The organism is Lysobacter sp. yr284, from assembly GCF_900107375.1.
In the GTDB taxonomy this organism is placed as follows: domain Bacteria; phylum Pseudomonadota; class Gammaproteobacteria; order Xanthomonadales; family Xanthomonadaceae; genus Lysobacter.
The window spans coordinates 40,262-154,650 of record NZ_FNPT01000009.1; the positions used below are offsets into that span (position 1 = coordinate 40,262).

At 69.9% G+C, this 114,389-nt stretch carries 95 protein-coding genes, 2 tRNA genes, 1 other RNA gene and 2 pseudogenes (1 of these 100 cut by a window edge); 64 read left to right on the forward strand and 36 right to left on the reverse strand.

Annotation, left to right across the window (positions count from 1 at the left end; all coding sequences use genetic code 11):
- Positions 1 to 482: 482 nt before the first annotated feature.
- From BLV01_RS14750 to BLV01_RS14760, 3 genes are all read left to right on the forward strand, one after another.
- Positions 483 to 2,111 (forward strand): transglycosylase SLT domain-containing protein, encoded by a 1,629-nt coding sequence (locus BLV01_RS14750; RefSeq protein WP_091801063.1) that lies wholly within the window; start codon positions 483 to 485, stop codon positions 2,109 to 2,111.
- 133 nt (positions 2,112 to 2,244) lie between these two features.
- Entirely contained in the window at positions 2,245 to 2,937 is a 693-nt protein-coding gene (locus BLV01_RS14755; RefSeq protein WP_091801066.1) for a lysoplasmalogenase, read from the forward strand.
- Between the two features lie 384 nt (positions 2,938 to 3,321).
- Positions 3,322 to 3,984: a hypothetical protein gene (locus tag BLV01_RS14760; protein WP_091801069.1), complete on the forward strand. Its 663-nt coding sequence runs from the start codon at positions 3,322 to 3,324 to the stop codon at positions 3,982 to 3,984.
- Between the two features lie 111 nt (positions 3,985 to 4,095).
- Here the strand turns inward: BLV01_RS14760 and BLV01_RS14765 are convergent, their stop codons facing one another.
- The 3 genes from BLV01_RS14765 to BLV01_RS14775 form a co-directional block, all read right to left on the reverse strand.
- Complete coding sequence (locus BLV01_RS14765; protein WP_091801071.1) at positions 4,096 to 5,121, reverse strand: hypothetical protein; 1,026 nt, start codon at positions 5,119 to 5,121, stop codon at positions 4,096 to 4,098.
- Positions 5,122 to 5,245: 124 nt separating this feature from the next.
- Complete coding sequence (gene asd, locus BLV01_RS14770; protein ID WP_091801074.1) at positions 5,246 to 6,094, reverse strand: archaetidylserine decarboxylase; 849 nt, start codon at positions 6,092 to 6,094, stop codon at positions 5,246 to 5,248.
- A complete protein-coding gene (locus tag BLV01_RS14775; RefSeq protein ID WP_091801077.1) occupies positions 6,091 to 6,735 on the reverse strand; it encodes an SCO family protein in 645 nt (214 codons plus the stop codon). Before BLV01_RS14775 ends, asd begins: the two co-directional genes overlap by 4 nt.
- Before the next feature lie 160 nt (positions 6,736 to 6,895).
- Here BLV01_RS14775 and prmB point away from each other — a divergent pair, with 160 nt between their 5' ends.
- The 11 genes from prmB (at position 6,896) to glmM (ending at position 20,978) form a co-directional block, all read left to right on the forward strand.
- Positions 6,896 to 7,825 (forward strand): 50S ribosomal protein L3 N(5)-glutamine methyltransferase, encoded by a 930-nt coding sequence (gene prmB / locus BLV01_RS14780; RefSeq protein WP_091801080.1) that lies wholly within the window; start codon positions 6,896 to 6,898, stop codon positions 7,823 to 7,825.
- Positions 7,826 to 8,473: 648 nt separating this feature from the next.
- Positions 8,474 to 9,586, forward strand: coding sequence for a chorismate synthase (gene aroC, locus BLV01_RS14785; protein WP_091801083.1), 1,113 nt, complete (start codon positions 8,474 to 8,476; stop codon positions 9,584 to 9,586).
- Positions 9,579 to 10,583, forward strand: coding sequence for a 2-hydroxyacid dehydrogenase (locus BLV01_RS14790; RefSeq protein ID WP_091801086.1), 1,005 nt, complete (start codon positions 9,579 to 9,581; stop codon positions 10,581 to 10,583). The genes aroC and BLV01_RS14790 overlap by 8 nt, the downstream gene beginning before the upstream one ends.
- Before the next feature lie 191 nt (positions 10,584 to 10,774).
- Positions 10,775 to 11,797, forward strand: a complete 1,023-nt coding sequence (locus tag BLV01_RS14795; protein WP_091801089.1) for an aspartate-semialdehyde dehydrogenase — start codon at positions 10,775 to 10,777, stop codon at positions 11,795 to 11,797.
- 333 nt (positions 11,798 to 12,130) lie between these two features.
- Positions 12,131 to 14,350: a FimV/HubP family polar landmark protein gene (locus BLV01_RS14800; RefSeq protein WP_139178706.1), complete on the forward strand. Its 2,220-nt coding sequence runs from the start codon at positions 12,131 to 12,133 to the stop codon at positions 14,348 to 14,350.
- A gap of 20 nt (positions 14,351 to 14,370) precedes the next feature.
- The gene (gene truA / locus BLV01_RS14805; protein WP_091801095.1) at positions 14,371 to 15,213 is read left to right on the forward strand and encodes a tRNA pseudouridine(38-40) synthase TruA; all 843 of its coding nucleotides are present in this window, start codon (positions 14,371 to 14,373) and stop codon (positions 15,211 to 15,213) included.
- Entirely contained in the window at positions 15,210 to 15,872 is a 663-nt protein-coding gene (locus BLV01_RS14810) for a phosphoribosylanthranilate isomerase (protein WP_254782653.1), read from the forward strand. Before truA ends, BLV01_RS14810 begins: the two co-directional genes overlap by 4 nt.
- A 260-nt stretch (positions 15,873 to 16,132) precedes the next feature.
- Positions 16,133 to 17,359, forward strand: a complete 1,227-nt coding sequence (trpB, locus tag BLV01_RS14815; RefSeq protein WP_091801099.1) for a tryptophan synthase subunit beta — start codon at positions 16,133 to 16,135, stop codon at positions 17,357 to 17,359.
- Between the two features lie 153 nt (positions 17,360 to 17,512).
- Positions 17,513 to 18,316, forward strand: coding sequence for a tryptophan synthase subunit alpha (gene trpA, locus BLV01_RS14820; protein WP_091801101.1), 804 nt, complete (start codon positions 17,513 to 17,515; stop codon positions 18,314 to 18,316).
- A gap of 136 nt (positions 18,317 to 18,452) precedes the next feature.
- On the forward strand, positions 18,453 to 19,340 hold the full coding sequence (gene accD / locus BLV01_RS14825; RefSeq protein WP_091801103.1) for an acetyl-CoA carboxylase, carboxyltransferase subunit beta: 888 nt from the start codon (positions 18,453 to 18,455) through the stop codon (positions 19,338 to 19,340).
- Between the two features lie 297 nt (positions 19,341 to 19,637).
- Positions 19,638 to 20,978 carry a phosphoglucosamine mutase gene (gene glmM / locus BLV01_RS14830; protein WP_091801105.1) on the forward strand — a complete coding sequence of 447 codons (1,341 nt, stop codon included), beginning with the start codon at positions 19,638 to 19,640 and terminating at the stop codon, positions 20,976 to 20,978.
- A 353-nt stretch (positions 20,979 to 21,331) separates the two neighbouring features.
- Here glmM and BLV01_RS14835 read toward each other — a convergent pair whose 3' ends face one another.
- Positions 21,332 to 23,191, reverse strand: a complete 1,860-nt coding sequence (locus tag BLV01_RS14835; RefSeq protein WP_091801107.1) for a DUF3413 domain-containing protein — start codon at positions 23,189 to 23,191, stop codon at positions 21,332 to 21,334.
- A 287-nt stretch (positions 23,192 to 23,478) separates the two neighbouring features.
- Between BLV01_RS14835 and BLV01_RS14840 the strand changes: the two genes are divergently transcribed.
- Positions 23,479 to 24,414 carry an isopenicillin N synthase family dioxygenase gene (locus BLV01_RS14840; protein ID WP_091801110.1) on the forward strand — a complete coding sequence of 312 codons (936 nt, stop codon included), beginning with the start codon at positions 23,479 to 23,481 and terminating at the stop codon, positions 24,412 to 24,414.
- Between the two features lie 118 nt (positions 24,415 to 24,532).
- Here BLV01_RS14840 and BLV01_RS14845 read toward each other — a convergent pair whose 3' ends face one another.
- A complete protein-coding gene (locus BLV01_RS14845) occupies positions 24,533 to 25,693 on the reverse strand; it encodes a trypsin-like serine peptidase (RefSeq protein ID WP_091801112.1) in 1,161 nt (386 codons plus the stop codon).
- Positions 25,694 to 26,249: 556 nt separating this feature from the next.
- Positions 26,250 to 26,771 carry a DNA-deoxyinosine glycosylase gene (locus BLV01_RS14850; protein WP_091801114.1) on the reverse strand — a complete coding sequence of 174 codons (522 nt, stop codon included), beginning with the start codon at positions 26,769 to 26,771 and terminating at the stop codon, positions 26,250 to 26,252.
- Between the two features lie 135 nt (positions 26,772 to 26,906).
- Here BLV01_RS14850 and tpiA point away from each other — a divergent pair, with 135 nt between their 5' ends.
- From tpiA to pnp, 25 genes are all read left to right on the forward strand, one after another.
- The gene (tpiA, locus tag BLV01_RS14855; RefSeq protein ID WP_091801116.1) at positions 26,907 to 27,659 is read left to right on the forward strand and encodes a triose-phosphate isomerase; all 753 of its coding nucleotides are present in this window, start codon (positions 26,907 to 26,909) and stop codon (positions 27,657 to 27,659) included.
- A 72-nt stretch (positions 27,660 to 27,731) separates the two neighbouring features.
- Entirely contained in the window at positions 27,732 to 28,256 is a 525-nt protein-coding gene (gene secG / locus BLV01_RS14860; protein WP_091801118.1) for a preprotein translocase subunit SecG, read from the forward strand.
- Between the two features lie 120 nt (positions 28,257 to 28,376).
- Positions 28,377 to 28,461 (forward strand) — tRNA-Leu (locus tag BLV01_RS14865).
- 218 nt (positions 28,462 to 28,679) lie between these two features.
- Complete coding sequence (locus tag BLV01_RS14870) at positions 28,680 to 29,036, forward strand: NADH-quinone oxidoreductase subunit A (protein ID WP_057947326.1); 357 nt, start codon at positions 28,680 to 28,682, stop codon at positions 29,034 to 29,036.
- A complete protein-coding gene (locus BLV01_RS14875; protein WP_057947327.1) occupies positions 29,027 to 29,602 on the forward strand; it encodes a NuoB/complex I 20 kDa subunit family protein in 576 nt (191 codons plus the stop codon). Before BLV01_RS14870 ends, BLV01_RS14875 begins: the two co-directional genes overlap by 10 nt.
- Complete coding sequence (locus BLV01_RS14880; protein ID WP_091801121.1) at positions 29,599 to 30,318, forward strand: NADH-quinone oxidoreductase subunit C; 720 nt, start codon at positions 29,599 to 29,601, stop codon at positions 30,316 to 30,318. Before BLV01_RS14875 ends, BLV01_RS14880 begins: the two co-directional genes overlap by 4 nt.
- A gap of 22 nt (positions 30,319 to 30,340) precedes the next feature.
- Positions 30,341 to 31,630, forward strand: coding sequence for an NADH-quinone oxidoreductase subunit D (locus BLV01_RS14885; RefSeq protein WP_074867817.1), 1,290 nt, complete (start codon positions 30,341 to 30,343; stop codon positions 31,628 to 31,630).
- A 67-nt stretch (positions 31,631 to 31,697) separates the two neighbouring features.
- Positions 31,698 to 32,225, forward strand: coding sequence for an NADH-quinone oxidoreductase subunit NuoE (gene nuoE, locus BLV01_RS14890; protein ID WP_091801123.1), 528 nt, complete (start codon positions 31,698 to 31,700; stop codon positions 32,223 to 32,225).
- Between the two features lie 11 nt (positions 32,226 to 32,236).
- A complete protein-coding gene (gene nuoF / locus BLV01_RS14895; RefSeq protein ID WP_091801125.1) occupies positions 32,237 to 33,607 on the forward strand; it encodes an NADH-quinone oxidoreductase subunit NuoF in 1,371 nt (456 codons plus the stop codon).
- Positions 33,604 to 35,850, forward strand: a complete 2,247-nt coding sequence (gene nuoG / locus BLV01_RS14900; protein WP_091801127.1) for an NADH-quinone oxidoreductase subunit NuoG — start codon at positions 33,604 to 33,606, stop codon at positions 35,848 to 35,850. The genes nuoF and nuoG overlap by 4 nt, the downstream gene beginning before the upstream one ends.
- 21 nt (positions 35,851 to 35,871) lie before the next feature.
- Positions 35,872 to 36,930, forward strand: coding sequence for an NADH-quinone oxidoreductase subunit NuoH (gene nuoH, locus BLV01_RS14905; protein WP_057950073.1), 1,059 nt, complete (start codon positions 35,872 to 35,874; stop codon positions 36,928 to 36,930).
- Between the two features lie 13 nt (positions 36,931 to 36,943).
- Positions 36,944 to 37,432 (forward strand): NADH-quinone oxidoreductase subunit NuoI, encoded by a 489-nt coding sequence (gene nuoI, locus BLV01_RS14910; protein WP_057947332.1) that lies wholly within the window; start codon positions 36,944 to 36,946, stop codon positions 37,430 to 37,432.
- A gap of 9 nt (positions 37,433 to 37,441) precedes the next feature.
- Entirely contained in the window at positions 37,442 to 38,083 is a 642-nt protein-coding gene (locus BLV01_RS14915) for an NADH-quinone oxidoreductase subunit J (RefSeq protein WP_091801129.1), read from the forward strand.
- Positions 38,080 to 38,406 carry an NADH-quinone oxidoreductase subunit NuoK gene (gene nuoK / locus BLV01_RS14920; RefSeq protein WP_091801131.1) on the forward strand — a complete coding sequence of 109 codons (327 nt, stop codon included), beginning with the start codon at positions 38,080 to 38,082 and terminating at the stop codon, positions 38,404 to 38,406. Before BLV01_RS14915 ends, nuoK begins: the two co-directional genes overlap by 4 nt.
- A gap of 6 nt (positions 38,407 to 38,412) precedes the next feature.
- On the forward strand, positions 38,413 to 40,548 hold the full coding sequence (nuoL, locus tag BLV01_RS14925) for an NADH-quinone oxidoreductase subunit L (RefSeq protein WP_091801133.1): 2,136 nt from the start codon (positions 38,413 to 38,415) through the stop codon (positions 40,546 to 40,548).
- A gap of 18 nt (positions 40,549 to 40,566) precedes the next feature.
- Positions 40,567 to 42,084, forward strand: a complete 1,518-nt coding sequence (locus BLV01_RS14930; RefSeq protein WP_091801135.1) for an NADH-quinone oxidoreductase subunit M — start codon at positions 40,567 to 40,569, stop codon at positions 42,082 to 42,084.
- A 150-nt stretch (positions 42,085 to 42,234) separates the two neighbouring features.
- Positions 42,235 to 43,680, forward strand: a complete 1,446-nt coding sequence (gene nuoN / locus BLV01_RS14935) for an NADH-quinone oxidoreductase subunit NuoN (protein ID WP_091801139.1) — start codon at positions 42,235 to 42,237, stop codon at positions 43,678 to 43,680.
- A 455-nt stretch (positions 43,681 to 44,135) separates the two neighbouring features.
- Positions 44,136 to 44,212: transfer RNA gene (locus BLV01_RS14940), tRNA-Met, on the forward strand.
- A gap of 276 nt (positions 44,213 to 44,488) precedes the next feature.
- Positions 44,489 to 45,076 (forward strand): ribosome maturation factor RimP, encoded by a 588-nt coding sequence (gene rimP, locus BLV01_RS14945; protein ID WP_091801325.1) that lies wholly within the window; start codon positions 44,489 to 44,491, stop codon positions 45,074 to 45,076.
- A 63-nt stretch (positions 45,077 to 45,139) separates the two neighbouring features.
- Positions 45,140 to 46,627: a transcription termination factor NusA gene (gene nusA, locus BLV01_RS14950; RefSeq protein ID WP_091801142.1), complete on the forward strand. Its 1,488-nt coding sequence runs from the start codon at positions 45,140 to 45,142 to the stop codon at positions 46,625 to 46,627.
- Positions 46,628 to 46,839: 212 nt separating this feature from the next.
- Positions 46,840 to 49,521, forward strand: a complete 2,682-nt coding sequence (infB, locus tag BLV01_RS14955) for a translation initiation factor IF-2 (RefSeq protein WP_091801145.1) — start codon at positions 46,840 to 46,842, stop codon at positions 49,519 to 49,521.
- 175 nt (positions 49,522 to 49,696) lie between these two features.
- Positions 49,697 to 50,107 carry a 30S ribosome-binding factor RbfA gene (gene rbfA, locus BLV01_RS14960; protein WP_091801148.1) on the forward strand — a complete coding sequence of 137 codons (411 nt, stop codon included), beginning with the start codon at positions 49,697 to 49,699 and terminating at the stop codon, positions 50,105 to 50,107.
- Between the two features lie 248 nt (positions 50,108 to 50,355).
- A complete protein-coding gene (gene truB, locus BLV01_RS14965) occupies positions 50,356 to 51,294 on the forward strand; it encodes a tRNA pseudouridine(55) synthase TruB (protein WP_091801328.1) in 939 nt (312 codons plus the stop codon).
- 286 nt (positions 51,295 to 51,580) lie between these two features.
- Positions 51,581 to 51,841, forward strand: a complete 261-nt coding sequence (rpsO, locus tag BLV01_RS14970) for a 30S ribosomal protein S15 (RefSeq protein WP_091801151.1) — start codon at positions 51,581 to 51,583, stop codon at positions 51,839 to 51,841.
- Between the two features lie 259 nt (positions 51,842 to 52,100).
- Positions 52,101 to 54,209 (forward strand): polyribonucleotide nucleotidyltransferase, encoded by a 2,109-nt coding sequence (pnp, locus tag BLV01_RS14975; protein ID WP_091801154.1) that lies wholly within the window; start codon positions 52,101 to 52,103, stop codon positions 54,207 to 54,209.
- A 192-nt stretch (positions 54,210 to 54,401) separates the two neighbouring features.
- Here the strand turns inward: pnp and BLV01_RS25510 are convergent, their stop codons facing one another.
- Positions 54,402 to 55,103, reverse strand: a complete 702-nt coding sequence (locus tag BLV01_RS25510) for a hypothetical protein (RefSeq protein WP_139178708.1) — start codon at positions 55,101 to 55,103, stop codon at positions 54,402 to 54,404.
- Positions 55,104 to 55,290: 187 nt separating this feature from the next.
- Between BLV01_RS25510 and BLV01_RS14980 the strand changes: the two genes are divergently transcribed.
- Entirely contained in the window at positions 55,291 to 60,093 is a 4,803-nt protein-coding gene (locus tag BLV01_RS14980; protein WP_139178710.1) for a beta strand repeat-containing protein, read from the forward strand.
- A gap of 234 nt (positions 60,094 to 60,327) precedes the next feature.
- Here BLV01_RS14980 and BLV01_RS14985 read toward each other — a convergent pair whose 3' ends face one another.
- The gene (locus tag BLV01_RS14985; protein WP_091801160.1) at positions 60,328 to 61,683 is read right to left on the reverse strand and encodes an MATE family efflux transporter; all 1,356 of its coding nucleotides are present in this window, start codon (positions 61,681 to 61,683) and stop codon (positions 60,328 to 60,330) included.
- A gap of 715 nt (positions 61,684 to 62,398) precedes the next feature.
- Positions 62,399 to 63,031, reverse strand: a complete 633-nt coding sequence (locus BLV01_RS14990; protein WP_091801163.1) for a DUF2239 family protein — start codon at positions 63,029 to 63,031, stop codon at positions 62,399 to 62,401.
- 426 nt (positions 63,032 to 63,457) lie between these two features.
- On the opposite strand from BLV01_RS14990, the gene BLV01_RS14995 reads away from it, so the two are divergent.
- Positions 63,458 to 64,105, forward strand: a complete 648-nt coding sequence (locus BLV01_RS14995) for a DUF5671 domain-containing protein (RefSeq protein WP_091801166.1) — start codon at positions 63,458 to 63,460, stop codon at positions 64,103 to 64,105.
- On the forward strand, positions 64,102 to 64,542 hold the full coding sequence (locus tag BLV01_RS15000) for a hypothetical protein (RefSeq protein ID WP_091801168.1): 441 nt from the start codon (positions 64,102 to 64,104) through the stop codon (positions 64,540 to 64,542). Before BLV01_RS14995 ends, BLV01_RS15000 begins: the two co-directional genes overlap by 4 nt.
- 108 nt (positions 64,543 to 64,650) lie before the next feature.
- Here the strand turns inward: BLV01_RS15000 and BLV01_RS15005 are convergent, their stop codons facing one another.
- The 3 genes from BLV01_RS15005 to BLV01_RS15015 all read right to left on the reverse strand — a co-directional run bounded on the left by BLV01_RS15005 (position 64,651) and on the right by BLV01_RS15015 (position 68,228).
- Positions 64,651 to 65,793 carry a hypothetical protein gene (locus BLV01_RS15005; RefSeq protein ID WP_091801171.1) on the reverse strand — a complete coding sequence of 381 codons (1,143 nt, stop codon included), beginning with the start codon at positions 65,791 to 65,793 and terminating at the stop codon, positions 64,651 to 64,653.
- 270 nt (positions 65,794 to 66,063) lie between these two features.
- Positions 66,064 to 66,963 carry an SDR family oxidoreductase gene (locus tag BLV01_RS15010; RefSeq protein WP_091801174.1) on the reverse strand — a complete coding sequence of 300 codons (900 nt, stop codon included), beginning with the start codon at positions 66,961 to 66,963 and terminating at the stop codon, positions 66,064 to 66,066.
- Between the two features lie 512 nt (positions 66,964 to 67,475).
- A complete protein-coding gene (locus BLV01_RS15015; protein WP_091801177.1) occupies positions 67,476 to 68,228 on the reverse strand; it encodes an SDR family oxidoreductase in 753 nt (250 codons plus the stop codon).
- Positions 68,229 to 68,478: 250 nt separating this feature from the next.
- Here BLV01_RS15015 and BLV01_RS15020 point away from each other — a divergent pair, with 250 nt between their 5' ends.
- On the forward strand, positions 68,479 to 69,387 hold the full coding sequence (locus BLV01_RS15020; RefSeq protein ID WP_091801180.1) for a LysR family transcriptional regulator: 909 nt from the start codon (positions 68,479 to 68,481) through the stop codon (positions 69,385 to 69,387).
- A gap of 24 nt (positions 69,388 to 69,411) precedes the next feature.
- Here the strand turns inward: BLV01_RS15020 and BLV01_RS15025 are convergent, their stop codons facing one another.
- Complete coding sequence (locus tag BLV01_RS15025; RefSeq protein WP_091801183.1) at positions 69,412 to 70,353, reverse strand: LysR family transcriptional regulator; 942 nt, start codon at positions 70,351 to 70,353, stop codon at positions 69,412 to 69,414.
- Between the two features lie 152 nt (positions 70,354 to 70,505).
- Between BLV01_RS15025 and BLV01_RS15030 the strand changes: the two genes are divergently transcribed.
- On the forward strand, positions 70,506 to 71,537 hold the full coding sequence (locus BLV01_RS15030) for an alcohol dehydrogenase catalytic domain-containing protein (RefSeq protein ID WP_217633520.1): 1,032 nt from the start codon (positions 70,506 to 70,508) through the stop codon (positions 71,535 to 71,537).
- Between the two features lie 72 nt (positions 71,538 to 71,609).
- On the opposite strand, the gene BLV01_RS15035 is transcribed toward BLV01_RS15030, so the two are convergent.
- The gene (locus BLV01_RS15035; protein WP_091801187.1) at positions 71,610 to 73,052 is read right to left on the reverse strand and encodes a DUF1501 domain-containing protein; all 1,443 of its coding nucleotides are present in this window, start codon (positions 73,050 to 73,052) and stop codon (positions 71,610 to 71,612) included.
- A gap of 12 nt (positions 73,053 to 73,064) precedes the next feature.
- The gene (locus BLV01_RS15040; protein WP_175485968.1) at positions 73,065 to 74,834 is read right to left on the reverse strand and encodes a DUF1800 domain-containing protein; all 1,770 of its coding nucleotides are present in this window, start codon (positions 74,832 to 74,834) and stop codon (positions 73,065 to 73,067) included.
- A gap of 505 nt (positions 74,835 to 75,339) precedes the next feature.
- Here BLV01_RS15040 and BLV01_RS15045 point away from each other — a divergent pair.
- Complete coding sequence (locus BLV01_RS15045; RefSeq protein WP_091801193.1) at positions 75,340 to 78,114, forward strand: TonB-dependent receptor plug domain-containing protein; 2,775 nt, start codon at positions 75,340 to 75,342, stop codon at positions 78,112 to 78,114.
- A gap of 137 nt (positions 78,115 to 78,251) precedes the next feature.
- On the opposite strand, the gene BLV01_RS15050 is transcribed toward BLV01_RS15045, so the two are convergent.
- A complete protein-coding gene (locus tag BLV01_RS15050; protein WP_091801196.1) occupies positions 78,252 to 78,680 on the reverse strand; it encodes a hypothetical protein in 429 nt (142 codons plus the stop codon).
- 356 nt (positions 78,681 to 79,036) lie between these two features.
- Here BLV01_RS15050 and BLV01_RS15055 point away from each other — a divergent pair, with 356 nt between their 5' ends.
- On the forward strand, positions 79,037 to 80,245 hold the full coding sequence (locus BLV01_RS15055; RefSeq protein ID WP_175485969.1) for an ATP-binding protein: 1,209 nt from the start codon (positions 79,037 to 79,039) through the stop codon (positions 80,243 to 80,245).
- 14 nt (positions 80,246 to 80,259) lie between these two features.
- Positions 80,260 to 80,784 (forward strand): response regulator transcription factor, encoded by a 525-nt coding sequence (locus BLV01_RS15060; RefSeq protein ID WP_091801334.1) that lies wholly within the window; start codon positions 80,260 to 80,262, stop codon positions 80,782 to 80,784.
- Here BLV01_RS15060 and BLV01_RS15065 read toward each other — a convergent pair.
- The 6 genes and pseudogenes from BLV01_RS15065 to lexA form a co-directional block, all read right to left on the reverse strand.
- Positions 80,765 to 81,904, reverse strand: a complete 1,140-nt coding sequence (locus BLV01_RS15065; RefSeq protein ID WP_091801337.1) for a glycoside hydrolase family 99 protein — start codon at positions 81,902 to 81,904, stop codon at positions 80,765 to 80,767. The two genes, BLV01_RS15060 and BLV01_RS15065, sit on opposite strands and share 20 nt — an antisense overlap.
- A 132-nt stretch (positions 81,905 to 82,036) precedes the next feature.
- Complete coding sequence (locus BLV01_RS15070; RefSeq protein WP_091801201.1) at positions 82,037 to 82,300, reverse strand: hypothetical protein; 264 nt, start codon at positions 82,298 to 82,300, stop codon at positions 82,037 to 82,039.
- 203 nt (positions 82,301 to 82,503) lie between these two features.
- On the reverse strand, positions 82,504 to 85,653 hold the full coding sequence (locus BLV01_RS15075) for an error-prone DNA polymerase (protein WP_305791404.1): 3,150 nt from the start codon (positions 85,651 to 85,653) through the stop codon (positions 82,504 to 82,506).
- Positions 85,650 to 87,107 carry a Y-family DNA polymerase gene (locus tag BLV01_RS15080; protein WP_091801203.1) on the reverse strand — a complete coding sequence of 486 codons (1,458 nt, stop codon included), beginning with the start codon at positions 87,105 to 87,107 and terminating at the stop codon, positions 85,650 to 85,652. The genes BLV01_RS15075 and BLV01_RS15080 overlap by 4 nt, the downstream gene beginning before the upstream one ends.
- A gap of 265 nt (positions 87,108 to 87,372) precedes the next feature.
- Positions 87,373 to 87,984, reverse strand: a pseudogene (gene imuA / locus BLV01_RS15085) (translesion DNA synthesis-associated protein ImuA); the annotation flags it as partial.
- 8 nt (positions 87,985 to 87,992) lie between these two features.
- Positions 87,993 to 88,658 carry a transcriptional repressor LexA gene (lexA, locus tag BLV01_RS15090; RefSeq protein WP_091801206.1) on the reverse strand — a complete coding sequence of 222 codons (666 nt, stop codon included), beginning with the start codon at positions 88,656 to 88,658 and terminating at the stop codon, positions 87,993 to 87,995.
- 337 nt (positions 88,659 to 88,995) lie between these two features.
- Between lexA and BLV01_RS15095 the strand changes: the two genes are divergently transcribed.
- Genes BLV01_RS15095 through BLV01_RS15110 form a run of 4 tightly spaced genes read left to right on the forward strand, consistent with a single transcriptional unit; the run spans position 88,996 to position 92,429 of the window.
- Positions 88,996 to 89,655 carry a GbsR/MarR family transcriptional regulator gene (locus tag BLV01_RS15095; RefSeq protein WP_091801209.1) on the forward strand — a complete coding sequence of 220 codons (660 nt, stop codon included), beginning with the start codon at positions 88,996 to 88,998 and terminating at the stop codon, positions 89,653 to 89,655.
- A gap of 60 nt (positions 89,656 to 89,715) precedes the next feature.
- Positions 89,716 to 90,162 carry a thiol-disulfide oxidoreductase DCC family protein gene (locus tag BLV01_RS15100; protein WP_091801212.1) on the forward strand — a complete coding sequence of 149 codons (447 nt, stop codon included), beginning with the start codon at positions 89,716 to 89,718 and terminating at the stop codon, positions 90,160 to 90,162.
- A 10-nt stretch (positions 90,163 to 90,172) separates the two neighbouring features.
- Positions 90,173 to 91,693, forward strand: a complete 1,521-nt coding sequence (locus BLV01_RS15105) for a TIGR01777 family oxidoreductase (protein WP_091801215.1) — start codon at positions 90,173 to 90,175, stop codon at positions 91,691 to 91,693.
- Positions 91,671 to 92,429: a DUF4166 domain-containing protein gene (locus BLV01_RS15110; RefSeq protein ID WP_091801218.1), complete on the forward strand. Its 759-nt coding sequence runs from the start codon at positions 91,671 to 91,673 to the stop codon at positions 92,427 to 92,429. The genes BLV01_RS15105 and BLV01_RS15110 overlap by 23 nt, the downstream gene beginning before the upstream one ends.
- Positions 92,430 to 92,697: 268 nt before the next feature.
- On the opposite strand, the gene BLV01_RS15115 is transcribed toward BLV01_RS15110, so the two are convergent.
- Together BLV01_RS15115 and BLV01_RS26635 are read right to left on the reverse strand one after the other, a co-directional pair.
- On the reverse strand, positions 92,698 to 93,177 hold the full coding sequence (locus tag BLV01_RS15115; RefSeq protein ID WP_091801221.1) for an RES family NAD+ phosphorylase: 480 nt from the start codon (positions 93,175 to 93,177) through the stop codon (positions 92,698 to 92,700).
- Between the two features lie 34 nt (positions 93,178 to 93,211).
- Positions 93,212 to 93,853, reverse strand: a complete 642-nt coding sequence (locus tag BLV01_RS26635) for an antitoxin Xre/MbcA/ParS toxin-binding domain-containing protein (protein ID WP_217633521.1) — start codon at positions 93,851 to 93,853, stop codon at positions 93,212 to 93,214.
- A gap of 317 nt (positions 93,854 to 94,170) precedes the next feature.
- Here BLV01_RS26635 and BLV01_RS15125 point away from each other — a divergent pair, with 317 nt between their 5' ends.
- The 3 genes from BLV01_RS15125 to BLV01_RS15135 all read left to right on the forward strand — a co-directional run bounded on the left by BLV01_RS15125 (position 94,171) and on the right by BLV01_RS15135 (position 96,646).
- On the forward strand, positions 94,171 to 94,629 hold the full coding sequence (locus BLV01_RS15125; RefSeq protein ID WP_091801224.1) for a hypothetical protein: 459 nt from the start codon (positions 94,171 to 94,173) through the stop codon (positions 94,627 to 94,629).
- Positions 94,630 to 95,123: 494 nt separating this feature from the next.
- Positions 95,124 to 96,146 carry a hypothetical protein gene (locus tag BLV01_RS15130; RefSeq protein WP_091801227.1) on the forward strand — a complete coding sequence of 341 codons (1,023 nt, stop codon included), beginning with the start codon at positions 95,124 to 95,126 and terminating at the stop codon, positions 96,144 to 96,146.
- Between the two features lie 284 nt (positions 96,147 to 96,430).
- Positions 96,431 to 96,646, forward strand: a complete 216-nt coding sequence (locus tag BLV01_RS15135; protein ID WP_091801230.1) for a hypothetical protein — start codon at positions 96,431 to 96,433, stop codon at positions 96,644 to 96,646.
- Between the two features lie 123 nt (positions 96,647 to 96,769).
- Here BLV01_RS15135 and BLV01_RS15140 read toward each other — a convergent pair whose 3' ends face one another.
- Positions 96,770 to 97,045, reverse strand: a complete 276-nt coding sequence (locus tag BLV01_RS15140) for a hypothetical protein (protein WP_091801233.1) — start codon at positions 97,043 to 97,045, stop codon at positions 96,770 to 96,772.
- 635 nt (positions 97,046 to 97,680) lie between these two features.
- On the opposite strand from BLV01_RS15140, the gene BLV01_RS15145 reads away from it, so the two are divergent.
- Together BLV01_RS15145 and BLV01_RS25515 are read left to right on the forward strand one after the other, a co-directional pair.
- Positions 97,681 to 98,409: a hypothetical protein gene (locus BLV01_RS15145; RefSeq protein WP_139178714.1), complete on the forward strand. Its 729-nt coding sequence runs from the start codon at positions 97,681 to 97,683 to the stop codon at positions 98,407 to 98,409.
- An 839-nt stretch (positions 98,410 to 99,248) separates the two neighbouring features.
- On the forward strand, positions 99,249 to 99,836 hold the full coding sequence (locus BLV01_RS25515) for a hypothetical protein (RefSeq protein ID WP_139178716.1): 588 nt from the start codon (positions 99,249 to 99,251) through the stop codon (positions 99,834 to 99,836).
- A 1,576-nt stretch (positions 99,837 to 101,412) separates the two neighbouring features.
- On the opposite strand, the gene BLV01_RS15150 is transcribed toward BLV01_RS25515, so the two are convergent.
- The 8 genes from BLV01_RS15150 to BLV01_RS15175 all read right to left on the reverse strand — a co-directional run bounded on the left by BLV01_RS15150 (position 101,413) and on the right by BLV01_RS15175 (position 105,624).
- On the reverse strand, positions 101,413 to 101,811 hold the full coding sequence (locus tag BLV01_RS15150) for a nuclear transport factor 2 family protein (RefSeq protein ID WP_091801239.1): 399 nt from the start codon (positions 101,809 to 101,811) through the stop codon (positions 101,413 to 101,415).
- A 136-nt stretch (positions 101,812 to 101,947) separates the two neighbouring features.
- Entirely contained in the window at positions 101,948 to 102,304 is a 357-nt protein-coding gene (locus tag BLV01_RS15155; RefSeq protein WP_091801241.1) for a winged helix-turn-helix transcriptional regulator, read from the reverse strand.
- Positions 102,305 to 102,447: 143 nt separating this feature from the next.
- Entirely contained in the window at positions 102,448 to 102,813 is a 366-nt protein-coding gene (locus tag BLV01_RS15160; RefSeq protein ID WP_139178718.1) for a hypothetical protein, read from the reverse strand.
- Positions 102,814 to 103,322: 509 nt separating this feature from the next.
- Positions 103,323 to 103,721 carry a tyrosine-type recombinase/integrase gene (locus tag BLV01_RS27175; protein WP_343124243.1) on the reverse strand — a complete coding sequence of 133 codons (399 nt, stop codon included), beginning with the start codon at positions 103,719 to 103,721 and terminating at the stop codon, positions 103,323 to 103,325.
- Between the two features lie 48 nt (positions 103,722 to 103,769).
- Complete coding sequence (locus tag BLV01_RS27180; RefSeq protein ID WP_343124244.1) at positions 103,770 to 104,144, reverse strand: tyrosine-type recombinase/integrase; 375 nt, start codon at positions 104,142 to 104,144, stop codon at positions 103,770 to 103,772.
- A 51-nt stretch (positions 104,145 to 104,195) separates the two neighbouring features.
- Positions 104,196 to 104,516 (reverse strand): Arm DNA-binding domain-containing protein, encoded by a 321-nt coding sequence (locus BLV01_RS27185; protein WP_343124245.1) that lies wholly within the window; start codon positions 104,514 to 104,516, stop codon positions 104,196 to 104,198.
- Positions 104,517 to 104,684: 168 nt separating this feature from the next.
- Positions 104,685 to 105,038, reverse strand: a transfer-messenger RNA (tmRNA) gene (gene ssrA, locus BLV01_RS15170).
- A gap of 214 nt (positions 105,039 to 105,252) precedes the next feature.
- The gene (locus tag BLV01_RS15175; RefSeq protein ID WP_031373591.1) at positions 105,253 to 105,624 is read right to left on the reverse strand and encodes a helix-turn-helix domain-containing protein; all 372 of its coding nucleotides are present in this window, start codon (positions 105,622 to 105,624) and stop codon (positions 105,253 to 105,255) included.
- A gap of 190 nt (positions 105,625 to 105,814) precedes the next feature.
- On the opposite strand from BLV01_RS15175, the gene BLV01_RS25520 reads away from it, so the two are divergent.
- From BLV01_RS25520 to BLV01_RS15185, 3 genes are all read left to right on the forward strand, one after another.
- Positions 105,815 to 106,225 (forward strand): hypothetical protein, encoded by a 411-nt coding sequence (locus BLV01_RS25520; RefSeq protein ID WP_139178720.1) that lies wholly within the window; start codon positions 105,815 to 105,817, stop codon positions 106,223 to 106,225.
- Positions 106,222 to 106,584, forward strand: coding sequence for a hypothetical protein (locus BLV01_RS15180; protein ID WP_091801248.1), 363 nt, complete (start codon positions 106,222 to 106,224; stop codon positions 106,582 to 106,584). Before BLV01_RS25520 ends, BLV01_RS15180 begins: the two co-directional genes overlap by 4 nt.
- A 288-nt stretch (positions 106,585 to 106,872) precedes the next feature.
- Positions 106,873 to 109,113 carry a CHASE domain-containing protein gene (locus BLV01_RS15185; protein WP_175485971.1) on the forward strand — a complete coding sequence of 747 codons (2,241 nt, stop codon included), beginning with the start codon at positions 106,873 to 106,875 and terminating at the stop codon, positions 109,111 to 109,113.
- Between the two features lie 227 nt (positions 109,114 to 109,340).
- On the opposite strand, the gene smpB is transcribed toward BLV01_RS15185, so the two are convergent.
- On the reverse strand, positions 109,341 to 109,850 hold the full coding sequence (smpB, locus tag BLV01_RS15190; protein WP_091801256.1) for an SsrA-binding protein SmpB: 510 nt from the start codon (positions 109,848 to 109,850) through the stop codon (positions 109,341 to 109,343).
- Between the two features lie 193 nt (positions 109,851 to 110,043).
- Here smpB and BLV01_RS15195 point away from each other — a divergent pair.
- Positions 110,044 to 110,466, forward strand: a pseudogene (locus tag BLV01_RS15195) (type II toxin-antitoxin system RatA family toxin); the annotation flags it as partial.
- A gap of 62 nt (positions 110,467 to 110,528) precedes the next feature.
- Positions 110,529 to 110,798, forward strand: coding sequence for an RnfH family protein (locus BLV01_RS15200; protein WP_091801262.1), 270 nt, complete (start codon positions 110,529 to 110,531; stop codon positions 110,796 to 110,798).
- Between the two features lie 133 nt (positions 110,799 to 110,931).
- Here the strand turns inward: BLV01_RS15200 and bamE are convergent, their stop codons facing one another.
- Positions 110,932 to 111,327 carry an outer membrane protein assembly factor BamE gene (gene bamE / locus BLV01_RS15205; RefSeq protein ID WP_091801265.1) on the reverse strand — a complete coding sequence of 132 codons (396 nt, stop codon included), beginning with the start codon at positions 111,325 to 111,327 and terminating at the stop codon, positions 110,932 to 110,934.
- 211 nt (positions 111,328 to 111,538) lie between these two features.
- Here bamE and fur point away from each other — a divergent pair, with 211 nt between their 5' ends.
- Positions 111,539 to 111,940, forward strand: a complete 402-nt coding sequence (gene fur, locus BLV01_RS15210) for a ferric iron uptake transcriptional regulator (RefSeq protein WP_091801269.1) — start codon at positions 111,539 to 111,541, stop codon at positions 111,938 to 111,940.
- A gap of 243 nt (positions 111,941 to 112,183) precedes the next feature.
- On the opposite strand, the gene recN is transcribed toward fur, so the two are convergent.
- Entirely contained in the window at positions 112,184 to 113,866 is a 1,683-nt protein-coding gene (gene recN, locus BLV01_RS15215) for a DNA repair protein RecN (protein ID WP_091801272.1), read from the reverse strand.
- 352 nt (positions 113,867 to 114,218) lie between these two features.
- On the opposite strand from recN, the gene hrcA reads away from it, so the two are divergent.
- A protein-coding gene (hrcA, locus tag BLV01_RS15220) for a heat-inducible transcriptional repressor HrcA (protein WP_091801275.1) crosses the window boundary here: on the forward strand, positions 114,219 to 114,389 show its start. It continues 897 nt past the right edge of the window; 171 of the gene's 1,068 nt are visible here — the first part of the coding sequence; it begins with the start codon at positions 114,219 to 114,221; its stop codon lies beyond the right edge, outside the window.

Here is a 114,389-nt window from a genome sequence, read left to right on the forward strand (position 1 = left end):
GGCGCGGGGCTGCGCCATAAGGGACATCCTGTCCCATGGCGCACGCGCGCATCCATGCGCGCGCCCTCCGGGGCCGCGGAACGTGGGCCTCGGGCGCGGTTGCGTCCAAGCGTTAAGGACAACAGCAGTATCAACAGCAACAGCAACAGCAACAGCAGCGACGAAGTGGATTCGGATTTGGCCGCAATGACGAGGCCAGGGCCAGGGCGCCGGAGCCGGGGCCGGCGCCGGAGCGAGGTGCCGCGGCTGTCGTTTCGGCGAAGCAGGGCCGGATGAGACGCCGCCGTGGCGGCGCATGTGCCCGGTCCGGGTGAACTTCGGTCCGCCGGCCCAGTCCAATCCGCTCCATGCCACGGCCCGTCGCGCAAGCGCCGCCCGCCGCCGGCCCGGTCGGGAAAACCCGCGTGTGGTCACGGTCCTTGCCGGGCCCGGACCCGCGCCGTTACCCTGACCCCCCGCAAAAAGGACCTGCTGCACGCCTCATGCCCGCATATTCACGTCTCGCCCGCGCCGTGCGCGCCCCGGCCGGCCTCCGTGCGGCGGTCGCGCCGCTGGCCGCTGCGCTCGCGCTGTGCAGTCTTTCGCCGCAGGCCGCCGCGCTGTCCAAGCGCGACCAGGCCGCGGTCGACGCGCTGACCCAGCGCATGCAGTCGGCCGAAACCCGCTACCAGTCGGCCCTGGTCAAGATCCGCAACGCCGACCCGACCGGCCGCCAGGACAGCGACGCCGCGCTGGAGGACATGGAGGACGTGATCGCCGCCTGCCTCAAGCAGAAGGGCTGCGCGCCGACCACCATGCTGGCCGGCTACAAGCGCCTGCTCAAGGCCAACGCCGACTCGGTCGCCAACACCGACGAGGACGCCGAGGACGCCGGCCAGCTCGACAGCGACGGCCTCGCCGCCGACGTGCCCGAGGCCGCGCGCGCCGCCGCGCTGCTCAGCGACGACGGCCAGCGCTTCGTCAAGATGGTGCAGTACAACCCGGCGGTGCAGGCCGGCATCCGCCGCTGGCTGACCGACCTGCGCGGCCCGCTGATGCAGAGCTACGACAACTACCAGTACATGCGCGGGATGATGTGGCCGGAGTTCCAGCGCGCCGGCCTGCCCGAGGCGCTGCTGTTCGGCATCATCGCCAAGGAATCCAACGGCCGCGTGCACTCGACCTCGCGCGTCGGCGCGGCCGGCCCGCTGCAGTTCATGTTCGCCACCGGCAAGCGCTTCGGCCTGGGCGACGACGGTTCCGGCTTCGACACCCGCTACGACCCCAAGCAATCCGCGCAGGCCGCGGCCGAGTACTTGAACGAGCGCCTGGGCCAGCTCAACAACTCCATCGAGATGTCGCTGGCCGCCTACAACGGCGGCGAAGGCCGCGCGCTGCGCATCAACAACGCCTCCGGCGGACGCAACTTCTGGGACGAGTCGGTCTACAACCAGTTCCCGGCCGAGACCCGCGACTACGTGCCGATGGTGGTCGCCGCCGCGTGGCTGTTCCTGCACCCGCGCGAGTACGGCCTGAACTTCGCCAAGGTCGACGGCAAGCTGGCCCAGCTGCGCCTGAGCAAGCCCAGCTCGATCTACGAGCTGACCATCTGCATGGGCGGCGCCGGCAGCCGCGACGGCTACATGCGCGCGCTGCGCAACCTCAATCCGCGCTACCAGGCCGACAGCTACCTCTCCGCCGGGACCACGCTCAACGCCACCACCCGCATGGTTAGCCTGTACAACCGCTGGTGCACCCAGGGCAAGCGCGCCGAACTCGCCCGCACCCTGGTCGCCAGCGATGCCTCCAGCGCGATCGTGCGCACCGGCCCGCTGACCGTGCTGCCGGTGCAGGGCGCCGGCGAGGACGGCACCGCGGCGTACGCCGGCACCAGCGCTGCGGGCGTGCCGACCACGGTCGCCACCGGCCGCCCGGCGCCGGCGCCCAAGGCCGAGCCGAAGAAGAAGGCGACGCCGAAGGACTACAAGATCCAGCGCGGCGACACCCTGACCGACGTGGCCAAGAAGTTCTCCTGCGACACCCGCGCGCTGGCCAAGGCCAACGGGCTCAAGGCGCCGCGCTATGCGGTCAAGCCGGGCCAGCGGATCAAGCTGAGCGGTTGCGGCGACTGAGCCTGGCGGTGCGGCGGCGCGCCCGCCGCTCCGCCGGCGTCGCCGCGATCGCGGCGACCTGCGTGCGCGGGCTGCGGTCCGCGCACGGCCTCGATACCGCCCGCCGCGGGCGCCACAGGACAGGGATGCACGCATGAGCCAGCCCACCGCCCGCGATCCGCGGCCATCGCCTGCCCCGCGCGGCTGGGGCGCGGCCGTGGCGCTGTCGGCCGCGCTGGCCATCGCCGGCGCCTACGCCGGCGGCGCGGCGATCTGGCTGCACTACCTGTTCAAGCCGGCGACTACTTTGCTGGTCGCGGCGATGGTGTGGCGCCTGGGCGCCGCCGCCGACCCGCGCTATCGCCGCGCGATCTCCGCCGGCCTGCTGCTGTCCACCGCCGGCGACGCGTTCCTGATGCTGCCCGGCGACTGGTTCGTGTTCGGCCTGGCCTCGTTCCTGTGCGCGCACGTGGCTTACCTGGCCGGCCTGTGCAGGCGCGTGCGGCCGTTCGCGGCGGCGTGGCCGTTCCTGGCCTACGCCGTCCTGGCCGGCGCGGTGCTGGCGGTGCTGTGGCCGCACCTGCCGGGCGAGCTGCGCGTTCCCGTGGTCGTCTATGTCACGGTGCTGGCGGCGATGGCGGCGCAGGCCGCGGCGGTGTGGCGACGGCGCGCGGATGCGGCCGGCGTCGCGGCGGCGATCGGCGGCGCCTGCTTCGTGTTCTCGGACGCGACCCTGGCTATCGACCGCTTCGCCGCGCCGTTCGCCGCGGCGCAGGCGTTGGTGTTGATCAGCTATTGGGCCGCGCAGTGGTGGATCGGGCGTTCGGCGACGCTGGCGCGGGCCTGAGCGCGCGCTCGTCGCGCCGGTGCCGGCAAGCCGCGCGGCTGGCGATTAACGATTAGCGACGAAACCGGCCTGTCGTTATTCCCGCGAAGGCGGCAATCCGGGGCCGCATCGCGACATGACGCTGGAGTCTGTGGATTCCCGCGTTCGCGGGAACGACGGCTGGACGGAGGCGCCTGCGCTTCGCGCGACCGACCGGCTTGAGGCGCACGAACGGCTGGCATACTTGCCGGCCGTTTCCCGCACGGGATGTGCGCACCGACAAGGATCGTCGCAGGCCGCCAAGCGCGCGCCCTCGCATTCCTCGTTCCTTTGCCTCGCCCCGCACGCCGGGTTCGCGCCGCGGCCGCGCGCCGCGTGTTTCCCTCGCCCGCCAGGACCTCACGGATGACCGACCAACCCGCCTACCAAGTGCTCGCCGCCGCCGCCGTCGAAACCGAATTCAAGGTCTCCGGCTGCATCGAATACCCGTACCTCGAATTCGCCGCCGAGCAGGAACAGCGCGTCTACCGCGGCGGCCTCAAGCTCGCCGGCGACTGGCGCAGCGCGCCGGACGTGGACTGGAATCCCTACAACGTGATCGTCGACGGCGACCTGGAGATCGACGGACAACTGCTGTGGAACGACTTCGGCGGCGGCTGCTACCTGCTGGTCACCGGCGATCTCAAGGCGCGCAACGTGGTGCTGCAGGGTTGCCCGAACGTGACCGTGCTGGGCGAGCTGGTCGTGGAAGGCGCGGTCGCCGGCCGCTACGGCGACGACGGCGGCGTGCTCAACGTCGGCGGCCGCACCCGCGCGGCGCTGGTGCTGGCGACCAGCTACTTCCGCATGTCGTTCGGGCCGGCCGTCGATGCGACCCTGATCGCCGCGCCGCTGGACGTCGACATGGACGTGGACTTCGAACCCGAGGATCTGCCGCGCCTGGTGCGGCCGGAGTTCATCGACGAAGACGGCGAAGCCGACGAGGGCGCGATGTTCAAGGCGATGGCGCAGGGGCGGCCGGTGTTGCGCGAGGACCTGCCGGCGGGCGCGCGCGCCGCGGCGGCCTGAGCGCGCGCGGCCCGAGCCAAGCCCAGGCGATGGGCGCGGCCGGCGCCGCCTTGCGCGGCGGGGCCGGCCCGGCTTGGGCCGTTTTCTTCTCTGGGGCTGCGAGGGCCGCCGTCAGGCGGCGGGTTTGGCCGGGGCCGCGTCGGTTTTCTCCGCCGGAGCGGCCGGCGCCGGCGACGACAGCGCCTCGCGCGCCTTGCGCCACCAGCCGCCGGCTGCCTCGCCGGCCTGGCCGACGCCCTTTTGCAGCGATTCGCCCATCGGCTTGAGCGCCTGTTCGTCGGCGAAGCGGGTGGCCGCGCGCATCGCCTCGGGGCCGTGCGCCTTGACCGCATCCCAGGCCAGGGTGGTGACCAGCCGCGGCATGAACGCGAAAGAATCCACGTCGCCGCCCTTGGCCTCGACCTGGGCGATCAGCCCGGCCAGTTCCTTGCGCACCCCGCCGGGCACGCTCGGGTCCTCGCTCAGACGCTTGAGCGCGATCAGCGCGTCGTGGGTGCGGCCTTCCTGCACCGCCACGCCGACCCCGGCGATCTGGCCCAGCCACGGCGCGCGCAGCATCTGGCCGAGCGCGTCGGCGTGGATCTGGGCGCGGTCCCAGCGCTTCTCGCTGACCGCCAGATAGCCCAGGCCCAGGTGCAGGGCCATCATCTGCCCGGCCGGCCCCTTGCTGAAATCGCCGTCGGTGCGGTTCTGCGCGGCCCAGACTTTCTCGCTTTCGGCCTGGGCCAGCTGCGGCCATTCCAGCCGCTGGAACGCGACCGAGCGCAGCGAGGCCGCGGCGAGGTCGTCGAAGGCGGCGCAGTCCTGCGCCTCGACGATGTCGGTTTCGGCCACCGCGATGGTGGTCTTGTCGGCGCCGAGCGCGGCGTACGCCAGCAGCAGGTGGGCGATGCACAGGTCGGCGGGGCCGAACTGCGGCAGTTCCGACGGCGCCACGCCGGCCTTGTCGCTGAACTGCGCGCCGAAACGGTAGGCCTGCAGCGCGGCCGGCAGGCCGTTCTCGGAGACCCGGCGGTAATTGGTGTAGGCCAGGCCGTCGCGCAGGCCGGCGAGTTGCTCGGCCTCGGTCTTGGCGCCGCAGGCGGCCAGGGCCAGGACGAGTGCGGCGATAGCGAAGTTGCGTCCGATGCGGGTCATGCGGTCCCCTCCGTGGGGTCGGGTGGTCTAACTGTAAGCGCGGCGCGAGCCGCGACCGCGACACCGCGGATACGAGGCAAGCGTGGTGTCGCGGTCGCGGCTCGCGCCGCGCCTACCGGGGGTTTCAGCGGGTGCGGCGCGCGAGCGGCTGGCCCAGGCGCACGGCGGTCTCGGCCTGCAGCGCGGGGTCCAGCGTCGCCACGCCCGGCGGCAGCAGCACGATCACGGTCGAGCCGTAATTGAACCGGGCCATTTCCTCGAAGCGCTTGAGGGCGATGCCCTTGCCGCGGTAGTCCTTGGTGGTGACGCGGTCGCCGTAGGCGGGAATCTCCACCCCGCTCCATACCGTCTCCACGCCCGACACCAGCAGCGCGCCGACCATCACCAGCGCCATCGGCCCGAACTCGGTGTCGAAGTGGCAGACCAGGCGCTCGTTGCGCGCGAACAGGCGCGGCACGTTGCGGACCGCGTCGGGACCGACGCTGAACAGCCGGCCGGGCACGTGCACGGTCTCGCGCAGGGTGCCTGTCCAGGGCATGTGCACGCGGTGGTAGTCGCGCGGCGACAGGTACACGGTGGCGAAGTCGCCGTCGCGGAACGGCGCGGCCGCGGCTTCGTCGCCGCCGAGCAGTTCCAGCGCGGTGAACGAGCGGCCCTTGGCCTGGAAGATCTCGCCGGCGCGGATCGGCCCGCACTGGCTGATGCGGCCGTCGGCCGGCATCAGCAGGGTGCGCGCGTCGCCTTGCGCGCGGCGCGCGCCGGGCTTGAGCGCGCGGGTGAAGAAGGCGTTGAAGGTCGGGTAGGCGCGCGGGTCCGGATTGGCCGCCTCGCCCAGGTCGACGCCGAACTTCTCGGTCACCGTGTCGATCAGCCAGCGGCTCACCCGCGGGTCGGGCGAATAGGCCAGCGTCCGCGCCAGGCCCGACAGGAAACGGTGCGGCAGGACATAGGTCAGGGTGGTGACGAGGCTCACGGCGAGGCCTCCGTCAGCGCGGCCATGTCGCGCGCGATCGCGTTCGGCTCGAACGGCGGCCGCACCAGCCCGGCCATGCGCCCCTGCGGGTCGAGCACGGCCATGCTGGCGCTGTGGTCCATCGAATACTGGTTCGCCGGCGCGCCCGGCGGGGCCGGGACCTTGGCGAACACCATGCTCAGCGACTTGGCGAAGTTCTCCAGCGCCGGCACGTCGGCGGTCGCGGCCAGGGTGTCCTTGTGGAAGCCGTGGGCGTACTCGCCGATCTTGTCGGGCGAATCGCGCTCGGGGTCGACCGAGACGAACAGCACCCGCGGGCGGGTCGATTCGGGGATCGCCTCCCAGGCCTTCTGCGCCACCGACATCTGCGCCAGGGTGGTCGGGCACACGTCGGGGCAGTGGGTGAAGCCGAGGAAGACCAGGGTCCAGTGGCCCTTGAGCTCGCCCGGAATCAGCTGGGTGCCGTCGGACTGGCGCAGCGAGAACGCGGGCAGGGTGCGCGGCGGGTCGAACAGGCGCACCGCCTGGGTCTGCGGCAGGTGCGAGCGCTTGGCGCTGCCGAAGTACTTCTGCGAGGCCCACAGGCCCAGCGCGGCGGCCAGCGCGGCCACCAGGACGATGGCGGTAGTGCGGTTGAACATGGCGGTTCCAGCGTGAATGCCCGGCCATGATACCGGGCGACGGCGGGCGCGGCGGCCTTTGCCGGCGCGGGCGCGGCAAAGGCCCGGCGGGCCCGGGCGCGGCGCGAAATCGCGGGGCGGGGCGGCTATACTGCGCGCCTTGTTGCGCCCTGGACCTGCCGTGCCCGCTTCCGTTTCCTTCGAACCGCTGACCCTCGTCGACCTGATCCGCTACGGGGCCAGCCGCTTCAACGCGGCCGGGCTGAGCTTCGGCCACAGCTACGACAACGCCCTGGACGAGGCCACCCAGCTGGTCCTGCACGCGCTGCACCTGCCGCACGACCTGAGCCCGGTGTACGGCCAGGGCCGGGTCACCACGGACGAGAAGGACGCCGTGCTGGCGCTGTTCCAGCGCCGCATCGACGAGCGCATCCCGGCCGCCTACCTGACCGGCGAGGCCTGGTTCGCCGGCCTGAGCTTCAAGAGCGATTCGCGCGCCCTGGTGCCGCGTTCGCCGATCGCCGAGCTGATCGAAGCCGGCTTCGAGCCCTGGCTCGGCGGCCGCGAGGTGCGCCGCGCGCTGGACCTGTGCACCGGTTCGGGCTGCATCGCCATCGCCACCGGTCACTACCACCCCGAGTGGGAAGTGATCGGCGCCGACATCAACGAGCGCGCGCTGTCGCTGGCGGCCGAGAACAAGCAACGCCTGCTCGCCGACAACGTCGAGCTGCGCCAGTCCGACCTGTTCCAGGGCCTGCAGGGCGAGGTGTTCAACCTGATCGTCACCAACCCGCCCTACGTCACCGACGACGAGACCGACGCGCTGCCGCGCGAGTATTCGTTCGAGCCGGAACTGGGCCTGCGCGCGGGGCACGACGGCCTGGACCTGGCGCTGAAGATCCTGCGCGACGCGCCGCAGCACCTGAGCGAAGACGGCCTGCTGATCTGCGAAGTCGGCGAAGCCGAGCGCGCGCTGGGCGAGCTGCTGCCGCAGCTGCCGCTGGCCTGGGTCGAGTTCAAGGTCGGCCAGATGGGCATCTTCGTGGCCGAGCGCCACGACCTGGTCGAGCACCACGACGCGATCAAACGGCTCGCCGACGCGCGAGCCTGATCGATTCGATAAAGATCACGCGCGTCGGCGGCTGGTGGCGCGGGGCACGAGCCTCGCGCAGCGCCGCACGCGACGCTGATGGCACAGCATCGCCGGCGCAGACCGGCCGGAACTCGTAAGCGCCCCGCGGCGTTTGCGCTGCTTCAATCGCATCCGCCTGCGGACTCCCCGGAGATCGCCGCAGGCGCGCGCCTGCCTTCGTTGCAGCGGAAACCGGACGGGTCGGCTAAGGTGGCCGGGTCGGTCTGCGCGCGGGGCCGGTGGGACGCTTCGGGTCCTGAAACCGTTGCGCAGGCTGGGCTGGACGCCTCGGGTCCGAGGACGCTTGCGCGGGCCGGGCCTGGCGGCAAGTCCCGCGCAAGCGTCCTCGGACCCGATGCTCCGTCGCGGTCGGGACGTCTGCAGCGATTCGATCTTTGCGCTCCGGGCTCTGGCCCCGAGTCTGTCGCTCATGCAGGGCGGAGTCGGCGCTTGCGAATCGATCATTTCCGCCCCTCATGGCCGCGCTTTACCATCGATCCGCCTTTGTAGGAGCGGCGCACGCCGCGACCGCGAACCCGCATCGACGACGAACCCGCTTCATCCAGAACACATCAACCTCCGCGATCATCGCCAACGCACCACCGGCACCCACCAGGATCCCGCGCAGTGGCCAGCAACAGCTTCGGAACCCTCCTCACCGTCACCACCTTCGGCGAAAGCCACGGCCCGGCCATCGGCTGCGTCGTCGACGGCTGCCCGCCGGGCCTGGAACTGGCGCCGGAGGAGTTCCGCCACGACCTCGAACGCCGCGCCACCGGCCGCAGCCGCCACACCTCGCAGCGGCGCGAGGCCGACGAGATCGAAATCCTCAGCGGCGTCTACCAGGGCCGCACCACCGGCACCCCGATCGCCCTGCTGATCCGCAACACCGACGCGCGCAGCAAGGACTACGGCAACATCGCCGAGCAGTTCCGCCCCGGCCACGCCGATTACAGCTACTGGCAGAAGTACGGCCATCGCGATCCGCGCGGCGGCGGCCGCTCTTCGGCGCGCGAGACCACCATGCGCGTGGCCGCCGGCGTCATCGCCAAGAAGTGGCTGGCGCAGCGCTTCGGGGTCGTCGTGCGCGGCTACGTGTCGCAGATCGGCGAGATCGTGCCGGCCGGCTTCGACCTCGACGCGGTCGAAACCAATCCGTTCTTCTGGCCGCACGCGGCCCAGCTCGACGCGCTGGAGCAGTACATGGACGCGCTGCGCAAGTCCGGCGACTCGGTCGGCGCGCGCGTGGAGGTGATCGCCGACGGCGTGCCGCCGGGCTGGGGCGAGCCGATCTACGGCAAGCTTGACGGCGAACTGGCCGCGGCGCTGATGAGCATCAACGCGGTCAAGGGCGTGGAGATCGGCGACGGCTTCGCCAGCGTGGCCTCGAAGGGCACCCAGCATCGCGACGAACTGCTGCCCGACGGCTTCGCCAGCAACCACGCCGGCGGCATCCTCGGCGGCATCAGCACCGGCCAGCGCCTGCGCTGTTCGGCCGCGTTCAAGCCGACCTCCAGCCTGCGCCTGCCGGGCCGCAGCCTGGACATCCACGGCAACGAGATCGAAGTGGTCACCACCGGCCGCCATGATCCGTGCGTGGGCATCCGTGCCGCGCCGATCTGCGAGGCGATGGTCGCGCTGGTGCTGATGGACCAGGCGCTGCGCCATCGCGCCCAGTGCGGCGACGTCGGCGAGATGACCCCGCGGGTGCCGGCGCAGGCGGGGCAGGACGATGTCTGAGCGTCCGCGCGTGTGGGTCTCGCAGCCGCTGTTCGCCGATGTGCTGGCGCGGCTGGGCGAGCATTTCCAGGTCGAGGCCACGGCTGAGGTGACCCGGCACGAGCCGGCCGCGGTCAACGCGATCCTGCGCCGCATGGACGGCGCGCTGGTGACCCTCAACGATCCGGTCGGCGCGGCCCAGATCGCCGGCGCCGGCCGCCTGCGCGCGATCGCCAACGTCGGCGTGGGCTACAACAACCTCGACATCGCCGCGCTCAGCGCCGCCGGCATCCTCGCCAGCAACACGCCGGACGTGCTGACCGAAACCACCGCCGATTTCGGCTTCGCCCTGATGATGGCGGCCGCGCGGCGCATGAGCGAGGCCGAACGCTGGCTGCGCGACGGCCACTGGCAGCGCTGGAGCTTCGACAGCCTGCTCGGCGCCGACGTGCACGGCGCGACCCTGGCGATCCTCGGCATGGGCCGGATCGGCCAGGCCATCGCGCGCCGCGCGACCGGCTTCGGCATGCGCACGCTGTACCACAACCGCAGCCGCCTGCCCGAGGCGGTGGAAGCCGAATGCCGGGCGCAGTACGTCGGTTTCGACGAACTGCTGGCGCGCGCCGACCACCTGGTGCTGGTGCTGCCGTATTCGCCGCAGTCGCATCATCTGATCGACGCCGCCGCGCTGGCCAAGCTGCCGCCGCACGCGACCCTGACCAACATCGCCCGCGGCGGCATCGTCGACGAAGACGCGCTGTGCGACGCGCTCGAACAACACCGGCTCGGCGCCGCCGGCCTGGACGTGTACGAGGGCGAGCCGCGGCTCAACCCGCGTCTGCTGCAGCAGCGACGGGTGGTGCTGACCCCGCACATCGCCAGCGGCAGCCTGGCCACGCGCCGGGCGATGGTGGCGCTGGCGGTCGACAACCTGATCGCCGCGCTCGGCTTCGGCCCGCGCGCGGGCGATCCGCCGAGCCCGATCAACGCCGCGCAAGTGGCACAGGCGCGGCGATGAGCCGAAGCCCGGGCTGTTGTGGGAGGGACTTCAGTCCCGATGCTCTTGTTTCAGATCGCGGCGAACTGAAAGAAAAGCATCGGGACTGAAGTCCCTCCCACAACAGCCGGCAAGCCGCTCGATTCGGAAGCTTTCGCAATACCCGCCGGAAATGGGTCCGGCGGTCCCCACACTCAGGTAACTCAGATCAGATGAACGCCAAGACGTCCTGCAATGTCGCCGTCGTCGGTGCCACCGGCGCGGTCGGTGAAACCATGTTGAAGGTGCTGGCCGAGCGCAAGTTCCCGATCGGCAAACTGCATCTGTTGGCGAGCGAGCGTTCGGCGGGCGAGAAAATCGAGTTCGAGGGCCAGACCCTGGTCGTGGAAGACCTGGCCGCGTTCGACCCCAAGGGCGTGGACATCGCCCTGTTCTCGGCCGGCGGCTCGGTGTCGAAGGAGTACGCGCCCAAGTTCGCCGCCGCCGGTGCGGTGGTGATCGACAATTCCTCGGCCTTCCGCTACCAGGACGACGTGCCGCTGGTGGTCAGCGAGGTCAATCCCGAGGCGATCAAGAACCGTCCGCTCGGCATCGTCGCCAATCCCAACTGCTCGACCATGCAGCTGATGGTCGCGTTGGCGCCGATCCATCGCAAGGCCAAGCTCGAGCGCATCAACATCGCCACCTACCAGTCGGTGTCGGGCACCGGCAAGCGGGCGATGGAAGAGCTGGGCCGGCAGACCGCGGCGCTGCTGAGCTTCCAGCAGGCCGAGCCGGAGATCTACCCGGTGCAGATCGCCTTCAACGTGATCCCGCACGGCGGCGACTTCACCGACAACGGCTACACCACCGAGGAAATGAAGCTGGTCTGGGAGACCCGCAAGATCCTCGCCGACGACAGCATCGGGGTGAACGCGACGGTGGTGCGGGTGCCGGTGTTCTACGGGCATTCCGAGGCGGTGCACATCGAGACCCGCGACAAGCTTTCGGCGGCCGATGCGCGCGCGCTGCTGGAAAAGGCGCCGGGGCTGGTGGTGGTCGACGAGGCCAAGGGCGGCGGCTACCCGACCCCGGTGACCCACGCCTCCGGCGAAGACCCGGTGTTCGTCGGCCGCATCCGCGACGACATCTCGCACCCGCGCGGGCTGTCGCTGTGGGTGGTCGCCGACAACATCCGCAAGGGCGCGGCCACCAATGCGGTGCAGCTGGCCGAGCTGGTGTGGGCCGAGCGCTGAGGTCCGGCGCGGCGCCATGAGCGATGAAATCGGGCCCCGCGGGGCCCGATTTTTTTTGCGCCGGTGGAAAGCCTCCAGGCCATGACCTCGTTGCTTGTGAGCAATGGTCTTCAGGCCGAGGCTTTGTGGCTTTTGTGGGAGGGCCTTCAGGCCCGATGCCTTTGTTTCAGATCGCGGCGACCGGATCGAAAAGCATCGGGCCTGAAGGCGCTCCCACAGAAGCCGGCTTCCCCACAGCCAGTCAAGGGCTTAGGATGAAAACTTAACGAATGCGTTGCGCATTCAGGCCGTACCCCTTTAGAGTCGCCGCCTGACTTCGGATTGGGACCGCTCGTGAGATCAGGTTTCGCACGCACCGCCCTGGGCCTGGCGCTGGCATTGGCCAGCACGGCGGCCTGCGCGTTGGGTCTGGGCCAGATCGAGGTCAAATCGCGCGCCGGCCAGCCGTTGCTGGCGGAAATCCCGGTCATCGCCAGCGGCCCGGAGGAACTGGCGCAGCTGCGCGCCGGCCTGGCCTCGCCGGAAACCTTCCAGCGCATCGGCCTGGAGCCGCCGCAAGGCATCGTCACCGACCTGCGCTTCACCCTGGCGGTGGACCGCAACGGCAAGCCGATCATCCGCGTCACCAGCACCCAGCCGGTGCAGCAGCCGCTGCTGACCTTCCTGATCGAAGTCGATTGGGGCCAGGGCCGGCTGACCCGCGAATACTCGGCACTGCTCGACGCGCCGCGCACCGCGTCCGCGCCGATGCAGCCGCCGATCCAGGCCGCCGCCGGCGCCGCCCCGAACACCATCGAACGCCCGCTGGAGGCGCCGCTGCCGTTCGGCGCGCAGCCGCAGCAGGCCGATCCGCTGGCGGCGGAGCACCCGGCACCCGGCTACGAGCCGGGCCAGCCGATGCAGCCGCTGCCGCCGGACGCGCTCGCCGCCCAGCCCGAAGCGCTGCCGCCGCAGGCCTTCCCCGAGGCCGCGCCGCCGGCCGCGGCGCCGGCGCCCGCCGAGCGGCCCAAGGCCGGGCGCATCGCCCGCGAACCGCGTCCGCAGCCGGCCGCGCCGGCGACGATCCCCGCCGACGGCGAGATCACCGTCGCCCACGGCCAGACCCTGTCCGGCATCGCCGCGCAGGTGGCCGGCGCGCAAAGCCTCAACCAGACCATGATCGCGCTGCTGCGGGCCAATCCCGAGGCCTTCGTCGGCGGCAACATCAACCGCCTGCGCGCCGGCGCGGTGCTGCGCCGGCCGCCCGGCGGCGAGATGGCGGCGATCGACCCGCGCGAAGCCAACGAACTGGTCCGCGCGCAGATCCAGCAATGGCGCCAGGCGCCGCAGCAGGCGGTGCCGCAGCCGCTGACCGTCGGCGCCGACCGCGTCGCCAAGGCGCCGGTGGCGCCGGCCGCGCGCGAGCCCGGCCGCGCCAGCGATGCGCGCCTGGAAATCGTCCCGCCCGGCGCCGAGCGTGCGAAGGCCGGGGCTCAGTCCGGCATCAGCGCCGCAGGCGAGGGCCACATGGTGCGAGAACAAGTGCAACAGGCCAACGAGACCATCGCGGTGCGCGAGCAGGAACTGGCGGACCTCAAGAGCAAGGTCGCCGAGCTGGAGAAGCTCAGCACCGACCAGCAGAAGCTGATCGCGATGAAGGACAGCGAGCTGGCCGCGACTCAGCAACGCCTGGCCGAGAACCAGGCCCGCGCCGACAGCGGCTCGCCGCTGCCGTGGATCTTCGGCGGCCTCGGCCTGCTGGCGCTGCTGGCCGGCGGCTGGGTGCTGAGCCGGCGCGAACCGCGGCGGCCGAACTTCCGCGCCGCCGCGCCGACGCCCGCGCCGTTCGTGCCGGCGACGGCGCCCGCGGCCGCCGAGCCGGGCCCGGACCCGGTCGAAACCTTGCGGCGCAAGCCCGAGCCGGCGCCGCTGGTCGATCCGGTCGACCAGTTGCTCGGCCGCGACCGCGCCGCGCCCGACGCCCGCGCCGAGGCCATCGCCGATAGCGGCCGCGAGGCCGCGGACGCGGCCGAAGACGCCGCCGCGTCGCAGGCCCACGCCCTGCAGGACGTACCTGGCGACGACGCGCCGACGGCGGTCGAGCCGGCTGCCGAACCCGCCGCGCCGTCTTCGCCGCCGCACTGGACCGCCCCGGTCAGCGAACCCAAGAGCCAGTCGCGCGTGCCGACCTGGCATTCGGCCAGCGCCGGCAGCCAGCCGCGCCGCGAGGCCGAGCCGGCGCCGGTGCCGGTCGCGCCGGCCGCGGCCCCGCACGTCGCCGCGACCCAAGCGCCGAGCATTGATCCGCTCACGGCCGCCGCAACCGGCGCCGTGCGCCCGGCGGCCGAACCGGCCCGGTTCGCGCCCGAACCCAAGCCCGCCGCCGCGGTCGCGGCCTCGCCGGGCCTGGAGCGGATCGAACTGGCCCGCGCCTACCTCGACCTCGGCGACGAAGGCAGCGCCCGCCAGTTGCTCGGCGAGGTGCTGATCAACGGCGACCACGCCGCCCGCCAGCAGGCCGCGCGCCTGCTGCGCGAGCTGGAAGGCGCCGGCGGAGGCCGGACCGGCTCGTAAGGCACAGGCAAGGGCAGGGCATGAACGACGCCGACACCGCATCCGCCGCGCCGCTGCGGCGCTACGCCCTGGGCGTGGAGTACGACGGCAGCGAATTTTCCGGCTGGCAGCGGCTGGTGCGCCCGGGCGAGCCGAGCCGCCCCGAGCACGCCCCGCGCGGCGAAGCCACCGTGCAGACCACGTTGGAGCAGGCGCTGAGCTTCGTCGCCGGCACCGGCATCGAAGTGGTCTGCGCCGGCCGCACCGACGCCGGTGTGCACGCCTCGTGCCAGGTCGTGCATTTCGACAGCCCGGTCGAGCGCGAACCGCGCGGCTGGGTGCTGGGCACGACCTCGCGCCTGCCACCATCCGTATGCGTGCGCTGGTGCATCCCGGTGGCACCGGACTTCCACGCGCGGTTCTCGGCGCGGGCGCGCCGCTACCGCTACCGCATCCTCAACCGGCCGGTGCGGCCGGCATTGCAGCGCCAGTACCTGAGTTGGGAACGGCGCCCGCTCGACGCCGACGCCATGCACCGCGCAGCCCAGGCGCTGCTGGGCGAGAACGATTTCTCGGCGTTCCGCACCGTGCACTGCCAGGCCCCGCACGCGCGTCGCGACCTGCAGTACATCGCGGTCCGTCGCGACGGCGATATCGTGGAAATGGAAGTACAGGCCAACGCCTTTCTTCACCATATGGTGCGCAATATTGTCGGAAGCTTGCTGCCGGTCGGCCGCGGCGACCGGCCCGAGGGCTGGATCGCCGAACTGCTGGCCGGGCGCGACCGCACGGTCGCCGGTCCGACCGCTCCGTCGGCAGGACTGGTGTTCGTCGGGCCGCGCTATCCCGCCGAATGCCAGTTGCCCGCCGAGGTCTGCCTTTGAATCCGTCCCGCACGCTGTACCGCACCCGCATCAAGTTCTGTGGTTTCACCCGTCCCGGCGATGTGCGCCTGGCCTGCGAACTCGGCGCCGACGCGATCGGTTTCGTGTTCGCCGCCGGCAGCAAGCGCCGGGTCGCGCCCGAGGAGGCGCGGGCCATGCGCCAGGCGCTGGCGCCGCTGGTCGACGCGGTCGCGCTGTTCGCCGACAACCCGGTCGACGAAGTGCGCGAAGTCGTGCGCCAGGTCCGGCCGAGCCTGCTGCAGTTCCACGGCAACGAAGACGACGCCTACTGCCGCGGCTTCGGCGTGCCTTACCTCAAGGCCATCGCGATGGGCGGCGAACTGGCCGGCCAGCATCCCTCCGCGCTGCTGATGCGCTACCCCGGCGCGGCCGGCTTCCTGTTCGACAGCCATGCCGAGGGCGGCAGCGGCGGCAGCGGCAAGACCTTCGACTGGAAGCGCATCCCGGTCGGCGTGCAGAAGCCCTTCCTGCTGGCCGGCGGCATCACCCCCGACAACGTGTTCGAGGCGATCCTGGCGACCCTGCCGTGGGGCGTGGACGTCTCCAGCGGCATCGAGAGTGCGCCCGGGCTCAAGGACGGCGACAAGATGCGCCAGTTCGTCGAGGAAGTGCGGCGCGCGGACTGCCACGTCGAGTGATCTGCGGGGACTGAGGCGCAGGAAGGGCGCGGGCAGGGGCGCGGGATGCGCGGCCGAGGCTTGCCGGCGCGCCCGCCGTCGCCGGTGCCGCCGGTTCCCGTCGCCGCTGGTTGCCGTCCCACTTCGGCTTTGCCCATCGCGTCACCCCGGAACCGGACCGCCATTCCGGGGCGCGCGAAACGGTACGGTCGGCGCGCCGATGCCCTAAACTCTTGGGTTCCGCCGCGCGAGGCGCGGCGCTCCACGTTTGATGGCCGCCGATGTCCGCCGATCCGATCGCCCAACCGATTGATTTCCATCAGTACCCCGACGCCAACGGCCACTTCGGCCGGTTCGGCGGCCGGTTCGTCGCCGAGACCCTGATCGCGCCGATCGAGGAACTGGCCCGCGCCTACGACGCCGCCCGGGTCGACCCGGCCTTCGTCCAGGCCTTCGACAACGACCTGGCCCACTACGTCGGCCGGCCCAGCCCGATCTACCACGCGCAACGGCTCAGCGACGAAGTCGGCGGCGCGCAGATCCTGCTCAAGCGCGAAGACCTCAACCACACCGGCGCGCACAAGATCAACAACACCATCGGCCAGGCGTTGCTCGCCAGCCGCATGGGCAAGACCCGGATCATCGCCGAGACCGGCGCCGGCCAGCACGGCGTCGCCAGCGCCACCGTGGCCGCGCGCCTGGGTCTGGAGTGCGTGGTCTACATGGGCGCGACCGACATCGAGCGGCAGAAGATCAACGTCTACCGGATGAAGCTGCTCGGCGCGACCGTGGTGCCGGTGACCAGCGGTTCGCAGACGCTCAAGGACGCGCTCAACGAAGCCATGCGCGACTGGGTCACCAACGTGCGCGACACCTTCTACATCATCGGCACCGTGGCCGGCCCGGATCCGTATCCGCGCATGGTCCGCGACTTCAACGCCGTGGTCGGGCGCGAGGCGCGGGCGCAGATGCTGGCCGAGTACGGCCGCCTGCCCGACGCGATCACCGCCTGCGTCGGCGGCGGCAGCAACGCGATCGGCCTGTTCCACGCGTTCTTGAACGACGCCGGCGTGCGCATCGTCGGCGCCGAAGCGGCCGGCGACGGCATCGACACCGGCCGCCACGCCGCCTCGCTCGCCGCCGGCCGCCCCGGCGTGCTGCACGGCAACCGCACCTACGTACTGTGCGACGACGACGGCCAGATCGTGGAAACGCATTCGGTCTCCGCCGGCCTGGACTATCCCGGCGTCGGCCCCGAGCACGCCTTCCTCAAGGACACCGGCCGCGCCGAGTACGTCGGCATCACCGACACCGAAGCGCTCGACGCCTTCCGCACCCTGGCGCGCACCGAGGGCATCCTGGCCGCGCTGGAATCCAGCCACGCCATCGCCCAGGCGATCAAGCTCGCCCGCGCGATGCCGAAGGACCAGGTCGTGCTGTGCAACCTGTCCGGGCGCGGCGACAAGGACGTGCATACCATCGCCGGCCGCGAAGGCCTGCATTTCTGAGCGACTTTCTTCTCCCGCGCGCGGGAGAAGGCGCCCGCAGGGCGGATGGGGGCGAGCGCGAACGTCCGCCGCTTCGTCCTCCCGCCCGCGACCCTCACCCCAACCCCTCTCCCGCATGCGGGAGACGGGCTTAAAAGCAAAAGCCTTTCGCCCATGAACCGCATCGACGCCAAGTTCCAACAGCTGCAAGCCGCCGGCCGCAAGGCGCTGATCCCGTTCCTGACCGCCGGCGACCCGTCGCTGGAAGCGACCGTGCCGGCGATGCACGCGCTGGTCGCGGCCGGCGCCGACGTGGTCGAACTCGGCGTGCCGTTCTCCGATCCGATGGCCGACGGCCCGACCATCCAGCGCAGCTCCGAGCGCGCGATCGCGCGCGGCGCCGGATTGGGCTGGGTGCTGCAGGCGGTGGCCCAGTTCCGCCAGGGCGACGCCGACACGCCGGTGGTGCTGATGGGCTACCTCAACCCGATCGAGATCCGCGGCGCGCAGCGTTTCGCCGCCGATGCGGTCGCCGCCGGCGTCGACGGCGTGCTGCTGGTCGACCTGCCGCCGGAAGAGGCCGCCGAACTGCGCGCCGCCTTCGCCCAGGCCGGGTTGGCGCTGATCCTGCTGGCCTCGCCGACCACCACCGACGAACGCCTGGCGCTGCTGTGCGACGGCGCGCAGGGCTATCTCTACTACGTCAGCTTCGCCGGCGTGACCGGCGCCGACCGGCTCGACGCCGGCGCCGCCAACGATCGCCTGCACCGCATCCGCCAACGCGCCTCGGTGCCGGTGGTGGCCGGCTTCGGCATCAAGGACGCGGCCAGCGCCGCGGCCATGGCGCGCGAAGCCGAAGGCGTCGTGGTCGGCAGCGCGCTGGTCGCGGTGCTGGCGCAGGCGGACTCGGCGCAGGCCGCGGCCCAGGCCGCGCGCGATTTCCTCGCGCCGCTGCGCGCGGCGCTCGACGCCGGCTGATCCGCGCGGCTGAACAGCGGCGGCCGGGGCGTCCGGCCCGCTGCGCTAGACTGCCCCGTCGGGACGGCACCGGCGCGGCGCATCCGATCCACTGCCGATCCGTCCTCCGCCCGTTACAACAGGAAGATCCCAACGCATGTCGTGGCTCAAGAAACTCATGCCGTCCGGCATCCGCACCGAGACCGGCGCGGCCAAGCGCCGCAGCGTCCCGGAGGGCCTGTGGGAGAAGTGCGAACGCTGCGGCGCCGTGCTCTATCGTCCCGAACTCGAGGAAAACCTCGAGGTCTGCCCCAAGTGCAGCTTCCACATGCCGATCCGCGCGCGTGCGCGCCTGAGCGCGTTCCTCGACGCCGGCAGCGGCCAGGAAATCGCCGCCGAACTGAGCCCGGTCGACGTGCTCAAGTTCAAGGACCAGAAGAAGTATTCCGAGCGCTTCAAGGCCGCGCAGAAGGCGACCGGCGAGCGCGACTCGCTGGTCGCGATGGCCGGCACGCTCAAGCAGCGCCCGCTGGTGGTCAGCGCGATGGACTTCGCCTTCATGGGCGGCTCGATGGGTTCGGTCAGCGGCGAGCGCTTCGCCCGCGGCGCCGAGCGCGCCGTCGCCGACGGCGTGCCGATGGTCTGCTTCGCCGCCAGCGGCGGCATGCGCATGCAGGAAAGCCTGTTCTCGCTGATGCAGATGGCCAAGGCCTCGGCCGCGCTGGGGCGCATGCGCGCCGCCGGCCTGCCGTTCGTTTCGGTCATGACCCATCCGACCTTCGGCGGCACCACCGCCTCGTTCGCGATGCTCGGCGACCTCAACCTGGCCGAGCCGGGCGCGTTGATCGGCTTCGCCGGCCCGCGCGTGATCGAACAGACCGTGCGCGAAAAGCTGCCGGACGGTTTCCAGCGCAGCGAGTTCCTGCTCGAGCACGGCACCGTCGACCAGATCTGCGACCGCCGCGAAATGCGCGACCGCATCTCGCACCTGCTGGCGATGATGATGAAGCAGCCGCAGCCCGAGGACGATGTCGAAGCGGCCTGAGCCGCTTCGGCACGGGATCGCGGATTTGGGATCGGGCATGCGCGAAAGCGATGCGGTCGGCGCGGGCGCGCCGGTCGCGTCGCTTTTGCCGTTTTTGCCGCTCCCGCAGTCCGAATCCGCGAGCGCGGCCGCGGGAACTGTGAGCGCGGCAGCGCAACGCGGCGGCGTTCAGCCGCGCGCCGCCGAAGCGCGCGCGGCTTGCGGCACACTCGCCGCGCGGCGATCCCCCGCAGGCGCCGAGACGGCGCCGGGCCGCAACGCGCCAATTCCCACTCCCCAATTCCGAATCCAACACCCATGACCCGCAAATACTTCGGCACCGACGGCATCCGCGGCCGCGTCGGCGAGGGCGCCATCTCGGCCGACTTCGTCCTGCGCCTGGGCAACGCCTACGGCCACGCGCTGCAGCGCCGCGACTGGCGCAACCCGATGGTCATCATCGGCAAGGACACCCGCATCTCGAACTACATGTTCGAGGCCGCGCTCGAGGCCGGCCTGGTCGCCGCCGGCGTGGACGTGCAGCTGATGGGCCCGATGCCGACCCCGGCGGTCGCGCACCTGACCCGCTCGCTGCGCGCCGACGGCGGCATCGTCATCTCCGCCTCGCACAACCCGCACTACGACAACGGCATCAAGTTCTTCTCCGCCGACGGCGAAAAGCTCGACGACGACACCGAGCTGGCGATCGAGGCGGCGCTGGAGCAGCCGTTCCGCACGGTCGAGTCCGAACGCCTGGGCCGCGCCGTGCGCACCCGCGACGCCATCGGCCGCTACCTGGAAGCCTGCAAGGGCTCGGTGTCGCGCGGTTTCGACCTCAGCGGCCTGCGCATCGCGCTGGACTGCGCCAACGGCGCCACCTACCAGGTCGGCCCGCTGGTGCTGCGCGAACTGGGCGCGCGGGTCGACGCCATCGGCGTGGATCCCAGCGGCCTCAACATCAACGACGGGGTCGGCTCGACCCATCCGCAGACCCTGGTCGAGAAGGTCAGGAGCAGCGGCGCGGACCTGGGCATCGCCTTCGACGGCGACGGCGACCGGGTCATGTTCGTCGACAGCGAAGGCCGCATCTGCGACGGCGACGACCTGCTCTACATCCTCGCCACCGACTGGCAGGACAGCGGCCGCCTGCGCGGCCCGGTGGTCGGCACGCTGATGACCAACTACGGCCTGGAGCGCGCGCTGGAGCAGCGCGGCATCGGCTTCATCCGCGCCAAGGTCGGCGACCGCTACGTGCACCAGCAGCTGATGGCGCACGGCGGCATGCTCGGCGGCGAAGCCTCCGGCCACCTGCTGTGCCTGGACCGCACCAGCACCGGCGACGGCATCGTCAGCGCGCTGCAGGTGCTGGAAGTGCTGGCGCGGCGCAAGCTGTCGCTGCGCGAGGCCCTGGCCGGGCTGCAGCGGGTGCCGCAGAAGACCGTCAACGTGCGCTTCGAGGGCACGAGCAAGCCGACCGAAGCCGCGTCGGTGAAAGAGGCGCTGAAGCTGGCCGAAGCCGCGGTCGCCGGCCGCGGCCGCGCGTTCCTGCGTCCCTCGGGCACCGAGCCGGTGGTGCGGGTGACGGTGGAAGCCGACGACGCGAAACTGATGCAGGACACGCTCGATGCGCTGTCGGCGGCGGTGAAGGCGGCCGTCTGAGCGGTCCCGCCCTGCGGTAAAGACGAAGGCCGCGCGGGCGGCCTTCGTCGTTTCTGCCGGAAGCTGCCTGCAGGAGCGACGCGAGTCGCGACCGCGCCAACGAAACGACGACGCACGCCTCGACGCCGTTGCGTCATCCGGCCGGCGGCGGCCCTGAACGCAGGATCTCCATCGTCCGCCGGCGTTTCATTGCTTCGGTCGCGGCTCGCGCCGCTCCTACAGGGAGCAAAGCCACCACGAATCCGCCCGATGCTTCCTGTAGGAGCGGCGCAAGCCGCGACCGCCGCAACCGAACGACGACGTAGGCCGCAACGCCGTCGCGCAATTCGGACGGCGGCGGACCGACGCGCCGATCAACGCTGCTGGAACCGCGTCAGCATCTCCCACGACTGGCTCACCGCCGCCGGGTCCACCTTCGCCCCGGGCATCGGCCGGTAACGCCGGTCGACCACGGTCGCCGCGCCGTAGTTGTCGAACAGGTAGATCCGGTCGCCCTGGCGGATGCCGCGCTGCGACCAGCTCTCCACCAGCAGCGGCCGGTTCGGCGCGGCCGGCCCGAACAGGTCGCGCCCGGTGCTGTAATCGGCGCTGTCGTTGCGGCAGCCCAGCGCGTGCTTCATCAGCGTCGGCACCAGGTCCTCGTGCGAGGTGACGTGGCCGATCTTCTGCGCGGCCTTGCCGGGCCAATACAGCACGAACGGCGTGCGCAGCTGGTAGTCGGAGAAGTTGCCGTTGTGGCCCCAGTAGTTCTGCTTGAGGTCGTTGAACTCCTCGCCGTGGTCGCCGGTGACCACCACCACGGTGTCGTCGGCGAACGGCCCGGCCTGCAGCGCGTCCAGGAACGGCCCGATCAGCGAGTCGGCGTAGTGCGCGGCGGTGCGGTAGCGGTTGAAGTCCGGCAGCGGATCGTGGTCGGGGCCGAAGTCGATCGGGTTGATCGACTGCGCCATCGGCTGGAACAGCGGCGGGTAGCCCTTGGGCATGTAGTAGGGCTGGTGGGTCGAGTCCAGGAACACGAAGCCGAAGAAGCGCTGCGGCGCCGGGGTCGCGGCGATGTCGCGCTGCAGGCCGCGCAGGATCGCCAGGTCGCGCTCGGCGCTGTGGCGTTCGCTCGGGCCGTTGACCAGGCGGTCGCGCACCTCGGAGAACACGGTGCGGTCGAACTCGGGGTTGTACAGCGGCGCGCTGCCGTAGATGTGCATCGCATAGCCGTCTTTCTTCATCTGGCCGATGAAGGCCGAGCCGCGCTGCTCGGCCAGCATCGGGTGCCAGTAGCCGCCGGGCAGGCCGTAGAGCAGGCCGAACAGGCCGAAGCGGGTGGCGTTGCCGGAGCTGTAGTGGTCGTCGTACCACTGCGAGCGCTGGGCCAGGCGCCAGGTGTTGGGCATCACCTGCGGGTTCAATGCGTCGTGGCGCAGCGATTCGAGCAGGATCACCACCACGTTGAGCTTGGGCGTCTTGTCGCAGTCCAGCGGCTTGCGCGGATACTGCAGCAGGCCTTCGCCGGCGCTGGGCATGCGCGCGTCGGGGTCGCTCTTGACGCCGAAGCGCTGCAGCGAATCCTTCAGCGTGATCGGTTGCGCCCACGGGATGTAGGGCAGCTGCGACAGCACCGTGCGGTCGCCGCGCGCGTCGTAGTAGGCGACCATCGCCTGGCCGAACAGCATCACCGCCGCGGCCAGCCACCACGCGCGCACGATCGCGGTCAGGCCCGGGCGCCGGCGCAGCGCGCGCCACCACAGCCACGCCGCGGCGATTTCCAGCGCCAGCACCAGCGCCACCGCCAGCGCGATGAGCGCCCAGGTGCCGGCGGAGAACACCACCTGGTCCTGCATGGCGCCGCCGAACACCATGTTGGCGACCATCGCGTTGAGGTGGAACCGGTACAGCGCGAACACCTTGGCGTCGGTGACCAACAGGCAGATCCACGCCGCCTGCAGGATCACCGCCGCCGCGGTCATGACGCCGTTGCGCCGGGTCAGCCAGCCCAGCAGCAGCGGCAGCAGGCCGAGCAGGGCGCCGAAGAAGACGAAGTGGCCGGGCAGGGCCAGGGTCAGGAACAGCGCCGCCTTCCAGTGCTCGGCGAGGTGGCCGAAGGGGATGTTGAGCGCGGCGATGGCGACCGCGGCGACGGCGTTGGTCAGGATGAACCCGGTCAGCCAGGCCAGGGCGCGGCGCGCCTGGAAGGCGGGACGGGCGGCGGGTACGTCCATTCGGAGGGCGGTTCTCGAGGTGGGGCGGACCGGGGGCGGGTCGCAAGCGGGCCGGACGGGCGGCGACTTTAGCGTGTAATAAAGCCCTGGAACACCGCCGGACGGCGGGCGTGCGGCGGCGAGCTGAAGCGCGCTGCCGGCCGTTCAGCCTGGGCGCGCGCGGGTGTGCCGGCAGAGGCCGCCGCAGGTGCCTGGATGGTCGCCCCAGGGTCGCGAACGCGCGTGCGGGCCGGCTTTGAGCGAAGATAGCGCCCAACTCGAAAAGACAGACCAGACAGGAACGCCCAGTGAGTCAGATTCCCACCCTCGACATCCGCCGTTTCGACACCGACCGCGAGGCCTTCGTCGCCGAACTCGGCGCGGCCTACCGCGAATGGGGCTTCGCCGGCATCCGCGGCCACGGCATCAGCGACGAGCAGATCGACCGCGCCTACGACGTGTTCAGGCGCTTCTTCGCGCTGCCCGACGAGGTCAAGCGCCAGTACCACGTGCCCGGCGGCGGCGGCGCCCGCGGCTACACCCCGTTCGGCGTGGAGACCGCCAAGGACTCCAAGCACTTCGATCTCAAGGAGTTCTGGCACGTCGGTCGCGAGATCCCGCGCGACTCCAAGTACGCCGCGGACATGCCGGCGAACCTGTGGCCGAGCGAGATCGCCGAGTTCAAGGACGTCGCCTACGGCCTGTTCACCACCCTCGACGGCCTCGGTTCGCGCGTGCTCAGCGCGCTGGCCCTGCACATCGGCCTGCCGGAGCACTACTTCGCCGACAAGACCGACTCGGGCAACTCGATCCTGCGCCCGATCCACTACCCGCCGATCACCGCCGACGACATCCCCAACGTGCGCGCCGGCGCGCACGAGGACATCAACCTGATCACCCTGCTGGTCGGCGCCAGCGCCGCCGGCCTGGAAGTGAAGTCGCGCCAGGGCGAGTGGGTGCCGTTCACCGCCGACGCCGACACCATCGTGGTCAACATCGGCGACATGCTGCAGCGCCTGACCAACCACGTGTACCCGTCGACCACCCACCGCGTGGTCAACCCGCCGGGCGAACAGGCGCGCCAGCCGCGCTACTCGACCCCGTTCTTCCTGCACCCGAACCCGGACTTCGTGATCGACGTGCTGCCCTCGACGATCACCGCCGACAACCCCAAGCGCTATCCCGAGCCGATCACCGCCCAGGGTTACCTGGAAGAGCGCTTGCGCGAGATCAAGCTCAAGTAAGCCGCGAATCGGGAAGAGTCGAGAGCAAAAAAAAGCCCGCCTTTCGGCGGGCTTTTTCTTTTCCGGGGGCATCGCGGTCGCCAGCTCAGGCGCGAGCGCTATTCCCCATTCCCGGCTCTCAGCAGCCGATCGCCGTGCACAACGCCACGATGTTGTCGTCGTTGAAGCGCGCGCCCACCCACGCCGTGCCGAACGCGCCGATGTGCGGGCCGCTGACGACGCTGTTGACCTGGTTGCCGGCGTTGGAATTGGGCGTGTAGTTGATCAGCCACGCGCCGCCGCTGGCGCCGTAGGTCATGTCGCAGCCCTGCACGACGACGTTGGTGCCTTCCGACGGCGAGTCGTAGGTCTGGCCGGCGCAGATGTTGGTGTACTGCGTGCTCAGGTTGCTGGCATAGCCGTGCGAGTAGGTGTACAGCGAATACGGCTGGTTCCAGGCGCGGCCGAGCCAGCCGACGTAGTTGATCACCGGGATGCCGGTGGTCTGCTCGCCGGTGAGCTTGATCACCGCCACGTCCCAGCGCCGGGTGCCCTGGCTGATCCAGTTGGTCGGCACGCGCGCGGTGCTCCAGCCGAACTTGCCGTACGGCGCTTCGCCGTAGCGCTCGGCCGGCACGAACACGAAGTTGGAGTTCCAGCCCGAGCCGAAGGTGTAGACGCAATGCGCGGCGGTGGTCAGCACGTTGGTGCCGCTGGAGACCTGCGCGGTGCAGTACGAGCTGCCGCCGCCGGGCGTGTTGAAGTACAGCTTGCCGATCTTGTTCCACGGCGAAGCCTTCCACTGGCTGGTGTAGTAGTTGCCGGGGAAGCGGGTGTAGGCGTAGTGCGCGCCGTCCTTCTCGCCGCCCAGCGCCGCCGCCGGCGCGGCGCCCTTTTGCGCGTCCAGCGCTTCGAGCTTGTTCCACACCTGCGGGAAGTGCTGGCGGGCGAGGTAGTTGTTGAACGCCGGGGCGCTGCCGCCGGGCGCGCTGGCGGCCGGGCCGGTCGGCGCGTCCAGCGCCTTGAGCGCGGCCGGGGACGCGGCTTCGCCGCGGGTTTCCCAGACCAGCGGCTTGACCGCGGCGCGCTGGCGCGCAGTGGCGAACGGCGCGGCCTGGGCGGCCTTGGCCGCGGCGGCGCTGCCGGGCTTGGGCGCGTCCAGCGCGGCGACGTCGCCGTGGGCGGTGCGGATCACGGTTTCGCCGGCGCTGGCGGCGCCGGCCAGGGTCAGCAGGGCCAGGCCGGCGACAGCGGCGAGGCGGCGGGGGAGGCGGTGCGAGGCGGTGCGGTGCGGCTTCATGTCGAAAACTCCTTGAGGTATCGCTCCATGGGCGACGGATGGATCGTCGGCGCAGCGCCGTCGCGCGCCTCGATCCGTGGCGGCGCGGACGGCTTCCGGACGAACGCCGGGCCGACTCGTACAGGCGAGTGCGGACCGGTTGCATCCCGCGCAAGGCGGGCGGTTCGGCGGGGTAGGCGGCCCTTGGCGGGCGGCCACCCCAGGAAACGCCGGGGTCGCGCAGGGCAGGACAGGCCGCGGCGATGGAGCGGTTCGGCGCCGAGGTCGTCGCAGCGCGCTCTGGGACGGCTGCGGTGCAGGTGCGGCAAGGGTTTCGGGCGAAAAGCCGGGGGCGCAGCGGGGTCGAAGTGTTGCGCAGGCGCAACAGCGGTGGCCGGCGAATCAGCGCGGCGGACTCGGTTTGGCTGCGGGGATCGCCGTCGAGGCGACGCTGGCGCAGTGGATTTCGTCGTGGCGGGTCGCGACTTGCGCCGCGCCCGGGGCTTCGGCGGTTGGCGATCTGGCTGTAGGAGCGGCGCGAGCCGCGACCGCGGGGCGTCGGCCTCGCGCCGGAGCCTCACCCCTCGCGCAAACGCACCCCGGCCGCGCCCAGCGCCTGACGCCAGGCGTCCAGCTTCATCGCCGCGCCCTGCGAGGCGTTGGCCGGGCTGGTCGAAGGCAACCGGACCAGGCTCAGCTCCGGCCGCGCCAGGGTCGGGGCGACGAAGCGGCGGAAGGCCTGCTCGGCCTTGGCGCCGTTGAACAGGATCGTGCCGACCTGCGGATGGCGGGCCAGGAAGCCGGCGATATCGTTGGCCACCGCGGTGTCGTCGCGGATCGCCGAATCCAGGCTGCCCTCGCGCTCGCATTGGGCCAGCACGTCCCACAGCGCGATCCCGGCCGCGGCCAGCGCCGCGACCCGCTGCGGAAACTCCAGCGCCGGGCCGGCGCCGACCAGTTCGCCCATGATCGGCCAGAACCGGTTGTGCGGGTGCGCGTAGTAGCGCCCGGCCGCGAGCGAGGCGGCGCCGGGCATGCTGCCGAGGATCAGCGCGCGGGCGCCGGGGACTTCCATCGGCGGAAAACTGCGGACGAGCATGGGCGTGCTGCGCAAGCGGGGGGAGTTGCAGAGGTATGGGCGCGCCGGCGGCGCGCAAGCGTCGCGGCGCGGCTGCGTTCCGCTGATCGCGCCCAGCCGTTAGACTGCGCCCGTCCACGCATCAACGGAGAAACCATGCGCCGCAGGATCGTCGCCGGAAACTGGAAGCTGCACGGCAGCCGCGAATTCGCCTTCGACCTGCTCGACGAGGTCGCCGCCCAGACCCCGCCGCCCGGGGTGGAGCGGGTGATCCTGCCGCCGCTGCCGTACTTGGGCGAACTGGTCGAGCACTACGGCGAACGCGGCCTGGGCTTCGGCGCGCAGGACGTCAGCAGCAACGTCAAGGGCGCCTACACCGGCGAAGTCTCCGCGGCGATGCTCAAGGAGGTCGGCGCGGTCTACGGCCTGGTCGGCCACTCCGAGCGCCGCCAGTACCACCGCGAGAGCAGCGAGCTGGTCGCGCGCAAGTTCGCCGCCGCCCGCGACGCCGGCCTGGTGCCGATCCTGTGCGTCGGCGAGACCCTGGAAGAGCGCGAGGACGGCAAGACCCAGTGGCGCCTGCAGGAACAGCTGGCGCCGGTGCTGTCGCTGCTGGGCGTGGCCGCCCTCGACGGCGCCGTGGTCGCCTACGAGCCGGTCTGGGCGATCGGTACCGGCCGCACCGCCACGCCGGAGCAGGCGCAGGAGGTCCACGCATTCATCCGTAGCGAAATCGCCGCGCAGGATGCTAGAATCGCTGGCTCGCTTCCGATCCTTTACGGCGGAAGCGTCAAAGCCGACAACGCCGCCGCGCTGTTTTCCCAGCCCGACGTCGATGGCGGCCTGGTCGGCGGGGCCTCCCTGGTCGCGTCCGACTTCAACGCCATCGCTGCCGCGGCGGCGCCCTGATCGCGACGAGCGGCGAACTCCGCCGCCCGCCGACGGTCGTAACGAGCTGTCACTGAGCGAAGAATCCGAACGATGCTGTTGTTCCTCAACGTCATCTATGTGTTGATCGCGATCGCGATGATCGCGCTGATCCTGATGCAGCGCGGCGCGGGTGCGCAGGCCGGCTCGGGCTTCGGCGGCGGCGCCTCGGCGACCGTGTTCGGTGCCCGCGGTTCGTCGAACTTCCTGTCCAAGTCGACCAAGTGGCTGGCGGTCGCGTTCTTCGCGATCAGCCTGTTCATGGCCTGGCAGGCGAGCCGCATCGCGCCGGCCCAGCTGGGCAAGCCCGACCTGGGCGTGATGGGCCGCGTCAGCGAGCAGCCGGCTCCGGCCGCGCCCGCCGCGGCTCCGGCCGCCGCGCCCAGCGCGATTCCGCAGGCTCCGGCCAGCGGCGTGCCGCAGGCGCCCGCGGCCGCCCCGGCGACGGCTCCGGCCAACAATGCCGCGCCCGCCGGCGCGGTGCCTTCGGCGCCGGCTCCGGCCGCCGCCCCGGCATCGCAGCAGCAGGCGCCGGCGCAGCCGGCAGTCCCGGCAAAACAGCCGGCTAACGGCGGCTGAGATAAACAGGTTAAAATAGAGTTTCAGCCCCGCCCGGACGGCAGGGCAGGTCAGCGATGACCTAGGGCGGCGCGGGTTCCCCGCAATGCCGGGCCAGGATGGCGGAAGTAGGTTGGCAATGCCCAGATGGCGGAATTGGTAGACGCACTACCTTGAGGTGGTAGCGACTTAGGTCGTGGGGGTTCGAGTCCCCCTTTGGGCACCACATCCAACCCAGCAACATCCAAGTCCGATGTCTGCGATGTCGATGCTTTAGACAAGCAGTAGACGAGCAAGACAAGCAATTCGCACCACGGTACGCAGGTGCGGCACGCACGGCGGGCCGCTCCGCGCGTCCGGACGACTGGGCGCCGCGGCGCCAAGCCAAGGGTTCGCGTGACACGCGCCCCCATGTAGCCGAACAAGTAGCCGAGAGAACACCGCGTGCTGGCCGAATACCTGCCGACTCTGTTGTTCCTGATCGTCGCCAGCGGTATCGGCGTCGCCCTGTTGGTAGTAGGCAATGTGCTCGGGCCCAAGCGCCCGACCGCGGAGAAACTGTCTCCGTACGAATGCGGCTTCGAAGCCTTCGAAGACGCGCGCATGCAGTTCGACGTGCGCTACTACCTGATCGCCATCCAGTTCATCATCTTCGATCTGGAAATCATCTTCATCGTGCCCTGGGCCACCGTGTTCCGAGATCTCGGCGTGGTCGGCCTGATCGAGATGGGCATTTTCGCCAGCATGCTCCTGCTCGGCTTCGTTTACGTCTGGAAGAAGGGAGCGCTCGAATGGGAGTGATCCAAACCGTGTCCGGGTTGATGCACAACCCGTTGCCGGAAGGCCGCCTGGACGACATCCTGCGCCCCGAGGGCGAGAACCCGCTGTTGCAGCAGGGTTTCGTCACCACCAATCTCGACACCCTGTGGAACTGGGCGCGCACCGGCTCGATGTGGCCGATGACCTTCGGCCTGGCCTGCTGCGCGGTCGAGATGATGCACGCCGGCGCCGCGCGTCTGGACCTGGACCGCTACGGCGTGGTGTTCCGCCCGTCGCCGCGCCAGTCCGACGTGATGATCGTGGCCGGCACCCTGGTCAACAAGATGGCCCCGGCGCTGCGCAAGGTCTACGACCAGATGCCGGACCCGAAGTGGGTCATCTCGATGGGCAGCTGCGCCAACGGCGGCGGCTACTATCACTATTCCTATGCGGTGGTGCGCGGCTGCGACCGCGTGGTGCCGGTCGACGTCTACGTGCCGGGCTGCCCGCCGACCGCCGAGGCGCTGGTCTACGGCATCCTGCAGTTGCAGCGCAAGATCCGCCGCGGCACCAACTTCGGCGACGCCAAGCAGGGTGTGCGCGAATGAGCCCGGCCGATCTCGCCCAGCGCCTGGACGCGCGTTTCCCGCAGGCCGCCATCGTCGTCGCGCAACCGCGCGGCGAAATTACTTTGGAAGTCGCCCACGACCAGTTCCTGGAAGCCGCGCGCATCCTGCGCGACGAACTCGGCTTCGAGCAGTGCGTGGACGTCAGCGGCGTGGACTACCTGACCTACGGCAGCGACGAGTGGGACACCGACGTGTCCTCGGAAGGTTTCTCGCGCGGCGTGGAGGGCAAGAGCGCCGGCCGCTTCCGTTGGGGCGAAGAGCCCAACGGCGCCGAAGACGCCCGGCCCGCGCGCCGCTTCGCCGCGGTCGCCCACCTGCTGTCGTACCAGCACAACGCGCGCGTGCGCCTGAAGGCGTTCGCGCCGAACGACGACCTGCCGGTGGTGCCGTCGCTGACCTCGGTGCACCCGGGCGTCAACTGGTTCGAGCGCGAAGCCTTCGACCTGTACGGCATCGTCTTCGAAGGCCACCCGGACCTGCGCCGGATCCTCACCGACTACGGTTTCGTCGGCCATCCGTTCCGCAAGGACTTCCCGCTGATCGGCAACGTCGAAGTGCGCTACGACGCCGAAAAGCGCCGCGTGGTGTACGAACCGGTGTCGATCGAGCCGCGCGTCGGCGTGCCGCGCGTGATCCGCGAGGACGCGCGCTACCAGACCGCGCAGGGCGAGCAGTCGCAGCGCGAGGTGAAGTGAGATGAGCAACCCCGCCAGCGACATGCCCTTGGTGAACCTCAACACCTCCGGCCTCAACAACGCCGAGATCCGCAACTACACCTTCAATTTCGGTCCCCAGCATCCGGCCGCGCACGGCGTGCTGCGCCTGATCCTGGAGATGGACGGCGAAGTGGTGCAGCGCGCCGATCCGCACATCGGCCTGCTCCACCGCGGCACCGAGAAGCTCGCCGAGTCCAAGCCGTTCAACCAGTCGATCGGCTACATGGACCGGCTCGACTACGTGTCGATGATGTGCAACGAGCACGCCTACGTGCGCGCGATCGAGACCCTGCTGGGAATCGAGGCGCCGGTGCGCGCGCAGTACATCCGCACGCTGTTCGACGAAGTCACCCGCATCCTGAACCACCTGATGTGGGTCGGTTCCAACGCGCTCGACCTGGGCGCGATGGCGGTGTTCCTGTACGCCTTCCGCGAGCGCGAAGAGCTGATGGACTGCTACGAGGCGGTCTCCGGCGCGCGCATGCACGCGGCCTACTACCGTCCTGGCGGCGTCTACCGCGACCTGCCGGACCGGATGCCGAAGTACAAGGAATCGCCCTGGAAGAAGGGCGCCGGCCTCAAGCGCTTCAACGAGTGGCGCGAAGGCTCGATGCTCGATTACCTGGACGCGTTCGCCGACGACTTCCCCAAGCGCGTCGACGAATACGAGACGCTGCTGACCGAAAACCGCATCTGGAAGCAGCGCACCGTCGGCATCGGCGTGGTCTCGCCCGAACAGGCCCTGGCCTGGGGCATGACCGGCCCGATGATCCGCGGCTCCGGCATCGCCTGGGACTTGCGCAAGAAGCAGCCCTACGCCAAGTACGCGGAGGTCGACTTCGACATCCCGGTCGGCGTCAACGGCGACTGCTACGACCGCTACCTGGTGCGCGTGGCCGAGATGCGCGAATCCACCCGCATCATCAAGCAGTGCGTGAAGTGGCTGCGCGCCAACCCCGGCCCCGTGATCGTCGACAACTTCAAGGTCGCCCCGCCCAAGCGCGAGGAGATGAAGGACGACATGGAAGCGCTGATCCACCACTTCAAGCTGTTCTCGGAAGGCTATTGCGTGCCGGCCGGCGAGACCTACTGCGCCGTGGAAGCCCCGAAGGGCGAATTCGGCTGCTACCTGGTCTCCGACGGCGCCAACAAGCCGTTCCGGGTGAAGCTGCGCGCGCCGGGCTTCGCCCACCTCTCGTCGATGGACGAGGTCGTCAAGGGCCACATGCTGGCCGACGTGGTGGCGATGATCGGCACCTACGACATCGTGTTCGGCGAGATCGATCGCTGATCTTGCCGCACTGAAGGTTTGTCCCAGACCGGGCGCCGGGGGCGCGCGGTCGCAGAGGAAAGAAGAAATGAAGGCGACAGGCAATTTCGAGGCCGCACAGCACGTCGATCCGATGGTGGCGTTGTCCGAAGCGACGCGCGCGCACATCGATCACTGGCTGACCAAGTTCCCGCCGGACCGCAAGCGGTCGGCGGTGCTGCAGGGCCTGCACGCGGCGCAGGAGCAGAACGGCGGTTGGCTGACCGACGAGCTGATCGCCGCGGTGGCCAAGTACCTGAGCCTGCCGCCGGTGTGGGCGTACGAGGTGGCGAGCTTCTATTCGATGTTCGAGACGCAGAAGGTCGGCCGCAACAACGTCGCCTTCTGCACCAACATCAGCTGCTGGCTCAACGGCGCGCAGGACCTGGTCGCGCACGCCGAGAAGAAGCTGGGCTGCAAGCTCGGCGAATCCACCGCCGACGGCCGGGTCTTCCTCAAGCGCGAGGAAGAGTGCCTGGCCGCGTGCTGCGGCGCGCCGGTGGTCGTCGTCAACGGTCATTACCACGAGAAGCTCGACGCGGCGAAAGTCGACGAGCTGCTCGACGGTCTGAAGTGAGGTCGGGCGAGATGGCGCACGGTCACCACGATTATTCCAAGGGCTACGGCCCGGTCGGCCCGGCTCCGCAGGAGCACCAGGTCGTCTACACGACGCTGCATTACGACACGCCCTGGTCGTACGAGAACTATCTCAAGACCGGCGGCTACAGCGCGTTGCGCAAGATCCTCAGCGAGAAGACGCCGCAGGACGAGATCATCAACGCGGTCAAGGCCTCGGGCCTGCGCGGCCGCGGCGGCGCGGGCTTCCCGACCGGCCTGAAGTGGAGCTTCATGCCCAAGGGCAGCGGCACCCAGAAGTACATCCTGTGCAACTCGGACGAATCCGAGCCGGGCACGGCCAAGGACCGCGACATCCTGCGCTTCAACCCGCACTCGGTGGTGGAGGGCATGGCGATCGCCTGCTACGCCACCGGTTCGACCGTGGCCTACAACTACCTGCGCGGCGAGTTCCATCACGAGCCGTTCGAGCATTTCGAGCAGGCGCTGAAGGAAGCCTACGAGCACGGCTGGCTGGGCAAGGACATCCTCGGCAGCGGCGTGGACATCGACATCTACGGCGCGCTCGGCGCCGGCGCCTACATCTGCGGCGAAGAGACCGCGCTGATGGAGTCGCTGGAAGGCAAGAAGGGCCAGCCGCGCTTCAAGCCGCCGTTCCCGGCCAACTTCGGCCTGTTCGGCAAGCCGACCACGATCAACAACACCGAAACCTACGCCTCGGTGCCGGCGATCCTGCGCAACGGCGCGGAATGGTTCGCAGGGCTCGGCAAGCCCAACAACGGCGGCCCGAAGATCTTCTCGGTGTCCGGCCACGTCGCCAACCCGGGCAACTTCGAGATCCGTCTCGGCACGCCGTTCTCCGAACTGCTGCAGCTCGCCGGCGGCATGCGCGAAGGGCGCAAGCTCAAGGCGGTGATCCCGGGCGGCTCCTCGATGAAGGTGCTGCCGGCGGCGACGATCATGGAATGCACGATGGACTACGACTCGTTGCAGAAGGCCGGTTCCGGCCTCGGCTCGGGCGCGGTCATCGTGATGGACGAGACCGCGTGCATGGTCCGCGCCTGCCAGCGCATCGCCCGGTTCTATTTCAAGGAAAGCTGCGGCCAGTGCACGCCGTGCCGCGAAGGCACCGGCTGGATGTACCGCATGCTGACCCGCATCGCCGAGCAGCAGGCGACCCTGGAAGACCTGCAGATGCTGCGCGCCGCCGCGGGCCAGATCGAAGGCCACACCATCTGCGCGTTCGGCGAAGCCGCCGCGTGGCCGGTGCAGGGCTTCCTGCACCACTTCTGGGACGAGTTCGAGTACGCGATCGTCAACAAGCGCTTCCTGGTCGACGACCAGGCCGCTGGCACCGTGGTTGAGAAGAAGGTGGCGGCATGAGCGCGCAGCCCGTAAATCCGAACCTGCCGCCCGACCACGTCACCGTCTTCATCGACGGCGTCGAGATGGCCGCGCCGAAGAATTCGATGATCATCCATGCCGCCGACAAGGCCGGCATCCCGATCCCGCGTTTCTGCTACCACGACAAGCTGGCGATCGCCGCCAACTGCCGCATGTGCCTGGTCGACACCGAGGTCGGCGGCCGCGCCGCGCCGAAGCCGTCGCCGGCCTGCGCCACGCCGGTGATGGACGGCCTGAAGGTGTTCACCCGCAACGAGCGCGCGCTGAAGTCGCAGCGCAACGTGATGGAATTCCTGCTCGCCAACCACCCGCTGGATTGCCCGATCTGCGACCAGGGCGGCGAGTGCGAGCTGCAGGACGTGTCGATGGGCTACGGCCGTTCGGTCAGCCGCTACGCCGAGCGCAAGCGCGTGGTGCCCGACGAGGACATCGGTCCGCTGGTCGCCACCGAGATGACCCGCTGCATCCAGTGCACCCGCTGCGTGCGCTTCACCGCCGAGATCGCCGGCACGTACGAGCTCGGCGGCATGTACCGCGGCGAGAACCTGCAGATCGGCACCTTCGACGGCAAGCCGCTGACCACCGAACTGTCGGGCAACGTCATCGACGTGTGCCCGGTCGGCGCGCTGACCAACAAGGTGTTCCAGTTCAAGGCGCGGCCGTGGGAACTGACCGCGCGCGAGTCGCTGGGCTACCACGATGCGCTCGGCAGCAACCTGTTCCTGCACGTGCGCCGCGGCGACGTGCTGCGCACCGTGCCGCGCGACAACGAAGCGGTCAACGAGTGCTGGCTGTCGGACCGCGACCGTTATTCGCACCAGGGCCTGTACGCGGAAGACCGCGCCCAGCGTCCGCTGGTCAAGGACGGCGGCGAGTGGCGCGAAGCCTCTTGGGAAGAAGCGCTCAGCCGCGCCGCCAAGATCCTGCGCGACAACGGCGGCGACAACCTCGGCGTGCTCGCGCATCCGGCGACCTCGAACGAAGAGGGCGCGCTGCTGGCGCGCCTGGCGCAGGCCCTGGGCACCGGCAACCTCGACCACCGCATTTCCCAGCACGACCTGTCCGACGCCGCCGTGGCCGAGACCTTCGCCATGCCGGTCGCCGAGATCGACCAGGCCGACGTGGTCGTCATCGTCGGCAGCAACCTGCGCCACGAGTTGCCGCTGGTGCACCAGCGCGTGCGCAAGGCCTTCGCCCGCGGCGCCAAGGTGCACGTGGTCAACCCGGTCGACTTCGACTTCACCTTCGACATCGCCAGCAAGCGCATCGTCGCGCCGTCGCAGCTCGCCGCCGCGCTGGGCGAGGACGCGCTGGGCGAGATCGCCAAGGCCGGCAACCATGTCGCGCTGATTCTGGGCGGCGTGGCCGAGAACGGCCCGTACGCGGCCGCGATCCGCGCTGCCGCCAAGGCCTTCGCCGACGCCACCGGCGCCAGGCTGTGCCGCATCCCGCAGGGCGCCAACGCGGTCGGCCTGGCGCGCCACGGCGTGCTGCCGAGCGCGCGCGACGCGGGTTCGATGCTCAGCGACGCGCGCAGCGCCTACGTGATCTACGGCATCGAGCCGGGCCTGGATTTCGCCGATACCGAAAGCGCCCTGCGCGCGCTCGGCGCGGCCCAGGTGGTGGCCTTCAGCCATTACGCCTGCCGCTCGACCAAGGCCGTGGCCGACGTGATCCTGCCGATCGCGCCGCTGCCGGAAATCGACGCGACCCTGACCAACCTCGACGGCCGCGACCAGCAGGCCATCGCCGGCGGCAAGCTGCCGGGCCTGGCCCGCGCCGGCTGGCGCGTGCTGCGCGCACTCGGCGGCGAGCTCGGCGTCCCGGGCTTCGAGTTCACCGACTTCGCCGGCCTGCGCGCGAGCATCGCGCCGCGCCAGGTGACGCCGGCCGCCGGCCGCGCGCCGAACGTGGCGGGCGAGGGCGGTCTCGAGCTCGCGGTGTCCACCGCGATCTACCGCAGCGACGCCACCGTGCGCCGCGCGCCCGCGCTGCAGACCCACCCGCTCAACCTCGAGCCGCGCGCCGTGCTCAATCCGGCCGACGCCGCCGCGCTGGACTTCAGCGACGGCATGGTCGGCAAGTTCGGCGCCGGCGCCGGCACCGCGACCCTGCCGGTCGCGATCAGCGCCAAGGTCGCGCCGGGCACGGTGTGGATCGAAAGCGGCCACGGCGCCACCGCGCCGCTGGGCGCGGGCCGCGTGCAGGCGGGGAGGGCCTAAGCCATGACGGACGGAATGTTCATGACCCAGCTGGTCGACCCGCTGCACAACTGGTTCCTGTCGCTGGGCATGGTCGGCGCGGTGCTGTGGATCGTGCTGAAGATCCTGCTGATCGCCATGCCGGTGATCATCACCGTGGCCTTCTACGTGGTATGGGAACGCAAGCTGATCGGCTGGATGCACGTGCGCCACGGGCCGATGTACGTCGGCATGGGCATCCTGCAGGCCTTCGCCGACGTGTTCAAACTGCTGTTCAAGGAAGTGATCCAGCCGGCCAAGGCCGAGTCCTTCCTGTACAAGCTGGCGCCGCTGCTGACCCTGGCCCCGGCCTTCGCGGCGTGGGCGGTGGTGCCGTTCGACGCCAAGCTGGTGCTGTCCAACGCCAACGCCGGCCTGCTGTACCTGCTGGCGATGACCTCGCTGGGCGTGTACGGCATCATCCTCGCCGGTTGGGCGTCGAACTCGAAATACGCCTTCCTCGGCGCGATGCGCGCCGCCGCGCAGGTGGTGTCGTACGAGATCGCGATGGGCTTCGCCATGGTCGGCGTGATGGTCGGCGCCGGCAGCCTCAACCTCACCGACATCGTCATGGCCCAGTCGGGCAACGCCGGCGCGCTGGAGTGGTTCGCGCTGCCGATGCTGCCGCTGTTCGTCGTCTACTTCATCTCCGGCGTGGCCGAGACCAACCGCGCGCCGTTCGACGTGGTCGAGGGCGAGTCGGAAATCGTCGCCGGCCACATGGTCGAGTATTCGGGTTCGGCGTTCGCGCTGTTCTTCCTGGCCGAATACGCGAACATGATCCTGATCAGCTTCCTGACCTCGATCTTCTTCGTCGGCGGCTGGCTGAGCCCGTTCCAGGGCCTGGGCATTCCGTTCCTGTCGGTCGACGGCTGGTGGTGGTTGCTCGCGAAGGTGTTCTTCTTCGCCAGCTGCTTCATCTGGTTCCGCGCCTCCTTCCCGCGCTATCGCTACGACCAGATCATGCGTCTGGGCTGGAAGGTATTCATCCCCTTGACCATCGCCTGGATCGTCGTGGTCGCGTTGATGTCGTACTACGGCATCTTCCTGCCGGGACAGTGAGGCGGAGCAACTCATGAATCGCATCGTTTCCTATTTCAAGAGCCTGCTCCTGATCGAGCTCGCGCAGGGCCTCGGGCTGACGCTCAAGTACCTGTTCAAGCCCAAGTACACGCTGATGTACCCGATGGAGAAGACCCCGCAATCGCCGCGCTTCCGCGGCGTGCACGCGCTGCGCCGCTATCCCAACGGCGAAGAGCGCTGCATCGCCTGCAAGCTGTGCGAGGCGGTGTGCCCGGCGCTTGCGATCACCATCGATTCGGAGAAGCGCGCGGACGGCACCCGCCGCACGACCCGCTACGACATCGACCTGTTCAAGTGCATCTTCTGCGGATTCTGCGAGGAATCCTGCCCGGTCGACTCGATCGTGGAGACCCACATCCACGAGTACCACTTCGACCAGCGCGGACAGAACATCGTCACCAAGCCGCAGCTGTTGGCGATCGGCGACCGTCTCGAGACCGAGATCGCCGAGCGCCGCGCCGCCGACGCCGCCTTCCGCTGAGTACACGACATGGATCTCGCCCAGATCGCCTTCTTCGTCTTCGCCGCCATGGCCACGCTTTCGGCCGTGGCCGTGATCAGCGTCAAGAACCCGGTCCATGCCGCGCTCAGCCTGGTGCTGACCTTCTTCTCGGTCGCCTGCGTGTGGATCATCGCCGGCGCCGAATTCCTCGGCGTGGCCCTGATCCTGGTCTACGTCGGCGCGGTGATGGTGCTGTTCCTGTTCGTGGTGATGATGCTCGACATCGACGTCGCCCCGCTGCGCGAGGGCTACGTGCGCTACCTGCCGGTCGGCCTGTTGGTCGCGGTGGTGATGCTGGTGGAGATGCTGACCCTGATCGGGGTCAAGGCCAGCCTCGCCGCGCCGTTGACCGCGGACGCCGCGGGCGGCTCCAACACCAAGTGGCTGGCCACCGCGCTGTTCACCGACTTCCTGCTGCCGTTCGAGATCGCCGCGGTGATCCTGACGGTGGCGGTGATCGCCGCGGTCATGCTGACCCTGCGCCGCCGCCCGGGCGCCAAGCACCAGAACCCGAGCGAGCAGGCGCGCGTGCGCGCCGCCGATCGCATCCGCATGATCAAGATGGACGCCGTCAAGCCCGCCGCCGACCCGGCGCCGGCCGCGGACGCGGCGCAGGAGCCCAAGCCGTGAGCGAATTCTTCGGGGCGGGCCTCGCCCTCGGCCACTTCCTCGCCCTGGGCGCGGTGCTGTTCTGCATCAGCGTGGCCGGCATCTTCCTCAACCGCAAGAACGTGATCGTGCTGCTGATGTCGATCGAGCTGATGCTGCTCGCGGTCAACATCAACTTCGTCGCGTTCTCGCGCCAGCTGGCCGATCCGGCCGGTCAGGTGTTCGTGTTCTTCATCCTGACCGTGGCCGCGGCCGAGGCCGCCATCGGCCTGGCCATCCTGGTCACGCTGTTCCGCAACCGGCGCACGATCAACGTCGCCGAAATCGACTCGATGAAGGGCTGATCCGGCATGGAACCCGCAATCTCCAAGTCCATCCTGCTCGCCATCGTGCTCGCGCCGCTGCTCGGCGCGATCCTGGCCGGCCTGTTCGGGCGCAAGATCGGCCGCGCCGGCTCGCACACCGTCACCATCCTCGGCGTCGCGGCGAGCTGCGCGATGTCGGTGTACGTGCTGTGGCAGCTGGTCGGCCACGGCGCCGCACCGTTCAACGAGAACGTCTACACCTGGTTCCAGATCGGCGGTTATGAGGCCCACGTCGGCTTCATGATCGACAAGCTGACCGCGATGATGATGGTGGTCGTCACCTTCGTCTCGCTGCTGGTGCACATCTACACCATCGGCTACATGGCCGAGGACGACGGCTACCAGCGCTTCTTCAGCTACATCTCGCTGTTCACCTTCTCGATGCTCATGCTGGTCATGAGCAACAACTTCCTGCAGCTGTTCTTCGGCTGGGAAGCGGTGGGCCTGGTGTCGTACCTGCTGATCGGCTTCTGGTTCAAGAAGCCGACCGCGGTGTTCGCCAACCTCAAGGCCTTCCTGGTCAACCGCGTCGGCGACTTCGGCTTCCTGCTCGGCATCGGCGCGGTGCTGGGCGCGACCGGTTCGCTCGACTACGGCACCGTGTTCGCCCACGCCCCGACCCTGGCCGAGCGCACCATCACCGTCTGGGGCGGCGCCGATCCGATCGTGTGGTCGCTGCCGACGGTGATCTGCATCTGCCTGTTCATCGGCGCGATGGGCAAGTCGGCGCAGGTGCCGCTGCACGTGTGGCTGCCCGACTCGATGGAAGGCCCGACCCCGATCTCGGCGCTGATCCACGCCGCGACGATGGTGACCGCCGGCATCTTCATGGTCGCGCGCATGTCGCCGCTGTTCGAGCTGTCGCAGACCGCGCTGAACTTCGTGCTGTTCATCGGCGCCACCACCGCGTTCTGGACCGGCCTGATCGGCATCGTGCAGAACGACATCAAGCGCGTGGTCGCGTACTCGACCCTGTCGCAGCTGGGCTACATGACCGTCGCGCTGGGCGTGTCGGCGTACTCGGCGGCGGTGTACCACCTGATGACCCACGCCTTCTTCAAGGCGCTGCTGTTCCTGGCGGCCGGCTCGGTCATCATCGGCATGCACCACGAGCAGGACATGCGCAAGATGGGCGGCCTGCGCAAGTACATGCCGATCACCTACTGGACCAGCCTGCTCGGCACCCTGGCCCTGGTCGGCACCCCGTTCTTCGCCGGCTTCTACTCGAAGGACACCATCATCGAGGCGGCCGCGCACGTGGCCCACGGCGAGCACGCGACCTGGGTCGCGCAGTACGCCTACTGGGCGGTGCTGCTGGGCGCGTTCGTGACCTCGTTCTACAGCTTCCGCCTGCTGTACATGACCTTCCACGGCAAGGAGCGCTTCCGCGACGCGCACGCCGAGCACGGCCATGGCCACGACGATCATGCGGCGCACGCCCACGACGATCACGGCGGCAAGCACGACGACCACGATCACGCCCACGACGACCATGGCCACCATGGCGCGCACGAGCCGCACGAATCGCCGTGGGTGGTGACCCTGCCGCTGATCCTGCTGGCGATCCCGTCGGTGCTGATCGGCTTCTTCACCGCCGGCCCGATGCTGTTCGGCACCGACTGGTCCGGCCACGTCAAGCAGCTGCCGTACTTCCTCGGCGCGATCGACCTGCTGCCCGAGCGCGACACCGTCGCCGAGATGGCCAAGGAGGCCTGGCACGGCCCGGTCGCCTTCGCCCTGCACGGCTTCATGGCCCCCGCGTTCTGGCTGGCCTTCGGCGGCTTCGCCCTGGCCACGGTCATGTACCTGTGGAAGCCGGAACTGCCGGCCAAGGCGGCCAAGCTGTTCGCGCTGCCGATCCGGATCCTGGAAAACAAGTACGGCATGGACAACCTGTGGATCGACGGCTTCGCCGGCGGCGGCATCAAGCTCGGCAAGGCCTCGCGCGTCGTGGACACCAAGCTGATCGACGGCGCGGTGGTCAACGGCAGCGCCGGCGTGGTCGGCTTCATCGCCAACCTGGCCCGTCACGTCCAATCCGGCTACCTCTACCACTACGCCTTCGCGATGATTGTCGGCCTGATCGTTCTGCTCGCCGTCGTCATCAAGTTCTGGCACTAATCGACAAGGACACCGAACGTGATCCCCGTGCCCTTGCTTAGCCTCCTGATCTGGCTGCCCATCTTCGGCGGCTTCGCCACCCTGGCTTTCGGCAACCAACGCGCCAACGCGGCGCGCTGGTTCGCCCTGGTCGTGGCCATCGTCACGCTCGGCCTGAGCCTGCTGATGTTCACCCACGGCGACTTCACCAGCGCGAGCATGCAGCTGGTCGAACACAAAGCCTGGATCCCGACCTTCGACATCCGCTACCACCTCGGCGTGGACGGCATCTCGGCGGCGCTGATCGCGCTGACGACGCTGACCTCGATGCTGGTGCTGATCAGCGCCTGGACCTCGATCGACAAGCGCGTCAACCAGTACTACGCCGCGTTCCTGATCCTCGAAGGCCTGATGGTCGGCGTGTTCTCCGCCCTCGACGCGATGCTGTTCTACGTGTTCTTCGAGGGCATGCTGATCCCGATGTTCATCATCATCGGCGTGTGGGGCGGCCCGCGCCGCGTCTACGCCTCGGTGAAGTTCTTCCTGTACACCTTCCTCGGCTCGGTGTTCATGCTGGTCGGGCTGATCTACCTGTACCTGAAGGGCGGCAGCTGGCAGATCGCCGACATGTACGGCCTGCAGCTCAGCGCGACCGAGCAGATGTGGATCTTCTTCGGCTTTCTGATCGCCTTCGCGGTCAAGGTGCCGATGTTCCCGGTCCACACCTGGTTGCCGGACGCGCACGTCGAGGCGCCGACCGCCGGTTCGGTGATCCTGGCCGCGATCATGCTGAAGATCGGCGGTTACGGCTTCCTGCGCTTCGTCCTGCCGATCGTGCCCGACGCCGGCCACGAGTGGGCCTGGCTGGTGATCGCCCTGAGCCTGATCGCGGTGGTCTACGTCGGCCTGGTCGCGCTGGTCCAGGAGGACATGAAGAAACTGATCGCGTACTCGTCGGTCTCGCACATGGGCTTCGTCACCCTGGGCACCTTCATCGCCTTCGGCCTGGTCCACAGCGGCGACGCCCACGGCGCCGACGCCGCGCGCCTGGGCCTGCAGGGCGCGATGGTGCAGATGATCAGCCACGGTTTCGTGTCCGGCGCGATGTTCACCTGCGTCGGCGTGCTCTACGACCGCATGCACAGCCGCATGATCAAGGACTACGGCGGCGTCGCCAACGTGATGCCTTGGTTCGCCGCGTTCGTGGTGCTGTTCGCGATGGCCAACTCGGGCCTGCCGGGCACCTCGGGCTTCGTCGGCGAGTTCATGGTGATCCTGGCCTCGTTCCAGAAGCATCCGCTGATCGGTTTCGCCGCGGCCAGCACCCTGATCATCGGCGCGGGCTACACCCTGTGGCTGGTCAAGCGGGTGATCTGGGGCGAGGTCGGCAACGCCCACGTCGCCGAGATGGAAGACATCAACCCGCGCGAAGCGCTGGTGCTGGGCGTGTTCGCGGTCGGCGTGCTGGTCCTGGGCGTGTGGCCCAAGCCGCTGACCGACCTGATGGAGCCGGCGATCGCCAATCTGGCCACCCAGATCGTCGCCAGCAAGCTGTAAGCGCGCGGGCTTGCCCGCGCAGAAGTGAGTAGAAGCGAGAAGTGAGGGGCCAGGGAACAGCGCGGAAGCCCGCCACTCACGTCTCGCTCCTCTGCGCTCGTTTCTAAGACAAGGCTCGCAACCGGGCCGGATCCGCCAAGAGATTCACTAATGAACATGCCCGTACGGACCTTCGCCGATGTGATGCCCCTGCTGCCCGAACTGGTGGTCGTCGTCGGCGCGTTCGCGCTGCTGATGCTCGACCTGTTCGTGGAGGAGCGAAACCGCATCGTCTCCCACGTCTTCTCGATCCTGGTGGTCGCGGCGGCGACGGCGCTGATCGCCTTCGACGTGGGCGGGCACGGCAGCGTGCTCAGCGGCATGTTCGTACGCGACACCGCCGCCGACGTGCTCAAGCTCGGCATCGGCGTGGTCGGCATCCTGTCGCTGATCTACGCCTGGCCCTACCTGCGCGCGCGCGGCCTGTACAAGGGCGAGGTCGGCGTGCTGATGCTGTTCGCCATCGCCGGCATGATGTTCCTGGTCTCCGCCGGCAGCCTGACCATGGTCTATGTCGGCCTGGAGATGCTGGCGCTGTGTTCGTACGCGCTGGTCGCGGTCGACCGCGACAGCCCGCTGGCTTCGGAAGCGGCGATCAAGTACTTCGTGCTCGGCGCGCTGGCCTCGGGCCTGCTGCTGTACGGCCTGTCGCTGATCTACGGCGCCACCGGCAGCCTGATGCTCGACCAGATCGCGGTGGCCGCCTCGGTCGGTCCCAAGTCGATGATGCTGATCACCGGCGTGGTGTTCGTGGTCGCCGGCATCGCCTTCAAGTTCGGCGCCGCGCCGTTCCACATGTGGCTGCCGGACGTCTACCAGGGCGCGCCGACCCCGATCACGCTGTTCATCGGCGCCGCGCCGAAGCTGGCCGCGTTCGGCATGACCTACCGCCTGCTCGAAGTCGGCGCGCACGGGCTGGACCACCACTGGCGCCTGCTGCTGGCCGGCCTGGCGGTGCTGTCGCTGGCGATCGGCAACCTCAGCGCGCTGCTGCAGACCAACCTCAAGCGCCTGCTCGCGTACTCGACGGTGTCGCACGTCGGCTTCCTGTTCATCGGCATGGCCGGCGGCGGCGCGCAGGGCTTCGCCGCGGCGATGTTCTATGCGATCAGCTACGCGATCATGACCTCGGCCGCGTTCGCCGCGATCATCGTCATGTCCAGCCGCGGCTTCGAGGCCGACCGGATCGACGACTACAAGGGCCTCAACGCGCGCAACCCGTGGCTGGCCGGCATGATCCTGTGCGTGATGGCCTCGCTGGCCGGCCTGCCGCCGTTCCTGGGCTTCTGGGCCAAGCTGGCGGTGCTCAAGGCCGCGCTGCAGGGCGACATGCTGTGGCTGGCCATCGTCGGCATCGTGTTCGCGGTGATCGGCGCGTTCTACTACCTGCGCGTGATCAAGGCGATGTACTTCGACGAACCCGAAGGCAAGCTGCCGCCGCCGAGCGAAGATCGTCCGCTGCGGGTGGTGTTCGGGGTCAACGCGCTGGCGCTGCTGGCGCTGGGCATCGCCTGGAACCCGATCATGGAGTGGTGCCAGCGCGCGTTCGCGGCCTGAGCCGGCGCGACACCCGCTGCGAGGAAGGGCCGCCACGTGTGGCCCTTTTCTTTTGCGGGGCCTTGCCTGCGATGGAGGCGCCCGTGGGAGGGCCTCCAGGCCCGACGCCTTGCGCTCGGAGCGCCGCGCTCGGGGGCAAGCGCATCGGGCCCGTAGGCCTTCCCGCGGCCGCCGGGCGTTCGGCTGAACCGGCATTCATCGAAAGCGACGGCGGGGCAGGGGGCGAGCCCGCTCCGGACCATGCTCAATCGGTCCTGAGAAAAATAATCGCCACAAAACTGTCTTGGGGGCTTGAATTATTTCGAACGCAGACTAAGATTGCCGGCCTGTGAGCGCGATACGGATTTCGCCGAACACCGGGAAACACCGGCGCGTTCGCAGGGCAAGCGGCAATCAAGAAAATCTGATTGCAGGCTTGCAGAAAGTTGAGCCGATCGTTACACTAGTCGGCCTGATGCGGGGTGGAGCAGTCTGGCAGCTCGTCGGGCTCATAACCCGAAGGTCGCAGGTTCAAATCCTGCCCCCGCTACCACTTTTGGCTGTCACGGCCGCGCTTTGAGCGGCGGCCGTTTCGATCGAAAGTCGGGCTTTGTATCAGCGCTCTGCTCGCGCCGATACGCCGAAATCCAGTTGTACGGACAAGGGGCCCGATGGGCCCTTTGTCGTTTTCGGCTTTCCGCAATTCGGCTTCCCGGCGAGTGCGGCGATGGCGTCGGAATACCGACCGCGGTCGCCGCGACGGATCGCGGAAGCAGTGCATCCCGATGATTGGTTCTCGCCGGTCGCCACCCTTCAGGAGTTCAGGCGCGTGACGGACAAGGCAACGCAAATCGCGCAACTGCTGGCGCCCACGGTGGCGTCGCTGGGCGTGGAGCTGCTCGGCATCGAATACCTGCCCGCGCCGGGCAGCGCGACGCTGCGCGTGTACATCGACGTGCCGGCCGCCGAGCTCGACGCGACCGCCGAAGGCGAGCAGCCGCGCTCGGTCAGCATCGAAGACTGCGAAGCTGTCAGCCGCGAGATCTCGGCCCAGCTCGACGTCGAGGACCCGATCAGCGGCAACTACACGCTGGAAGTGTCTTCGCCGGGCATCGACCGCCCGCTGTTCGCGCTCGACCACTACCGCCGCTTCGCCGGCGAGACCGCCAAGGTCGGGTTGAAGCTGCCGCACGAAGGCCGCCGCCGCCTGCAGGGCCGGATCGTCGGCGTCGAGGGCGAGCAGGTGGTGTTCGCGATCGACGGCGCGCGCTTCGCGGTGCCGTTCTCCAACATCGACAAGGCGCGGATCGTGCCGGACTGGGCGGCGCTGGGCTTCGCCCCGGAAAAGCCCGGCAAGGCCGCCAAGGACAAGCCCGCCAAAGACAAGTCTTCGAAGCCGGAGGCTTCGAAGAAGTAAGCATCGAACCCAATTACCAACCCGAGAGCCGGCGGCCCACGCCGATCCGTGCGGAGTGAACAGATGAGCAAGGAACTGTTGCTGGTGGTGGACGCGGTCGCCAACGAAAAGGGCGTACCGCGCGAGGTGATCTTCGAGGCCATCGAGGCCGCGCTGGCCTCGGCCGCGAAGAAGCGCTACCACGACGAGGACGTGCTGGTGCGCGTGTCCATCGACCAGAAGGACGGCAGCTACGAGACCTTCCGCCGCATGGAGGTCGTGGCCGACGACGTGGTCATGGAATCGCCGGACCGCCAGATCCGCCTGATGGACGCGGTCGACGAAGTCGAGGGCGTGGAAGTCGGCGACTACATCGAAGAGCAGATCGAGAACCCCGAGTTCGGCCGCATCGCCGCGCAGGCCGCCAAGCAGGTGATCGTGCAGCGCGTGCGCGAGGCCGAGCGCGCCCAGGTCGTGGACGCCTGGAAGGACCGCGTCGGCGAGCTGGTCACCGGCATCGTCAAGCGGGTCGAGCGCGGCAACATCTACGTCGACCTGGGCGGCAACTCCGAGGCGATCATCCCCAAGGACAAGGGCATCCCGCGCGACGTGCTGCGCGCCGGCGACCGCGTCCGCGGCTACCTGTTCGACGTGCGCACCGAGCCGCGCGGCCCGCAGCTGTTCATCAGCCGCGCCGCGCCGGAATTCATGATGGAGCTGTTCAAGCTGGAAGTGCCGGAAGTCGGCCAGGGCCTGGTCTCGATCAAGGCCTGCGCGCGCGATCCGGGCGACCGCGCCAAGATCGCGGTGCTGGCGCACGACAACCGCACCGACCCGATCGGCGCCTGCATCGGCATGCGCGGCTCGCGCGTGCAGGCGGTGTCGAACGAACTCAACGGCGAGCGCGTGGACATCGTGCTGTGGTCGGACAATCCGGCCCAGTTCGTCATCAACGCGATGGCGCCGGCGGAAGTGCAGTCGATCATCGTCGACGAAGAAAAGCACTCGATGGACCTGGCCGTGGCCGAAGAGCGCCTGGCCCAGGCGATCGGCAAGGGCGGCCAGAACGTGCGCCTGGCCAGCCGCCTGTCGGGCTGGCAGCTCAACGTCATGACCCAGGACCAGGTCACCGCCAAGTCCGAGGCCGAGCAGAACGCGGCGCGCCAGCTGTTCCAGGACAAGCTGGAAGTGGACGAGGAGATCGCCGGCATCCTGGTGTCGGAAGGCTTCAGCACGGTCGAGGAAATCGCCTACGTGCCGGTCGGCGAGCTGCTGGCGGTGGAGGGCTTCGACGAGGACATCGTCGAGGAACTGCGCGCCCGCGCCCGCGACGCCCTGCTCAACGAGGCGCTGGCCGCCGAGGAAGAGCTCGACGAGCACCAGCCCGCGGCCGACCTGCTGGAGCTGGACGGGATGGACGAGGCGCTGGCGTTCACGCTGGCTTCGCGCGGCGTGGTCAGCCGCGACGACCTGGCCGATCTGGCCACCGACGAGTTGACCGATATCGAAGGCGTGGACGAGGAACGTGCCGCCGCCCTGATCATGGAAGCGCGCAAGCACTGGTTCGAATGAGGTGAGGAAAGCCGCAAGAGGTCCACGGGACGTCTTGCGGCAAGCCGGCCACGGGCCCGACGGGCCCGGTCGGATTCGCAGGACCGGGCGCGGGCCCGGTCCGCGAGCAGGCCGCGAAGGCCTGCGCGGGCCGGACCTTGGGCGCGCGCGGAGCTAGAATGGCGCCATCACGCGTGGGATGCGTCCCGCGCCAAGAGGACACGGAAAACCGAATGTCGCAGCAAACCACCATCCGCAAGCTGGCCGAACTGGTGAACACGCCGGTCGAGAAGTTGCTGGAACAGCTGGCCGAGGCCGGCATGAAGTTCAGCGGCCCCGATCAGGTCGTGACCAGCATCGAGAAAGTCAAGCTGCTCGGCTTCCTCAAGCGTTCCCACGGCAAGGCCGACAAGCCCGCCGAGGGCGACGAGGCGGCGAAGAAGATCACCCTCAACCGCAGCCGCAAGCAGGAAATCACCGTCGGCGGCGGCAAGAACCGCACCACGGTCGACGTGGTGGTGCGCAAGAAGGTGACCTTGGTCAAGCCGAACGAAGGCGCCGGCGGCATCGGCGAGGACGAGGAGCGCGCCGAGATCCTGCGCAAGCTGGAGGAATCCAAGCAGCGCAACCTCGCCGAGCAGCAGCGCCTGGCCGCCGACGACAAACGCCGTGCCGACGCCGTCGACGCCGCGCGCCGCGCGGTCGAGGACGCCGCGCGCGCCAAGGCCGAGGAGGCCGCCGCCGCGCTGCGCGCCAACGAGGCCGCGCCGGCCCCGGCCGCTTCGGAACCGGCCAAGGCCGCCGTCCCGGGCGCCGCCCCGGCCGCCGCCGACCCGGCGCGCAAGCCGCCGGCGACGCATGGCCACGGCCATCCCAAGCCGGCCCGGCCCGAACCCGCTCGTCCCGCCGACGACCGCAACGCCGCGGCCGCCCGCCACAAGACCCGCGGCTCGCACGCGATGGTCGCCGGCGTGGAGGACGACGATTCGGCCAACCGGTTCGCCGGCCAGCTGCACCTGTCGCCGTCCGACCGCGCCCGCCGCAGCAACAGCAACACCCGCGGCAAGGGCGGCCGGATGCAGCAGAACCGGCGCCAGAACGAGCAGTCGCGCTCCGGCGGCGGCCAGCACGGCTTCTCGCGGCCGACCGCGCCGATCGTGCGCGAAGTCGCCATCGGCGAGACCATCACCGTCGCCGATCTCGCCCAGAAGCTCGCGCTCAAAGGCGGCGACGTGGTCAAGGCGATGTTCAAGATGGGCGTCATGGCGACCATCAACCAGAGCATCGACCACGACACCGCCGCGCTGGTGACCGAAGAGCTCGGCCACGTCGTGGTCAAGGCGCTCGGCAACGACGCCGAAGACGCGCTGCTGGCGCACGCTGAGGAAGCGCAGGGCGACAAGACCTCGCGTCCGCCGGTGGTCACCATCATGGGCCACGTCGACCACGGCAAGACCTCGCTGCTGGACTACATCCGCCGCACCAAGGTCGCCTCCGGCGAAGCCGGCGGCATCACCCAGCACATCGGCGCGTACCACGTGGAAACGCCGAAGGGCGTGATCAGCTTCCTCGACACCCCGGGCCACGCCGCCTTCACCTCGATGCGCGCGCGCGGCGCCAAGCTGACCGACATCGTGGTGCTGGTCGTCGCCGCCGACGACGGCGTCATGCCGCAGACCAAGGAAGCCGTGCAGCACGCCAAGGCCGCCGGCGTCCCGCTGATCGTGGCGATCAACAAGATCGACAAGTCCGACGCCGATCCGCTGCGGGTCAAGAACGAACTGCTCGGCGAGGATGTGGTCGCCGAGGATTTCGGCGGCGACACCCAGATGGTCGAACTCTCGGCCAAGACCGGCGCGGGCGTGGACAATCTGCTCGACGCGATCTCGCTGCAGGCCGAAGTGCTCGAACTCAAGGCCGCTCCGGTCGGCCGCGCCACCGGTACGGTGATCGAATCCGCGCTCGACAAGGGCCGCGGCCCGGTCGCTACCGTGCTGGTCCAGCAGGGCCAGCTCAAGAAGGGCGACTACCTCGTGTGCGGCGTGCATTACGGCCGCGTGCGCGCGCTGTTCGACGAAACCGGCAAGCAGGTCGAACAGGCCGGCCCGTCGATTCCGGTGCAGGTGCTGGGCCTGTCGGGCGTGCCCGACGCCGGCGACGATTTCGTCGTGGTCGAGGACGAGCGCCTGGCCAAGGACGTGGCGCAGCAGCGCGACGCCAAGCGCCGCGAGTCGCGCCTGGTCGCCGCCGCCGGCAACCGCATGGAAGACATCATGGCCCAGATGGGCAAGGGCGAGGGCCAGCTGAGCCTCAACCTCGTCGTCAAGGCCGACGTGCAGGGTTCGGTGGAAGCGTTGCGCCAGGCCCTGGTCGCGCTGTCCAACGAGCAGATCCGCATCAACGTGATCAGCTCCGGCGTGGGCGGCATCACCGAATCCGACGCCAACGCCGCGGCCACCGCCAAGGCGACCGTGATCGGCTTCAACGTCCGCGCCGACGCCTCCGCGCGCCGCATCATCGAGGCCAACGGCGTCGATCTGCGCTACTTCTCGATCATCTATGACGTGATCGACCAGGTGAAGCAGGTCGCCTCGGGCATCCTCGGCATGGAGATCCGCGAGGAGATCATCGGCACCGCCCAGGTCCGCGACGTGTTCCGCAGCTCCAAGTTCGGCGCGGTCGCCGGCTGCATGGTGATCGAGGGCGTGGTCAAGCGCTCCAAGCCGATCCGCGTGCTGCGCGACAACGCGGTGGTCTTCGAAGGCGAACTCGAGTCGCTGCGCCGCTTCAAGGAGAACGTCGACGAAGTGCGCAACGGCACCGAATGCGGCATCGGCGTGAAGGCGTACAACGACGTCAAGCCGGGCGACCAGATCGAGTGCTTCGAGCGCATCGAGGTCCAGCGCACGCTGTAAGGCCGGGAGCGCGGAATCGGGCGCCGGGAACCGTTGAAGCGGTGTCCCGGCACCGGTTCGCGTTCCGGTCCGCCGATTCTCCGCAAGACCGGGAGTCGGGAGTCTTCGCGAGGCGTTCCGGCCTGCGGCCCCGCTTTCGCCGATTCTCGATTCCCCATTCTCGATTCCCGTCCCAATGCCCAGCAAATCGTTCCACCGCACCGACCGCGTTTCCGCCCAGCTCCGCCGCGAACTGGGCACGCTGGTGCGCGAAGCCGTACGCGAGCACGGCCTGCCGTCGGTCAGCGTGTCCGACGTCGAGATCTCCCGCGACCTGGCCCACGCCAAGGTCTTCGTCACCGCGCTGCAGTCCGAGCGTTCGGTCGAGGCGGTCAAGGCGCTCAAGGAGCTGTCGCGCGAACTGCGCTTCCAGCTTGGCCGGGCGATGAAGCTGCGGCACGTGCCGGAGCTGCATTTCCATTACGACGATTCGGTCGACCGCGGCGAGCGCATCGAGCACCTGCTGCGCGAGGCGCCGGTCGCCGATGCCGATGCCGAAAAAGCGGCGGAAGACGGCGAAGACCCGTCCAAGGATCCGGCAGCCTGAGGCCGGGCTCGCCGCGCGAGCCTGCGCCTGCGCGACCCGCGCACCGCCGCAACCGCCGCGGTGGTCGAATCCACCGTTCGCAATCCCCTCCCGGTTTCTTGCCTGCCGCCGGTCGGCTCCGTCCGCCGGCGCGCGCCCGCACGACGCTTCACGCGTCCGTTCCGGCGCACTATGCGAGCATCCCGCGACGTTGACCCGCGCGCCGGCATCCGGCCGCCACTCTGGGGCGAAGGTCCTGCTTGAACACGATGCGCACTAACCCGACGCGCAAACGCAGCTGGCGCAACGTCGACGGCCTGCTGCTGCTCGACAAGCCGCAGGGCCTGAGCTCGAACCAGGCCCTGCAACAGGCCCGCCACCTGTTCCGCGCCGAGAAGGGCGGCCACACCGGCAGCCTCGATCCGCTCGCCACCGGCCTGCTGCCGCTGTGCTTCGGCGAGGCGACCAAGATCGCCGGCCTGCTGCTCGGCGCGCGCAAGGCCTACATCGCCACCGCCGTGCTCGGCCTGACCACCGACAGCGACGACGCCGACGGCGCGCCGCTGCGCGAGCGGCCGGTGCCCGAATTCGACGCGGCGCAGATCGAAGCGGCGCTGGCGCCGCTGCGCGGAACCATCCTGCAGCGCGCGCCGATCTATTCCGCGCTCAAGCAGGGCGGCGAGCCGCTGTACGCCAAGGCCCGCCGCGGCGAGGCCATCGAAGCGCCCGAGCGCGAAGTCAGCGTGCACTCGCTGACCCTGACCGGCCGCGACGGCCCGCGCCTGCAACTGCACATCGAATGCGGCTCGGGCACCTACGTGCGCAGCCTGGTCCGCGACCTCGGCGAGACGCTGGGCTGCGGCGCCCACGTGGCGACGCTGCGGCGGCTGTGGGTCGAACCGTTCCTGGCCCCGGCGATGGTGACCCTGGAGCAGCTGCGCGAGCTGTCCGAACGCGGCGACGAACGCGTCCTCGACGCATTGCTGCTGCCGATCGAGGCCGGGCTGAGCGGATTCGAGCAGGTCGCCCTGGACGCCGCCTCCGCCCAGCGGCTCGGCCACGGCCAGGCGGTGGCCTGCGCCGAGGGCGAACCCGGGCTGGTCGCGATCTATGGCGAGACCGGCCGTTGCCTGGGCCTGGGCCTGCGCCAGGGCGGCGGGCGCCTGCAGCCGCAGCGGCTGTTCCGCTGGGCGGCGCAGGGCGGTTGAGCGCGGCGCGGGCCGCAGCCGCATGAACGGGCGGCGCGGCGTCGCCGCGGACGTACGCCCGGCCGCGGCCGCCGATCGTCGCGAGCGCCTCGATTCATACCGGCCAAAGGTCGCAATCGTCGCAACGGGCTGTTACAATCTCGCCGCTTTTCAAGCACTTCCAACCGGAAATCGCCTGGATTGCGATCCCCAACCATAGCAAGCGGCGGGCCAGGCGGTGCGTCGGAGCGGTGTTGACCGCGCCGATTCGCTTCTGCGGGCCGCGCATCTAGATAGAGAAGACACCATGTCGATCGACACCCAGAAAGTCATTGAAGACAACAAGCGCGGCGCCAACGACACCGGTTCGCCGGAAGTCCAGGTCGCCCTGCTGACCGCCCGCATCGAACAGCTGACCGGCCACTTCAAGACCCACAAGCAGGACCACCACAGCCGTCGCGGCCTGCTGATGATGGTCAACCGCCGTCGCAGCCTGCTCGACTACCTCAAGCGCAAAGACAACGAGCGCTACAAGGCCCTGATCGAGAAGCTCGGCCTGCGCCGCTAATCGGACACCCCACCGCGGCGCAGCGATGCGCCGCGGTTTGTTTTGGCGGAGACGAAACCTCCGCCGGGCGATGCAGGACGCAGCGCCGCCAGCGACGAAACGCGAGCGCGATCGTCGAACTGGACCGGCCCTCGGGCCACGTGCGACGCGGCGCGGAGCGCGCGCGGAACACAACCATCCTCAGGTCGCTTGCGCCGGCGGCCGACCGGAGCGGGGCAAGGGCCTCGACCGGCACGCATAGATACCGAAGGAACCCACCGTGGCAAAAATTACCAAGACCTTCCAGTACGGCAACCATCAGGTGACCCTGGAGACCGGCGAAATCGCCCGTCAGGCCGGCGGCGCCGTCATCGTCAAGATGGACGACACCGTGCTGCTGGTGACCGCCGTCGCCGCCAAGAGCGCGCGCGAGGGGCAGGATTTCTTCCCGCTCACCGTCGATTACCAGGAGAAGTTCTACGCCGGCGGCCGCATCCCGGGCGGCTTCTTCAAGCGCGAGGGCCGCGCGACGGAGAAGGAAACCCTGATCTCGCGCCTGATCGACCGTCCGATCCGCCCGCTGTTCCCGGAAGACTACCGTAACGAAGTGCAGATCATCGCCACGGTGATGTCGCTCAATCCGGAAGTCGACGGCGACATCCCGGCGCTGATCGGCGCCTCGGCCGCGATGGCGCTGGCCGGCACCCCGTTCCAGGGCCCGATCGGCGCGGCCAAGGTCGGCTACAAGAACGGCCAGTACCTGCTCAACCCGACCGCCACCGAGCTGGCCGACTCCGACCTGGAACTGGTCGTGGCCGGCACCTCCAACGCGGTGCTGATGGTCGAATCCGAAGCCGACATGCTGTCCGAAGAGGTCATGCTCGGCGCGGTGATGTTCGGCCATCGCGAGATGCAGAAGGTCATCAACATCATCAACGAGCTGGTCGTCGAAGCCGGCACCAAGCCGTCGAGCTGGGAAGCTCCGGCCAAGAACGAAGCGCTGATCGGCGCGCTCAAGGAAGCGGTGGGCGACCAGCTCGCCGGCGCCTTCCAGGTGCGCGACAAGCTGCAGCGCCGCGACGCCATCGGCGCGATCAAGAAGGACGTGCTGCTGTCGCTGGCCGGCCGCGCCGAAGCCGACGGCTGGTCCACGGGCGAACTGTCGAAGGAATTCGGCGAGCTCGAGTACCAGACCATGCGCAGCTCGGTGCTCGACACCAAGATCCGCATCGACGGCCGCGCGCTCGACACCGTGCGCCCGATCTCCTCGAAGGTCGGCGTGCTGCCGCGCACCCACGGCTCCTCGCTGTTCACCCGCGGCGAAACCCAGGCCATCGTGGTCGCCACCCTCGGCACCGCGCGCGACGGCCAGATCATCGACGCCGTCTCGGGCGAGTACAAGGAACACTTCCTGTTCCACTACAACTTCCCGCCCTTCTCGGTCGGCGAGTGCGGCCGCATGATGGGCCCGAAGCGTCGCGAAATCGGCCACGGCCGCCTGGCCAAGCGCGGCGTGCTCGCCGTGATGCCGACCATGGAAGCGTTCCCGTACACCATCCGCGTGGTCTCGGAAATCACCGAGTCCAACGGCTCGTCGTCGATGGCTTCGGTCTGCGGCAGCTCGCTGGCGCTGATGGACGCGGGCGTGCCGATCAAGGCGCCGGTCGCCGGCATCGCCATGGGCCTGGTCAAGGAAGGCGACAACTTCGTCGTCCTGTCCGACATCCTGGGCGATGAAGATCACCTCGGCGACATGGACTTCAAGGTCGCCGGCACGTCGGAAGGCATCTCGGCGCTGCAGATGGACATCAAGATCCAGGGCATCACCGAAGAGATCATGAAGGTCGCGCTGGAGCAGGCCAAGGCCGGCCGCCTGCACATCCTCGGCGAGATGGCCCACGCCATCACCGAGTCGCGCTCGGAGCTGTCCGAGTACGCGCCGCGCCTGCTGACGATGAAGATCCACCCGGACAAGATCCGCGAAGTGATCGGCAAGGGCGGCTCGACCATCCAGGCGATCACCAAGGAAACCGGCACCCAGATCGACATCCAGGACGACGGCACCATCGTCATCGCCTCGGTCAACGCCGCCGCCGCGCAGGCCGCCAAGTCGCGCATCGACCAGATCGTCTCCGACGTCGAGCCGGGCCGCATCTACGAAGGCAAGGTCGCCAAGATCATGGACTTCGGCGCGTTCGTGACCATCCTGCCGGGCAAGGACGGCCTGGTGCACGTCTCGCAGATCTCCAACGAGCGCGTCGAGAAGGTCTCCGACAAGCTCAAGGAAGGCGACGTGGTCAAGGTCAAGGTGCTGGAAGTCGACAAGCAGGGCCGCATCCGCCTGTCGATGAAGGCCGTGGAAGAAGGCGAGGGCGTCTCGGCCGAGTAATCGCCGGGCGACATCGCAGTAAACGAAAAAGCGGGCTTCGGCCCGCTTTTTCTTTGTCCGCAAAACGGCCGCGACGCCTCGCGGCTCACGCCTGGGCACGCGTGGTGTGACCGATTCGGCCTGAAATTGCCTGCATCGCGACGGCATGTCCTGGTTCGGCGCGCAGCGGAGATAAACCCTGTCGATACGGATTCAGACGGCCGCGAAGCGGCTTGGGGCCGCCGGATTCGACGGTAGGCGCGGATGCGCGAACGCGTTCGCTGGGTACGGCTCGCCGATTCCCGCGTGCAAAGCCCCGGCGGCGCGCCGATCGGACTGGGAGGCGGGGGCCTTGAGGATGTGCCTGGAGCGGTTTCGCGTTAGTGCGCCAACCGCGCCGCGGCGTGCCGCGCCTCGCCGCGGCGAACGCATCCGGTTGTCGCAGGAGTACGAAGCGCCGACGCCGGGCGCGACCCTGCAGCCGATGGTCAGCGCCGCGAGCCTTGCGGTGAGCGCACCGGCACGCCCGACGGCGTGACCTGCGGCGCCAACCGGATCTACAGCCATGCCGCGAACCCGGACGGCGGCGACTGCGCAGGCACTCTGTGCGCGTGCGGTCCGGTGCGGGTGCGTGGCGACGATTTCACCGCGCCGGCCTTGCGCACCCAGGTGCGGACGAATGCGGGCCATGCCCGCTGGACGGCAGGCGACCCCACCGCGTCCTCGGTGGATATGGCGACGATCGGGCTCTCGCTGGGCCTGCCCACGCTCGCCGCGACCCGGGCGTCCAACGACGCTGCCGGCAACGTTCGCGTTCAGCGGCGGCAACGGCATCGCCGGCCACGCCACCGCCGCCAGCGGCCAGTGCTTGCCCGGCGCCGCCGGCGCGTTGCCGGCGCGGGCGTCGGCGAGCACGGCGCCCCCGAGGCCGCGACCGCAGCCAGGCGGCCTCAGCGTGTCCTGATCGACCCCCGGCGCACGATTCAGGTCAGGAAGTATTCGGTAGCAGGGGTTCGCGGGTCCGCGAACGGACTGCTACACCAAAGACACAGACCCCGGCTGGGCAGGGGACAAAGGGGATGCGCTGGTGATGGGGCTGAGCTTGAAGCTGGATTCGGTGGCGCCAATCGGCCGCGACGCGGGGGTCGCTACCGGCGTCGGGTTGTTTCAGGGGGATAACACAATGGAATCGATCCGAACGGCTGTCGCGCGACGCGCAGCCCATACCGGCATGACGGACGCAGCAGGCCCGCAGCGGGCTACGGCGGCGCCGAGGCCCGCCGGTTCGCGATACGCGCTCCTGGCGCTGCTGGTACTGGCCGGCATGGTGCCGTTCCACGCGGCGCAGGCGCAGGTCACGGTCTTCGACGAGACCTTCACCGGTGGCAATGCGTCGGCCACCGCCACCAATCCCACACTGATTACCAACTACGTTGGCGCCCCGCCGGAGAACATGACCTTCACCACGACTCCGGCGTGGTCGAATACAGGCACTTGCAATGGCATTGTGGCGTCTTGGTCGCAAGCTGCTAACAGTCCGGTCGGCACAGCACATTGCGGCGGCTTCCAGTCGTGGTGGAACAACGTGCAGGGTTTGGCGCTCGCAATGGGCGCTTACGATGCCAACCTCCCGAACGGTCAGAATGCGACGAACGCCGGCACGGCGGCTACCGAGAATCTGTCGGTCGCGGCTTACACGGGCGCCAACCCTGGTGCCCCGAACACGATCATCCAGAACGCAACGCCGATTGCGTTGCCTGTCAGCCCGGCAGGCGGCAGCGGCCGCTTCGTGACGCTCCGCTTCACTGCTGCCGCAATGAACTGCGGTGCACCGGGCGCATCCGATCCCGTGATTACGTTTGCATTGAATGGCACCGAGCTGGACCTCGCGGCGGGTGGCACGAATCTCTGCCGCGGGGGACTGAACCCCAGGACCTACTCCATTCCCGCCAAGGGGAGCGCGTCCGCCACAACAGCTCGCGTTGCCGCTTTCTACCCCAATGGCAGCCTCTCGAGGCTACTCACGGCCCCCATCACCGTCCGCTTGACCAACCGTGTAGCCACCGGCAGCGGCAACGACTGGGCCTGGGACAATTTCACCGTGGTCGACGTGACGCCCTCGGTCACCAAGGCGGTGGACGGGCTGGATTATGTCGGCCAGACCAAGCGTCTGACCTTCACCGTCACCAATACCACCGGCGACAACGGGCTCAAGAACGGCTGGGCCTTCACCGACACCTTGCCTGCCAACGTCACCGTGGCCAATCCGGCCGGCGTGACCGTTGGCGGTGCGGCGGGCTGCTCGGCGACCACCTCCGGCACCGTTGCGGGCGGCAACGCCATCGTCGTCACCGGCGGCAACCTGCCGGCCGGCACCGCGGGCGGCACGGCGACCACCTGCACCATCGCGGTCGATGTGGTCAGCACCGTGCCCGGCATCTACATCAACAACGGCAGCAATTTCACCTCGTCGACGGGTTTGAACGTCCCCACCGTCGATACGCAGATGGAATGGGTGCGCAACACCGTGACCGTCACCAAGATCACCCAAAACGGCACGGGGGCTTTCAGCTTCACCAACGGCAACGACACCGCAACAGGCAGCCTGCCTTACACCATCACCACGACTGCCGCGGGCGCGCCCGGCACGGCCGGTCCGCAGCGCATCCTGACCGCTGCCAGCGCAACGGCTACCACCACCTTGAGCGAAGCGGCGGTCGCCGGCTGGGCGGTGACCGGCACGCCGGCCTGCACCGTGGGCGGCGCTGCGCTGGCCGGCGTGGCCTATGCCGCCGGCACGCGAACGCTGACCTTGCCCGCGTTGCCGGTCGTGACCGGCGGCAGGGATGTGCAGTGCAGCTTCATCAACTCGCGCCAGACCGTGACCGTGGTCAAGAGCGTCACCAACGACAACGGCGGCAACGCGACCGCGGCCAACTTCAACATCGTGTTCAACGGCAGCGCGGTGAGCTTCGGCGCCCCGACCGGATCGGCGCCGACCCTGACGTATTCGACGAATGCGATTGAAGTTCCTGTCGGCACCTATGCCTTGAGCGAAGCCGACGTGGCCGGCTACACCGAAGGCACGTGGACCTGCACCGGCACCGGCGTGACCATGAACTCCACCGCGTTCGACAACGGCAGCGTGACCCTGGCCGACGGCGCGAGCGCCACCTGCACCATCACCAACGACGACACCGCGGCCGCGCTGACCTTGCGCAAGACCGTGGTCAACGACAACGGCGGCACCGCGGTGGCGACGGCCTGGACCTTGAACGCCGCCGGCCCGACCCCGATCAGCGGCGCGCACGGCGCGGCGGCGGTGACCAATGCCGCGGTCGGCGCGGGCACGTACACCTTGTCCGAGAACGGCGGGCCCGCGGGTTACACGGCGTCCGCCTACAGTTGCTCGATCGACGGCGGCGCGGCCGTCGCCGGCAATACGCTGGCGCTGGGCAGCGGCCAGAGCGCGGTGTGCACCGTCACCAACGACGACACCCCGGCCACGCTGACGCTGCGCAAGAGCGTGGTCAACGACAACGGCGGCACCGCGGTGGCGACGGCCTGGACCTTGAACGCGGCCGGCCCGACCCCGATCAGCGGCGCGCACGGCGCGGCGGCGGTGACCGATGCCGCGGTCGGCGCGGGCACGTACACCTTGTCCGAGAACGGCGGGCCGGCCGGCTATACGGCCTCGGCCTACAGCTGTTCGATCGACGGCGGCGCGGCCGTCGTCGGCGACACGCTGGCGTTGGTCAACGGCCAGAACGCGGTCTGCACCGTCACCAACGACGACACCCCGGCCACGCTGACCTTGCAAAAGATCGTGGTTAACGACAGCGGCGGCACCGCGGTGGCGACGGCGTGGACCTTGAACGCGGCCGGCCCGACCCCGATCAGCGGCGCTCACGGCGCGGCGGCGGTGACCGGTGCGGCGGTCAGCGCGGGCACCTATACGCTGTCGGAAACGGGCGGCCCTGGCGGCTACGCCGCCTCGGCCTATAGCTGCTCGATCGATGGCGGCGCGGCCGTCGCCGGCAATTCGTTGACCCTGGCCAACGGCCAGAGCGCGGTCTGCGCCATCACCAACGATGACCAGCCGGCGCGGTTGACCTTGCAGAAGAACGTGATCAACGACAGTGGCGGTACGGTGCAACGCACGGCCTGGACCTTGAACGCTGCCGGCCCGACACCGATCAGCGGCACGCATGGCGCGGCGCCGGTGACCAATGCGGCGGTCACCGCCGGCGCCTACACGCTGTCGGAGACCGGCCCGGCCGGCTACAACGCCGGCGCCTGGCAATGCACCAACGGCGTGACCGTGAACGGGAACAGCCAGATCACCCTGGCCAACGGCGCAACCACCAGCTGCACGATCACCAACAACGACCGGCCGACGGTGCTGTCGCTGCTCAAGACCGTGGTCAACGACAACGGCGGCACCCGGGTAGCCGCCAACTGGACGCTGAGGGCCGCCGGCCCGTCGACGATCAGCGGCGCGGCGCCGGTCCTGCTCCGAACAGTGAATCCTGGTACCTACACCCTGTCCGAAACTGGGCCGGGGGGCTACACGGCCAGCGCCTGGACGTGCACTGGCGGGTTGACCGTGACGGGAGGAAACCAGGTCATTGTGCCAACTGGTTTCAACGGTGCTTGCAGCATCACCAACAACGACCAGCCGGCGCAGCTGACCCTGCAGAAAACCGTGGTCAACGACAATGGCGGTGCGGCCGTCGCGACCGACTGGACGCTGGCGGCGGCCGGCCCGACCGCGATCAGCGGCACGCACGGCGCGACCACGGTGACCAATGCGACGGTCAACGCGGGCACCTACGTCCTGTCCGAAAATGGTGGCCCGGCCGGCTATACGGCTTCGGCCTATAGCTGTTCGATCAATGGCGGTGCGGCGGTCGCCGGCAATTCGCTGGCCTTGGCCAACGGCCAGAACGCGGTGTGCACCATCACCAACGACGACACGCCGGCCACGCTGACCTTGCAAAAGACCGTGGTCAACGACGACGGCGGCACCGCGGTGGCGACGGCCTGGACCTTGAACGCGGCCGGCCCGACGCAGATCAGCGGTACGCACGGCGCGGCGGCGGTGACCAACGTGGCGGTCGGCGCGGGCACCTACACGTTGTCGGAAAACGGCGGCCCGGCCGGCTACGCGGCTTCGGACTACAGCTGTTCGATCGACGGCGGCGCGGCGGTCGCCGGCAACTCGGTGACGCTGGCCGGCGGCCAGAACGCGGTGTGCACCGTGACCAACGACGACACGCCGGCCACGCTGACGCTGCGCAAGAGCGTGGTCAACGACAACGGCGGCACCGCGGTGGCGACGGCCTGGACCTTGAACGCGGCCGGCCCGACCCCGATCAGCGGCGCCCATGGCGCAGCGGCGGTGACCGATGCGGCAGTCGGCGCGGGCACCTACACGTTGTCGGAAAGCGGCGGCCCTGCCGGGTACACGGCTTCGGCCTACAGCTGCTCGATCGACGGCGGCGCGGCGGTCGCCGGCGATTCGGTGACGCTGGCCAACGGCCAGAGCGCGGTGTGCACCGTCACCAACGACGATAGCAACGAAGCCGACCTGTCGATCACCAAGAGCAATACCTATACGCCGGCCGATCCCAGCGACCAGGCCGGCGACACGGTGGTCGCCGGAGCGGCCACGACGTATACGGTGGTGGTGACCAACAACGGCCCGGCCACGGTCGTCGGCGCGGTGGTGCGCGATACGCCGCAGGCGGGATTGGACTGTCCGGCGGCGAATCCGGTGACCTGCAGCGGCGCGGCCTGTCCGGGCGGAGCGATCACCGTCGGCGACCTGGGCGGCGGAGTGACGCTGGGCGCATTGGCGGCGGGCGCGACGGCGACGTTCGCCTTCAGCTGCGCGGTGCAGTAGTCCGGCTTCGTCGCAGGCGGTGGCGATGCGGATCGGGCCGCATCGCCGTTGCTCGCCAGCGTTCCGGCGCATAGCTCGATGAGCCGAATTACCGGCAGCACGCCACCGCCGACGCGACGCACGAAGAGCGAGCCTGGGCTCGCTCTTCGTGTTTTTGCGGATACACGCCGGATCGGATCGGGTCGGCGTTCGGCGTTGCGACAGCCTGCGGCGACGCATCGCAGATGCGTCGGCTCAACCCGCCGCGGCGCCCATCTGCGGCAACCTCGCGCGCAACTCGCGCCGCAGCAGCCACAGCACCGTCGCCGCCTGCAGCACGGTCGTGCCGACCGACAGCGACCACAACTGGCGCAGTTCGAAGCCCGGATGCTGCGACAGCCAGACCGCCGGCAGCGCGAACGTCGCCAGCCGCGAGGTGCTGGCGTACAGCGCCGGCCGGGTGTTGCCGAGCGCCTGGAACATGCCCGAGCAGGTGAAGATCAGCCCCGAGGCGACGAAGTTCCACGACACGATGCGCAGGAAACCGGCGGCGACTTCGGCGGCCTGGGTGTTGTCGGCGAACGGGCGCATGAACCACTCCGGCCGCCACTGGCACAGCAGGGTCAGCGCGAACATCGCTACGCTGCCGATCAACGCGGCGCTGCGGAAGGTCGCCAGCACCCGCTCGCCGCGGCCGGCGCCGACGTTCTGCCCGGCCACCGGCGCGACCGCGAAGGCGATGGCCATGATCGGTAGCAAGATCGCCTGCATCACCCGCATGCCGATGCCGTAGCCGGCCTGGGCGTCGGTGCCGAGGCCGCGCAGGCACCAGTAGGTGACCGCCATGAACACGAACATCAGCGCGAATTCGCCGCCCGGCGGCAGGCCGATGGCGAGGATCCGCCGCCACACCGGCGGCTGCGGCCGCAGCTGGCGCGCGTCGACGCCGACGTAGCGCTCCAGGCGCGCGAAATACAACAGCATCAGCGCCACGCCGACCGTGATCGAGATCGAGCTGGCCCAGCCGGCGCCGGCGACGCCGAACGCGCGGCCGGTCAGCCAGCCGGCGATCAGCACCGGCGCCAGGATCGCGTTGAGCACGACGGTGACGATCTGCACCAGCATGGTCGGCTTGGAGATGCCGGTGCCGCGCAGCGCCGCGCCGAGCGCGACCAGCGCGAACTGCAGCGCCAGCCCGGGCAGGAACGCGTGCAGGTAGGCGACGCCGGCCGCGGCGCTGGCCGGGTCGGCGGCGATCGCGCGCATGTAGGCGCCGCTGAAGGCGTAGCCGGCGATCAGCGTGACCACCGCGGCGAGTGCGGCCAACAGCAGGCTTTGGTTGAACACGCGGTTGGCGTCGCCGGCGTCCTTGCGGCCGCAGGCCTGGGCGATCAAGGCCATGGCGCCGACGCCGAGCACCTGGCTCGCGGCCATGACCAGGAACTGCAGGTTGCCGGCCGCGCCGACGCCGGCGATGGCGGCGTCGCCCAGGCGCGAGACGAAGTAGAGATCGATCAGCACGTAGAGCATCTGGAACGCCATGCCGACGCCGATGGGCACGGCGAGCGAGATCAGGTGTTTGGGGATCGAGCCTTGGGTGAGGTCGCGCATGCGGGGGGGCCTGTGGGTGGGGCGCGCAGAAGCAGAGGGCGGGTCGGGAAAAACGCGACTGCCGATGCGGCCGACGCGGCGAAGCAGCGAAGCGGATTTGGAGCCGTCTCTGGGCGCCGGCGCGGATTGCGGGGTCGGTGTTGCCTTGTGCGTGGCGTGGCGCGACGCGGCTCGGCTCGGCGATGCGGTGTTCGTATTGCGGTACGCGTGGAAGCGATTCGGTGTTGGTGTTGCGGCCTTCGTACAAGCGCTGCGGCGCTGGTGTTGCGGCCTTCGTACAAGCGCTGAAGTGCTGGTGTTGCGGTCTTCGTACAAGCGCTGCAGTGCTGGCGTTGCGGTCTTCGTGCAAGCGCTGCGGATCGGATTCGCGCTGTCCCCCACGAGCTGTCTTCGAGCGGTCGCCTGGATGCGACGCGCATCGGTGGGAGCGACGGTCGGCGGCTTCCTGGCCGCCTGTTCAAACCGTCATCCCCGCGAAGGCGGGGATTCAGAGACTTCAGCGCCATCCCTGGATCGAAGCGACGCGGAACCGGGCTCGGCGCAAACGACGGCCGACGGATTGCGCGATGTCTTCTTCCACCTGTCGCCCCTCGAAACCGAAACCGGCGACATCCGCGCCGCGCTGCGACGCCGCCCCCGAGTATTCCGCCGCAGCGAAGCGACTCGCGACGGGTACTCGCGGAACCGCGCTGGATGCGAAACCGCGCCGCTGCTCTTACGTCGCCGGCGTCGCCGACACGGCGAACGCGTCGCCCGCGAGCGCGAGCAGGTACTCGCGCACATCCGCCGGCCAGGCGTCGAGGCGCTGCACGAAGCCGGCGCGGTCGCCGGCGAACAGCGCGCGGGTGGCGTCCTCCGCGCCGGGCGCGTTGCCGGCCAGGGCGTTGAGGCAGCGGTAGGCGGCTTCGCGCGCGAGCCGCTGGCGCATGCCGGCCTCGCCTTGCTTGCGCGCCTGGTCGATGAGCTTGCGCAGGGTGACCGAGGCGCCGCCGGGTTGCGCTGCGAGCCAATCCCAGTGGCGCGGCAGCAAGGTGATCTCGCGCGCGGTCACGCCCAGGCGCGGACGGCCGCGGCCGCGCGGGGCCGGCTCGGCGTGCGGCGGGTCGCCGGCCGGCTCGGCCTCGGCCTCGGCCGGCAAGTCGCGGTAGCGCTCGGCCACGGCCTGCGCGTCGCCGCCGAGGTGCAGGTCGATCTGCTGGCCGGTGCGGTCGTCGAACACCAGCAGTTCGGCGTCGCCGGCGCGCGCGGCGGCGGCGTGCACCGCGACGGCGACGTCGGCGAGGCGGCCGCGGGCCAGCAGGCGTTGGCCGGCGAAGGCGGTGTAGCCGGGGGCGAGGGGCGTGGTCATTGGGGAGGATCGGTGGGGCGAGGTCGCGAATATTATCCGGGTATAATTTACGTGGCAAGTGGTTGGAGCCCGTTTCGTACGGTTCCGGCACCGGGCCTGCCGCCCGGCCGTGTGTCCCCAAGCGTCGATCCGTGCGACGGCTCGATCCGACCAGCTCCCGATGCCCGCGTCCCGAGCCATCGATCCGCCAGCCCCGCAGCGGCTCCGGCCCGCACGAATCCGTCGCCGCACCAGCGCAGCCGGATCGCGCGACCCCGAGGCCGAAACTGCCGCGCCGCAGCATTGCGCGGCCGGCCTGACGGCCGGCGTCGCCGCCAACGCGCCATGCGGTAGCGCGACGCTAGACCTCGCCCGCCGCGCGCAGGCCGCGCCCGCGACCGCGCGGCGGCGGGGCTAGAGTCGGCCGACCTCATCAGGAGCAAGACCATGGCCGCCGGCATCACCGCCTTGGAGCGGTTCGTCCATCAAGCCCTGGCCAGCGGACAGTCGCGGCAGAGCACGGCGCAGGCGCTGGTCGCGGCGGGCTGGAGCGAAGCGCAGGTGCGCGGCGCGCTCGGCGCGTACGCCGACAGCGACTTTCCGGTGCCGGTGCCGCGGCCGCGCGTGTCGGTGTCGGCGCGCGAGACCTTCGTGTACCTGCTGACCTTCAGCGCGCTGTACGTGGTCGCCTTCCATCTGGGCGACCTGTGGTTCGACCTGATCGAGTTCTATCTGCCCGACCCGATCGAGCCGTACGCGTACTGGGGCAGCGGCGTCGACGATTCGCTGCGCAGCTCGGTCGCCGCGCTGGCGGTGGCGTTCCCGTTGTTCGCCTGGCTGTGCCACCGGATCGACGCCGACGTGCGCCGCAATCCGGGCCAGCGGCTGTCGCCGGTGCGGCGCTGGCTGACCTACCTGACCTTGTTCCTGGCCGCGGCGGCGTTGATCTGCGATGCGGCCGCGCTGCTGTACCACTGGCTCGGCGGCGAGCTGAGCCTGCGGTTCGGACTCAAGGCGCTGGCGGTGGCGGTGGTCGCCGGCAGCGCGTTCGGCTACTACATCCGCGACCTGCAACGCGAGGAGACGCAGGCATGAAGGCTTCCCCGGGACGCATCCTCATCGTCGCCGCCGGTGCGGCCATCCTGGCCAGTTCGGCGTTGGCGATCGCGGTGATCGGCGGGCCGGGCGACCAGCGCCTGGCGCGCATGGACCTGCGCCGCACTCAAGACCTGGAGCGAGTTCAGGACGAGATCGAGCGCTATGGCGAACGCCACAATCGCCTGCCGCCGGACCTGGCCGCGCTGGTGGCGCAGCCGGGCGTGGCCCTGGACGTGGTCGATCCGCAGACCGCCGCGCCGTACCGCTACCTGCCCGGCGCCGGCGGAACCTACCGGCTGTGCGCGCGCTTCGACACCGACAGCGGCCAGCGCGACGCCGCGCGCCGCTCCGAGAGCGAACTCGACGACGACTGGCGCCATCCGCGCGGCGAGTTCTGCTTCGACGGCGATGCGTCCGACGCGCTGCAGGAGTGAGTGCGGCGGCGCATCGGGTGTGCGGCGCGCGCGGCCGCGGCGGCTGCGCGCGCCATCGGTATCGCCGCCGCCATCGGGCTGGCGCGCCGCGTGCGCGGCGGGTCCGGCTCAGCCGGCGCCTTCGCACTCCTGGCGCTGCACGTCGGGCACGAAGCCGCCCTGCATCAGGAACATCGGCGGCGTGTTCGGCGCCGCGCCGCCGGGGCCCGCGGGCGGAGTCGGCGCGCTCGGCGGGCTCCAGCTCTGCGCGCGTTCGGCGGCGCGCCCGCGCGCCTGGCTGACTTGTTCGGGCGACAGGTCGCGGGTCAGCGCGCGGATCTGCGCGTCGAGCATCTCGCGCGAATTGAAGCGGCCGCCGCGCGGCCCGCGCGCGCCGGGGCCGCCCGGCGCGGCCTCGGGGCCGTCGGCGTCCTGGGCCGGCAGGCCGTCGCGCAACTGCAGGAACAGCGCCAGCGATTCGACCGCGTTGGGCTGCACCACCTGGCCGAGGAAACCGCGGCGCATGCCGTCGCGCTGCGGCGAATAGGCATAGGCCAGCGAGGCGAGCATGCGCGCGTCGCCGCGCTGGGCGGCGGTGCGCGCGATCGACTCGGCTTCGCCGCGATAGGTGGCCAGGCCGGGCAGGTTGTCGAGCAGTTCCTGGTAGCGGAAGGCGTTGCCGCTGGCGTAGTGGCGCATCGCCGCCGGTTGGCCGGCCAGCGCGGCGCGGCGCCAGTAGGCGGCGCGTTGTTCGGGGCTGATCGGCGGCACCTGCGCGCAGTGCTCGGACTGGGTCAGCAGGCGGTCGGTCATGCTTTGGTAGCTCTCGGCCATGCGCTCGCGCTGCTCGCGTTGCTGCGGGGTGTCCTGCGGCATGCGTTCGAGCTGGCGTTCGAACATGTCGAGATTGTTCTCGGCGCCGGCCAGGCGCATGCGCAGGCTGTCGCAGTACTCCATCTCGGCGGCGAGGCGGCAGGCGGCGGCGGGTTCGCTGGCGGCGCGGCGCTGCAGTTCCGGCAGGACCAGGCGCAGCGGCGAGTCGATCGGCGGCAGCGGCCGCGCGGTGCCGGCGTCGTAGCGCGCGATCGCCGCGGACGCGGCCGGCGCGGCGCCGGCCTTCGCCGGCGCGGCGGCATCCGCGCGCGCGGCGGCGAGCGCCGGCGGCGGCGCGTCGGCGCCGCTGCGGCGGCCCCAGTAGTACATGCCGGCGCCGGTGGCGGCCAGCGCGGCGACCCAGATCAGCGTGCGTCCATGCTTGAGCGTTGCGGTCATCGAGCGACGTGAGGGCGACGGTGGTCCCGAATCATAAGCGCAGATTCGGCACAGCGTGTGCGCCTCGTCGCCCGGCCGGGCCAGTGTGGATTCTGACAGGTCCTCTTGGCAGCGCCGGGCGCGCGGCGCCAAGCTGCGCGGCAGACCTCCCTCTGCCGGCAGCCGCCAGGACGGCCGCCGCCGGCGCAACGAAACCGCGCACGGGCCGGGGCGATGAGCCTCGGCCCGTGCGTTTTTTCGGTTCGTCGTTTCAGCCGCGTTTCGGCGCGATCAGGCCGGGCGCGGGGCGAGCAGGTCGGCGAGATCGTTGCGGCGCAGGAATTCGGCGCGGATGCGGTCGGCGACGGCGCTGACGGTTTCCGCGCCGTCGTCGGCGGGATCGACGTGGACGCGGAACGGGCGCCGGCCGGGCGGGCGTTCCAGGATTGCGACCATGGCCTCGGCGACGCTGGCCGGATCGGCGTCGGCGGGCACGCCGGCGGCGAGTTTTTCCAGGATCTCCGGGCCGAAGCCGGCGGTCGGGCCTTGCTCGTAGTCGGCGACGCGCTGCGCATCGGCCGGCGCGCCGGCGTGGGCGAAGTGATTGGTGCCGGAGGTGAACGCGCCCGGCACCAGGATCGAGGTCTCGATGCCCCAGCGCGCGAGTTCGCCGGCGTAGCTGACCGCGAGCGAATCCATCGCCGCCTTGGCCGCGAAGTACGGCGCCAGGTACGGCGGCGTGCCGCCGCGCGCGCTGGTGCTCGACACCCACAGCAACAGGCCGCGGCGTTGCGCGCGCAGCTGCGGCAGCGCGGCGCGGTTGACCCGCTGCGCGCCGAGCACGTTGCTGTCGTAGAGCTGGGCGAACTGTTCCGGGGTGAACGCCTCGGCCGGGCCGAACGCCATGTGGCCGGCGTTGTGCACCAGCGCATCGAGACGGCCGTGCGCGGCGAGGATCGTCGCGACGGCGGCGTCGGCCGAAGCCTGCGAGGCGACATCGAGTTCGAGCGTGCGCAGGTCCACGCCGTGTTCGCGGGCGTAGTCGCCCGCGGCGGCGACCTGCGGCGCGTTGCGCCCGGCGGTCTCGCGCATGCTGGCGTAGACGGTGTGGCCGGCGCGGGCGAGGGCGCGCGCGGCGAGGGCGCCGAAACCGCTGGACGCGCCGGTGATGAGGACGATCTGCTGGGTCATGGCAAGGCTCCGCTGGCGGGCGTGGGGCGCCCGGAGGAAAGAAGAGGGGTGAGGGGCGGGCGCTCGCCGCGGGCGCGAAGGGAAGGGACTTCAGGCCCGATGCTTTTCGGTCGGTTGGCGATGCGCTGGAACGAGAGCGTCGGGGCTGAAGCCCCTCCCACAGCCGCCGCGCTGCGATGGTTGGTTTCGGAGTTTTGGGGAAGGGCCTTCAGGCCCGATGCTTTTCGGTCGGTTGGCGATGCGGTGGAACAAGAGCGTCGGGGCTGAAGCCCCTCCCACAACCGCCGCGCTGCGATGGTTGGTTTCGGAATTTTTGTGGGAGGGCCTTCAGGCCCGATGCTTTTCGGTCGGTTGGCGATGCGCTGGAACGAGAGCGTCGGAGCTGAAGCCTCTCCCACAACAGCGCTGTAGTCGCTGCGGGTGTTTTTTGTGGGAGGGCCTTTCAGGCCCGACGCTTTCCGCTCAGGTCGCGGCGAACGGCACGACGCGCACCGGGCCCGAAGCGCTGCGGCTCAGAAGATGTAGCCGCCGTTGACCCGCAGCACCTGCGAGTTCACCCAGCCGCCGTCGCGGCCGAGCAGGAACGCCACCGCGGCGGCGATCTCTTCCGGCGTGCCCAGCCGCTCCAGCGGCGCCAGCGACTGGAAATGCGCGATCTGCTCGGGGGTCTTGCCGTTGAGGAACAGTTCGGTCGCCACCGGCCCCGGCGCGACCGCGTTGACGGTGATGCCGCGCCCGCGCAGTTCGTTGGCGAGCACGTGCACCAGGCCTTCGACGCCGGCCTTGGAGGCGATGTACGGGCCGTAGTTGGGGAACGCCTTGCCGATCACGCTGGTCGACAGGGCGACGATGCGGCCGCCCTCGCGCAGGTGTTCCGCGGCCAGTCCCAGCACGATGTAGCTGCCGCGCAGGTTGGTCGCGATCACCCGGTCGAACTCGGCGAGATCGCCGCCCTGCACCGGCACGTAGGGCATCACCCCGGCGCTGTTGACGACCGCGTCGAGGCGGCCGAACGCGGCCTGGGCGGTGGCGAACACGCGGCGCATGCCGTCGGCGTCGGCGACGTCGCCCTGCAGCGCGAGCGCGCGGCCGCCGGCGGATTCGATCTCGGCCACGACCGCGTCGGCGGCGGCGCCATTGCCGGCGTAGTTGACGGCGACGGCGAAGCCGTCGGCGGCCAGGCGCAGGGCGATGGCGCGGCCGATGCCGCGCGAGGCGCCGGTGACGAGCGCGGCCGGGGTGGGAAGGGCGGTCTGGGCGGACATGGACGGACTCCGGTGGGGGGGGGCGGGGCGGGGCGGTCGCCCCGGCGATGGCAGGCAGTCTGCGCGTTGGCTGTGGCTGGATAAATCGTGCGGAATTGGCAATACAATTCAATAATCGCCAACAATTGGGCGGCGAGTGCCGCCCACAATCCGCCAGGCCGGCCGACGCCACCCGACGCCGCCCGCGCCGCGCCCGGCCTGCGACCTGCGCCTGCCTGCCCACCCCTGCCGCCCCTCGCCAAAGCCCGCCATGGACCGCCTCGACACCCTGCGCCTGTTCGTCCGTATCGTCGAACTGGGCAGCTTCACCCGCGCCGCCGCGGTGCTGGACCTGCCGCGCGCCACCGCCACCCACGCGATCAAGCAACTCGAAGCGCGGCTCGGCGCGCGCCTGCTCGAACGCACCACCCGGCAGGTGCGGCCGACCCTGGACGGGCAGGCCTACTACGAGCGCTGCGTGCACGTGCTGGCCGAGCTCGACGACGCCGACGCGGCGCTGGCCCAGCTCGCCGGCGATCCGCACGGCACCTTGCGCGTCGACCTGCACGGCATCCACGCGGTCGGCATCGTGCTGCCGCGCATCGACGAGTTCCATGCGCGCTATCCGCGCATCGAACTGGCCATCAGCAGCGGCGACCGCCTGGTCGACCTGGTGCGCGAAGGCATCGACTGCGTGGTGCGTTCGGGCGTGCCGCGCGATTCCTCGCTGGTGGCGCGGCGCATCGCGACCATGCCCGAGGTGGTCTGCGCCAGCCCCGACTACCTGCAGCGCTACGGCGTGCCGCGCCATCCCGACGAACTGGCCGCGCACCGCGCGGTCGGTTTCTTCGCCAGCGACCGCGACCTGCGTTATCCGTTCGAGCTCAACGTCGACGGCGCGCTGCGCGAGTACCGGCTGGAGAGCTGGATCGACGTCAACGACGCCGCCTGCTACGCCGCTGCGGCGCTGCGCGGCTGCGGCCTGATCCAGTTGCCGCGCCACGGCGTGGAGCGTCATCTCGACGCAGGCCGGCTGGTCGAAGTGCTGGCCGATTACGCCAGCCCCGGCGTGCCGGCGTGGGCGATGTACCCGCAGCACCGGCAGCTGTCGCCGCGGGTGCGCGCGTTCGTGGACTGGGTGGCCGGCGTGTTCGCCGACAAGTTCGGCGCGCCGGGCTAGGCCGGCGTCCGCCGCCGCGCAGCCTCAGCGCGCGGCCGCGGCCTGCGCCGACCAGTGCTGGCGCTGCTCGCTCAGCGCGTCGATCAGCGCGCGCAGGCCGGAGGACACGTGGCGATGGCCGGGGTAGTACAGGCACAGCCCCGGAGAATCCGGGCACCAGTCCTCCAGCACCCGTTGCAGGCGGCCGTCGCGCAAGGCCTCGGCGGCGAGGTGGTCGGGGACGAAGGCGATGCCGATGCCGTCGATCGCCGCGTCGACCATCAGCGGTTGGTCGGTCAGGGTCAGCGGGCCGTCGACGTTGACCCGCTCGAGGATGCCGCGGCGCTCGAATTCCCAGCGATAGATCGCCCCGCTTTCGAAGCGGAAGCGGATGCAGTCGTGGCCGTGCAGATCCTGCGGGACCCGCGGGCGGCCGCGCGCGGCCAGGTAGGCCGGCGCGGCGATGGCGGCGAAGCGGACCCGGTCGAGCACGTTGACCGCGACCATGTCCTGGGCGACCGCCTCGGCCAGGCGGATGCCGGCGTCGAATCCGTCGGCGACGATGTCGCTGAGGCGGCCGTCGCTGACCAGGTCCAGGCGCACCTGCGGGTGCTCGCGCAGGAAGCGCGCGAGCAGCGGCTTGAGCACCAGCCGGATCGCGCCTTCGCTGGCGTTGATCCGGACCGTGCCGCTGGGCGTGCCGCGGCGTTCCTCGATCTCCCGCACCGCGTCCTCGATCGCGCCCATGGCCGGGCGCAGCCGCGCGAGCAGGCGCTCGCCGGCGTCGGTCAGCGCCATGCTGCGGGTGGTGCGGTTGAACAGGCGGATGCCCAGGCGCTGTTCCAGCGACTTGATCGAATGGCTGATCGCCGATGGGGTCAGGTCGAGTTCGGCCGCGGCGGCGCGGAAGCTGCGCTGGTTGGCCACGGCCAGGAACACGCTGTAGGCGGACAGGTCGCCGCCCTTTGATTGATGAGTGGATTTCATCTCGGCATCAAGGATTGGCGAGATTGTTTCGACAGTCAACGCTGCCTAGGCTGGACCCGCCTTGCGTTGCCGCTGCGCCGCGGCCGGTCCGGTTCCCGCTGGCCCGGCCGCGCGCCGCCGCGCGCGCCCATTCCAGCCTGCAGGAGCGAACCATGAAGATGAAAGCAGTCGTGATGACCGGCGCCGGCCGCCCGTGGCAAGTCCACGAAGTGCCGGTGCCCGCGGTCGAACCGGGGCAGGTGCTGGTGCGGGTGCACGCCTCGGGCATGTGCTACACCGACGTGTGGGCGACCCAGGGCTATGGCGGCGATATCTACCCGCAGACGCCGGGCCATGAAGTCGTCGGCGAGGTCGTCGAGGTCGGCGCCGGCGTGCGCAGCCGCCGGGTCGGCGACCGGGTCGGCACCACCTGGGTGCAATCGGCCTGCGGCCGCTGCCCCTATTGCCGCCAGAACCGCCCGTTGAGCGGGCAGACCGCGATGAACTGCGTCGAGCCGCGCACCACCGGCTTCGCCGCCCAGGGCGGGCACGCCGAGTACATCGCCATCGCCGCCGAGGGCACGGTGCTGTTGCCGGACGGATTGGCCTACACCGACGCCGCGCCGATGATGTGCGCCGGCTACACCACCTGGAGCGGCCTGCGCGACGCGCGGCCGCAGCCGCGCGAGCGCATCGCCGTGCTCGGCATCGGCGGGCTCGGGCATGTCGCGCTGCAGCTGTCCAGGGCGTGCGGCCACGACACCGTCGCGATCACCCATTCGGCCGACAAGCACGACTTGGCCCGGCAGCTGGGCGCGGACCACGTCGTCGCCGACGGCCGGCAGCTGCGCGAGATCGGCGGCGCCGACGTGCTGCTGGTGACCAGCAACGATTTCGCGTCGGCCCAGGAAGCGGTCGCCGGCTTGCGCGTGGACGGGCGCATCGTGCTGTGCGGGCTGGACTTCAGCCGGCCGTTCTCGATCTCGTCGGAAGGCGTGCCGTTCCACATGATGCGCCAGCGCGTCGTCGGCGCCACCCACGGCGGCCAGCGCTACCTGAGCGAGGTGCTGGAGCTGGCCGCGCAGGGCAAGGTCAAGCCGATCGTGGAGACCTTCGCGCTCGACCAAGCCAACGAAGCCTACGACCGGCTGGCCTCGGGACGGATGCGGTTTCGCGGCGTGTTCACGCCGTCGCAGCGCGGTTGAGGCGGGCGCGGGGACGTTGCGCGCGCGGCGCGCCCGGACGCAACGGCGCCGCGCGCGCCGCGCCGCCACGGCTCAGTCGACCAGTTCCTGCACGTAGCGCATCAGGCGTTCGAGCAGATCCGGCGCGTCCGGCTCCGCCGCGGGCGTCGCCGCCGCGCCGAAGCGGCGCGCGCCCGGCGCCGGTTTCGGCGCCGGCGCGAGCGCGCCGACGTCGCGCACGATCCCCATCGGCGCGTAGCCGCTGTAGCCGGGAAACACCGCGGCCAGGTCGCTGTTGCCCATGCGCTTGACCAGCAGCTCCGACAGCACCTGGCGATGGTCGGTGGTCACCGGCACGTCGCCGAAGTGCGGCGACAGGATTTCCGGGTCCAGCCCCGACCACGAGCCGTAGAAGCGCCGCCCGTTGACCGCGCCGCCGAGCACCAGCACCGGGTTGCCGTAGCCGTGGTCGGTGCCGCCGCTGGCGTTGGCGCGCACGCGCCGGCCGAATTCGGACTGCACCACCACGGTCACGCGGCCGGCGTGGCCGCTGGCGTCGAGCGCGGCGTAGAACGCCGACAGCCCCTGCGACAGCTCGGCGATCTTGTTCTGGTAGTAGTGGTAGCCGCTGCCGGCGGTGCCCTGGCCGTCGTGGGTGTCCCAGCCGCCGAGGTCGAGGGTGGCGTAGCGCAGGCCCAGGCCGAACTGGATCGACTGGGCGATGGTCCACAACTGCTGCGCGAACGTCGTGGTCGGCCAGCCGGCCGGCACCGCGCTGTAGCTCTGGGTGGCGATCACCCGCAGCGCGCTGTCGGCGCGCTGGCCGCCGAGTTCCAGCGGCGAACGGCCGGTCCACAGGCTGGCGAGGGTTTCGTTGACGCCGCGAAAGCCCGCCGGCGAGCCGCTGCGCGCGGTCTGCCACGACCACGCGCCGGCGTTGAGGGCGAAGTCGGACGGGCTGCCCATGGTCAGCGCCTGCACCGAGGACAGCAGCCCGGCCGGCTGGCGCGAGGCGACGCCGAGCGCCGGCAGCCGTTCGCTGCCGTCCATGCCCGGCTGGGTGTTCATCGCCCGCGCCATCCAGCCGCTGCCGATCCCCTGCGCGCCGGGCGTGCCCAGGTCGATGTAGAGCTGCGCGTCGAAGTGGCTGCGGGTGACGCTGGTCAGCAGGCCGCAGGCGTGGACGATGCCCATGCGCCCGGACACCCACAGGTCGCGCAGGCCGCTCGCCGACGGGTGCAGGCCGAAGCCGGTGCCGCCGCCGCTGGCCAGGGTCAGCGGCAACGCGGCGTAGGCGCCGGTCGCGGCGACCGCCAGGTTCGGCCGCGCCTGTTCGTAGAACGTGCGGTCGGCGCCGTCGATCGGCACCACCAGGTTGAGCCCGTCCAGGCCGCCGCGCAGGAACAGGTGGACGATGGTGTCGTGGCCGTTGGCGGCGGCCAGGGCAGGCGGGGCGAACAGCAGCGACGGGCCGGCGACCGCGGTCGCGGCGGCGGTGGCGCAGGTGCCCTTGAGGAAGTCGCGTCGGGTGGTCATGGCGGCACCTGCTCAGCGGGTGAGGAATTCGGGCGACATCAGGATCAGCGAGACCATGCTGCGCAGCCGATCCTGGTTGTAGTGGCGCTTGAGGTCGCTCGCGGCCCAGACGTTGTCGTCGGCGATGGCGTAGGTCGCCGGATCGCCGTTCTGGGCCATGAACGCGACCAGCACCTGTTTGCGCGCGGCGATGGGCTGGTAGCCGAGGATGCGCTGGCACCAGTAATCGACCAGCGCGTTGGCGGTCCAGGTGCCGACCTTGTTGCGGGTGGCGGCGAGGATCGGCGCCAGCGGCACGCCGTTGTCCTGGGTCTCGGTGAGCCAGTTGAGGATCTTCCAGGTCATCGCGTAGCTGCCCGAACCCGACCACGCTTCGCGCGTGTCGGGATAGCCGTTCGGCGCCGGCCAGTCGTACGGCGCGTGGCCGGTGAAGCCCATGCGCCAGGCGAATTCGTCGCTCTTGGCGTTGCCGGGCGCGAGCGTCCAGTCGCTGCCGAGCGCGCGCATCGCCGCGGCCACCGCTTCGAACGGACGCCGCGCCTTGGCCCCCCACACGTTGATGAAGGCGTCGGTGTTGAGGATGTGGCGCAGGGTCTTGGCGATCTGGTCCGGTGCTTGCCAGTTCTGCCGGAACACCGCCGCCGCGCTCGCCACCAGCGCCGGGTCGGGCGTGTCGGAGACGAAACGCCGGATCAGCTTCTTGCAGATGAAGCGCGCCACGCCGGGATGGCTGGCGAGGCGGTCGAGCACGTCGCGGCCGTCCTTCAGCGCCGGCTGTTCGGGATACAGCATGCGCCCGAGCAGGAACTTCGGCCCGGCGTCGTGCCAGGCCTGGCGATAGACGAAGCCGCCGTCGTTGTCGCTGGGGAACTGCCAGTGGCCGTTCTTGACCGACCAGCCGGTGAAGGCCGCGGCGGTCTCGTACACGTCGATGTCGGTGTAGCCGGCCGGGTAGTTGGGATCGTCGGCGTCCGGCGGCACCTGGAACGGGTCCATGAAGCCCAGGTAGTGCTCGGCGCCGAGCGTGTGCAGCTCCAGCAACTCGCGGGCGAAGTTCTCGTTCGGGCCGGCGCGGGTGTTGGCGGCGTTGTCGAGGTAGAAGAGCATCGACGTGCTCTTGGCCACTTCCTCGAGCATCGTGCGGAAGTTGCCGAACGCATGCGGGCGCAGCACGTCGCGCTGGTAATGCACGAACACCGGGCCGGCATCGAAGTCGCCGACGGTGACGTTGAAGTGGTCGTGCCAGAAATTGACCGTCGCCTCGCGCAGCTGGCGCTTGGAGTGGACCGCGCGCACCAGCGCGCCGCGCTGCGCTTCCCAGGCCGGGCGCATGCGGATCTCGTAGGCGGGGTTGGGCTTGACGTGGTCTTCCCACAGCTGGGTCAGCGACTTGCCCAGGGTGGTATAGCCGGCCGCGGCCAGGCGCGCGTCGAGCGCGCTGTCGTCGATGTTGGCCCAATCGAGCTGCCAGTCGATCCAGTTGGCCAGGCGCTGCGCGCCGGTGCTGCCGAGCGCGTTGAACTCGGCCATCGACTGGGCGGTGGCGCCGTAGCTGAGGTTGTTGAGCGCGCGCACCGCGAACGGCGCCTTCAGCAAGTCCTTGGGAAACGCCGCGCCCGGCGCGGCCTGCACGTCCGGCGCCGCGGCGAAGGCTGCGGCGGACGCGCCGGCGAGTTTCGCGCGCGCGGCCCTGGACGGCGCGGCGCGGCCGAGCGCGCCGTAGCGTTGCAGCAGGTGGCGGCGCAGCGCGTCGCGCTCGGAACTCGACAACGGGCTGGACATGGCGCACTCCGGTTGGGCTGGCGTCGACGCGGCGTGACGACGGCGGGCGAACGGGGGCGCGAGCTTAAGGGCGCGGGCAAGTCGCAAAGCCTTGGCTGCGTCACAGAACGCCATGAATGCGAATGCGCGCCGTCACTGTTTGCGCGCGGCTCTCGTTGGCTCGCCGCGCAGGCGCGCAATGCTTGGCGGCTCGCGCGTGACGCACTGCACGCGCGCTGCGCTTAGCCGGTGTCGTCGTGTGCGTGCGGTTTGCCGCGTTTGCTGTTTCGAGCCGGTCGCGACGCGGATCGCGCGCGTTCGCGAAGCGTGCGTGAGGACACAAGCGCGCTGCGGCGCACGCGGCAGACTAATCACCGCACACGCAAATTCCGTGGCGACATAAGCAGATGCACGGGCTTCATTTCTGCATATGTTGCGCAGCAACAAAGATGCTTCATCGCTTCGGCGCGCATAAGGGGATTCCACCAGCGCATGCCGGGCTTCCATCCGCAGAGGACCACTCTCCATGCAAGCCGCGTTCCGGCCGCAGCGCCGTCCGCTGTCCGTTTTCCTGGCGCTGGCGCTGTCGGCGCTGGCCGCACCCGCCGTCGCCGCCGATGCCGCCGCCGAAGCCCAGGCCGACGCGCCGCAGGCCGATCGTCCGGCCACCACCCTCGACCAGGTCGTCGTCACCGGCTCGCGCATCCCGCGCGCGAGCCTGGAAGGGCCGTCGCCGGTCACCGTGATCAGCGCCGAGCAGATCGACAAGCAAGGCTTCCGCAGCGCTTTCGACGCGCTCGCCGCGCTGAGCCAGAACACCGGCGTAGTCCAGGGCGAGGACTTCGGCAACACCTTCACCCCGGCCGCCAACGTCATCAACCTGCGCGGCCTCGGCCCCAACCACACCCTGGTGCTGATCAACGGCCGCCGCCAGGCCGACTACCCGGTGGCCTACGAAGGCTCGGTCAACGTCGTCAACCTGGCCAACATCCCCAGCGCGCTGATCGAGCGCATCGAAGTGCTCGGCGGCGGCGCCTCGGCGGTGTACGGCTCCGACGCGGTCGCCGGCGTGGTCAACTTCATCCTCAAGAAGAAGTTCGACGGCACCCAGGTCAACGTGCGCGCCGGCGGCACCGAGCACGGCGGCGGCCAGAACCAGCGCCTGCAGGTGGTCAGCGGTTATTCCAACGACCGCTTCGACGCGGTCTACGGCGTCGAGCTTTCGCACCGCCAGGCGATCTGGGGCGACCAGCGCGACTTCATGGATTCGCTGCTCGACAACCCGACCGGCGATCCGATCAACCCGACCCAGGTCGGCTTCCGCCGCAACGCCGGCACCAACGGCTTCATCGACCCGGGCGCGGCCTGCGGCGGTTTGTCCGGCCTGTACCACGGCTCCACCGTGCGCGCCAACAACCCGCGCCAGGGCTGGTACTGCGGCAGCAACGAGGCCGCGCCGGCGTTCTGGACCCTGCAGACGCAGAAGAAGAACGCCGACGCCTACGGCCTGCTGACCTGGCACCTGAGCGAGCGCACCGAGCTGTTCGCCGACGTGCAGCTGGGCATCGCCAGCATCGAGAACAACACCCGCGCGCCGAGCTGGACCTCGGACAACAACTACTTCCTCAACCAGGCCAGCGGCCTCAACGAGATCTGGTACCGGCGCATCGCGCCGGAGGAAATCGGCTCGGCCCACGCCAACAACAACCGCTTCCTGGAGCGCTCCTGGGCGTTCTCGGTCGGCGCGCGCGGCGCGCTGGGCGACAGCGACTGGAACTACGAACTGGCCTACAACCACGGCCGCAACGAGAACCGGACCAAGCGCCGCCAGTTCCTGGCCGGCATCAACGAGTTCTTCCTCGGCCCGCGCCTGGGCACCACCGCGGCCGGGATCGGCATCTACAACCCCGATCCGTCGCGCCTGTACACCGCGCTGACGCCGGCCGACTACCAGCGCCTGACCGGCTTCTACGAGGGCGTCAACGCCGCCTGGATCCAGAACCTGAGCTTCAGCGTCAACGGCAACCTGTTCGACCTGCCGGCCGGCACGGTCGGCTTCGCCGGGGTGATCGAGGCCGGCACCCAGGGCTACAGCAACCGTCCCGATCCGCGCCTGGGCGACGGCACGTTCTGGAACACCAGCGCCGGCTCGCGCTCCAGCGGCGACCGCGACCGCTACGCGATCGGCGCCGAGCTCAGCATCCCGATCTTCAGCACGCTGACCGCCTCGGCCGCGGCGCGCTACGACGAGTTCCGCTTCGCCGGGCGCAAGTCGGGCAAGGCCACCTGGAACGCCGGCCTGGAGTACCGCCCGACCGACAGCCTGCTGGTGCGCGCCACCGCCGCGACCAGCTTCCGCGCGCCGGACATGAACTACATCTTCGCCGCCGAGACCCGCGGCTATAACCCGGGCATGACCGACTACTGGCGCTGCCGCACCGCCGGCCAGGCCTACGACGACTGCGATTTCTCCGGCCTGGCGATCGACTACACCAGCAACGGCAACACCGGGCTGAAGCCGGAGAACGGCAAGTCCTACGGCGTCGGCGTGGTCTGGTCGCCGTCGCAGAACTTCGACCTGTCGGTGGACTACTACTCGATCCGGCTGGAGGACGAGGTCACCAACCTCAGCAGCAGCCGGATCCTGCGCGAGGAGGCCGACTGCCGCCTCGGCCAGACCCTCGGCGGCGAGCCGCGCGACATCAATTCGGCCAATTGCCGCGAAGTGCTGAGCCGGGTGATCCGCAACCCCTCCAACGCGCCGGTGCAGCCCGACCAGGTGCGCCGGGTGCTGGTCAACGCGATCAACGCCGCGTCCGAGCGCACCGACGGCGTCGACGTCAAGGGCAACCTGCGCTGGAGCGCGGGCCGCTTCGGCGACTTCGCGGCCAACGTCGCCTACACCCTGGTGATCAAGCACGACTACCAGCAGTTCGCCGACGACCCGCGCATCGACCTGCGCAACACCCTCGACCCGCTGGAAGCCGGCGACTGGCGCAGCAAGGTCAACACCGGCCTGAGCTGGACGCTCGGCGCGTGGACCACCAACCTCAGCGCCTACCGCTACGGCAGCCTGCCCAAGAGCGACGGCAGCGGCCGCTACGGCCCGTACACCAAGTACAACGGCAGCGTGTCGTACAAGTTCGGCGACCGCTCCACGCTGTCGCTGATCGTCAACAACCTGCGCGATTCCGACCCGCCGCAGGACCGCAACAACGGCGGCTGGCCGTTCTATCCGGTCGGCAACTACGATCCGTACGGCCGCCAGTTCTGGCTCGAGTACGACGTGCGCTTCGACTGAGGCGTTCCCGCGGCCGCGCGCCGGGCCGATGCGGCCCGGCCTGCGCGCCGGCAGGCGACGGGAAAGGCGGGCCGTTCGGCCCGCTTTTCGCTTGTCCGGGACGGGGCGTGCGCCGCCGCTGCGGCGGCGCGGATGGCTCAGATCGGCCCGCCGATCGCCACGGTGCGGCCCAGCGTGGTCGCCACGCCGGTGGCCAGGTTGGTGTAGGTGACCGAGACGGTGTCGATCACGCCGCCGCCGGCGCCGCTTTGGTAGGTCACGTAGCAGCGGTTGGTCGTGCACGGCAGGACCATGCCGACGTCGTTGGTCCACACGTAGCTGTAATTGCCGGCCGGCAGGTTGCGCACCTCGAAGTCGGCGCGGTAGCTGCTGGACGGATAGAACGAAGTGCAGCGGCCGAACGGGCCGTTGCCCGGCTGGTCGTTGGGGCCGACGAAGCACCACAGCAGCGGATTGCTGCCGGGCTGGGCCTGGGCGGTGGCCGGCACCGCGAACGAGCCGGCCGCGGCCAGCGCCAGCATGCCGGTCAGCGCCGCGTTGGCCAGCGTTTGTCCGATCGATTTCATGAGATCCCTTCCTGTCTGACGCCAGTCCATTCCTGGCGGTCGCAGCTTAGGCCGCGGCGGCCGCGCGCGGGCCGGACTGTCGTTAGTGACAGGCGCGCCGCGCGCTGCGGGTCGCGGCGGCGCGCGCAATTGCGGCATCGGTCGGGTTCCGCGCCGCGTTGCAGCACGCGCCTGCGCGGGGCGCCGCGGCGGCTTGCCGCAGTCGGGTCGGCCGGGGCGGTGCGATAATCGGCTGTTGCGCGGTCGCCCGCTGCGGATCGCCGGTGCCGGATCGAATGTCGCCATTCGTCCGTCCCGGACCGCCATGGCGAGACCGTCCGCCGCGACACCGTCCGCTCCGCTGCCGAGGCCCGTCCGTGCTGCAACTGCTGATCTACCTGCGCTATCTGTCGGTGGCCGGCCAGATGCTCACCGTGGTGTTCGTCGCCCAGCGCCTGAACCTGCCGATCCCGGCGCGCGCGCTGCTGTCGATCTCGGCCGGGCTGCTGCTGTTCAACGTGCTCAGCCACTGGTGGTGGCTGGCCCACCGCGAAGCCGGCCCGCGCGCGCTGGCGCTGCAGCTGCTGGTGGACCTGCTGGCGCTGACCGCGCTGCTGTATTTCTCCGGCGGCCCGGCCAACCCCTTCGTCTCGCTGTACCTGGTGCCGGTGGCGCTGGCGGCGATCGGCCTGGACATCGCGCCGATGCTGGGCCTGACCGTGCTCACCGCGGCGCTCTACACCTGGCTGATGGGCCACCACGTCGAGCTGCCGCACCTGCACGGCAGCGACTTCCAGCTGCACGTCACCGGCATGTGGGTCAACTTCCTGCTCTCGGCCGGGATCATGGCGGTGGTGCTGAGCCGGTTCATGACCATCGTGCGCGAACAGCGGCGCAGCCTGTCGGAGGCGCGCGAACGCGCGATCCGCGACGAATCGCTGTCGGCGCTGGGCTCGCTCGCGGCCGGCACCGCGCACGAGCTCAACACGCCGCTGGCGACGATGGGCCTGCTGGTCGACGACTGGATGTCCGGCGAGCACCCGCCGCCGCGCGAGGACCTGGAACTGCTGCGCTCGCAGCTCGCGCATTGCCGCGACCACGTGCGCGCGCTGGCCGAGATGGCGCGCCGCGGCGCCGCCGGCGAGAGTTCGGTCGAGCCCGGCGACGGCTTCGTCCACGCCTGCGTCGACCGCTGGCGGCTGTTGCGCCCCAACGCCACCGCGCGCTTCCGCGGCGGCGCGGCCGGACGCCGGGTGCGGGTCGATCCGGGTATGCAGCAAGCGCTGATCAACCTGATCAACAACGCCGCCGACGCCAACGCCGCGGCCGGCATCGACGAGCCGGTCGAAGTCGAGACCGGCTTGCGCGAGGGGCGGTTCAACATCGCCATCCGCGACCGCGGCGCGGGCCCGGCGCGGATCGCGCGGCCGCGCCGCGACCACGAAGGCAGCGGCCTGGGCATCGGCCTGCTGATCTCGAAATCGAGCATCGAGCGCAGCCGCGGCACGGTCAGGCAGGGCGAGCGCGACGGCGGCGGCTGCGTCACCGAAGTGGAATTGCCGCTGGTCGCGGAGGGCGCGGCGTGAGCCTGCCCGCGCGCATGCTGCTGATCGACGACGACCTGGCGTTCTGCCAGGTGCTGGCGCGGATGCTGGCGCGGCGCGGGATCGAGACGCAGGCGCGCCACGACGCGGCCAGCGCGCTGGCCGCGCTGGAGACGTTCGCGCCGGAGGGCATCGTGCTCGACCTCAAGCTCGGCGCCGACAACGGCCTGCTGATGATCGGCGAGCTGCGCCGGCGCTGCCCGCAGGCGCGCATCGTCCTGGCCACCGGCTACGCCAGCATCGCCACCGCGGTCGACGCGATGCGCCGCGGCGCCTGGAACTACCTGCCCAAGCCGTTCGACATCGACGCCCTGGCGCAGGCGTTCGAAGCCCCGGGCGAGGACGCCGCGCCGCCGCCGCAGGCGCCGGTGTCGCTGCGCCGGCAGGGTTGGGAGCACATGCAGCGGGTGCTGGCCGAATGCGGCGGCAACGTCTCGCAGGCCGCGCGCGTGCTCGGCGTGGACCGGCGCACGCTGCAGCGCAAGCTGGCCAAGCGGCCGGTCAAGGAACGGCCGCAGTAGCCGCCGGCGGCGCGGACGCGCGGCCCGTCGCGGCCGGTTTGTAGCGCTTGAGCCAGTACCCGGTGCGCTTGAGGTAGTAGTCCGGCGCGCGCGGCGCGTAGTCCAGGTAATCGAACGCGCGGTGGCGGAACGTCGTCGCCGGCTCGATCTGGGTGCCCTCGTGCCATTCGTTGAACGAGGTGATGCCGATGAACGGCGCGCCGCTGTCGATGGCGGCGCGGAACATCGCGTCGTAGTAGCGGCCGCCGTCGCGGTCCTTGCTGTTCTTCGCGTTCCACGGCCGCACCCGGGTGTCGATGTAGCCCGGCCCGACCGAAGGCACGAACAGCTTGCCGCGCTCGCGCGCCCAGCGCTGCAACGCCGGCCAGTGCTCGGGCGTGGCGCCGTAGCTGAAGCCGCGGCTGGCGAAGTAGGTATAGAAACCGTCGAAGCCGGACTGTTCGAAGAACGCGTGTTCGTCGGCGCCGACCCACAGGCCGAGCACGTCGGCGTCGTGCTCGCTGCCGCGGATCGTGTCGGCGCCGCCGGGCGCGAGCACCCGCGCCCAGTCGGCGGCGGGGATCACGTAGGAGTCGTAGACGAAGAACAGCGGCCGGCGCGTGCGCGGATCGCGGTAGAAGGCCGGATGCGCGCCGAAGCGCTGCACGATCTCGCGGATCGAATCGCGCGCGGCCAGCGCGGTCGTGCGCGCCCGCGGCTCGATCTGGAAGCAGATTTTCAGGCCGTGGCGGCGGGCCGCGTCGAGCAGCAGCGGCACGCTGCGGAAGCTGGGGTCGTCGCTGCCGAGCCAGGTCACCGCGAGGATGCCGATGCGTGCGGAGGCCGCCATCGCCAGGTGCCGGTCGATCGTCGCCGGGTCGGCGCTGCTGTATTCGCCCAGTTGCGGATAGAAGTTGGCGGCGATGTCGCCGCCGGCCGGGATGCGCTTGCGGACGGTGTCGCGGTCGTTCTGCGGCAGCACGTCGTGGGCCCAGTGCAGCGGCGCGCCGTCGAGCTGCGGGCTGCCGTACCAGTTGTAGTAGAACGCGATCGCGCGCGGGTTGGGCGGCGGTGCGGCGATGCACAGCAGCGGCAGGCACAACAGCAGCACGAAGGCGGACAGGCGCGCGGAAGGGTTCATCGGCATGGACGTTGCGGCGACGCAGCGAGCCTAGCCGATCGCGGCCGCCACGAAAAAGCCCCGCAGCGCGCTGCGGGGCTTTCGCGGGTTTTGGACGTCATCGCGCTTTTTGCGCGCGAGCGCGCCGTGCGCTTACGGAATGTCGCATTGCATGGTGGCGTCCACGTAATGCTGGCCGTTGGTCAGGGGTTTGTCGAAGGTGACCTTGAACGAACCTTCCACGACCTTGCCGTTGCGCGAGTGGCAGGCCTCTTCCAGGTTCTTCTTGGCCTTGGCCTCGGCGTCGGCCTTGGTCGCGCCGTAGCCGGTGTTGGTGAGGTTGCCGACTTCGGCGAGCGCGGGGGCGCTGGCGAGGACGAGGGCGGCGGCGAGCGCGAGGCAGGGGAACGTCTTCATGAACTCGGGTCCTTGTGTTCGTTGCGTTCGCGCATCCTAGCCGCGGCGAATCGAGGCGAGGTTAAATTCAAGTGAGTGCGGAAAATCCAATTCAGCGTCGCAAGTCTTAAGAGTGCCAAGGCTTGGCTAAAACATGCGTGATCGACGCGGCGCGGCCGACGCGGGCGCTGCGCGGCATTCGCGCCGCGCGCGCCGGCGGCGGCTCAGTGGAAGTCGCGCGACTGCGTCGCCAGCGCGCCCAGCAGCGCAGTCAGGTCTTGCATGCGCGAGACCACGATGTGCTGCACGCCGTCGACGCGCTCGAGCTTGCCGTCGATGGCCATCAGCCGCGATTCCACCAGCACCCGCCGCTGGCGCTGGGCGAGATCGCGCCAGACCACCGCGTTGACCATGCCGTCCTCGTCTTCCAGGCTCAGGAAGGTCACCCCGCTGGCGGTTTCCGGATGCTGGCGCACCGTCACCAGCCCGGCGAAGCGCACGCGCTGGCCGTGCTCGACCTGCTTGAGCTGCGAAGAGCGCCGGCAACGCCGCGCATGCAGCGCGCTGCGCAGCAGCGCCAGCGGATGCGGGCCCAAGGTGGTGCCGAGCAGGTCGTAGTCGGCGCGCACGTCCTCGCCCGCGCTCGGCAGCGGCAGCGACACCTGCGCCTCGGCGCGGGCGACGCCGGCGAACAGCGGCAGCTGGGTATCGACGCCGGCCACCGCCCAGCGTGCGCGGTGGCGATGCCCGGCCAGCGCGCGCAATGCGCCGGCGTCGGCGAGCACGGCGCGCACGCGCGCGTCCAATCCCGCGCGTTCGCACAGGTCGTCGACGTCGCGCCACGGCGCCTGCGCGCGCGCGTCGCTGATGCGGTCGGCCGCGGCCTCGTCGAAACCGTTGACCAGGCGCAGGCCCATGCGGATCGCATGCGGATGCTTGCGTTCGCCGCGGCCGGGCAGGGCTTCGAGGGTGCAGTCCCAATCGCTGTAGCGCACGTCCACCGGCAGGATGGTCACGCCGTTGCGGCGCACGTCGTGGAGAATCTGGCCGTGGGTGTAGAAGCCCATCGGCATCGAGTTGATCAGGCCGCAGGCGAACGCGGCGGGGTGGTAGTGCTTGAGCCAGCAGCTGACGTAGGCCAGCAGGGCGAAGCTGGCGGCGTGCGATTCGGGAAAGCCGTAACTGCCGAAGCCCTTGATCTGTTCGAAGATGCGGTGGGCGAAGTCTTCGCTGTAGCCGTTCTTCATCATGCCGGCGAACAGTTTGTCGCGATGCGGCTCCAGGCCGCCATGGCGCTTCCAGGCGGCCATGCAGCGGCGCAGCTGGTCGGCTTCGCCGGCGGTGTAGTCCGCGGCGACCATCGCGATCTGCATGACCTGCTCCTGGAACAAGGGCACGCCGAAGGTGCGGTTGAGCACGGTCTCCAGCTCCTTCGACGGATACTCGATGGGCTCCAGGCCCTGCCGGCGGCGCAGGTAGGGATTGACCATGTCGCCCTGGATCGGCCCCGGCCGGACGATCGCGATCTCGATCACCAGGTCGTAGAACTTCCGCGGCCTCAGCCTGGGCAGCATCGACATCTGCGCCCGCGACTCGATCTGGAACACGCCGATGGTGTCCGCCGCGCAGATCATGTCGTAGACGTCGCTGTCGTCGGGCCGTTCCAGGATGGCGGGCATGTCCAGCCCCGCCAGCCCCTGCGCGCCGAGCAGCGCGAACACCTTGCGGATCGCCGTCAACATGCCCAGCGCCAGGCAGTCGACTTTCAGCAGCCCCATCGCATCGAGGTCGTCCTTGTCCCATTGCACGATGGTGCGCTCGTCCATCGCCGCGTTCTCCACCGGCACCAACGTGTGCAGCGGACGCTCGGACACGACGAAGCCGCCCGGATGTTGCGACAGGTGGCGCGGGAACGCCTCCCGCACCAGCACCAGGCTCAGGGCCAGAATGTGGCGCAACAGCGGCGAATCCGGGTCCATGCCGCGTTCGCGGATGTGTTCGGCCAGCGGCACGTCCTCGCTCCAGCGGTCGAGCGTGCGCGCCAACTCGCCGATCTGGTCCTGCGGCATGCCCAGGGCCGAGGCGACGTCGCGCACGGCGCTGCGGCCGCGGTAGCTGGTCGCCACTGCGGTCAGCGCGGCGCGTTCGCGGCCGTAGCGGTTGAATACGTATTGCAGCACTTCCTCGCGCCGCTCGTGTTCGAAATCGACGTCGATGTCGGGCGGCTCGTTGCGCTCGACCGACATGAAGCGTTCGAACAGCATGCCCATGCGGGTCGGGTCGATCTCGGTGATGCCCAAGGCGAAGCAGACGATGGAATTGGCCGCCGAGCCGCGGCCCTGGCACAGGATCTGCTGTTCGCGGGCGAAGCGGACGATGTCGTGGACGGTCAGGAAATAGGATTCGTAGTCGAGCCGGCCGATGATGCCGAGCTCGTGTTCGATCTGCCGCTGCGAATCCGCCGGCACGCCGCGCGGCCAGCGCTTGGCCGCGCCTTGCGCGACCAGCCGGGGCAGCCAGCTCTTCGGCGTCTCGCCGGCCGGCACCAGTTCGTGCGGGTATTGGTAATCGATGCCGCGTTTGAGATCGAAGCCCGAGCACCGCTGGGCGATGGACAGGGTCTGCGCCAGCAGCGGCGCCGGGTAGATCGCCGCCAGCGCGCGGCGGATGCGCAGGTGGCGCTCGCCGTTGGCGAACAGCTTGGCTCCGGCCTCGGCCACGGTGGTGCGGTGGCGCACCGCGGTCAGCACGTCCTGCAGCGGCCGGCGCGCGCGCTCGTGCATGTGCGCGTCGCCGGCGGCGACCGCGGCCAAGCCGTGGCGCCGCGCCAGCGCGGTCAGCGCGGCGAGCCGGGCGTCGTCGTCGGGGCCGCGGTGCAGCTCGACCGCCAGCCACAGGCGTTCGCCGAAGCGCGCGCGCAGCCAAACGGCGTGTTCCTCGTCGCGGGCGTCGCCGTCGGGAATCCACAGGGCCAGCAGGTGCGCGCTGCGCGATTCGAAGTCTTCGCCCAGGCTCAGGTATTCGCCTTTCGCCGCGCGTCGCCGCGCTTGGGTGATCAGCCCGCACAGGTCGGCGTAACCGGCGCTGTCGGCGACCAGCAGCACCAGCTTGGGGCCGTCGTGCACGCGGATCTCGCTGCCGACGATCAAGGCCACGCCGGTGCGCCGCGCCGCCTGCCAGGCGCGCACGATCCCGGCCAGGGTGCATTCGTCGGTGATCGCCAGCGCGCGGTAGCCCAGCGCGCTGGCGCGGTCGAACAATTCGTCGGCGGTGGACGCGCCGCGCTGGAAACTGAAAGCCGACAGACAATGCAGTTCGGCGTATTGCGGCAGCGCGCCGTCGGACCGCGGATCGCGGGCGGGCAGGGCGCTCACGCGAACCAGCCGTGCACGATCAGCGGGCCGTCGCCGCCGGCGTCGCGGTAGGCCCAGGCGCGTTGGCCGCGCGCGGTTTCGACCAGGTAGTAGTCGCGGCGCACGTCGTCCTGGTCCCACCAGCCCGATTCGATCCGCTCCGGGCCGGCGAGGATGCGCGCGACCGGGTCGCGCAGCGGTTCGGGCTCGGCCAGCAGCCAGCCCGGACGGGTCGGCGGCAGCGCTTGTGCGGGCGTCGCGATGGCTTTGCCGCGCGCGGTCGGCGCATCGCCGGTCACCGGCGTCCACGCGCGCTCGGGGCGGTGATCGGCGTGCGCGGCCAGCCCGTGCACGCGTTCGTCGCCGAGCCGCGCGCGCAGGCGTTCGCGCAGCTGCGCCCACGGCAGCGCCTGCTGCGGGCGCGGGTCGAACAGGTCGCGCGCGGCCGGCACGAACGGCGGCAGTTCCTCGGCGAGCAGGCGCAGCGCCACCACCGGCGCCGGCAGTTGCGCGTGCTGCAGGCGGCCGCGGGCGAGCTCGAACAGCATCGCCGCCTCGCGCTCGGGCGCGAGCAGGCCGACCGCGACTTCGCTGGGCGGGTGCTGCAATCGATGGCTGTGGCGCTCGTGTTCGAGCAGCAGCTTGAACCGGGCCACGCCGCCGTCGCGGCCGGACAGGTAGGCGGCGAGATCGGCGGTGAGGCGGCGCAGCGGGAACAGCAGCGCCTGGCTGGATTCGGCTTCGTGGCCGAGCTCGATGCGCGCGTCGAAGGCGTCGGGCGGCTGGTAGAACGTCAGCGGCGGTTCGGTCGCGCCGCGCAGCGCGTCCAGGCGCAGCAGCAGGTCGGGGCCGAAGCGCCGCGCCAGCGGCGCGCGCGGCAAGGCGAACACCGCGCCGAGCTTGCGCAGGCCCATGCGTTGCAGCGCCTGCACCGCGGCCGGGTCGAGGCCGCTGCGTTCGATCGGCATCTTCGCCAGCGCCGGCAGCAGCAGGTCGTCGTCGAAAAACAAGCCTTCGCCGATGTTGGTCAGCGCGCGCGCGGCGAAGGGATTGGGCGCGGCGGCCATGCGGTGGCGGAAACCCAGTTCGCGCAGTTCCGCGTCCAGGCGCTGGCGCAGCTGCGGCCAGGCGCCGAACAGGCGGCGGCTGCCGGCGATCTCCAGCACCAGGGCGTGGGCGAAGTCGGTGCTGACCTGCGAGCTGTAGCGATAGGCCCAGGCGGCCAGCAGCTGGCGCGCGCGTTCGGCCGCCTGCGGGTCGTATTCGGCGGTGCGCACGCCGTCGGCGATGGCCTGCGCGGCGACCAGCGACAGCCCCGGCCGCAGTCCCAGCGCGCGCGCGGCGGCGTTGACCGAATGCAGGCGGCGGCGCGCGTGCGGGCCTTCGACCAGGGCCAGCGGCTGGTCCGGGTTCGGGTGTTGGCGCAGGACCACGTCCATCGCCAGTTGCGGCAGCAGCAGGCAGGCCCAGCGCATGGCGGCGTCAGCGCTGCGGCGCGGGCGGGGTTTGCGGCGGCGCAGAGGAAAGCGTCGGGACTGAAGTTCCTCCCACAAGGGCAGCAGTCGCAGAAGCGATCGACGTTGTTGTGGGAGGGACTTCAGTGCCGACGCGGCTGGCTCCGGCGATGGACTGGACCGACCGCAACTGCGGCCGCAGGCGGATCACCTCGGCGCCGCGCTCGCTTTCCCGCGCGACGGCCGGCGCAGCCTCGACGCCGCGCGCCTGGCCGTCATCGAACGCGATCGGCCGCGTCGGCGCAGTGCCGCCGCGGCACTTGAGCACGCGCAACTGCCGCGGCGCGGCGTCGATGGCGATGCGCAGCGCGGCGGGCGAGGGGTTCAGCGCCGCGCGCGCCTCGCGCACGGCGAAGCCCAGGCACTGGCCGCTTTCGGCGGCCACCTGCAGGCGCCGCAGGGCGCGGTCGTCGGCGCGCTGCGGCCAGCACAGCACCGCTGCGCACGCGCCCGAGCGCAGGCATTGTTCGGCCGCCCACAACGCGTCGCGTCCGCTCGCGCGCACCACCTGCAGGCGCGACAGCGCCACGCCGGCGTCGCGCCAGGCCGGCGCGTACGGCAGCAGCGGCGGGTCGACCAGCACGATCATGCCGGCCTCATGGCCGGGCGCCTCGCGCGAGAGCCGCGCCAGCGCCGGCCACATCAGTTCCAGTTCGCCGACGCCGGTGTGCGGCAGCAGCAGTTCGCTCAGCGCGGCCTCGGGCCAGCCGCCGCTCGGCAGGGCGGCGTCGAGCGCGGCGTGGCCGGTCGGCTGCGCCGACGGCGCGGCCTGCGCGTTCTGGCCGCGCCACAGCCGGCGCGAACCGATCAGGCCTTCCAGCGAAACGGGCGCGCTCACGGCCGGGCTCAGGCGCTGCGGACCAGGCCGCAGTAGATGCCTTCGATGGCGAAGTCGGCATCGGCGGGGACCCGGATCGGCGCGTAGTCGGGATTGCGCGGCAGCAGGACGATGCCGTCGGCGTCGATGCGCAGGCGCTTGATCGTGATCTCCTCGCCCAGCCGCGCCACCACCACCTGGCCGTTGCGCGCCTCGCCGGTGCGGTGCACCGCGACCAGGTCGCCGTCGAAGATGCCGTCCTCGCGCATCGAATCGCCCTTCACCCGCAGCAGGTAGTCCGGCCGCGGCGAGAACAGCGCGCGGTCGACCAGCACGTGCGCCTCGGCCTCGGCATCGGCGCCGATCGGCGCGCCGGCGGCGACCCGGCCGAGGACCGGCAGCGGCGCTTCGTTGGCCGCCGTGCGCGCCAAGGGCGCCGGCAGGCCTTCGCGTTCGGCGCGCCAGGCCAGCGCCTCGCGCAGCCCGGCCGGGCGCAGGCGGATGCCGCGCGCGCGGCCGGGCAGCAACTCGATCAGCCCGTCCTCGTGCAGCGCCTGCAGGTGGTAGCCGGCGGAGCGGTTCTGGCGGAAGCCGAAGCGCGCGCAGATCTCCTGCTGCGACGGCGGCAGGCCGTCGGCGGCGAGGCGCTCGTGCAGGAAGGCGAGCAGGGCGCGGCGGAGGTCGGTCAGGCTCATGTACTAATTTTAGTAATAATCCGGGCACGCGGGTAGGGCAAGGCGGGCGTGGCCGACGGAAGGAAAGTGGCGGATCGGCGCAGATTGAGCGCCCCCAGTCGCAGCCGTTGCGACAAAGGCCCGCTGTAGGAGCGGCGCGAGCCGTGACCGCGGGACGGCGGATTCGCGGCGAAAGCAAGCCATCCCGGTCATGCGAATGGCGCCGCGAGCGTGCAGCCCCTCGGTCGCGGCTCGCGCCGCTCCTACAGGGGGAAACCGACCAACGGTCGGGGTAGCGTCTTGACGTCTTACGGTCTCTTCATTAATTTCTGTCTAAACAGAAATTAGAGAAAACGCCATGTCCCTCAGCCCTCTGCAAGAACGCTTCGTCCTCCACTGGGGCGAGATGGGCAGCCGCTGGGGCGTCAACCGCACCGTCGCCCAGATCCACGCCCTGCTGTTCCTGTCCGAGCGCGCGATCACCGCCGACGAGATCTGCGAAACCCTCAACCTGGCCCGCTCCAACGTCAGCACCAGCCTGCGCGAGCTGCAGGCGTGGAACCTGGCGCGGGTGACCCACGTGCTCGGCGACCGCCGCGACCATTTCGAGACCTACAAGGACGTCTGGGACATCTTCCGCGCCGTGGTCCAGGAGCGGCGCCGACGCGAGATCGAGCCGACCCTGAGCATGCTGCGCACCGCCGTGCTCGACGGCGAAAACGCCGCGGTGGCGCCCGACCCGGCCGACCCGCGCGACCGCCTGACCCTGGCGCGCATGCGCGAGGTGCTGGAGTTCATGGAGACCGGCACCAGCTGGATCGACGAGATGAACCGGCTCGACCCCAAGACCCTGATCAAGCTGCTGAAGATGGGCGCGCGCATCCAGCAGTTCGTGCGCGGGCCGGTCAAGCCGCTGCCGGAACCGCAGGCGCAGGCCGCGGGCGTGCTGTTCGCCGACGAGGACGAGGCGGGCGAGGGCGCCGCCGCCGCCGCGCCGCCCGGCGACCGCTCGGCCTGAGCGGTCCCTTTTTTTGCCAATGAATTTCTGTCTTTACCGAAATAACCGTAGGAGTCGATCATGAACAACGATCCCGCCCCACGCCCGCTGCTGCCGCCGGCCGTCGCCCTGTACGACCGCGCCTGCCCGCTGTGCCGCGCCGAGATGCACCGGCTCAAGGCCCGCGACCGCCATGGCCGCCTGCGCCTGGTCGACATCGCCGCGGCGGACTTCGACGCCGCGCAGTGGGGGTTCGAACTCGACGCGCTGCGCAACGCCCTGCACGTGCGCGGCCGCGACGGCCAGTGGCGGATCGGCGTGCCCGGCATCGCCGAGGCCTACCGCGCGGTCGGCCTGGGCTGGCTGACCTGGCCGTTGCGCGTGCCCGGCGCCGGCCGCGCGGCGGCGCGCGCCTACCGCTGGATCGCGCCGAACCGCCACCGCGTCTCGCGCTGGCTGGGTTATCGCGAAGCCGGCGGAGAAGCCGCGCCGCGCTGCGACGACGGCCATTGCCCCACCCACTTCTGAGGACCCGGCCATGGACCTGCACACGCTGTTCCTGAGCCTGTTGCTGCTGCAGATCGCGATGGGCGCGCTGGACACCGTCGCCCACCACGAAGTGATGGAGAAACTCGCCAACCGCCGCAGCGCCGCGCTGGAACTGAAGCTGCATGCGGCGCGCGGCTTCGTCTACGGCTGCTTGTTCCTGGTGTTCGCCTGGCTGCGCCCGCAAGGGCTGTGGCTGGCGGCGGTGTGGCTGCTGGTGCTGATCGAAGTGGGCATCACCCTGTGGGACTTCGTGGTCGAGGACGCGACCCGGCTGCTGCCGAACACCGAGCGCGTGCTGCACACCGTCCTGGCGGTCAACGGCGGCGCGATGTTCGCGGTGTACGCACTGGCCACCCGCGGCGACTGGGCGCTGGCGAGCGCGCTGGCGCCGGCGGCGCATGGCTGGATGTCGTGGGCGCTGACCGCGGCCGCGGCCGGCATCGGCGTCAGCGCGGTGCGCGACGGCCTGGCCGCGCGCGCCAACGCCGCCGAGCCGGCGCCGCGGCCGCTGCTGGCGCAGCATCCGCAGCAGCATTTCCTGGTCAGCGGCGGCACCGGCTTCATCGGCACCGCGCTGGTCGAGGGCCTGCTCGCCGGCGGCCACCGCATCACCGTGCTCAGCCGCGATCCGCGCCGCGCCGCCTTGCGCTTCGGCGGCCGCGCGCGCTGCATCGCCGACACCGCCGAACTGCGCGACGACGAACGCATCGACGTGGTGGTGAACCTGGCCGGCGCGCCGGTGGTCGGCCCGCGCTGGAGCCCGGCGCGCAAGCGTGCGCTGCTGGCCAGCCGGGTCGGCACCACCGACGCGCTGCGCGCCTGGTGCGACCGCGCCACCGCCAAGCCGGCGCTGTGGCTGCAGGCCAGCGCGGTCGGCCTGTACGGCGCGCATGCGCGCAGCGCGCCGGAACTGCGCGAACCCGCGCCGGTCGCCGGCGACTTCGCCAGCGAACTGTGCGCGGCCTGGGAACGCGCCGCCGCGCCGGTCGGCGAACGCGGCGTGCGCCTGACCACGATGCGCCTGGGCCTGGTCCTGCACCGCAGCGGCGGCCTGCTGCCGACGCTGTCGCTGGCCGCCGCGCTCGGCGGCGCGGCGCGGCTGGGCGATGGCCGGCAGTGGTTCGCCTGGATCCACCTCGACGACGTGCTGCGCTTCGTCGAACACGCGGTCGAGCACGCCGGCGTGCGCGGCCCCTACAACCTGGTCGCGCCCGGCGGCTGCAGCCAGGCCGAGTTCACCCGCGAACTGGCGCGTTCGCTGCATCGCCCCGCGTGGCTGGCGATGCCGGCCGCGCCGCTGCGGCTGGCGCTGGGCGAGATGGCGACGATGCTGCTCGACGGCCCGGTGGCCGCGCCGCAGCGCCTGAGCGACCAGCGCTTCGTCTTCGCCCATCCCGTGCTGGCCAGCGCCCTGGGCGGCGCGCACGCCGGTTTGGCGCCCGATCTTCGTTCTGACTATGTGGGTGTAGGACACCCGGGTGAGGGACATGGAACTGTTGCAACGCATTGACCTGCCGGCACCGACCGGCGCCCGCGCCGTCGCGCCCGCGACGGCGGACCGGCCCGCGGCGGGCCGGCCCGAAGAAACGCGGCCGCAGACGCAGGGGCCGGCGACCGCCGGCAGCGACACCGAGCCCGCCGCCGCGCACGACCTGGCCGCGCTGCTCAAGGCCGCGCTGGGCCCGCGCTGGGCGCTGCTGCATCCGCATATCCAGGCGCGCTTCGCGCTCGCCGACGGCCAGGCCCAGGCCGAGTATGTCGGCGACATGCACCAGGTGCGCTGCACCCGCCTGGGCGCGCTGTTCGCGCGGCTGATCCGCTACGCGCGGGTGCTGCCGCACCACAACGCCGACGACGTGCCGTTCCGTTTCGACGTCGAACCGTTGCGGCGCGAACTGGGCTGGATCAAGACCCGCACCTACCATTTCGCCCAGGAGATCTTCAGCTTCCGCTCGCGCATGACCCTGGGCGCCGGCGGCGAACTGCTGGAACACTTCGGCGGCGGCCTGGGCATGCGGGTGCGCCTGGAAGTGCTGCCGAACCGGCTGGTGTTCGTCGACGACGGCTATTTCCTGCACTGGCGCGGCCTGCGCCTGCCGTTGCCGCAACTGCTGTGGCCGGGCCGGTTCGTGCTGGTGCACCGCGACCTGGACGCCGAGCAGTTCGAGGTCTGCATCGACGTCGCGCACCCGTGGTTCGGGCCGCTGTTCCATCAGGAAGGCCGGTTCCAGCGCATGCGCGGGTAAGCCGCGAGCGGCCGCGCATTGCGCGGCCGCTGCCTGTAGGAGCGGGGCCGCGGGGTGGCAAGACCGCGCCGCGAGTGCGATGCGGCGCGGTCGCGGCTCGCGCCGCTCCTACCAAAGCCCCATGCGGTTCGAGTCCGCCTCGACCGCACGATGCGCACCGGCTCCTGTAGGAGCGGCGCAAGCCGCGACCGCGGGGCCGCAAGATCGCGCCGCGAGCGCGATGCGGCACAATCGCAGCTTGCGCCGCTCTACACCGGCTGCGGCCGCCTCAGGGCGCGCGGAACACCACGTTGTACTGGAACTTGCGCCCCGTCGTCGCGCGCAGCTTCCTGGCATCGCGGTGCTCGGGATTGATCAGCGCGTTGTATTCCTCCGGCACGATCACCGACGGCACCAGCAGGATCGCCGAGGCGCCGGACTGCAGCCAGCGCGAGCCGACGCCGACGCTGGCCATGCCCGCCGGCACCGCGTCCCAGCCGCCGGGCAGGTCGGCGGCGGTCATCTGGACGCGCGCTTTCCACACCGGCGCCGGCACCTCGATCGCGACCACGTGCCGGTTCAACGGCAGGCCGTGCGCGTCGACGTAGGCGGCCGTCTCCAGCGCCGCCAGCGCCAGCGAAGTGGCGGTGTAGAGCACGCGCTGGCCTTCGTCGTTCCAGCGCCCGGGGAACTTGGCCGCGCCCGCGCCGCTGAGGTCGTCGGCGCGGTAGGCGCGGGTCTCGCCGGCGATCCGCCACAGGGTCGTCATCGTCCCGGCCTCGTCCGGGCGCCGCCGCGGCGCGTCACTGGTAGGCGCCGCTGGCGAGCGAGCCGAGCAGGCGCGCGACCACGCTGAGCCCGGTCGGGGTATCGAGCAGGTCGGCCGGGCGCTGTCCGCCCAGCGCCGCCTGCGGCTGCTCGATCCAGTGGCCGAGCCATCGCGCGGCGTCGAAGCCCGGCGCGGCCGGATCGGTGCTGTCGTCGACGATGTCGCGGGCGATGCCGAGCAGGTGGATCAGCCCCAGTGCGGCCTGGCCGCTGGCGCCGGTGATGTGCGCCTGCTGCGCGGCCTTGGCCTCGGCGGTGGCCTTGGCGATGCCGAGGATGTCGAACATGCGCACCGCCGGCAGGTCCATGTCGCTGGCCATGTGCTTGACCATGCGCGCCGGCACCCCTTCGCGTTCGGCCTCGACCCGCTGCAGCGGGGTGGCCGTGCGCAGGTAGGCGACATAGCCGTTGAGCGTGGCCGGGGCGCCGTAGGCCTCGGCGGCGAGCGGTTCCTTGACCGACAGCGAGCGCTTGGAGGCGGGCCGCGGGTAGGCGGCGGCGTCGCGCACGCCGTGCGCGGCCTCGCGGCGGCCGCGCGGCGCGGCGGTCTTGGCCGGCTTGGCGCTGGCGTTGGCGGCGCCCTTGGCCGGGGCGGGCGGCTTGGCGGGTGTGCTCATGGCAAGGGTTCCGTCTTTATCTGGACGGATGATAGCTCAAAACGATACGTGTGTCTCAAGTCGCTTCGCCGCGCCCAGCCTGGCGCCCCGCGGTCGCGGGGGCTGCGACCTGGGTGCTCGATACTGTCCTGGCCGGGCTCCGCCAGAGCTTGCAGCCGACACGAAACAGCACGCCCACGATTGATATGCTGCGCCCCCGGCGATGGGGCGCGCGGCCGGGCGGCCGGCCTGTCGCCGTATTCGTATCGGTCCGCGTCCCCGTCCGGCATGCTGTACCTGCGGTATCGCGCCCTCATCGTTTCGCTTTTGGAGTCACCATGAATTGCAAGTCGCGGATCCTCGGTTCCAGCCTGGGGTTGTTGCTCATCTTCGCCCCGCATGCCGACGCCCAGAAGCGGCGCGCGCAACAGCCGCCGAAGGACAACGCGACCTACACCGCCGCCCTGGCCCGTTCCGCCGAGACCTGCCCCGAGCATTCCGAACAGCGCACCCGCCCGGGCGTCGTCGCCGTGCCGGCGGCCGCGTTGAAGGTGCTGGAATCGCGCGGCTATGCGCTGTGCCCCGACACCCGCCTGGACACCACCACGCCGGTGGTGTGGTACGGCAAGCAGGGCGTGTTCGCCTGGAACCCGGCCAGCGCCGGCGCGCCGAAGATCCTCGCCGCCCAGGTCGCGGCCTATGCGCGCAACGAGGAGTTCCCGAGCGCGACGGTGGTGTGGAAGTCCAACGGCAAGCTCGCCGAGGGCGCGCTGGTGCCGTCGTTCCGCAAGCGCTGAACCTGCGCGCCGCCGCGGCCGCGCGACGCGCGCGGCCGGCGTGCGCGAGCGCGTCCGGCCGCATCCGCCGCGGCTTCGTGAACGCTGGCTACACCGATCTCGCCGCAACGGCGGGAGCAACGGAAATTTAATTCTCCTGCGGGCGCGCTCCTCGCTATCGTCGGCCGACCCGATCCGCGCGCAGCCAGCCGCCGGCATCGTCGGCGCGGCGTTCGCGGATGCGGGCCCTGCGCACGCGATCTTCGTCGAGGCGATCTGCGCGGCGCGGCCTTCGCAGGCGCAGTCCTCGCAAGCGCGAGCGACGCACGCCGCCGCCCCGCGCGTGCGCGCATCGGGTCCGCGAGCCGCGCCATGCGCGATCCGCGCGAGTTGTGCTCGTAGTCGTTTCTCCGCAATCGCACCTGCGCAATCGCCCCGCATCGCCGCGCGCCCGCTTGGTTGGGGCGGGCACGCGCCGCGCCGTGCGTGCCGGCACCGGTACCCGAACAAGACGCATGCACGCCGACCAGTCCTCGCCCGAATTGCCGCTGCGCCTCGCCGCCGCCCTGGTCGCGCTGGCCTCGACGGGATTCATGGTGTGGTTGCTGATGCGCATCCCGCCGCCGCTGCCGCCCGCGCAGGAACTCGAGGTGGTGTTGATCGAGCGGATCGCGCCGGCGCCGCGCGTCGCCCCCGAATCCGAATCCGAATCGACGCCCGAATCGCCGACGCCCGAACCGACGCCCGGGCCGCCGTCGCAACGCAGCGAAGCGCCGCCGCCAACCGATCGCCCGCCCGCCGCGCCTGCGCGCCCTGCGGCCGGCAGCCCGGTCGCCGGCCGCAGCAAGGCCGCGCCCAGCGCGCGGCTGTACACCGACGAGGGCCGTCCCGCGCTCGCCGCGAACCCCGAGTTCGATCCGATGAAGCGCAAGACCTACCTGCCGGGCAGCGACGAGGATCCCGCCGCGTCCAAGGTCAGGAACGCGTTCGAACGCGACAACCCGCTGCCGCCGCAAGGCGGCGGCTTCGGCGGCTTCGCCAGCGACGGCACCCTCGGCGAAGCGCTGATGGAGCGCGCGCAAAAACGCCTGCAGAAAATCGTCGACAAACTGCCCGGGCGCAAGCAGGTGCAGGAAATCACCGCGCGGCCGCCGCCGCCGGTGCGGTTCAATCCGGCCCTGCACGAGCGTCCCTCCGACCTGGGCAGCGAGGCCACCGGCGACGCCTACAAGGCCGCGCCGATCGCGTTCGAGCGCGCGCCGGGCCTGGGCGGCCGCGCCAGCGCGCGCATCCGCGCCGCCATCGGCGAGCTGGAACAACGTCGCCGCGGCTGCGACTTGGAACGCCTGCGCACGCTGCTGGAACCGGCGCTGACCGGCCTGGACGAACTGCAACGCATCGAGCGCGCCTACGCCTCCGGCGCCGACCCGGTCAGCGCCGAGCAACTGCTACCGCGCTCGGCCGACCTGGCCTACGACCGCGCGCGCCGCGCGATCTGGTATGCCGACCAGCACAGCGCGGACTGCGCCAAGCCGTAGCGCGCAGGCCATCCCTGCGCAACGCGCCGGAGTAGCGCGGTTTGTGCGAGACGGCGCTGCGGGAGGGCCTCAGCCGCGACGCTCTTCGCTCGGTTTGCCGGCCTCTTCGACGCGATTGCCGCGATCCGTGCGAAAAGCATCGGGGCCGAAACCCCTCCCGCAGATGCACCGCAAGCTCGCCCAGGTCTTGCCGAACCGCGACTGCGAATACCGCAGCGACCGCCGCTTACCCATCCCCGCGGCCTGCCGTATGCTGCGCGCTCCCACCCTGGAGCGAAACACACGTGGATCTGGAAACGATCGGTGAAGTGGTGCAAGTCGACGACGTGCAGGAAGTGAACCAGCGCCTGCAGGACGGCTGGGTCGTCCTCGCCGTGGCCCCCGGCACCAAGGCCGGCGGCGAGCCGTGGCTGCGCTACTCGATGGGCCTGCCGTACGAGGACGAGGAAGACGAGGACGAAGAGGAAGGCGACGAGGAAGAGCAAGACGAGGACGAATAAGTCCCGCCTGCGCGCCGATCCCGCGCTGCGCAGTCGCGCGCGAGCGCGCTCGCGATGCACGACGAAGGCCGGCCCATGCCGGCCTTCGTTGGTTTCAGGCCGGTTCGTTCAAGGCCGGCCGTGTCAGGCCCGCTCGCAGCGCGCGCGCAGCAGCGCCGAGAAACCGATATAGCTCCAGAGCGCCAGGACCGCGGCGAGCCAGCTCAGGCCCCAGCCGAAGCACTCCTTGCTGAACTCCAGAAACGGAAACGAATTGCCGCTCGGGATGCCGTTGATCAGCTGCGGGACCTCGGCGCGCCAGTAAGCCAGATAAGTCCGCACGCCCAGCCAGATCGGGAACAGCCAGCCAGCGGAAAACACTGCGACCAGCGCGCTCGACAGTCTGCGTTTCCAGTGCATTGCGGCCCTCCATGGGCGATGGCGGATACGAAAAAGACCGGTCGCCCGCTTCGGCTGGCCTTCGCCGCGACCGAACGATCTGCGCCTGCCTGGCGCAGGCGGACGGCACCGGCGGGTCGATGCAAGCGACTGGGAAATCAGGGTAACTGATCCGCATCGGCCGCAGACACCCGAAGATGTTTCCCGTCCCAGGCCGCTCGATTCCGCTTCGCCATGCGGGTGCCGATCCGCTCCCCGCTCCCGGATTCGAGCCTGCCGCCGCCGCGGATTCGCCGACGCCCTCGGCAGGATTCTCGCGGAGGCCGCCTGCGCCGAAGCGCCGCCGGGAGCCGACGCCAGCGCAGCGGCCTGTCTGCGTCGACGACGCAAAAGCCGCCCGCAGTGGGGTGTCGGCGCTCTCACTGCGCGCTGCGCCGGCGGAACGCTTAGACGCGTTGCGCAACAGAACCCGGCCAGCGCACGTCCGGCGTCCGGGCTTATGCACGGACGAATTCCGACGGCGGCTCCAGTACGCGATGGCCTGCACGCCAGCCGAATCGGCTTGTGATGTCAATCGCGGTCGGCCCCCGGCTTCGATGCCAACGTTTTGGCGCCATGAATCGCTCATGGCTTAACGACGTTCCCGGGAGAACGAGATGGAGTCGAACACGAAAGGAAGCCTGTCGCCGAAGCCAAGGTTCTGGGCGCACGCACTGTCGCGCGCCGCACGAATCTCTCGATCGCTGTACACCGCGTCGGTGTTTGCCGCGTGTGCGTTGACCGCGACGCCAGCGCTTGCGCAAAACCCGATGGAAGAGTCCGCCGCGCGCAGCATCGGCTACATGGATTGCGTGATCCGGACGGAGGCGACCACGATCGACGCCGCAGTCGTGGCGTTGGTCGAAAAGTGCCATTACAAGCTGGACCAGCCGGTCGCCGATACGATCGCGGAATTGTCCGCGGTGCTTCCGCTCGACGACACCGCGCCGCTCGCCGAGCAACTGGCCCCGATCAAAGACCGGTTCAGCGAGGAGCAGTTCGGATACTTCGTCGAACTGGACGCGATTTTGGATGCGGCCGTATCCACCGACGAACTCGGCGCGAGCCTGGCCAAGCTGGAAGAGCGCGCGCTCAAGTCGCTGGGTCGATCGAAGGAAGACCTGAAGGTCCTGGAGGGGATCAGTTTCGCCAGATACTCCGTCGAGCTGCTGTCGGGCTACAAGGAAACCGAGGCGGTTTTCCAGGACAAAGGATGCTGCAGATTTCTTCGCGGCGTGGTCCGCGTCGTGCGCGCGGTCATCGCGGGCGTGGAATCCGGAGGCCCGGTGGGCGGGATCGTGGCCGGGGTCAAGGCGATCGCCAGGGAGATCATTCGCCCGGGCTGAGCGCGTTGCGGATTCTTCGAACGCTCGGTCGCGGTCGATCGCGACTGCGCGCGGGCGACAGGGGCCGGCCGAACTGGGCCGGCCCTTTCGCAGGTGCGGGCCCAGCGATCGGATGACTTGGTGGCGCTGCGCATAGGTATCGAAGCGGCAGCTCGCCGATGCGGCGACGGTTGAGAAGACCGGCGCGATCGCGCCGGTCTGCCGCTTCCGCTGTCTCCGCCGCCTAGGCTCGTCGGTGAGATCCGCCCATCAAGCGTGAGGCGAGTCCGTGACCGGGCGGGGCTGACGAGCGGGGCGATCCTGACCGGCTTGTCCGGCGCCGACGGCGCTGAGTCGAAGACCCCGGATCGATCGGCACCTATCCCAACGTCGCCGATGGTAGAGCGCTGATCCTCCGCCGGCTTGCGGTGAGGTGGCGGGCTTTTATGCCGCGGCCTATGTATCGAGGAAGACAGTAATTTCTTCGATCTGGATAAGCTATATGCTAGATATTGTCGCGGGCGCGAGTGCGGACAGTGGGTCGGTGAGAAAAGTTACGCACTGGACCTCCGATGGATATATTGCGATGCGTCAAGTTTATCGTACTTGAGGGCCGTCTTGCAGACAGTTTGGGTCATGTGTTGGTCACCCGCATCGAAGTAGCGATTTCCCGGCAATGTCGAAAGCTCTGGCCGGACGCGCCCAAAAGATTCGTTGTAATTGCTGCCAGGGTGTTTGTGGCTCCAAGTTCCGGTAGGTGCCTCTCTGGAGCAGCATGTTCACCGCGAACTTAGATCGCGATCTTTCGTCGCCGGTTAGAGCGCGAACCATTCGACTTGGTAAAAAAAGGACGTTCATGTATGACGCCAACTCTGGGAGGATCGGGTGGTAACTTGGGTAGCATTGCTGATTGGCTGGGGGTGCTCGTCAACTTGTTCGTAGGTATCAGCGTCTTCTGGCTCAGTCGCCGAACATACGAGTTAACACAGCAGGCATCTCATAGAGAGAGCAAAGCTCAAGCTATGGATGACGAGGAGCAATATATAGAGGGCCAGCTGCTGCTCATACTTTTTCTGGCTGAGGTGAATCACCTTAAATTAGAGCTGTGTCGAGCTGGGTTGTTGATTGCAGAGGGCGAGGGCAGAGCTAAATTCGTAGCGGGCAATCACGCGCAGTTTGCGAAAATCATGAGCGAACTAGAGCTTGAGTCAATTTCTAAGAAACAAGGAAGGCTTCATATCCTGCCTCGTGATCAAGCGCGCTTGCTGGTGTCGCTTCACGGTAGTCTTCTGCCCCTAAAGCAAATAGCTCTGCGGGCCACTGTAGCGACGGGGCAGGACCGCATCGAAAAAATTAAGAATGCCGAGATGCTTATTCACGGGCTCGTGGAGGCAGCCGAGAAAGCCGAGAGAATCTGTATCGAAGCGCTGCAAGGAATGCGAGACTGACTCAGGCTAGATTTTACTTGTGGCAGGGGCCGTTAGACACATCGCGGACCATGCCCACGCGGAATTAGTGTTCATGCAGCGCTCGGTGTCGAGGGGGAGGCGACCACTTGGATTGCGACCTGCGGGACGATGGCATTGCCGTAGACGCGCAGGCGTCCCGCTCGGACGTGAATCCCATGCCGCACCCAACTGCGTCACCTGCCGGACCTGCCCGGATTTCCGGACTTCGAGTGGCCGAAGCCGCCGCTGATGGGGCAGGGCACCGCCGGCGCGGCCGAAGCCGGCTCCGACATCACCATCTCCTGAGCGAGGCACATTTCCCACGATCGGTGATTCTTGACCTTGTGCCGCGGCAAGTGCCGACTGTTCCGGTCTTGCGCCGGCGGCGAACTGTCCCGGCTGGCAGCGTGCGCGCTCAGGCGGGGGCTGAAGCTACAAGGGCCGCCGAGGCGAATTACTTGGTATCGCTCGGATTTCCACCAACCAAAGTCAGGACGAAGGGTTCGTTCGGCAACTGTTCGGCGATCAGCAGGACTTTTTTGATCGGCCCATTCGGTGACATGAAAACGCCCCGCAGAGCGGGGCGCTGGTCATCGTTCGAGTCTTCGATCTACCCGAGATACTTGACCTGGATCGTGTCTGTGTCTCCGCCGTAGTCCACATGAATCGAATCGTATTGATTACCGTCGACGTCTTTTCGAAAACAAACTGACGACAGGACCCTTTCATCGGTCCCGCGTGCTCCTCAACATCCAGGATGAGCATTAGGATTCTAGGATTGATGCCCTGGGGAACGCGTTCCGTCACCAAGACTTTGTCGCGCAATGAATAGCTAAAGACGGAGCCGTGGACGTACAGACGATTCGGCTGGCTTCTCCCGTCGATCACTGCCGATGCGGCGAGGTCGCAGTTGTTCATGGTGCCCCCTGGTATGTACGAAGCCAACGGATTGTTGGCAGAGTTTCAAACGCAGGCTCAAGGGCCAGACGGACAGTCTATTTCGATGTTTCGTTAACCTATCTGCCAGACCGGTCGCCTGAACGTCGGCGACTCCTCGGCGATCTGCGCGCCGAGCCTTTCCTAGTGCTGCCGCTTGCTCCTCGGCGCCTGTGCGACCAGGTCGTCCCAGCGCCTCTTGAAGTTGAACGCCCGCTCGAAGTCAGACGCGTCCCAGGTCTCACCGACCTCCAGGGCGTCACGTAGTTGCGCGGCTTGGACCTTCGCGTGTCGGATCGAAAGTGGCATGGGCGGGAACCTTGGTGGGCTGGGCCGATGCTACTCCGGTCAGTGCAAGCCGTACGAGGCGAGCCTTGCGATGCGGGCAGATCAACGACTGCCGCTACCCTGTCGTCAGGCTTAACGACATTGAACGCCGGCAGCCAACTACTCGGTGGCGGTTTTGATCTGGCGTTTCAGCCTTCGCATTCCTGAGGCGTCTACCATCGCAGAATGTGGTTCCCGCGGTCTCAGCCTGCTGGTGTCCTTTAGCCACATTGCTCCCGCGGACAGCAATCACTACAGCAGAGCTTCCTGAGTCGTCCTGGCCCAGGAAGTCTTGCATGATCTGCTCGTCGTGCTATTGGACTACGAGATAGCTCTTTTCATCCGCGGAGGTGGCGAATTCCTCCATGCGCGTGATGAGGCCGTTTTCCACGGTATAGATCTGCACCCACTTCTGAGCAAGTGCATCGTCTCTGCCCGCCATCGTGAACTCTTCGTTTCCGAACGCGATGACCAAGTTTGCGTTCTGGATGATTTCGCTCACGTTAAAGTACGTTACGCTCATCGTGTTGAAGTTTATTTCAAAGAACTGCCTTACTCCGCTTTTTCCAACGAAGCGCATCGACGGTAGTTTTTGGGTTCCGTGGTGAATCCATAAGGTGTCTTCAGATACCGTGCTGACTGCCGCATCGAGGTCTTTGGCGGCAAACGCTGAGAACATTTTCTCAACAACTGCGATCTGAGGGGAGGGCATACGTGCGATCCGCGATTGAGGGCTCGTGATGGTAGGCGGTGTCGCCGCGGCATTCACTCACACTATTGATAGCGGATTCGTTCCGGGTTTTTCTGGGTTTGGCCAAAGCCTTGGCTCGCGGGTGGTGATAAGCCTTCTAGCAATTTTTTGCGGATAGCTTCCGATATTGGACTCCCCATTCCGCCATGCTGATGATCACATTTTCTAGCTGTTTTCCCGCTTCTGTTAGCGTATAGCTATGTGTTGCGCGGGAGAGGGCGGCCCCAGGAACCCGAGTGACAACACCGCTAACTTCCAGCGCGTTCAATTCTCTGGCGAGCATGCGTGGCGTTAGGCCCTTAAGAAGTCTCTCCATTTCGTTAAAACGACGAGGGGCGCGCAACATCGTGCATACGATGGCTAGTTTCCATTTGCCATTGACAACGTTTAACGCATCTTTGATTGCCATTACAAATGCGGTCTTGCATGCATCTTCTTCTGAAATCGGGCTCATCGCGTATTTCCCTTGGTGAGTCTTCTCTTCCCTGCATTTAAACGTCTTCAGGGGAAAAGGATGTCGGCTTGGCTAGCTCTGCAGCTTTGGACTTGGCCTGGCGGAGGGAAAGGGGCATTGAACTAACCTCTGGCTCATGAAAGCTATTTGTCGATGGCCGCTTTCCACATGAGCACGATCACGGTCCAGAACGCGATGCCGATGGTCCATGCAACGACAAAGTAGAACTTGTCTCGGTGCATCTGCCAGCTTGTCGGTTTGGGGATGGATCGAAGAAATGCTGAAAACTTCATTTCATCTGCCGCCGAAATGCGTAATTCGTGCATCTCGTCGATACGGCCGCCAACGATCAATCCGTCATCGAACATCATGAGGCGCGCGTGCTTGAACTCAGGGTGGGCCGGATGTTCAAGCTTCAAGGCCTCATCGGTGCACGGTTCGATCTTGTATCCCACACGGATAAGCGCATCTATTCGCCGCAATACCGAGTTCTTTGCAGCATCTTCCATAGCGAATGAACCCTGTTAGGCCGGCGGCACTTGATTGAAGGTGAGTTCGAAGCGCGTGCTTTTTAAGTCTCTTCGACCCCCTAAAGCGTCACGCGCAACCGCAGCGTAGCCTTCACCTGTCGGATCAATGGCGGGACCGGCAACCTCTTGATGGCTTCGGCCAATCCTATCGCTGTCGGTCGCAACCTGCGAGATGGCTATCGCTACCATGCGGGCCATGCCGATCTGCCACTCCCGCTACCCCTGCCGACTCCGGTCCACCGCCACGCCTGGTGTATATGAGCCAGGCGAGGCCGTGGCCGTCATCGAGGAAGAGCGCGAGGCTGACGAGTGGGGCAACCCTGGCCGGCTGGTGCGCCGGCGCCTGCTTCACGTTGAGGGGCCAAAGGGTGGCTCCTGGGCGGACCGACACCGTTCGAAGGGATCGACCTGGCGCTTAGAACTGGGGCCGCGGATTGGCGGGCTGGCGTGGGCCTCTGAGCGTAGCGCCTGAAGGATGATCCGTGTGCTCAAAGACGTGGAATGTCTCGGCGCAGTTCGTCGAGATAGTCGGCCCACCGCTGCATCATCTCGATGCGCTGCGGCAGATGCGCGGTACGGTTGTAGGCGCGCCCGTTCGGATCTTTGACAGCGTGCGCGAGCTGGTGCTCGATGATGTCCACGCGGAAGTGCAGCACCTCGTCCAGGATGGTCCGTGCTGTGGCGCGGAAGCCATGCCCGGTCATGGTCTCGGTGTTGATGCCAAGCCGCCGCATCGCGGCGTTAACCGCAGACTCCAACATTGCCCGCTTCGGGTTGCGTGCGCCGGGGAATACGTACCGCCGGCGGCCGGTGAGTTCGTGAAGCTCTCGGAACAGCGCCAGCGGCTGCGCGGCCAGCGGCACGATATGGGGGGCGCGGGTTTTCATCTTGGCGGCCGGGATGCACCACAACGCCTTTTCTAGGTCGAACTCGGATCATTCCGCGTGCCGAAGTTCGCCCGGACGAAGGAACACGTAGGGCGAGATGCGCCGCGCCGCGCGCACGGTGTGCGTGCCGCGAAGCGCTTCGATCGTGCGCACCAGCCCGCCGAGTTCCTTCGGCTCGGTCACTGCGGGGTAGTGGCGTTCGGGCGGCGGGGGTAGGGCGCCCTTCAAGTCGGCAACGGGGTTGCGGTGCGCGCGACTGGTGGCGATCGCGTAGCGCATGACCTGGCCGCAGTTCTGAAGGATGCGGTGTGCCGACTCAATGGCGCCGCGCTCCTCGATACGCCTCGCGACCGCCAGGAAGTCGGGCGCTTCAAGGTCGGAAATCGGCCGGCTGCCGATCCAAGGGTAGACGTTCTTTTCCATCCAGCCCCTGACCTTGACTTGGTAGGACGGCACCCGGTCGCGCTTGCCCAGTCACTCGTTGTCGATGGCCTCGAAGCTGGTCGCCGAGGCCATCTCGCGGGCGGCCTGGCTTGCCTTGCGGTCCTCGGCAGGGTCGCGGCCACTGGCGTGGATACGGCGCGCGTCGTCGCGCTTGCTTCGGGCGTCGGCCAGGCCGGTTTCGGGGTGCACCCCAAGCGACAGGAGCTTTTCTTTGCCGAGCCAGCGGTACTTCCAGCGCCAGTAGCGCGCCCCGGAGGGCATGAGCGGCAAATACAGGCAGGCGCCGTCTGAGAGCTTGAGGGGCTTGTGGGCCGGCTTGGCCTTCCGGATGGCGACGTCGGTAAGGGGCATATTGTGGGGGTATCGGTTTTGCGGGGCGGGCTTTGTACCCCCAGATATACCCCCAGCGTCTACCGGGTTAAGACGAATCATGCCGAACCATTCCGGGCACAAAAAAGGCCGGAACCCTTGATTGCATTGGGGGTTCCGGCCTGATCTGGTCTTGCTAGAACAACTAAGTGGTGGAGGTGGGCGGAATCGAACCGCCGTCCGAAGGCACTCCATCCCCGGCACTACATGCTTAGCGCTCCGTTAGATCTCGTCCCGGGACAGCACGGCGCGCAAAGCGCATCCAAGGACCAGCCTGCTATAGGTTGACCGGGAGCTGGCAGGCGGCCGCTCCCGGCGATTCCGTGATAGTGACCCTACGCTGCGAGCACGGACACAAGCAGTTTCGGGGCTTACGCCTTAAGCGGCGAGAGCGTAGTTGTCGTCGTTGGCAACTAGAGTTTTGCAGCTGGATTTACGAGGAAAGCTACCCCCTCGGCATGCACCAGGCGATTTCGCGACCCCCGTCGAAGCCAGTGCACCCCCGGGGAACTGCGTTACAGCGCTGACCCGTTCAGTATAGGGGCTGCGCGCCGGTTCTCAAGTCCGGCGGCGAAAACGGTGGGGCGGCGCTCAGGCGCAGCGACGGTGGCAGGGCCGTTAGGCCCGATGCTTTTCTTTCAGGTCGCCGCGAGCGGATAGCAAAGCACCGGGCCGAAGGCCCTGCCGCAAAAGGGCGGGCCGTCGAAGCCGGGCCGGCTCAGTTGCCGTCGAGCAGTTCGATCAGCGCCCGGCGCTTCTTGCGCGAGAGCTTGCGCATCAGGCCCATCAGCCGCAGCTCGTCGGGATCGCTGTACTTGGCGGCGTTCTCGCGCACCGACAGCGATTTGCCTTCGATGGTGCCGCGGCCGGTGGCCAGCCATTCGAAGCTGACGTGCTGCTGCACCGCGATCTGCAGCATGCGCTCGAGTTCGGGCAGGGCCAGGCCGACCAGCCATTTGCGCGCGGTCTCGCGGCTGACGTCGTAGTAGGCGGAGAGGGCGCCGGTGCGGGCCCGGCCCTTGGCGAATCCGGAGAAGTCCAGGGCCTGGTGCAAACGGTTGGCGAATTCTTGATGGGGCGCGTTGGTCATAGGTCTCGCCGGAGCATCCTGCAGGGCTAAACGTGGGCGCCGGGTCCGGGCCGGCATTACGCCGGAGGCGGAGAAAGAGCGCAACTCATTGTTGCGTATTCTCGCGTAAAAAGATCACTCTTTTTGCTTGTTGAAAAGAGCAATTTCGAATGGTAATTTGATCGTGCATGGATGCACGCAGGGAACGACCATGGAAGGGCTGAACCGCAGCAACGGCAATACTTGGGCGCATGGGCGCCGCTACCGCGTCCGCGAAGGCCGCGAGGCTTCGCGCCAGCGTCCGCAAAACGGAAGCCGCGTCACGAACGCGACCGAACCGCAGGTTGAAAGTGCGACGGAAAACCCCGCGGGAAGTGGTAGCGGACGCGACCGGCGGCGGGCGCCGCCGAGCGCGCCCCCCAACCCCATCGAACGTTATATCGCCTGTTTCGACACGGTGCGAGCGGCCGCGACCGCGGCCGGGGTGTCGGCGACGATGTTGCGGCGGATGCGTTCGCGCGGTTATGTCTCGACCCGGCAGCGGGCCTTGTTGATGGCGCGCGCCTGCGGATTCCGGCTGGCGCCGGCGGAATTGATGGCGCTGCCGCAGGCCGGGCCGTGAGCGCGGCGGCCGCGGGGCTGGCGGCCGCCGCGCCGCCGGCGATGGCGTGGCTGTGGTGGGTGCTGGCGGCCGGGGCCGGGGCCGCGTTCGCGGCGTCGGCGCTGGCCGGCTGGCGCTGGGGCGCGCGGCGGGCGTCGCGGGCGCGGCTGGCGGCGCGCGCCGACCGCAACGGGCGCGAGCTGCTGCGCATCGCCGACGAGATCGAGGCCTATCTGGCGCAGCGTCAGGGCGAGGGCGCGTCGGTGCTGGCGCAACGGCATTGGCCGCGGCAGTGTCGGCGCCTGGCGCTGGAGCATCTGGACTGCATCAACCGCCTGATGCTGGAGGGACTGATGCTGGACAGCGCCACGCCCGATTAGCTGGCTCCGCCAGCCGCAGCCGCAGCCGCAGCCACAGTCACAGTCACAGCCCACAGCCCACAGCCCACAGCCCACCGACCACCGACCACCGACCACCGACCACCGTCCGCCCTCCGCCCTCCGCCCTCCGCCCGCGCTCCTCGCGACAGCGCGCGCCGCGACGGCGAAGGATGAAACGGGCGAGGGTGGGGCCGGCCGAGGTCGGGGCCGTGCGACCGCCTGCACATCGACGGTGGTGTGCAGGCTCCGCGATGGGCCCGTCGGGAGGCGGCTTGTATGCTTGGGCCGATGACGACGACCGATCCGGCCGCCCGCGCCGCTCCGCCGAACGAACCGGACTCCACGCCGGATTTTGCCGATGTCTCCGGGCTGCTCCCGCGCCGCGGCTACGTGCTGGCCTTCATCGTGTTCATCGTCGCCCTGGTGCTGGTGTTCACCGCCTGGCGGGTCGCGCGCGACCGCGAGCAGCGTTCGGCCCAGATCGAGTTCATCGGCCGCACCGCCCAGGTCACCGAATTGCTGCAGCAGCGCCTGGTCAACTACGAACTGGTGGCGCGCGGCGGCGTATCGCTGTTCGCCTCGGTGCAGCGGCCGACCGCGGCGCAGTGGAAGGCCTATGTCGAGGGCATGAACCTGCAGCGCCGGTTTCCCTCGACCCTGGGCCTGGGTTTCACCGGCTACGTGCCGCAGCGGCTGCTGGTGCAGTTGCAGAACGAATGGCGCGACGCCGGCTACGGCCTGTTGACGGTGCGTCCGTTCGGCCAGCGCGAGGTGTACGGGCCGATCCTCTACCTGGAGCCGAAGACCGCGGCCAATGTCGAGGTGATCGGCTACGACATGTTCTCCGAGCCGGTGCGGCATGCGGCGATGGAAGCGGCGCTGGAGTCGGGGCAGGCGCGCCTGTCGGGCAAGATCGACCTGCTGCAGGACAAGCACGACGGCATCCGCAGCACCGGCCTGCTGCTGGTGCTGCCGGTCTACCTCGGCGGCGGCCGGCCGCAAAGCCCGAGCCTGCGCCGGGCCGAGATGCAGGGCTGGGTGTACGTGCCGTTCCGGCTGCAGAAGTTCGTCGACACCTCGCTGGCCGAGGGCCACAAGGACCTGCGCTTCCGCATCTACGACGAGAGCGGCGGCGGCAACGCCCTGCTGTTCGAGACCGCCGGGGCGAAGCCGAAGCAGCCGGCGGCGTTCCTGCACAAGACCACCTTCGAGGTCTACGGCCGGACCTGGCGGATCGAATACGAATCGCCGCCGATCGAGCAGGCGGTGCCGCGCATGGAGGGCCTGCGCAACATGTTCGCGCTCGGCATCTTCACCGCGCTGCTGTTGTACGGCATCGCCCTGGTGCTGGCCCACACCGAGTCGCGCGCGCGCCAGATCGCGATGCGCATGACCGAGGACTTCCGCCGCAGCGAGGCGCGCTTCCGCAGCGCGATGCAGTATTCGGCGATCGGCAAGGCCTTGCTCGACAGCGAAGGCCGCATCGTCGATGCCAACCCGGCGCTGGCGAGCATCGTCGGCTTGTCGCGCGCGCAGTTGCTGGACCAGCGCTTCGACGGCCTGCTCGAGGACGAGGAGGCCGATGCGCACGCGCCGGCCGACGAGCGCAACGAAGAGGACGGCGTGCACCGCGCCACCCGCCGCCTGCGCCGCCAGCACGGCGTGGCGCGGCAGGTGCAGCTGACCTACTCGCCGGTGCCGGGCAAGGTCGGCCAGGACATCACCGGTCTGGTCCAGGTCGAGGACGTCACCGAGCGGCTGCGCGCGGAAGCGCGCGTGCACGCGCTCAACCGCACCCTGGAGGCGCGGGTGGCGCTGCGCACGCGCGAGCTGAGCCAGGCCAACCAGGAACTGGAGGCGTTCGCCTACAGCGTGTCGCACGACCTGCGCGCGCCGCTGCGGGCGATCGACGGGTTCAGCCGCATCCTCGGCGAGAAGTACGCCGACCGCCTCGACGAATCCGGCCGCGGCTATCTGGCGCGGGTGCGCAAGGCCGCCTCGCGCATGGGCGATTTGATCGACGCCTTGCTGAAGATGTCGCGGCTGACCCGCAGCGAGCTCAAGCACGAGAACGTCGACCTGAGCCGCATCGCCGGCGAGTTGGTCGAGGAACTGCGCATCGGCGAGCCGCAGCGCGCGGTCGAGGCGCGGATCGCGCCGGGGCTGCAGGTGGTCGGCGACGCCTCGCTGCTGCGCAACCTGCTCGGCAATCTGCTCGGCAACGCCTGGAAGTTCACCCGCGACCGCGATCCGGCGACGATCGAGTTCGGCCTCGCCGACGCGCCCGGCGGCGGGCGCGAGTTCTTCGTGCGCGACAACGGCACCGGGTTCCCGCAGGCCTATGTCGACAAGCTGTTCCGGCCGTTCCAGCGGCTACACAGCGTCGAGGACTTCGCCGGGCACGGGATCGGGCTGGCATCGGTCAAGCGCATCGTCGAGCGCCACGGCGGGACGATCCGCGCCGAGGGCAGCGAAGGCGAGGGCGCGGTGTTCTATTTCACCTTGCCGGGCGGTGGGCATGGCGGGTGAGGGCGGGGCGATGCTGAGCTTGCGCCGGCGTTCGAAATGTCGCGGTCGCGGCTCGCGCCGCTCCTACAGGTAGCCCATGTAGGAGCGGCGCGAGCCGCGACCGCGGCAATTAGACGACCGCGAACCGATTCCCGCGCGCGCGCACACGTGGCCGGCGCGCCTGCCGCGCCGGCCCCCGCATGTCCGGTCCGAAACCGCCCTTCGCCGCGCCGCCGCAGCGGCGCGGCTCACGCGTCGCGGTTGTGTCGGCGCATGACCCGCTGCTTCTCGCGTTCCCAGTCGCGTTCCTTGCTGACTTCGCGCTTGTCGTGGCTCTGCTTGCCCTTGGCCAGCGACAGCCCGGCCTTGACCCGGTTGCCCTTCCAGTACAGCGAAGTCGGGATCACGGTGTAGCCGTCGCGCTGGACCCGGCCGATCAGGGTGTCGATCTCGCGCCGGTGCAGCAGCAGCTTGCGGCTGCGCCGTTCCTCGGTGACCACGTGGGTGGAGGCGGAGATGAGCGGGACGATCTGCGCGCCGATCAGGTACATCTCGCCGCGCAGCACCACCGCATAGGCGTCGGTGATGTTGGCGCGTCCGGCGCGGATGGACTTGAGCTCCCAGCCCTGCAGGGCGAGGCCGGCTTCGAAGTTCTCTTCCAGGTGGTACTCGTGGCGGGCGCGCTTGTTCTGCGCGATGGTGCCGCCTGCGCCGCCCTTTGCTTTATCCTTGGCGGTCTTGTTGTTTGTCTTGGCCATACCCGATTGTCTCCGATCCGGAGGCGGTTTGAGTAGCCGGTCGGCGGGGCGGGAGCGGCGCGGGGGTCGATTTGCCGGCCCGCGATGGCCGAGAATCGGGGCAGGGCCGACGTGGGTTGCCGATGCGGGCGGTCCGGCCGAATCCCGCCGAGCCCGGTTGAAACCCGCGCTGCGATCCCAATAAGCGAGAACGATGCCTACCATCCGCCGCTCCGCCTTGGTCGAACATTCCGCCGCGCGCATGTTCGCGCTGGTCAACGACGTCGCCGCCTATCCGCGCCGCTTCGACTGGTGCGAGGCGGCGCAGATCCTGGAGGCCGACGCGACCCACATGGTCGCGCGGCTGGACCTGGGCCTGGGCGCGCTGCGGACCTGGTTCACCACCCACAACACCTTGTCGCCGCCGCACCACATCGAGCTCAAGCTGGTCGACGGGCCGTTCCGCAAGCTCGGCGGGCGCTGGGAGTTCCACGCGCTGGACGAATCGGCGTGCAAGGTCACCCTGACCCTGGAATTCGAGCCGGCGGTGAAGCTGCTGGGGCCGGCGATGGCGCTGGGGTTCCAGAGCCTGGCCGATCGTATGGTCGACGATTTCGTCCGCGTCGCCGACCGCGGCGCCGAGCCGGGGCCGCCGGCCGAGGTCGCCGCGTCGGGTCCGGGCGCCGGCGGCGCGCCTGCATGAAGGTCGAGGTGGTCCGCGCCTGGCCGCGCCGGTTCCAGGCGCTGAGCGTGGAACTGGCCGAGGGCGCGACCCTGGGCCAGGCGGTGGCGGCGGCCGGATTCGACGGCGATGCCGAGGCGGTGGGCTATGCGGTGTTCGGCGTGCGCGCCGGCGCCGACACGGTGCTGCGCGAGGGCGACCGGGTCGAGTTGCTGCGGCCGTTGCAGGTCGATCCGAAGGAAGCGCGGCGGCGGCGGGCGGAAGAGCGGCCGCTCAAGAAGAAGTAGCGGTCGCGAAGCGGCGATCGGTCTGCGGCGATCGGGTCGCGAGGCCCTGCGAACGCGGCGATCGCTTTCGGCCCCGCAAACGAAACAGCCGCCTTGCGGCGGCTGTCGTCGGCGGAGCGAGCGCACGCGCGCCTCAGCGGCGCTTCTTCTTGTCCTTTTCCTTGGCCAGGTTGCGGCCGAACTGCTTGACCGAGGCCGCGGCGATTTCCTTGTCCTGCTCGGGGAAGTAGTCGCCTTCCCACTTGGACAGCGCGTCGTTCTCGAACCACAGGGTCAGGTTCTTGCGCGCGGTGTGGCCGAGGCGGTCGACGCGCTGGGTCGAGGTGTAGTCCCAGCGGTTCTGGTGGAACGGGTCCTCGATCGACGGAGTGCCGATCAGCACCTGCACCTGCTGCTTGCTCATGCCGACCTGGAGCTGGTCGACCGCGGTCTTCTCGAGCAGGTTGCCCTGATAGATGGGCTGCTTGTAGATGATGCCGCAGCCGGAAGTGACCAGGGCGAGCGAGAGAACGAGCAAGAGCTTACGCATCGGATAGGGTGTCTGCGGCAGTCGAAGGCAACGGGCCCGATGATACACTGAAGCCCGACCCCACCAAGGGCGGATCGCGGCGCGGGGCGGCTCCTCGCGTTCATCCGCCATTCCGGCCCGCCCGCCCAGTGCGCCCTTCGCGGCGACGGCCAGCCGGTCTCCACCCGGACCGGCCCGCGCCGGTCCAAAGTCATCGAAGGGACGTACCCCCATGGAATCTCAGGACCTGCGCAACGCCGGACTCAAGGTCACCCATCCGCGCATGCGGATCCTCGAGTTGCTGGAGAGCGCCAAGCCGCGGCACATGACCGCGGAAGACATCTACCGGATGTTGCTGGAGAAGGGCGAGGACATCGGCCTGGCCACGGTCTACCGGGTGCTGACCCAGTTCGAATCCGCCGGCCTGGTGCTCAAGCACAACTTCGAGGCCGGCCAGTCGGTCTACGAGCTCGACCGCGGCCATCACCACGACCACATGGTCGACATCGACACCGGCAAGATCATCGAGTTCGAAAGCTCGGAGATCGAGGAACTGCAACGCAAGATCGCCGCCGAGCACGGCTACCTGATCGAAGAGCATTCGCTGGTGCTGTATGTGAGGAAGAAGCGCTAAGGCGGGACCGGGAAAGCAGGCAATCAATGGAGGCTGGGTCGGTCGTCGCGCCTGCGACGCCATCCCGGGTCCGAAAAAAAGCCCGCATCAGCGGGCTTTTTTGTGGGCGCAAGGCGATGGGCGCGCAGGCCTCGATCCTTCCCGCCAGGCCGTGGCCGCGAGGACGCCGGCGGCGAACGCGCGGTCGCCGCGCGCGCTTAGCGTTGCCTGCGGCCTGTTGCCTTCATTGCCGAGCCGCAGGCCTTACACCACGTCGGCCAACAGCCGCCGCGCCGCCGCCCGCACCTCTTTGGTCAACTCCACGCCGCCGAGCATGCGCGCCAGTTCTTCCTCGCGCTGCTTGGAGGCCAGCACCTGCACCGCGCTCTGGGTGACGCCTTCGCTGGCGGCCTTGGCGACGCGGTAATGGGCGTGGCCCTGGGCCGCGACCTGGGCCAGGTGGGTCACGCACAGCACCTGGCGGCTGCCGCCGAGCGCGCGCAGCTTCTGGCCGACGATCTCGGCCACGGCGCCGCCGATGCCGGTGTCGACTTCGTCGAACACCATCGTCGGCACCGCGTCCAGCCCGAACGCGGCGACTTCGATCGCCAGCGAGATGCGCGAGAGTTCGCCGCCGGAGGCGACCTTGCGCAGCGGCCGCGGCGGTTGGCCGGGGTTGGCGGCGACCATGAATTCGACCCGTTCGGCGCCGTTCGGGTCGGGCCGGTCTTCTTCCTGCGGCTCGATCTCGACGGCGAAGCGGCCGCCGCCCATGCCGAGCTCGCCGATCAGTTCGGTGGTGCGCGCCGACAGCGAGGCGGCGGCGTCGCGGCGGGCGCGGCCGAGCGCGTCGGCGGACCGGCGCCAGCGCTTGCGCGCGGCGTCGATCTCGGCGTCGAGCGCGTCCAGGCGTTCGCCGGCGCCGCGCAGTTGTTCCAGTTCGGCGCCGACGCCGTCGCGGGTGGCGCCGAGCTGCTCCGGCGCGACCCGGTGCTTGCGCGCCAGTTCGTGCAGGCGGCCGAGCCGGGCTTCGATGCGTTCGAATTCGGCCGGGTCGAGGTCGAGGTCGTCGCGCACGCGGTCGAGCAGGCTCAGCGCCTCGTCGATCTGGATCGCGGCGTTGTCGAGCATGGCGTCGACTTCGCCCAGGCGCGGTTCGTGCTCGGCCACCCGCTGCAGGTCGCCGCGCACTTGCTGCAGGGTGCGGGTCAGCGACGGGCCTTCGTCGCCGCCGATGCGCGCGAACGCGCCTTCGCAGGCGGCGATCAGGCCGGCGGCGTGGGCGTGGCGGCGGTGGTCGGCGTTGAGCTTGGCGATCGCCTCGGGTTCCAGCGCCTCGCGCTCGAGTTCGGCGTGCTGGTGTTCGAGCCAGCCGATGCGGTCGGAGACGTCGCCCTGGGCGACCAGCCCGTCGCGCTCGCGCAGCAGCGCGCTCCAGGCGCGCGCGGCCTGGGCGACGGGCTCGCGCGCGGCCTCGTGGCGGCCGTAGGCGTCGAGCAGGTCGAGCTGGCTGGCGCGGGTCAGCAGGGCCTGGTGTTCGTGCTGGCCGTGTATCTCGACCAGCCTGGAAGCCAGCTCGCCGAGCTGGCTCAGGGTGACCGGGCGGCCGTTGACCCAGGCGCGCGAACCGCCGTCGGCGCGGATCACCCGGCGGATCTGGCAGACCGGGGCGCCGCCGTCGCCGGTCTCGTCGAGTTCGTTCTCGCCGAGCCAGGCCGCGGCGAGCGGGGCGTCGTCGAGGGTGAAGTCGGCGACCAGCTCGGCGCGGTCGGCGCCGTGGCGGACCACGCCGCTGTCGGCGCGCAGGCCGCTGAGCAGGCCGAGCGCGTCGACCAGCAGCGACTTGCCGGCGCCGGTTTCGCCGGAGATGACGGTGAGGCCCGGACCGAAGCTGAGTTCGGCGGCAGTGACGACGGCGAATTGCTTGAGCGAAAGATGGGCGAGCATGCGGCGGCGATTGTGCCTGGGAGGGGGCGTGGCTGGGAATGGGCGCGCGGCGGGAGCGAGCGTAAGGGGAGGGTGGATCAGCGGGTGAGACGCGGGTGGGCGTCGCCGCGGCATCAGTATGAGGGCGGTCGGTGACGGGCGCTGCCCTGCGGGCGTCGGGGCGGACGGCGGTCGCGCTTCGGCGGCGCTCGCGCGACGCGCCGGCCGGCGGCGCGGATCGCGGCGGACGCTCGCCCGAACCGCTCCGGCAAGCGGCCAACCGGCGGCCGAATCCGGTCGCGGGTCGCGAATCGCCCCGGTCCCGGACCGCGGACCGCTTGCGCCCCGCCGCCGGCGCGCATATATCGCCCCCATGAACCGCCGAGCCAACGACCCCGCCCTGGACCCGCGCGCGCGCCAGCTGTTGCGCGCGCTGATCGGCCGCTACATCCACAGCGGCGAGCCGGTCGGGTCGCAGACCCTGGCCCGCCATGCCGGGCTCGACGTCAGCCCGGCGACGATCCGCAACATCCTGTCCGACCTG

Coding starts and splice junctions, on each gene's coding strand:
- BLV01_RS15105 (WP_091801215.1), top strand. CDS start 90,173: ATGGACCTGCACACGCTGTTCCTGAGCCTGTTGCTGCTGCAGATCGCG.
- recN (WP_091801272.1), bottom strand. CDS start 113,866: ATGCTCGCCCATCTTTCGCTCAAGCAATTCGCCGTCGTCACTGCCGCC.
- BLV01_RS15095 (WP_091801209.1), top strand. CDS start 88,996: ATGTCCCTCAGCCCTCTGCAAGAACGCTTCGTCCTCCACTGGGGCGAG.
- BLV01_RS15015 (WP_091801177.1), bottom strand. CDS start 68,228: ATGTCCGCCCAGACCGCCCTTCCCACCCCGGCCGCGCTCGTCACCGGC.
- BLV01_RS15035 (WP_091801187.1), bottom strand. CDS start 73,052: ATGACCACCCGACGCGACTTCCTCAAGGGCACCTGCGCCACCGCCGCC.
- BLV01_RS15010 (WP_091801174.1), bottom strand. CDS start 66,963: ATGACCCAGCAGATCGTCCTCATCACCGGCGCGTCCAGCGGTTTCGGC.
- nusA (WP_091801142.1), top strand. CDS start 45,140: ATGAGCAAGGAACTGTTGCTGGTGGTGGACGCGGTCGCCAACGAAAAG.
- secG (WP_091801118.1), top strand. CDS start 27,732: ATGCTGTTGTTCCTCAACGTCATCTATGTGTTGATCGCGATCGCGATG.
- BLV01_RS14760 (WP_091801069.1), top strand. CDS start 3,322: ATGACCGACCAACCCGCCTACCAAGTGCTCGCCGCCGCCGCCGTCGAA.
- BLV01_RS15025 (WP_091801183.1), bottom strand. CDS start 70,353: ATGAAATCCACTCATCAATCAAAGGGCGGCGACCTGTCCGCCTACAGC.
- BLV01_RS15130 (WP_091801227.1), top strand. CDS start 95,124: ATGCACGCCGACCAGTCCTCGCCCGAATTGCCGCTGCGCCTCGCCGCC.
- BLV01_RS15150 (WP_091801239.1), bottom strand. CDS start 101,811: ATGCCCTCCCCTCAGATCGCAGTTGTTGAGAAAATGTTCTCAGCGTTT.
- BLV01_RS14850 (WP_091801114.1), bottom strand. CDS start 26,771: ATGCTCGTCCGCAGTTTTCCGCCGATGGAAGTCCCCGGCGCCCGCGCG.
- truB (WP_091801328.1), top strand. CDS start 50,356: ATGCGCACTAACCCGACGCGCAAACGCAGCTGGCGCAACGTCGACGGC.
- BLV01_RS14885 (WP_074867817.1), top strand. CDS start 30,341: ATGCCCTTGGTGAACCTCAACACCTCCGGCCTCAACAACGCCGAGATC.
- BLV01_RS14835 (WP_091801107.1), bottom strand. CDS start 23,191: ATGGACGTACCCGCCGCCCGTCCCGCCTTCCAGGCGCGCCGCGCCCTG.
- BLV01_RS27180 (WP_343124244.1), bottom strand. CDS start 104,144: ATGGAAAAGAACGTCTACCCTTGGATCGGCAGCCGGCCGATTTCCGAC.
- smpB (WP_091801256.1), bottom strand. CDS start 109,850: ATGGCCAAGACAAACAACAAGACCGCCAAGGATAAAGCAAAGGGCGGC.
- BLV01_RS15030 (WP_217633520.1), top strand. CDS start 70,506: ATGAAGATGAAAGCAGTCGTGATGACCGGCGCCGGCCGCCCGTGGCAA.
- BLV01_RS14765 (WP_091801071.1), bottom strand. CDS start 5,121: ATGACCCGCATCGGACGCAACTTCGCTATCGCCGCACTCGTCCTGGCC.
- BLV01_RS15155 (WP_091801241.1), bottom strand. CDS start 102,304: ATGAGCCCGATTTCAGAAGAAGATGCATGCAAGACCGCATTTGTAATG.
- BLV01_RS15000 (WP_091801168.1), top strand. CDS start 64,102: ATGAAGGCTTCCCCGGGACGCATCCTCATCGTCGCCGCCGGTGCGGCC.
- rbfA (WP_091801148.1), top strand. CDS start 49,697: ATGCCCAGCAAATCGTTCCACCGCACCGACCGCGTTTCCGCCCAGCTC.
- BLV01_RS15060 (WP_091801334.1), top strand. CDS start 80,260: ATGCTGCTGATCGACGACGACCTGGCGTTCTGCCAGGTGCTGGCGCGG.
- nuoG (WP_091801127.1), top strand. CDS start 33,604: ATGAGCGCGCAGCCCGTAAATCCGAACCTGCCGCCCGACCACGTCACC.
- BLV01_RS15145 (WP_139178714.1), top strand. CDS start 97,681: ATGGAGTCGAACACGAAAGGAAGCCTGTCGCCGAAGCCAAGGTTCTGG.
- bamE (WP_091801265.1), bottom strand. CDS start 111,327: ATGCGTAAGCTCTTGCTCGTTCTCTCGCTCGCCCTGGTCACTTCCGGC.
- nuoH (WP_057950073.1), top strand. CDS start 35,872: ATGACCCAGCTGGTCGACCCGCTGCACAACTGGTTCCTGTCGCTGGGC.
- trpA (WP_091801101.1), top strand. CDS start 17,513: ATGAACCGCATCGACGCCAAGTTCCAACAGCTGCAAGCCGCCGGCCGC.
- BLV01_RS15040 (WP_175485968.1), bottom strand. CDS start 74,834: ATGTCCAGCCCGTTGTCGAGTTCCGAGCGCGACGCGCTGCGCCGCCAC.
- BLV01_RS15160 (WP_139178718.1), bottom strand. CDS start 102,813: ATGGAAGATGCTGCAAAGAACTCGGTATTGCGGCGAATAGATGCGCTT.
- fur (WP_091801269.1), top strand. CDS start 111,539: ATGGAATCTCAGGACCTGCGCAACGCCGGACTCAAGGTCACCCATCCG.
- glmM (WP_091801105.1), top strand. CDS start 19,638: ATGACCCGCAAATACTTCGGCACCGACGGCATCCGCGGCCGCGTCGGC.
- BLV01_RS27175 (WP_343124243.1), bottom strand. CDS start 103,721: ATGAAAACCCGCGCCCCCCATATCGTGCCGCTGGCCGCGCAGCCGCTG.
- BLV01_RS14845 (WP_091801112.1), bottom strand. CDS start 25,693: ATGAAGCCGCACCGCACCGCCTCGCACCGCCTCCCCCGCCGCCTCGCC.
- nuoL (WP_091801133.1), top strand. CDS start 38,413: ATGGAACCCGCAATCTCCAAGTCCATCCTGCTCGCCATCGTGCTCGCG.
- BLV01_RS15100 (WP_091801212.1), top strand. CDS start 89,716: ATGAACAACGATCCCGCCCCACGCCCGCTGCTGCCGCCGGCCGTCGCC.
- BLV01_RS26635 (WP_217633521.1), bottom strand. CDS start 93,853: ATGAGCACACCCGCCAAGCCGCCCGCCCCGGCCAAGGGCGCCGCCAAC.
- BLV01_RS15050 (WP_091801196.1), bottom strand. CDS start 78,680: ATGAAATCGATCGGACAAACGCTGGCCAACGCGGCGCTGACCGGCATG.
- BLV01_RS14750 (WP_091801063.1), top strand. CDS start 483: ATGCCCGCATATTCACGTCTCGCCCGCGCCGTGCGCGCCCCGGCCGGC.
- nuoE (WP_091801123.1), top strand. CDS start 31,698: ATGAAGGCGACAGGCAATTTCGAGGCCGCACAGCACGTCGATCCGATG.
- lexA (WP_091801206.1), bottom strand. CDS start 88,658: ATGAGCCTGACCGACCTCCGCCGCGCCCTGCTCGCCTTCCTGCACGAG.
- BLV01_RS14775 (WP_091801077.1), bottom strand. CDS start 6,735: ATGTTCAACCGCACTACCGCCATCGTCCTGGTGGCCGCGCTGGCCGCC.
- trpB (WP_091801099.1), top strand. CDS start 16,133: ATGTCCGCCGATCCGATCGCCCAACCGATTGATTTCCATCAGTACCCC.
- BLV01_RS15200 (WP_091801262.1), top strand. CDS start 110,529: ATGAAGGTCGAGGTGGTCCGCGCCTGGCCGCGCCGGTTCCAGGCGCTG.
- BLV01_RS15185 (WP_175485971.1), top strand. CDS start 106,873: ATGACGACGACCGATCCGGCCGCCCGCGCCGCTCCGCCGAACGAACCG.
- BLV01_RS14880 (WP_091801121.1), top strand. CDS start 29,599: ATGAGCCCGGCCGATCTCGCCCAGCGCCTGGACGCGCGTTTCCCGCAG.
- BLV01_RS15125 (WP_091801224.1), top strand. CDS start 94,171: ATGAATTGCAAGTCGCGGATCCTCGGTTCCAGCCTGGGGTTGTTGCTC.
- nuoI (WP_057947332.1), top strand. CDS start 36,944: ATGAATCGCATCGTTTCCTATTTCAAGAGCCTGCTCCTGATCGAGCTC.
- BLV01_RS14790 (WP_091801086.1), top strand. CDS start 9,579: ATGTCTGAGCGTCCGCGCGTGTGGGTCTCGCAGCCGCTGTTCGCCGAT.
- BLV01_RS14995 (WP_091801166.1), top strand. CDS start 63,458: ATGGCCGCCGGCATCACCGCCTTGGAGCGGTTCGTCCATCAAGCCCTG.
- BLV01_RS14915 (WP_091801129.1), top strand. CDS start 37,442: ATGGATCTCGCCCAGATCGCCTTCTTCGTCTTCGCCGCCATGGCCACG.
- BLV01_RS15005 (WP_091801171.1), bottom strand. CDS start 65,793: ATGACCGCAACGCTCAAGCATGGACGCACGCTGATCTGGGTCGCCGCG.
- infB (WP_091801145.1), top strand. CDS start 46,840: ATGTCGCAGCAAACCACCATCCGCAAGCTGGCCGAACTGGTGAACACG.
- BLV01_RS15110 (WP_091801218.1), top strand. CDS start 91,671: ATGGAACTGTTGCAACGCATTGACCTGCCGGCACCGACCGGCGCCCGC.
- truA (WP_091801095.1), top strand. CDS start 14,371: ATGAACGACGCCGACACCGCATCCGCCGCGCCGCTGCGGCGCTACGCC.
- BLV01_RS14875 (WP_057947327.1), top strand. CDS start 29,027: ATGGGAGTGATCCAAACCGTGTCCGGGTTGATGCACAACCCGTTGCCG.
- BLV01_RS15065 (WP_091801337.1), bottom strand. CDS start 81,904: ATGAACCCTTCCGCGCGCCTGTCCGCCTTCGTGCTGCTGTTGTGCCTG.
- tpiA (WP_091801116.1), top strand. CDS start 26,907: ATGCGCCGCAGGATCGTCGCCGGAAACTGGAAGCTGCACGGCAGCCGC.
- nuoN (WP_091801139.1), top strand. CDS start 42,235: ATGAACATGCCCGTACGGACCTTCGCCGATGTGATGCCCCTGCTGCCC.
- BLV01_RS25515 (WP_139178716.1), top strand. CDS start 99,249: ATGACGCCAACTCTGGGAGGATCGGGTGGTAACTTGGGTAGCATTGCT.
- BLV01_RS14755 (WP_091801066.1), top strand. CDS start 2,245: ATGAGCCAGCCCACCGCCCGCGATCCGCGGCCATCGCCTGCCCCGCGC.
- BLV01_RS25520 (WP_139178720.1), top strand. CDS start 105,815: ATGGAAGGGCTGAACCGCAGCAACGGCAATACTTGGGCGCATGGGCGC.
- BLV01_RS15115 (WP_091801221.1), bottom strand. CDS start 93,177: ATGACGACCCTGTGGCGGATCGCCGGCGAGACCCGCGCCTACCGCGCC.
- BLV01_RS15070 (WP_091801201.1), bottom strand. CDS start 82,300: ATGAAGACGTTCCCCTGCCTCGCGCTCGCCGCCGCCCTCGTCCTCGCC.
- BLV01_RS14795 (WP_091801089.1), top strand. CDS start 10,775: ATGAACGCCAAGACGTCCTGCAATGTCGCCGTCGTCGGTGCCACCGGC.
- BLV01_RS14990 (WP_091801163.1), bottom strand. CDS start 63,031: ATGACCACGCCCCTCGCCCCCGGCTACACCGCCTTCGCCGGCCAACGC.
- nuoF (WP_091801125.1), top strand. CDS start 32,237: ATGGCGCACGGTCACCACGATTATTCCAAGGGCTACGGCCCGGTCGGC.
- accD (WP_091801103.1), top strand. CDS start 18,453: ATGTCGTGGCTCAAGAAACTCATGCCGTCCGGCATCCGCACCGAGACC.
- BLV01_RS15045 (WP_091801193.1), top strand. CDS start 75,340: ATGCAAGCCGCGTTCCGGCCGCAGCGCCGTCCGCTGTCCGTTTTCCTG.
- BLV01_RS15175 (WP_031373591.1), bottom strand. CDS start 105,624: ATGACCAACGCGCCCCATCAAGAATTCGCCAACCGTTTGCACCAGGCC.
- BLV01_RS15080 (WP_091801203.1), bottom strand. CDS start 87,107: ATGCGCTGGGCCTGCCTGCTGCTGCCGCAACTGGCGATGGACGTGGTC.
- BLV01_RS15020 (WP_091801180.1), top strand. CDS start 68,479: ATGGACCGCCTCGACACCCTGCGCCTGTTCGTCCGTATCGTCGAACTG.
- BLV01_RS14985 (WP_091801160.1), bottom strand. CDS start 61,683: ATGCGCGACCTCACCCAAGGCTCGATCCCCAAACACCTGATCTCGCTC.
- rpsO (WP_091801151.1), top strand. CDS start 51,581: ATGTCGATCGACACCCAGAAAGTCATTGAAGACAACAAGCGCGGCGCC.
- BLV01_RS27185 (WP_343124245.1), bottom strand. CDS start 104,516: ATGCCCCTTACCGACGTCGCCATCCGGAAGGCCAAGCCGGCCCACAAG.
- BLV01_RS15140 (WP_091801233.1), bottom strand. CDS start 97,045: ATGCACTGGAAACGCAGACTGTCGAGCGCGCTGGTCGCAGTGTTTTCC.